This window comes from Paenarthrobacter sp. NPDC091669, from assembly GCF_044756725.1.
GTDB classification, from domain to species: Bacteria; Actinomycetota; Actinomycetes; order Actinomycetales; family Micrococcaceae; genus Arthrobacter; species Arthrobacter bambusae_C.
In genome coordinates this window covers 400,182-513,647 of sequence record NZ_JBIVTK010000002.1, presented here as the reverse complement: position 1 = coordinate 513,647, position 113,466 = coordinate 400,182, and the positions used below count along the sequence as shown (strand labels likewise).

Here is a 113,466-nt window from a genome sequence, read left to right as displayed (position 1 = left end):
GCCAAGGTCCCGCTCGCCTCCTACCTCGCAGCGCAGGAACAACTGCACGGAGACGGTGCTTTTGGAGAGTCGGTAGCACCCGCCACCAACCATGATTCAAAGACGTTGCTGGCCCAGCACGCCAAAGCGTTGAAAGCCCACATTGATGCTTTGGCGGGCAAGAAGTACTGGGACATTCCCGGGAACTCCCCCGAGCTGGTGATCTGTTTCCTCCCTGCTGAGTCCATCCTGGCGTCAGCTCTCGAGGCAGATCCCGCGCTGTTGGAATACGCCCTGTCCCGCAATGTGGTGCTGGCGTCGCCGGGCACCCTGCTGGCAGTCCTGAAGTCGGTGGCCTTCACCTGGCGCCAGGATGTCCTCACGGACAGCGCCCACGAGCTGTTCGAGCTGGCCAAGCAGCTTTACGAGCGTATGGGCACACTCGGGGAGAACGTTGGCAAGCTGGGCAGCTCCCTGAAGACGTCCGTGGACCGCTACAACGCGATGGTAGGCACTCTGGAAGCCCGGGTCCTGCCGACCGCCCGCAAGCTCAACACCATGGACGATGCCGGCCTTGCCGCGCCGATGTCCGTTGAGGCAGTCCCCCGTGCTTTGGCAGCCCCTGAGCTTCTGGCTGAGGAGGCCGAAGAGTCCGCGGCATAACGAACTGGCCCGCAGCACCGCCTTCCCTGTGGAAGGCGATGCTGCGGGCCGGTTTCTTTGAGTTCCTGCTGTGGAGCGGAGGGTTAGGACGTGGTCCGGTTTCCGCGGCCACCGAGGGCACGCGTGACGTCGCCTGCCTTCTTCAACGTGGCCCGCAGCTCCTTGGGAAGTGAGAAGAGGAGGTCTTCCTCTGCCGTCACGATTTCCTGCACTTCGCCGTAGCCATAGTCAGCCAGCAGCCGCAGGACGTCCTTGACGAGTACTTCCGGTACAGAGGCACCCGAGGTCACACCGACCGTTGCGACGCCCTCGAACCAGGATTCGTCCACTTCGTTGGCGAAGTCCACGCGGTATGAGCTCTTGGCGCCGTACTCCAGGGCAACCTCAACCAGGCGCACGGAGTTGGACGAATTGGCTGAGCCCACCACGATCACGAGGTCAGCCTGGGGAGCAATCTTCTTGATGGCCACCTGGCGGTTGGTGGTGGCGTAGCAAATGTCATCGCTGGGCGGGTCTTGGAGGGTCGGGAACCGGTCCTTGAGGAGACGGACCGTCTCCATGGTTTCGTCCACGCTTAGTGTCGTTTGGGACAGCCAGATCGTCTTCTCGGGGTCGCGCACGGTGACCTTGTCCACCTCGTGCGGGCCGTTGATGATCTGGATGTGATCCGGTGCCTCACCGGCGGTTCCTTCGACTTCCTCGTGGCCTTCGTGACCGATCAGGAGGATGTCGTAGTCATCCTTGGCGAAGCGCACAGCTTCCTTGTGAACTTTGGTGACCAGCGGGCAGGTGGCGTCGATGGTACGGAGGCCGCGGTCTTCAGCGGACTGGACAACGGCCGGGGATACACCGTGGGCGGAGAAAATGACCAAGGCACCCTCAGGGACCTCATCTGTTTCCTCGACGAAAATGGCTCCTTGTTCCTCCAGGGAGCTGACCACGTGGACGTTGTGGACGATCTGTTTCCGCACGTAGACCGGAGGACCGTAGTGCTCCAGGGCTTTTTCTACAGCAATGACCGCCCTGTCCACTCCGGCGCAATAGCCGCGCGGCGCCGCCAGCAGAACCTTCTTGGGACCCGTGACGGGTGCCGCTGCCTGTACCTCTTCCGGAGATCGCCGTCTGCGCGGCACCGTGGGCATAGGAATGGAAACTGCTGTGCTGGTCATGCCTCCATGCTACCGGCCCGGCCTTTAGCTTCGGGCCGAACGTGACCCTCGTCGCCCTGAGACCGTTGCCGCTATGACGCCCACCACCAGGACAGCCCCGGACACCACGGCTGCGATCCACACCCACTGGCCAAAACCGTTGCGGGCCGTGGTGAGGAACTCGTTCTTGAACAGTTCTGCCACGCCGTTGGCGCTGGCAAGACTCCCGATCATTCCACCAGCGAGATCTGCCCCGGCCGTCCAGAGGGCTGCCAGCGCCAATCCCCCGAGGCCGAGGAAAACCAGGGCCAGTGACCGTCGTCGTGCTGCCGCCAAGGCCAGAAGTGCCGACACGAGCGCACCGGCAGCGGCGATCCACCACAACGGCGCAAAGGCTGCCACGCGTTCTACGAGTTGCCGGTGGGAAGGCTCTCCCAGGGAGACAAGGCTCTCCGCAGGGACATCGAGCCTGATCCGCGTCGCCTCGGCAAAATGATCGCGGATCAGCCGCACAAGTGGCCCTATATCCAAGACCAGTGCCGTGGACGCCGCCGACTCCTCCGCCGGAGTGGCCGTCCCGAAGTTCAGCCTGTGGCTGTTCCGTACGGTTTCCTCCCAGGCTTGCGGATAGTCACTCCACGACTGCATTCCCGTGGCCGCGTTCCGGAGCGCGTCGGCCGCCAAGGACTGGACAGGGCCGGGCAGATCCACGGAGGACTCAAAGGTTCCCGCTGCGGCCGCAGCCAAGCGGCTCTGGAATTCGGGATCGCTACCCAACGAGCCCGCGATCCGGACGAAACCCTCTTCCTTAACGATGTTCTGGTCCACCCAGGCCGCGGGGACAGCGACGCCTGCCAGCAAAACGGCGAGGATCACTCCCAGTGCTGAAACGAAAGTACGCAAGGTCATCCTCAGGGTCGTCGGCTGTGCCACCATCCTAGGACTGTCCACATGATAGGAAAAATGTCCGGGCGGGCTGGGAAGCTATGGATAGAGTTGGAAAGCGGCCGGCAACCACAGCCGCATCCCGGAGCGAGGACACATCATGCAGCAAGAGACACGGAGACCGGAACAGGTACGGACTGCCCATGTCCGCTGAAGCGACTCCGGAATCCACTTTGCCCGGGACAGCGGCCGAAACAAGCCCGGATAACCCCTGGCCGCTGCAACTTTTGTCCCGCAAGCTCAAAGCGCACATCGAGCGGGCACCCGCTGCGTGGATTGAGGGGCAGGTCATTGAGTTGAACCGCCGGGGTGGCAACGCATTTCTGACCCTGCGTGATGTTGACGCCGAAATTTCCCTGCCCGCATCGGTGTGGTCCACAGTTCTGGACCGCCAGAAGATCCCGCTCGAACGCGGTTCCCGCGTTGTTGCCTTGGTCAAAGCGGACTTCTGGGTCAAAACAGGACGGTTGAACATGTCCGTCAAGGACATCCGTCCTGTGGGCCTGGGCGACTTGCTGGCCAGGATCGAGAGGCTTCGGCAGGCCTTGGCAGCCGAAGGCTTGTTCGCCGACTCCCGGAAACGCAAGCTGCCGCTGCTCCCCCACCGCATCGGACTCATCACCGGCCGGGACTCGGACGCTAAAAAGGACGTCCTGCGCAATGCTGCGCTGCGGTGGCCGGCGGTTGAGTTCGACGTCCGCGAAGTCGCTGTCCAAGGCAACACCGCCGTCTCGCAGATCATCGCAGCATTGAAGAAGCTCGATGCCGACCCCCAAGTAGATGTCATTGTCCTGGCACGCGGCGGTGGTGCGTTGGAAGACCTCCTCCCGTTCAGCAACGAGGACCTCATTAGGGCCGTATCAGCGGCCACCACTCCGGTTGTCAGTGCGATCGGGCATGAGGCCGACCGACCCATCCTTGACGACGTGGCGGACCTTCGCGCGTCAACGCCCACCGACGCCGCCAAGCGGATTGTTCCTGACGTTGCGGAGGAACTGGCCATGGTCCGTCAGGCCAGGGACCACCTCCGCCGAAGCATCGGCAGGATGGTTGACCGGGAGACGGACCGTCTCCATGCCTTAAGGTCACGGCCGGTCCTGGCGACGCCGGCTTCCATGGTGGACGCCCGGGCGGATGACATCCACCGCCTGCAACGGCGCTCCCATTCGGCAGTCAACACGGCCGTCGTCCGGGCCTTGGACCAGGTCCACCACTTGCGCGCACAGGTCAGGGCCCTGTCTCCGCAAAAAACACTGGACCGTGGCTACGCCGTAGTCCAGATTGTTGGCGAGGACCAGGCCGGGCACACTGTGGTGAGCAGCCCGGAGGAAGCCCCGGACGGAACCGCACTGGCGATTCGAGTAGCCGAAGGTCGCTTCAGGGCAATTTCCACAGGCCAAGGACACATCGTGGACCGTTGATGAATCGGTCACCAACGTCATTACTGAACACAAAGGACATCATGACCGAGAACAACTCATCCGCATCTTCACCGGAATCCCTCGACTCCTTGAGTTACGAGGAAGCCCGTGAGCAACTCATGGGCGTCGTTAGCCGCTTGGAGGCAGGGGGTGCCAGCCTGGAAGAATCCCTGGCCCTCTGGGAGCGGGGCGAAGCACTGGCCAAACGTTGCGAGGACTGGCTGGAGGGCGCCCGCAAACGCCTGGCCACAGCCCGGGACGCAAGCAACGACACCGGTACTGCCCCCCAGTAACGCCCAAGCAGCACCGTACCGAGCAGCCCCCGGAGCGGATTCCTAGGAAGCCACCACCAGAGCGCGTTCCGCAGCGACGTCGAAGTCGGCCTTGGGCCAGTCCAACTGGAGGCTTTGAAGGGCATCCAGCAGCAGCTGTTGCACGGCGATGCGCGCATACCACTTCTTGTTGGCCGGAACCACGTGCCAAGGTGCTGTATCTGTTGACGTTTTCTCGAAAGCAACACCGTAGGCGTCCATGTAGTCGTCCCAAAACGCACGTTCGGCAAGGTCCCCGCTGCTGTACTTCCAGTGTTTGCTGGGGTCGTCCAAGCGGGCGACAAGCCGTTCCTTCTGTTCGTCCTTGCTGATGTTGAGCATGACTTTGACGATGGTGGTGCCCTGGTCTGCCAGGCGGGCTTCGAAGTCGTTGATGGCTGCGTAACGGCGTTCCAACTCCGAGGCGTCCGCCCAACCATGCACACGATGGATCAGGACGTCCTCGTAGTGTGAGCGGTCAAAAACCCCCACCATTCCGGCAGCGGGAGATTGTTTCTCGATCCGCCAGAGGAAGTCGTGCGACTTTTCCTCATCCGTGGGGGCCTTGAAAGCATGCAGTTGAACACCTTGAGGGTCCATGGCGCCCACCACATGGCTGACAATGCCGCCCTTACCGGCAGTGTCCATCGCCTGCAGGATCAGCAGGAGCCTCTTCGGGCTGCCGAACCGGCCTTGGGCGAAGAGCTTCTCCTGCAGTTCTGCCATCCGTGCGTCCTGAGCCTCCAGCAACGCCTTGCCGTCAGCTTTCGCGCCCGGGTACCCGGGGGTTGAATCCGGGTCCACGCTGGCCAGCCTGAACCCGGACCCGACCCTCAGTACCTCAGCGGGACTCTGGGCGAATTCAACTGCAACAGCCATCGGGTGTGCCTTTCCGCAGGGCCGCACCCTCGTGGCACGGCCATGGACCTCAGGCTAGTTGCCCGGGTACCTCGACAGGAAGTCCGCCATGCGGCCAATGGCCTCTTCAATGTCTTTGACGTTGGGCAGGGTAACCATGCGGAAGTGGTCCGGGCGCACCCAGTTGAAGGCCCGGCCATGGGAAACCAGGATTTTCTGTTCCTTCAACAAATCGAGGACAAACTTTTCGTCGTCACGGATGTGATAAACCTCAGGGTCCAGCTTGGGGAACAGATACAGCGCTCCCCTGGCTTGTTGGGTGCTGACTCCGGGAATGGCGTTCAACAGGTCGTATGCCTTGTTGCGCTGCTCCAGGAGCCTGCCGCCGGGCAGGATGAGGTCGTTGATGCTCTGGTACCCACCGAGGGCAGTCTGGATGGCATGCTGTGCCGGAACGTTGGCGCACAAACGCATATTGGCCAGCAGGTTGATGCCTTCAAGGTAGTCGGCGGCATCCTTCTTGGGCCCCGAGATGGCCATCCAGCCCGCGCGGTAACCACAGACGCGGTAAGCCTTGGACAAGCCGCTGAACGTCAGGCACAGGACGTCGTCGCCGGTGAGCCCGGCGAGGTTGATGTGGACGGCGTCCTCGTAGAGGATTTTCTCGTAGATCTCGTCGGCAAAGAGCACCAAGCCGTGCTTTTCAGCGAGGGCCACGATCTTCTTGAGAGTCTCCTCGGGGTAAACAGCACCGGTGGGGTTGTTGGGATTGATCACCACAATGCCCTTGGTGCGCGGAGTGATCTTGGCTTCCATGTCCTCAAGATCGGGCTGCCAGCCAGAGTCTTCATCACACAGGTAGTGCACCGGGCGGCCGCCGGCCAGGGCAACCGAAGCCGTCCACAGTGGATAGTCCGGGGTGGGGATCAGGACCTCATCGCCGTCTTCCAGGAGGGCCATAAGGGACATGGTGATGAGCTCGCTGACACCGTTTCCGAGGTAGATGTCATCGACGTGGATGTTTTGGATACCACGGGTCTGGTAGTACTGCGATACAGCGGTCCGGGCCGAAAAAATACCGCGGGAATCGCTGTAGCCCTGCGCGTTGGGCAGGTGGCGGATCATGTCCACCAAAATGGCGTCGGGCGCTTCAAAACCGAAGGGGGCCGGGTTTCCGATATTCAGTTTGAGGATCCTGTGACCCTCTGCCTCCATCTGCTGGGCGGCCTGAAGAATCGGCCCACGGATGTCGTAAAGGACATTATGAAGCTTGGTGGACTGCTTGAATTTCGCCATCCCTCAAATATGCCACACAGGTGATGGACTTCAGCTGAGACTTAACTCACAGAAACGACGACGGCGGTGACGGTCCCCCGCGGGTCCGTCACCGCCGTCGTTCGCGGCTTTGATCAGGCGTTACTTGACGATGCCCTTGTCCTTCAGCCAAGCGGCTGCTGCGTCCTTGGGTGCCTGCTTCTGGTCACCGCTGACCGCACGGTTCAGGTTGATGAGGTCATCCGTGGTCAGGATCTTCGAGACGTTGTTAAGCGCTTCCTTGGCCTTGTCCGTCATCTTGGCCTCCTTGACCAACGGCAAGACCTGCTGGGCCTTGAAGTTGTTCTTGGGGTCTTCGAGGACCACGAGGTCGTTATCTGCGATGGACGGCGTGGTGGTGTAGATGTCGGCTACCTGGACCTTGTCCTCCAGAAGGGCCTGCAGAGTCAGGTTCCCACCGCCGTCGCTGAACGGCTGGAGGCCTTTGAGCTCGCAGCCGTAGTTGGCTTTAAGCCCCGGGAAGCCATAGGCGCGCGTCTCAAAGGTGGCCGGTGCTGCCATAGTGAAGTCCTTGCAGACCTTGGCCAGGTCCTCGATGGACTTCAGCTGGTACTTCTCTGCGGTGGCTTTGGTCACCACCATGGCGTCCTTGGACTCTGCCTTTGCCGCTTCCAGGACAGCGAGGCCATCCGGAAGTTTGCCCGGGAGGGCCTTGTAAACGTCCTCTGCGGAAACTTCCTTGGCCTCGGTGTCCACGTAGGACAGGAGGTTGCCGGAGTAGTCCGGTACGAGGTCGACGGAGCCGTCCTGGACTGCCTTGAAGTAGATCTCACGGGAGCCGATGTTGGGCTTGGACGTGGCAGTGAGTCCTGCCGCGTTGAGGGCGCCAACGTAGATCTCGGCAATGACCTGGCTCTCGGGGAAGTCGGCCGAACCGACAACCAGCGAGCCACCGGCAGCGGATCCGCCGGGTGCCGAGGTGGATGGGGTGGCCAAGGGGCTTCCGCCACACGCGCTCAACGCGAGGGCCACACCCAATCCGGCTGCGAGGCCGCCGAGACCACGGCGTGTAAGGGTCATGGGGACGGGGTTCTTCATGGTGTACCTCCTTGAACGGCAGCCCCGGCGGGAGCTGTGGCTGTGAGATCGTCGGACGCCTTCTGGCGGCCGCTTGAGTCGAGGGTCAGGCCTGGTGAGATGACGAGCCGCTGAACCCCGGCCAGGATCAGGTCCACGGCGATGGCCAGCGCGGCAATGAGCAGGGAACCACCCAGCATCCGGGGGAAGTCCTGCAGGACGAGGCCATCGAACAGGTATCGTCCCAGCCCGCCCAGAGGCAGGTAGGCCACCACAGAGACGGTGGCGATGACCTGCAGGACCGCGGTCCGGATGCCCCCAAACATCACCTGCAGTCCGTTGGGTACTTCCACCCGGAAGAGGATCTGAAGTTCGGTCATGCCCATGGCACGGGCAGCATCTACCACGGTGGAATCGACGCTGGAGATCCCGGCGTACGTACCGGCCAACAATGGCGGCACCGTGAGGATGACCAGAGCCCAGACGGGCGGCATCAAACCGCTGCCTGCGAGCAAGGCGAACAGCACCAGCAACCCAAGGGTCGGGAGTGCCCGCAGCGCACCGGCCACGGCGACCGCGACCACCCTGCCACGGCCGGTGTGCCCGATGTAAAGACCAATGGGTACTGCGATGGCCGCGGCGATCAGGAGAACGAGTCCGCTGTATTGCAGATGTTCCATCAAGCGGGTGGGAATGCCACCGCTTCCGGTCCAGTTTTTGGGGCTCGTCAGCCAGGCAATGGTCTCGGCGAAGATGTTCATGCGGAGGCCCCCGGATCCGGGCGAAGAGCCGCGTGGTGAGTGGCTGACCCGGACTTGGGTTCGGTAAGAAGCGCAGTTCCGTCCTGCCGTGGAGTCTTTCCGCCTGCAGCACGCGTCCACGGAGTCAGAAGCCGCTCAAGAACCACCAGGACCGCGTCCATCAGCAAAGCCAGGATAAGAATGGCGATAATGCCCACCACCACAACGGTGATGAAGGTACGCTGCAGTCCGTCAGTGAACAGGACTCCCAGGTTCCCCACCCCAAGGAGCGCCGCGACGCTGACCAAAGAAATGTTGCTGACTGAGACCACCCGCAAGCCTGCGAACAACACGGGCAAGGACAAGGGCAGGTCCACCTGGAAGAAACGGGCCAGGGGCTTGAACCCCATGGCCACGGCCGCGTTCCGGAGATCGTCGTCCACGGAATCGAATGCATCAATGGCTGCGCGGACCAGCAGCGCCACCGCATAGATGGTCAACGCGACCACGACGTTCAGCGGATCCAGAATCCTGGTGCCAAGGATGGTGGGGAGAATGATGAAAAGTGCCAGCGACGGAATGGTGTACAGCAACGAGGTGGCCGTGGTCACTACTGACCTGAGCTTGCTGTTTCGCCTGGCCAGCTGGGCCAGCGGGATGGAAATCAGCAGTCCCAGGATCATGGGAATGATGGCTAGCACCATGTGCTGGCCCGCCAGGCCCAGGACCATGCCACTGTTGTTGAGGAACCACTCCATCAGGTGGCGTCCTCCCTGTGGTGGCGGACTTCTTCAATGAGTGCCAGGACCTCCGGCGCCTTTAAGACTCCGGCCACGCGGCCGTCGTCGTCCACTGCCACACCAAGACCCGACGGCGACGACAACGCCGCGTCCAAGGCGCGGCGCAGGGTGTCTCCCTTGCGGAACAGCGATCCACCCGGGATCAAACCTGCACCATCGCGCGGCGAGGACCATCCCAGCGGGCGGGAGTCGGCGTCGACCACCAAGGCCCACTCCCCCGATGCCCGGCCCGCGTGGTGACCGTCGGAAGGACTGACCATGGTGACCGGGTGCAGGGTTACGGCATCCGCTGCGTTGAAAGCCAGGTGCCTGAATCCGCGGTCGCGTCCCACGAAGGAGGCCACGAAGTCGTTGGCCGGTGCCCTGAGGATTTCTTCCGGGGCAGCGTACTGGGCCAGTTTCCCGCCAACGGCGAAGACCGCAACCTTGTCGCCCAGGACTGTTGCTTCGTCGATGTCGTGCGTAACGAAAACAATGGTCTTGGCCAGTTCCCGCTGGAGGCGCAGGAGTTCCTGCTGCAGCTCGTCACGGACCACCGGATCCACCGCGCTGAAGGGTTCGTCCATCAGCAGGACGGGCGGATCAGCAGCGAGCGCCCGGGCCACCCCGACGCGCTGCTGCTGACCACCTGAGAGTTGCGACGGATACCGCTTGCCGAGGACAGAAGCCAATCCGACGACGTCGAGGAGTTCTACTGCGCGCTTCCGCGCATCGGCCTTGGAAACACCGTTGAGGCGCGGAACGGTGGCGATGTTGTCCAGGACAGAGCGGTGCGGCAGGAGGCCCGATGACTGCATGACGTAGCCCATGGAGCGACGGAGCTCCGGAGCAGGAACCTGCGAAACGTCCTTGCCTGCCACGGTGATGGTCCCGCTGGTGGGCTCCACCATCCGGTTGATCATGCGCAGGGATGTGGTCTTGCCGCAGCCCGAAGGCCCAACGAACACCGTGATGGAGCCTTTGTCGATGGACATGCTGAGGGCGTCCACCGCCGGCTGCCCGCCCTGGTATTGCTTGGTGACGCTCTGGAACTCAATCATGGCTTCGGCCATACCCGGGCTTACCTATCTGTGGTCGAGAACATCGGTAGAGCCACACGATCATATGCACTCTTATTACTTGGCTGCAAAGCAATCTTCACCCAGCCTAGCCAGCACTGCGGGCGATGTCAGCGCCGCCACGTTTTCCGTAATGAATCGGCAATGTTCAGCGTTTCCGTCGTTTGTTGCCTTTCCCGGCCCGCTCCTCAGCTTGGTCGTGCTTGTATCGTTCCGCCGCGCGTTGGCCCCTTTCCGCCGACACCACCTTTTGGTGCCACTCGCGCTGGTAGGCGCGGCGGGCTGCGGCGTCATGTTTCCTGGCCAGGGCAGCCAGCTCACGTTGGAGTTTCAGATAGCTGGCCCACCGCCGGGGATCGAGTGCTTCTTCCGTGAGCGCCTTCTGGACCGCACATCCCGGTTCGGCCTGGTGGGCGCAATCTGCGAAGCGGCATCGGGTGAAAAGCTCCTCCAGGTCACCGAACATTTCCTCCATGCCGTCTTCGGCGTCGAACAGGCCAAACCCGCGGACTCCCGGAGTGTCCATCAGTACCGCGCCGCCGGCCAGGGGCACCAGTTCCCGCGATGTAGTGGTGTGCTTGCCTTTGCCGTCTCCGGCCCGGACCTCGCCCGTCTGCTGCACCTGACGTCCCGCGAGCGCATTGATGAGCGTTGATTTCCCCGCACCGGAAGGGCCCAAGAGGACAAGGGTGGCCCCTGTGGGGATGTGCTGCATGAGTTCGTCGAGTCCGTCGCCGTGTTCCGCCGAGGTGGTAACGACCTCCACGCCCGCTGCCTGAAGGATGACTTCCCCCACGACGTCGTCGGCCAGGTCTGCCAGATCCGCTTTGGTGATGACCACCAGCGGTGTGGCACCGGAGTCCCAGGCGGCAACCAAGGTCCGCTCCAGACGGTTGTGGGTCAGTGGGCGGTCCACTGGCACCACCACCGCGACGATATCGATGTTGCTGCCCAGGATCTGCTCCTCGGAGGAGGCCTCGAAGGCACGTTTGCGGCTGAGCGCGGAACGACGCGGCAAAACCTCGACGACGGCGGGCTCGCCTGCGTTGTTATGGCCAAGCCATACCCAGTCACCGGTAGCCGGGACCACCCCGTCTGAAGAATGGGAAGGATAGGGCAGATGGAGCATCCCATCGGCTGAAGCTACCAAGACACGGTTCCGGTCAAGGCGGACCACCCGTCCCGGGCGGGCAGACTCCTGGGAGTGGGGTATTGAGTTGGCATGGAAGAGTTCAGCTGTTGCCTCGGTGAAGCCGTACTCCACGGGGCCACGGAGTTTCAGGGTGGAACTAATGGAAGGGTTGCTTGAAGAAGCGAAGGAATTCAAGGGAAGCCTCTGGTGAGGCCCGGCCGCCTAGCTCTGGCAGGCTGATGCCGGGACAGGAATGATGGGCTGATGACGGCGCGCCGCAGCTGAGTGCGGGGCGCGCAAGATCTCTGCAATCATCAAATCCACCTCCTCGGCATCAAGGCCGGCAACTGAAAAGCCGGCAACGTTGTTCAGGGTAACCAAGGACCGGCGATTTGGCTAGCCCTTCGCGGTTTTAGCTGGGTTTCCCGTCTGCCGGGCGCTCCCGATGGAGGCGCAGCGCCGTATCAACCAAGGACACCCGGTTGAGTTTTTGGACGTCCTCCAAGGGAATCCATGCAGCATGGGTGGTGCTTCCATCTACCTCGTGTGTCAGTTCGCCGCCCACCACCGAGGCTTCGTAAACCAGGCGCAGCGCCTGGAAGTCCTTCACCGAACCGTCCGGGCGGATATCTCCGGGCCAGTGGCCGACGTCGATCCCCAGCATGCGGTCAATGCGCGCTTGGTAGCCGGTTTCCTCGAAAACCTCCCGCCTGCAGCCGTCCACCGGGTGTTCGGCGAGGTCCAGGCCTCCGCCTGGCAGCGTCCACCCTTCCTTGCCGTCCTGCTTCCAATAGGCCAGCAGGATCTTCCCGTCCCGGACAATGACGGCGTACGCGGCTGGGCGGGTATCAAACTGCAGGGTCATGGAGCCAGCATAATTCCTTGGACCAGACCCTTTACGGAAGTTCGGCCGCCGCGATGGGCCCCGCTTCGACAGGTCCCAGATCGGGCGCTTCGCGAAGTTCGACGACGGTCCCCGGCTTGCCGAGTTCCAGCACCTTGATGGTGTTTCGGCCGGGCTGAAGCAACGGAGCCGGCGCATAGAGGGTCACTTGCGGCCCCTTCTCCCAGTACCTGCCAAGCAGGAAGCCATTGAGCCAGACGAAGCCCTTCCCGGAATCCGGCAAGGCAATGTAGGTATCGGCCGGCTCGCCAATCTCGAAGTCAGCTCCGGCCAGGGCTTCCAGATTTTCCTGCGTCCAATCGGTCAGCGCCACCGGAGTCTGGGTCCAGTGGAACGTGTAGCGCTGGTTGATGAGGACGCCGCCCAGAATGCCCTTGCCCTGACCTGTCAGTGGGCCATAGTTGATGCGTCCGAGGTTCTCCACCAGAATCTCAAGCCGGGCGGAAACCCCTGCGCCGGTGACAACCAGTCCTTCCGCGGCATTGACGTCATCCAGTACACCGGCGAAAACGCCATCCACCCATACATAGGCGCGGTCGTTCAGGCCGGTGATCTTCAGCCGGCTTTCGGTGGGCGTCCCTGCTTGTCCCGGCAGGATGGCTTCCGCGCTGTACAGGACCAAGCCGGCGTCGAGTCCCAGTTGTTCGAAACTGAGGGGCTTGACGCTGCTGACGGCCGCTTCCGGGTTTCGAAGGAGCCCTAACAGTTCCGGGGCGCCGGACAGCGGCAGCGATTGGGCCGGAAGCACGGGAGCGTCGGCCAGCAGCTCCACGGGAAGTTCGGGCAGATCTTCAATGCCCTGGGCACGGAAGAACTCCTTGCGGAAGGCGTGGAACTTGGGCGTCAGCGCGCCGTTCTCCGCGATAGGGGCGTCGGAGTCATAGCTGGTGACCGTGGGCTGGAGCATGGTGCCATCGTGGTTGCTGCCGGAAGTCAGGCCAAAGTTGGTCCCGCCATGAGCCATGTAGGCACAGAGTGAACCGCCAAGGTCCAGCATTTTGCGGGCTTCCACTGCGGCATCATCGGCGTCGCGGCGGTGGTGGAGTTCACCCCAGTGATCGAACCAGCCGCCCCAGAACTCTACGTTGAAGAACGGCTCTCCGGGCCGGCGTCGCTGCCAGGTGGCTATGGCCTCGTCGCCCCGGCTTCCCAGCGTTGCGGTGGCCCATGTCCCCTCGATCGAACCGCCGTCGAGAAAGTAGTCGTTGCCGCCGTCGGCCGTGAAAAGCATCTCGGTGATGCCACGCTCTTCCAGGACCCGCCGGTTCCACCGGATATATTCGTGATCGTCGCCGTAGCTGCCGTATTCGTTCTCGATCTGCACGGCCACCACAGGCCCGCCGGCCGAGGCCTGGCGCGACGCGATGACCGGCAGGAGGTGGTCAAACCATTCCTCGATCGCCGCAGTGAACACCGGGTCCATGCATCGCAGGCCGATGCCGGGAGTCCCGGTCAGCCATGCGGGGAAGCCTCCGTTGTCCCACTCGGCACAGATATAGGGCCCGGGCCGGACAATGACATCCAGGCCTTCTTCCGCTGCGAGGTCAATGAACCGTCCCAGGTCCCGCCAGCCGCTGAAGTCCGGGGCCTGATCGCGCTGAGGCTGGTGGAAGTTCCAGGCAATATAAGTGTCAACAGTATTGGCCCCCATCGCCCTGAGACGACGCAAACGGTCCTGCCACAGATCCGGGTGGACCCGGAAGTAGTGGATGGCTCCGGCGAGGATACGATACGGTTCACCCGAACGGTAAAGGACGGCGTCGTGGTAGCTCAAGAGGGCGTTGTTCACACGGAACAGATTAGCTCAATTTCCAACATTTATGCACAGGTGATGAACACATGACCAATCTTGATACTTCTCCGGCGCAAGAGGTTTGCCCGGCAGCCCACGAAGGTCAAGGGCCTTGCGTTCAGCTATGGCCCGAACGTGAGGTGCCCCTGGGTGGAGTCCGCGCGATGAACGTCTTCCGGACGCTGCCCCAACGCGGGCTGCCCACCGTGGGTGCCTGGTGCTTCCTGGATAGTTTCGGCCCCGACAGGGTGGCCATGAGCGTCCTCCCCCACCCTCACAGTGGACTGCAAACGGTCACGTGGCCCCTCGAAGGCGCCGTCCGGCACCGCGACAGCGTCGGCAGCGATGTGGTGGTCCGGCCCGGCGAGCTGAACATCATGACAGCGGGCCACGGAATCTCGCACTCCGAGTTCTCCGTCCTGCCCGCCACCACGGCAGCCGGTTCGAGCCCGCTGGTGGAGGAAATCCCCATCTCCCGCGGTTTGCAGCTGTGGGTTGCGCTGCCCGAAGAACACCGCCACCGCGCGCCGTCGTTCGAGCAGGTCCGGGACCTGCCGGTAGCTGCGGGCCAAGGCTTCACCGCCACCGTCATGGTGGGCGAATTTGCCGGTCAACGCTCCCCTGCCACCATGTTCAGCCCGATTGTCGGAGTTGACGTTACGGGTACGGGATCCCTGGATCTGCCCTTGCGTCCGGACTTCGAGCACGCCGTGTTGGTCCTGGACGGTCGCGTGGTGATTGACGGCCAGGACATCGAGGCCGGGCCCCTGGCCTATCTCGGTGCCGGCAGGACCAGCCTTGCGGTGGAGGCAGAACCGGACACCCGTTTCATGCTCCTTGGAGGCGAGCCGTTCGGCGAAGACCTGCTCATGTGGTGGAACTTTGTGGGGCGCACCCACGAAGAAGTGGAACAGGCCCGCGAGGAATGGGAGGCGGAGGGATTGCTCGACGACGCCGCTGCCGCCACCTCCCGCTTCGGCTTCGTCCAAGGACACGGTCCCGACGCCGGACCGGAAGCAGGCCGCATACCTGCTCCCCCGCTCCCTGGAGTCAAGCTGCGCCCAAGAACCCGGGGCTGAGTTTTTTGTACAGCTGATGCCCTCATTCACGCGCTTTAAGGGCATCAGCTGTACAAAAACTCCACTATCGGCGCTGCTCGGCCACCAATCGCGGCACCCCGAACACAGGGTCCTGCTGAAGAATCCGGACGTCCACAATCCCGTCCTCAGCCAGTTTGGCCTTGAACGCTTCCTGCAGCAACGGCACGTTCATGCCAAGACCGCTTCCGAGGATTACCGGACCGTCCATTCCCAACTGGCGAACGGCTTGCCGGGCCAGGTCAGCGAGGTCCCTGCCGGCCTGCTCCACCATTGCCTTGCTGATGTCGTCTCCGGCGTCGGCGGCTTCAACAACCAGCCTCGCCTGCTGTGCCCAATAACGGCGGCCGGTGTCCGGTGAGTGGAACATGGCAATCAACTTGCCGGGTTCCTCCACTCCGCACGAGTCCAGCAACGCACGGCTGAGCGCATCCGGCTCCAGGCCTTGGTTCATTCGCCGCAGGCTGTGTCGAACGGCCTCACGTCCCAGCCAATAGCCGCTTCCTTCGTCGCCCAGGAGATAGCCCCAGCCGCCCGCCCGGGCCTCTTCCCCGGCGTCGTTCTTTCCCCACGCAGCTGAGCCGGTACCGGCTATGACGGCAACGCCCGCACTCGCACCGCCGGCCGCCAACAAGAGGCGGGAATCATGAACCACGGTGATGTGGGCCCCGGGCGCATGAGGTGCGATCAGGTCTGCGAGCGCCTGGGCGTCTTCCTCGGTGTCGATCCCGCCGGCGCCTGCATAGACCTCGTCGATGTCACCGCCACCGATTTTGCCGAACAGTTCGGCGAGGTTGGCTGCTGCCTGTTCCCTGCTGACGTTCTGCACGTTGGAACTTCCGGCGCTTTCATCACGGACGGGCGCTCCATTCCGGAACCGCACGCCACGGGTCTTTGTGCCGCCGATATCGAGCCCGATGACCGTTCCACTCATGGCCTCCGAAGGGGCAGGGGAATGCTGGGCAGAGTCAAGATTGTTCACCGTGAAAGACTAGCTTGGAGCGTCCGGAGGAGAAACTGTCCATGCCACATCCCCTTTTCAACACACCGTTTATTGCTGCTCCCATGGCGGGCGGAACGTCAACGCCGGCGTTGGTTCGGGCCGTTCATGAGGGTGGCGGCCTGGGTTTCCTCGCTGCCGGCTACAAGAGCCCCGAGGCCATGAGCGTCGACATCGCAGCGGCCAGGTCCCTCGGCATTCCTTTCGGCATGAACGTCTTTGTCCCCGACCCACGCCAGCTCCCACCCGGTCCGGAGGCAGTGGCACGGCTTGAGGCCTACCGGGCAGAGCTGGAGCCTGAGGCTGCCCGGTATGGCGTGACCCTGCCTCCCTTGCGCCTTGATGACGACGACGCCTGGCGGGACAAGATCGACGCCCTCCTCGCAGACCCGGTGGAGTTCGTCAGCTTCGCTTTCGGCCTTCCGGGCAAGCAGGTAGTGACCGCGCTGCAGAAGGCCGGGACGACCGTTATTTCCAGCGTGACCAGCGTCGCTGAGGCGTTGGCTGCCGCTGAAGAGGGTCCGGATGCTCTCGCCGTCCAGCACACTTCTGCGGGCGGGCACACGGCGGCCTTCCTGCCGGACTCCCCGGAGGCAGCGGGCTCCACGGGAGCCGGAACCCAGGCAGCCGGGACGACGGCGGAACTGGTCGCCCAGGTGCGTGCCGCCGTGGGACTTCCCTTGATCGCGGCAGGGGCTGTCATGGACAGCCGCGGACTGCGTGACGTGCTGGCGGCCGGGGCGTCAGCAGCCCAAATCGGGACCGCCCTGGTTCGGACCGACGAGAGCGGTGCCCGGCAACCGCACAAGGATGCCTTGGGTGACCCTGGGTTCACGCAAACCGCCATGACCAGGGCCTTTACCGGCCGTCCGGCACGCTCGCTGGTCAACGACTTCGTCCGTGACCATCAGGATGCGCCCGCGGGCTATCCTGCCATCCACCACCTCACGGCACCGGTCAGGGCGGCCTCGTCCGCGGCCGGTGATCCGCAGCGCCTGAACCTCTGGGCGGGGACCGGCTGGCAGCGTGCGCGGGAAGGATCTGCCACCGACGTGGTCAGGGAGTACCTGAACGGGCTCTGACAAGTTCGGCCAGCAGTTCACCGCCCTCGGCGACGACCAGTTCCCGGAAGAGCCGCACAGCATCCGGTTCGAAGCTTCTCTCCCGCCAGGCGAGACCGATCTGCCGGAACGCCAGGTCTGATTCGATGGCCACCTCAACCAATCCAAGTTCGGCTTTGGGAAGGAACTGGCCCGTTCCCGACCCGGGACCCGCGGGCGGAAGGATGCTGAACCCCAGGCCTGCTGAAACCAGTCCGCGGGCCGAGGTGGATTCCTGGACTTCAAAAGCGATCCGCGGGCGGAAGCCTGCCTCACGCAGGAGTGCTTCGCCCAGTGCCCGCAGGCCAACCCCGGCCGGAAGTGTGATGTAGGGGTCGTGGCGCAGTTCTGAAAGGTGCACACTGGTACGCCCGGCAAGGGGATGCCGGTAGTGCAGGACCACCCTGAGTGGCTCCCGGTAGAGCGGAAGGGAGCGGATGCCTTTGCCTTCGGGCGCAATGGGTGCGGTCAGCGCAAAGTCCATCTCGCCGCTGGCCAACTGCTTCAGGCAATCGTCGCGGGGACCCTGCCAGAGTTCGAAGACCGCGTGGGGGTGGAGCCCGCGGAACGCGCTGATGAGCAGCGGAAGCGTCGCTTCGCCGAACGTGTGTTGGAACGACACTCCGACGCGGCCCCTCACCACGTCCGACTCATGCCTGACCCTGTCCAGCCCGGCCTGGAAATTTTCCAGTGCTGCTTCGATGTAGGGCAGCAACGTCCTGGCCTCCGGGGTGAGCCGGATGCCTCGGCCGTCACGGATCAGCAGGTCAGCCCCCACAATCGCACTGGCTCTCGCCACCGCACGGCTCACCGTCGACTGCGGGACGCCAAGGATCTCCGCGGTTTCGGTCATGTGTTCCGTCCGGCCCAGCTCAGCAAGGACAGGCAGGAGCGGAAGAAGCTGAATGAGCTGGTGGTGGTCCGGCTCCATGGTGGTCTCCCTTCGGCAGCAGCCCACGTCCAAGTCGCCACTCGCGGATTCATGCTCTGATGCATCAATCATAGGCAACTCATGCATTGGAAAGCTGAGTCAAAGGCGCCCTACTCTTGCCGGGTGACCAACACCATCGCCAGCGGCAGCGCAGAAACGTGGGACGGCCATGCCAAGGGTTCCCGCGGTTACAGCCGGATCCTCGCAGCGCTGGCTCTGGCAGGAGTCGCGACCTTTGCCCAGCTGTACTCGACGCAGGCTGTCCTGCCCCTCATGGCCCACGACCTCAAGATCACTGCAGCCGAGGCCGCTCTCAGCATTTCCCTTGCCACCGTAGGCCTTGCCATCACTGTGCTGCCGTGGTCGTTCGTGGCGGACAGGATCGGCCGCGTGCGTGCCATGACCATTGGCATCGCCGTGGCGACACTGCTGGGGCTGCTGGTTCCCTTGGCGCCCACTGTGCCGTTGTTGATGACCCTGCGCACCTTGGAAGGCATGGCTTTGGGCGGCATCCCCGCCATAGCCATCGCGTACCTCAACGAGGAAGTGACCAAGGTCCACACGGCGTTGGCAGCCGGGACCTATGTAGCCGGGACGACGTTGGGCGGCTTGGCCGGCCGGTTGGTGGCCGGCCCCGTGGGCGAGCTCTGGGGCTGGCGCGCCGCGGCCTTGGCCGTCTCCTTGCTGGCCACCGTGTCCGCCGTCTTGTTCCTGGTTCTCGTGCCCAAGCAGCGACGCTTTAGTCCAGCCCCGGCGCTGGGATTCCGGGGCGCGCTCACGACGTTGAAAGGGCACTCGAGCAACCCCAAACTGGTGTCGCTGTACCTGCAGGCCTTCCTGCTCATGGGCGGTTTCGTAGCGGTCTACAACTACCTGGGCTTTCGACTGCACGCCGAGCCGTTCGGGCTCCCCGCCACTGTAGTGAGCCTGATCTTCCTGGCGTATTTGTCCGGCACCGTCAGCTCACGGTGGGCCGCCGGACTGACCACGAGGTTTGGCAGGCGCAACGTCCTGGTGGCCGGTATTGCCATCATGTCCGCGGGCCTGGCGCTGACGTTGGTGGAGAACCTGGCAGCCACCCTCGCCGGGCTCGTGATTTTTACAGGAGGCTTCTTCGCCGCCCACAGCGTTGGTTCAGCCTGGACGGGGGCCATCGCCACTACGGGCAGGGCGCAGGCAGCGTCCCTGTACAACCTGTCCTACTACTTGGGATCCAGCGTGATCGGCTGGGCCGGTGGCTTGGCCTTCCAGGCGTTCGGCTGGTCGGCTTTGGCGTTGAGCGTCATCGTCCTTTCGTGCACGACGGCGGCAGTTACCTTGGTAGTGCACCGCACCCCACGCCACCCCCGCTGATTTCCAGCCGCCTGCCCCTAGAATCGGAGGCATGACACAGGTCACGAAAAGCCGGGAACTGTCGTCACCGGAGCGTTTGCAGGCGTTTACGGATGCCGTGGTGGCGATTGCCTTGACGTTGTTGATCCTTCCGCTGATGGAGAGCGTGGGTGAGTTGGCAGACCACAACGGCACCACGGCCCAATGGTTGGCGGACGAACAGTACGCTTTGCTCGGCTTCGTGCTGAGCTTCGTCCTCATCGCCGTGTTCTGGGTACACCACCACAAGCTCTTCCGCAGCGTCAAGCATGTTGACCCGGGCCTGTTGTGGCTGACGGTGGCCTGGATGTTCACCATCGTGGTGATGCATGTGGCTACATCGCTCTCCACCCAGATGCCCTCCGACTGGGCCCAACCGCTGATCTACATCGGCACCCTGTTTGCCACCAGCCTCATGCTCCTCCTGGCCCGCGCGTATCTGCGGTCCCATCCTGACCTTCACTCCATGGATGACGCGGAATCGGTGTCAGGAATTCGAGCGAGCGGCATCGTTTCCGGGCTCTTCCTGGCGGCCTTGATTCTGGCGGTTGCCATTCCAGGCGCAGGCAACTGGCCCCTGCTCCTGATGCTGCTCAGTGAGCCACTCCAACGACTGGACAGGCGACGGGTCCGCCGGACACCGGCAAAACGATAGTCACCTGAAGAATTCACGGATTAGGATGGATGAAAGGCAATTTCAGGAGGATCCGTGAGCAACCCCACGAAGAATGTTCGGTCAAGCACGGGCAGCGCTGAGCCGTTGGACGCGATCGATGAACGAATCCTCGCAGCGTTGGTGGACGACGCCCGGATCTCCAATAAACAACTGGCGGAGCTTGTGGGGATCGCCCCCTCTACGGCCCTCATGCGGACCAGGGCCCTTTCCGAACGAGGCATCATCGAAGGCTTTGAGGCCGTGTTGAGCCTGCCGGCCATCGGCCGCTCCGTCCAGGCACTCATCGCCGTCCGTCTCCGCGCCCACGACCGCGATCAGATTGACCGTTTTACGGCCCGCGTTCCGAAGCTTCCGGCGGTGATCTCCACGTTCCACACCACCGGTTCCGTTGACTACTTGCTGCACATCGCCGTCGCCAATACCGACGACCTCCGCAATTGGCTCCTGGACAACCTCGCCACGGATCCCGTGGTCGGCCACACGGAAACCACCATGGTCTTCCAGCACATCCCGGGCAACCGCGGACCGCTGCCGGAGTAGAGGCCCACCTCAGGAACGCACTGCGCTCCGCAGCGATATGGCCGCGAGTGTCAGCGCCGCAACGCCGCACAGGGCCGTGAAACCCGCGACGGCGGCCTGCAGCCCGAGTGCCGAGACAGCCAGTCCCAGCCCGATCACCGGAACGGCACTTCCCAAGTACGTGATGACGTAGACGGTACTGATGACCTGGGCATGGCGGGAAGCCTCAACCTTTCCGGCAACTTCATTGAAGACCTGCCGGAACGCAATGCCTTGACCCATGCCTGCCGTGATGCTCGCAGCCACCAGCAACCACGGGCTTGACCATGCGGCCGCAGCGCCCACCAGGACAACCGAGACACCCAGGACCGCCAAGGCCACGGGGACAACAAAACGGCCACGGGCACCCAAAAGCTGGCTCAGCGCCGAGGCGCCCAATGTGACTCCTGCCAGCAAGCCGATCAGTGGCCGCGAGTCTGCATGGACCACACTGGCGAAGTACCCCGGTGCCAATGACAGGCAGAAGCCGAACACCGCGAAACTGAGGAAACCTGTGGCAGCAGCCATCCAGAAGGCTCCGCGGGCATCACGGGAGATGGAAGGCTTCCGTGGGGCCAGGACCTTCAGCGGCTTCGGGCCTTCCGCCGGAGCGATGGCTGGCCTGGCTTTGAGGAGCCACAGGGGTATAAGGGCAGCTATCAACACCGCCGAATGAACGTAGTACGGGGTGCGCGTGGGGTCCGGCAAGAGCGACAGGAGGCCGCCGATTGCGGGGCCAGCCGCCACACCACCTGCCGAGGAGAGCAAAGTGAATCGGGAGGCCCACTCAGGCCGTTGGGGCAACAGTTCACGCAAGGCCGCTGAGCTGGCTCCGGTGGCCAGCCCCACTGCCACTCCCTGGAGTGCCCTCCCCAAGGACAAGGCACCCAGCGTGTCCGCGTTGGCGAAGATCACACCACCCACCAAACCGACCAGGACAGCCAACACCAGCGCCGCCCGACGCCCAATGTGGTCAGACCAGTGGCCCGCCACCATGAGGACACCCACCAGTGCAAGGACGTAGCTGGAAAAAGCCACTGTCACGTCCAGCGATGTCATACCGAGCCTGGCCTGCAGCAAGGGATACAACGGAGTGGCCAGGTTGGCGCCAACCAGCAACGTAAAAATAACGACGCCGGTCAAGACCAGCCTGGCGGTGGTGGAGGCATCCCATCCCCAGCGGTCGGCGGTTACCGGACGCATGCGGAGTTCGCTCAAGACAGTCATTTCCATGCCTTCGGGCTCGGTGGCCGGCCTGGATTGTTCCTTGTGGGAAGCACAGTCCGACTAAGTGTTGGTGGCAACAGAATGCAGCAGAGTTGATCTGAACATGCTGCAATAGCTTGATAATTGAGCAAAAAACTCAAACCTGATCGATCCAAGTGAGCTGGAGTGACCATTTGAACACCCTTGACCCCATGGACCTGAAGATTCTCTTGGAACTCATCAAGGATCCCCGCATCCAGATCGCCGAGCTGAGCGACGCCTTGGGCATTGCGCGCAACACTGCCCAGAGCCGGGTCAAGCGCCTTCTGCGGTCCGGAGTACTGCACGCCGCCGGACGGGAGGTAGACCTCGAAAAGGTGGGGTACGACGTCGTAGCTTTCGTGACGATTGAAGTCACCCACCGTGAACTCGATGGCGTCATTGGCGCGCTGCGCCTGATCCCCCAGGTCCTTGAGGTCCACGAAATCTCCGGCCGCGGCGATCTCTGGTGCCGGGTGGTGGCAACCGACACCCACAACCTGCAGTCGGCGCTGCGATCGGTCCTCCGCACCAAAGGCGTGATCCGGACGGAAACTGTGCTGGCCCTGCACACGCACATCCCGTACCGGACTGAACCACTGATCGAAAGGATGTCAGCAGCACCAACACGGCCAAGGCAGGAGAGTCAGAGCCCCGGTACGCTGGCTCAAACAGACTAGGATTTCAGGAATGGATTGGCTCTCACACATCTCCCAGATCAACTGGTTCGCTGCACTCCTCGCCTTCGTTTCAAGCATGGTCATCGGCTTCGTCTGGTACATGCCGGCCGTCTTCGGACGCAGGTGGATGCAAGCGATCAACAAAACCGAAGACGACCTCAAGAACATTGAGGGCGGCGCCGGCATCTGGGTTCCCATGATGGTGGCCGCAGCGCTGACCAGCATTCTCTTGGCAGTCCTCATCAGCGCGCTGGAAATCAACACTTTTTGGGCCGGCGGATTCTTCGCGTTGATCCTGGCCTTGGTGATCCGCGCCGGCGGACACGTCATCCACAACGGCTTCGCCGGACGCCCCTTCGCGGTGACCGTCATCGATTCCGGCCACGACATCGCGGCCATGACCATCGCGGGCGTCATCATCGGAGCCATGCAGTAGCGTTCAACCAGTGACCATCATTGATAACGCCGTATACGTAGACGGCGTCCGCACAGCCACCCCGCACAGCCTCGAGCAGACGTTTGAGACCCTGGCGGAACACGGCGGAATGGCCTGGATCGGCCTATATCGGCCGACGAAGGACGAGATGGCCGCCGTCGCGCAGGAATTCGGCCTCCACGAGCTCGCCGTGGAGGATGCTGTCTCGGCACATCAGCGGCCCAAGCTTGAGCGGTATGACCACAACCTGTTCACTGTCCTCCGCCCAGCCAGGTACCTCGATGAAACCGAGACGGTGGAGTTCGGCGAGCTGCACATCTTCACCGGACCTAACTTTGTGGTGACCATCCGGCACGCTGAAACCGGCGGAGTGGCCCGGGTCCGCTACCGGTTGGAGACACGTCCGGACCTTCTCTGCCATGGGCCCGAAGCCGTGCTCTACGCCCTCCTGGACCAAGTGGTGGATGACTACGCGCCGGTAGTGGCAGGTCTAGAGAACGACATCGATGAGATCGAAGACCAGCTCTTCAGCGGCGACAGCACTGTGTCGCGCCGCATCTACGAGCTCGCCCGTGAAGTGATCCAGTTCCAACGGGCCATCCAGCCCCTCCCTGACATGATGGCGCTGCTGGAAAAGGGATTCGAAAAATATGGCGTGGACATTGAGTTGCAGCGCTCCCTCCGCGACGTCGAGGACCATGTCCAGCGCGTCATCTCCCGCGTGAACTCGTTCAGGGACCTCCTGCAGAACGCACTGACCCTGGATGGCACGCTGACTGCCAACCGCCAGAACGAAGCCAGCGCCGCGCAGAACGAGCAAGTCAAGAAGATCTCCTCCTGGGCTGCCATCCTCTTTGCACCCTCCTTCGTGGCAGGCGTGTACGGGATGAACTTCGACCACATGCCGGAGCTGCATTGGGACTTTGGCTACCCCTTGGCGGTGGGGCTCATGGTCGGTGCAGCCCTGCTCATGTACGTCATTTTCAAGCGTAAAGGCTGGCTGTGACGCCTCTGTTGAGGCCTGTTCCCCGCTCTGCGCGGGACACTGCCCGCGCTTTACTGGCGGGGATGGAGCACGACGCCGGACAGGCAGGGTTTGCGCTTGAGCCCGGTCAGCGGCAAGCAGCCGAGCGGTTGGCGGCCTTCGGCGCCCAACTGACGGGCCGTCGTCGGGCGCTATCCCGTAAGCCGCCGCGGAGCCTGTACTTCCACGGACCGGTGGGCCGCGGCAAGACGTGGCTGATGGACAGCTTCTACGGACGGGTGGACGCCCGGAAACGGCGTGTCCACTTCCACGACTTCTTCCGCAGGCTGCACACCGGAACCCATGGTTTCGAGACCGGCAACGGAACAGCCATCCAGCAGTCTGTGGATGCATTGCTGGACGGCATCGACGTGCTGTTCTTCGACGAATTCCATGTCCATGACGTTGGCGATGGCATGTTCATTGCCCGGTTGTTGCGGACCGCTGCGCAACGGCGCATCCCGTTGGTGGTGACCTCGAACTACGCCCCGGACAACCTCCTGCCCAATCCACTCTGGCACGACCATTTCCTCCCCACCATCGAGGCCATCGAAGAGATGATGGACATCGTGGAGATCGAGGGGCCCACGGATTTCCGCCGTTTTCCGGCCGCCGGAACTGCTCCTGCCAAGGGGTCCGCAGCGTTCCGCTCAGGTCGGATCATCTGCCCCGGCACGCCCAGGCAGCTGGGGCGCCTTGGCCTTTTCAGGCCGGCACCGTCACAAAGCCGCGTTTTGCAGCCGACAACCCAGCCGATTGTGGTCAGGAATTCAGACCCCGATGTGCTCTGGGTCGGTTTCGAGGAGCTCTGCGGCGGGCTCACCTCAACAGCGGACTTCCTGGTGTTGGCGGAGACCCATAAAACGTGGGTGATCGACGACGTTCCCTCCCCTGCAGGAAGTGATTCGTCATCCGCACCCTCCTGGCAGCGGTTCAGCAATGTGGTGGATGTGCTGCACGACCAGGACATCACGCTGTTCCTGATCGGGGAGGGACCGTTGGAATGGGACATCGACGCACCCGACAGTAATCATTCGGCTTTGCCGGTGGATCTGGCGCGGATAGCGAGTCGTTTGTCCCTCTTGGGACGGTCAGAGCACCACGGTGACGTGGAAAGTGCTCTACACAAAGAAGAGACCGCCGGAAGCTGAGCTTCCGACGGCCACATGAATGATGTGGGTCCGGCCCTAGATGACGCCGCCGGCTGCCGACGGTGCACTGGCGTCGTGTCCGCCGTCGCCGACCGTTTCGCGGGCGACATAGTTCTCGATGTCGAAGAGGTTCTCGGCCCGTTCGGTGATGTTGAGCAACGTGGTCATGGAAGCAACTTCCTCAACCTGCTCCTTCAGGAACCACAGCATGAACTGCTCGCCCAAGGCATCTCCCTCGGCGCGGGCAACACGGAACATCTCTTCGATGTTGCGCGTGACTTCCTTTTCCTGCTCCAAGGCCAACGCAATGGGTTCCTTGGCGTTGGAAAAGTTGTTGCGAACAGGGGCGATGCCCGGGATCTCCACGTGCACATTGCGGTCCAACATGTACTGGACCATCATCATGGCGTGGTTGCGCTCCTCGAGGGACTGACGGTAGAAGTGCCGGGCGAGCTGCGGCAAGTCTTCGCCATCAAAGTACACAGCCACTGCGATGTATTGCTGGGAGGCCGCAAACTCATTCGCAACCTGGGCGGACAACAGCTCATTGAAAGTCTTCTTAGCCATGGCTCGATCCTACAGGCGGACAATACCGGTTCCGGTGGTGAGATTCGCCACTGCTCAGGGCAGCAGGAGACTAATCCATACACCCGCGGCGGCCGCCATGACGCTCACGGTCATGGTCCCCAACCCATTGATGATCGCCAATGCTGTACGCCCGCTTTGAACAAGCCGGATGGTTTCAAGGCTGGCGGTGCTGAAGGTGGTGTAGCCGCCCAGGAAGCCGGTGCCGAGGATGAGCATCAAGGATTCCGGGGCCTGGCCACGCATGGCCAGACCCGCCAGGAAACCCAGCAGCAGGGAGCCCGAGACGTTGATGGTGACGGTCCCCCATGGGAAGGCAGTCTTGAGGCGTGTCCGGACGAACCCGTCCACCACAAACCGCACTGCCGCACCCACCCCACCGGCCAGAGCAAGAAGGATGACTGTCACGAGCGTCGTCCGGTTGCGCGGCGGTGATGCCAGGCACCCAGCCAGATTCCGGCAGTGGTAGCAGCGGCGCCGCCCAGTAGGCTCGCGGCGAGGTACCCTGCAGCGGCTGTACCCGCTCCAGCGGTGAACAGGTGCACTGCGTCCAGGGCCAGAGTGCTGTAGGTGGTGTACGCGCCAAGGAAACCCGTGCCCAAGGCGAGCCGCAGTACCCGGCGATTGCCGACGTCGGGACCCCGGCGTGAAAGTCCCTCCAACAGCGCGCCCAACGCCAGGGCACCCGAAAGGTTGATGACCAAAGTGGGAAGCGGCCACGCGCCGGGCGCAGGGATGGCCAGCCCAAGACCGTACCGTGCGAGTGCTCCGAACACCCCGCCGGCTGCCACCATCGCAATGAAACCCCACTGAAGGTGGACGGGGTTTCTTACCTCAGTCGTCGTCATCGTCAGTGGGGACCCTGGGATTGACGGGAACAACGAGCACTGGCCGGGCCTGGCGGTGGAACAGGTGGCGGGCCACCGAGCCTGCCGTCAGTTCCTTCAAGGCGGCAGCCAGCTTGTGCTCCCGGGTACCCACTACGATCATGGACGCTCCAATCTCCTCCGCCTGGCGGGCCAAAGCGCGGGCGGGCTCCCCCGCCAGATGCACCAGCGACCATTCAACACCACTGCCGTCCAAGTGGTCATGAAGGGTTTGCGTAAGTGATTCGGGGATCTTGTGAAGATCCCCATCAATGCCGTCCGGATCGATCGGAGCTGCCGGGCCTCCGGTGCTACCGTCCACCGGGTACACCGTGACGTCTGCATAGGCACACACCAGCGGCAGCCGGGCACTGGCCGCCAGGGTCACTGCTTGTTCGAGGACCACTGGATGCTGCCCCGGCATGACGCCAACCAGGATGGGGCCGGCCGCACTGGTGGAAGCTTCGGAACGCGGAGCGGGAGTCTCTGTCACAAGGAAAGTCTACGGCGGCACCGGGAGCCCGCAATTGTTCTCAGGGCTGGCGCCGACCCGGCCACAGGCCATAGAGCAACGGGACCGCTGAGCCGATCATCAGCACATTGCCGAGTCCGGGATCGTCCGTCCGCAGAACGGCTCCGGCGATCAGCAGTGCACCGAAGATCAGCGCCGCCACCGCCCGCCGCGCCGTGAGGATGAGACCCGCCATCTGCCGCTCCAGGCGCCGGTTGCCCACTTGGAGCGATCCTTCTTCCAGCCTCGAGACCAGCCCGTCCAGCCTCTTGGGCAGGCGAAGGGCGATGGCAGCGGCTTCGACGGTCTGGGACGCGACGTCGTTGATCAGGTTGCCGCGCTCGTCACGCAGAAGTTGTGCCGCATATGGTTCCACGGAGTCCCACAGGTTGAACCGGGCATCCAGGGAACTGCACACACCCGAGGTCAGGGACATGGCCCTGATAATGAGCAGGAAATTCTCGGGCAGTTGGAAGGGCAGTGAACGGATCACGCTGCCGAATTCAGTGCCGAATTCACGGAACTCCCGTGGGTCAACATCGCGAAGCTCGGCGAAGCCCATGCCACCGAAACGCGCAAAGAGCTGCGTCATGGCCCGCTCAAGCTCCGCGGTATCGGCCGACTGCATCAACACCCCCACATCGCTGATTGCGGTCACCAGCCCCTTGCCGTCACGCGACGCCGCGGCAATCAGGAGCTTCCGCAGGCCACCGCGGGTCTTCACGGGAACCTCACCCATCATGCCGAAGTCAATGAACGTCAATTTCCACGGATGTTCACTGGACGGATCATTGGATGGTGTAACGAAGATATTGCCGGGATGGGGATCGGCGTGGAAGAAACCGTTGGTAAACAACTGGTCAAACATCACCGAGGCGAAGACCGGTGCCACCCCGGCCGGGTCTATGCCGGCCAGGCGAAGCGAGTCCGCGTCCGTAATCTTGATGGCCGTGACATCTTCGAGCGTGAGTACGCGGCGGGTGGTCCGCTCCCAAACCACCGTTGGAACAGTCACCCGTGCGTCATCGGCGAAGTCAGCGGCAAACCGCTCTGAATTGGCCGCTTCATTCAAGTAGTCGATTTCCTCGAGGCTGGTCTGCGCGAATTCCTTGATCAGCGCAGGCACATCTGCACGGTTTGAAACCAGGCGGATGCGGCTGAGCCAGCCTCCCACTTGCCGCAAGGCAGCGAGGTCGACGTCGACTATTTCGGCGATGCCGGGCCGCTGCACCTTGAACACCACGCTGCTGAGCCCGGTGTCCTCGGCGTTGCCGGAGAGGAGTTTTGCCCGGTGTGCTTGTCCTAGTGAAGCTGCGGCGATGGGAGTCTCCTCGACCGAAGCAAACACCGCCTCCAAGGGAGCCCCAAGTTCGGCCTCAGCCAAGGCCCGGATGGCGGGAAAGGGGACAGGCGGAACTTCGTCCTGCAGCCCCTCCAGCTCCGAGGTAATTTCCGGCGGGAGCACATCAAGCCTGGACGACATGAACTGGCCCACCTTGATCATCAGCCCGCCGAGCTCCACGGCAAGGCCGTGAAAACGCCGGGCGAAGCGCCGCATTCTGTTGGCGCGGTTCCGTTCCGTCAGCCTTCGCAGGCCCACTCTGGGCAGAAACAGCTCAAACCACCAGGTCACCGCCAAGTGCCATGCGGCGAATCGCAGGATTCGACGATAACGGGCACGGGGGTCCCCGGCTCCCGTCGGGGAGACAGCCCGTTCGCGCCGAATCGATGTCACCCCGTCAGTCCTGGGCGAGGATTGAGTAAAGCCGACGGCGGGCCTCCTCGAGCACCGTCACAGCCTCCTGTACTTGCTTGGGCGTTCCGGTGCGGCCAACCTGCGCCGCAGCCTGCGCCAGGTCCACACCTGCCTTGGGCAGTGCGGCGAAACCCGGGCTCGACGACGTTCCCAGTGAGTCCCATGGTGCGGACGTTTCAGAACCCGCCACATCCTCCCGGCCCGCTTCGGTCAGGGAGTAGATTTTGCGCCCGTTGGACTCTTCGGCACTGACGAAACCCTCGTCTGCCAACAGCTGCAGAGTGGGATAGACGGAGCCGGCACTCGGCTTCCAACTGCCTCCGCTGCGCTCTTCGATTTCATGAATGATCTGATAGCCGTGCATGGGACGCTCAGCAAGCAGGGCAAGGATCGCTGACCGCAGCTCACCGCGGCCCGCCCGGGTTCCGGAACGCTTTTCGAACCGGGAACGGAACTCCTCAACGGCTTGCCACATGCCGTCCAGGTTGTTGCCCATGAATCCGTTTGCAGGGAATGAATTGTGCATCAAGCTCACCTCAATCAATCGCGAACGATACTAAACGATAGTTAACGATATACCCCCGCACGGCTCTAGAACAACGACGGGCCAGGTGGATCATGCGGCGGCCGCGGCTGCTCCGGACAACGCCGTGAAGGAGAGGAGGCGTTTGGTTATGGGAGACGGTTCCTTCGTCGCGGGACGGCCGATCATCGCCATCCGCGCCGATGACCCGGCTCCGCGGAAAGACGCTTTAGCGCAGGGCCGGACAGCACTTCTGGGTGATGCCGTCCGGCCCCAGCCGCGGAACCTTGGGGCAGCCCCGGCGAACGAGGGGGATCATTGGCCGTTGCGAGGGATCCGCTGGGTCCAGTAAAGATGATCCCCGGTTCAGGCACACGAGTACTTGGTACTCGTCTTTTGCTTGTGCTTGAAGGATCCACTACTTGCCCGGCACGATAGCCGGCGGGCTGAATTGGGCAAGTGCCACGAAGAGCCGGCGGACCTCCGGAAGAACACCACCCGTACCTGCGCTGCGTGATTGGATGAGGAGCATGGAGATCATTGGGGGCGGGGCTGCCGAACAATTCGAGGCCCTGGTAGCGGCCGATCAGGTCGCTCAGCAGGACCGTCAACGGCGGGAACAACTCAGGAGATGGCTCGCAGACGGGTCCGTCAGGGTGGCCACCCGGAACGGCTCCCCTGTGGGCTACACAGTGGTTGAGCCTTCCTTCTTCGGCCACGACTTCCTGGTGCTCATCGTGGTCGGAGAGCAGCATCGAAAAGCGGGCATTGGTCAGCTGCTTATGGCGGATGTAGAGACAAGGGAGCGGGACGCGAAGCTATTCACGTCAACCAATCTGTCGAACCAGGTCATGCAGCGCCTGCTCGCTCGCCGCGGATGGGTCTCCTCAGGAATGGTCTTCGGACTGGATGAAGGGGACCCCGAGGTCTTCTATCAATTCCCGCAGTCGCCTCGACCGGCTATAGAGCGAAACGACACTGAAGCGGTGTCATTGTGACCGGCTTCCAGGACAACTCCATGCCCTCCACGGAAAACCCTCCGAAGGTCTCGCGACCCTCGGCTGGTTCGACGGCGGCGTCCAGTTCAGCTTCAGGCATAGAGCAGTTCGTTGATGACGCGTTTTCCGGCGCTGCGTTCGCGGGTTGCCAGTGAGCCCATGAGATCCACGGCGATCGCTGCCACCGGCGCCCGGCCGTCCGCGGAGGGTTCATCCAAATCGACTTCCGAACGTGCCTGCAATTTATTCCTCGCGCATGGCCGAGGCACCGCTTGGGATCAGGTGATCATTGAGTGCGGCCAGCCCGTCCAAAGTCGCCCTATAGCGATGGGTTTTGTCTTTGTTCCGGGCAAGAACACTAACTGCGTCGGCGTCCAGCTCACGCAGCCTACTCTTCAACCGGGACTTCTCCGAGGCGCGGGTGATTCCGAGCCTGCCCCCGACCTCCGCGACGGTCATCTCCTTCTTGTACTGCAATGCCCGAGCCCTAACAACAAAGTGCTACGAAAGCGCTTATTCGTCACAGCGGCCAGGACAAGAAACACCGCCACGTGTGGAGCTAAGGAGATTCGAACTCCTGACCTCTTCGATGCGAACGAAGCGCTCTACCAACTGAGCTATAGCCCCTGGACCAGTCTGTAACCGTCCGGCCAGTGTCCCTAGGCTACAAACTTTCCCGGCGCTTTTCCAACCACGACACAAACGTCTCCACGCCATCCTTTCGCCCGGGGATCAGGTTGTTGCCGGATCGCAGGAAGGCACCCATCGCCCCGGGCAACGGCACCTCCACAATCCTTCCCCGTGCGCCGGTAACGGCCTTCCACGACTCCGCCATCTGGCGCATGGTGAGCACTTCCGGACCACCCACCGTACGCAGGCGGTGACGTTCAGGAGCGGGGCTCTCCGTGGCAGCGTCCAGCAGTGCCCCTGCAACGTCAACCGGCGAGATGGTCTGGAACCTTGCGCGCTTGAAGACAGGAATGAGACGCACTCTGGCCCCGGCGGCGAAGATCAGTGCCACCAGGCCGTGAAACTGTGTAGCGCGAACCACCACGGTCTCCAGCGGAGACGCAGAGTACTTCCGCTCTTTCCCAGCCTTCGAGACGTAATACGCGTACGTGCTCAGGTCGCAATTGATGATGGACAACGCCACCGCCCTGCCGACCCCCGCACGGTGAGCGGAGGCAAGAAGCCGGGCACCGCCGTCGGCGAATTTTCGTTGGGCCTTGCCGAACTGACCTTCAAGGCAGTCAATCACGACGTCGACGCCCTCCAGTGCGGCCGCCAGCCCTTCTCCTGTGGTGACGTCGCCCGCAACGTAGGTGGCGCCGTCGTGATGCTTCTCCGAGCCGGGAGGCGGCATGTGGCGTGAAAAAGAGGTCACCGCATGACCCGCATCCAGAGCAAGCCGGACAACCTCGCGACCTACCTGGCCGGTACCGCCCGCGACGCAGATACTGGCCATGTGTGGCTAAGCGCGGCGGCGCTGCAGAACGTCGTCCAGGTTACTGAGCGCACTCGATCCCTTGGCGGAGACCGCAGCAGATGCCTCGGCCTGCTCAGCACCTTGCTTCAGGACGGGCTTGCCCACGGGTTTGGGTGCCTCAGGGAGGTCCAGCGGTTCAGGGGCCGGCCTTGAAGCCTTGGCGGCTTCAACATATGTGGGCTTGGGGACTGCGACAGGCTCCCAGCTGGCACCTTTGGAATCGGTTGCTTGCGCTGATGTGTCCCCTGCGGCAACGGCAACCGCCAAAGCAGCCTGGCGAAGCTCAACAGCGGACAAGCGTGCAGCCTCACGACTGGTGTCTTCGGCGTCGAAAACCGTGGTTTCCTTCGCTTCCACTACCGGCTCCTTCGGCAAGTAGCGAGCAGGCGTCGGGATGGGCGCTGCCTGCGCCGCGCGGCGTGCCCGGCGTTCGCGAAGATCCCTGAGGGCGAGCTTGCGCAACGTGACGACGGCGAGCACCGCACCAATGAAGGACACCAGCGGCAACCAGAATGACCCGGCGCCAAAGGTAAGGAGGATGCCCGAAACAACGGAGGTCACCAGCAAGGCAAGGCCCGCCAAGGCCAAAGTGAGGCGGGCATAGCGGATGGTGAATGGAGTAGTGGGCGCTTTCCGCAGGGACGACTCAGCCGCGCGGGATTCCTGGGGCGACGCCGGTGCTTTGCTGTGCATGGTCTCCATCGGTTTCTCCTGCTGAGGTGCCAAAGTCAGTACCACCCCTGCCTGCGGTTCGTCTGGTTCGTCGTCGATTGCCCCTGCTGGAACAGCGGCCGCTTGGACTTGTTGCCGCCTGTTCCGGAGAACGTAGGGCGCCACCCAGACCATCCACAGCGCAACAGTGACCACGAGTATCACTGAGCTGCTGAGAGGGAAGTCCACATTCAAAACCGTAGAAGCAAATCACCGGCCGCGGCGGCATTGCGGCCGGTGTGTCGTCGTCGAGTCCTCAAATGACTGGATATACGGACAAAATGGCTTATGACCTGCCCGTTTATCCCCTGAGCCACCGACGCAGCAGGCCTTCAGGAACCTCGTCCGACGTCAGGGCAAAGGATCGATGGTCAGCCCATTCGCCGTTGATGTGCAGGTACCGTTCCCGATACCCCTCATCACGGAATCCAAGCTTCTCCACCACCCTCAGGCTGGGCGTGTTTTCGGGCCTGATGTTGATTTCCATGCGGTGCAGGCCCAACACCTTGAAGCAGTGGTCCGTTGCCATGGCCACCGCCGTCGGAGCAATACCGTGCCCGGCCCGCTCCTTATCCACCCAGTACCCCAGCGTGGCCATCATGGCCGATCCCCAAATGATGGAAGAAACGGTCAGCTGCCCTACGATGAGCGGCTCACGGAATCCAGGGGTGCGCTCGACGATGAGGAAAGGCAATGCCGTGGACTGGCGTGCTTGATTGTTCAGCGAGGCCACCATCTGCCGATAACTGGGCAGGCGCCCACCCGGTGCCGGGTTGGACGCCTCCCAGGGAGCAAGCCAGTCGCTGTTCCGCGAACGGACTTCAGACCACTCCCGCTTGTCGCGGTATCGGATAGGGCGAAGAAGCAGGTCTCCGCTTTCCAGCGTCACCGGCCAGATCGCAGAGCCGTACATCCTGAGGTTACTTGGGAAGCGAGGCAGTGAAGGCCGGCAGCCACTCACGCAGTTCAGGACCGAGGTCCTCGCGTTCGCAGGCCAACTCGATGCAGGCCTTGAGGTAGCTGAGTTTATCGCCGGTGTCGTAGCGACGGCCCCGGAAGACAACGCCATACACGCCGTAGCCTTCACCTTCACCGGCTGCCAGCACCTCGAGGGCGTCGGTCAGCTGGATTTCGCCACCACGGCCCGGCTCAGTCTTCTCAAGAACATCGAACACTGCCGGATGCAGCACGTAGCGGCCGATCACGGCAAGGTTGGACGGCGCTTCTTCCGGAGAAGGCTTTTCCACGAGCTGCTTGATGCGCACGTAGCCGTCTTCACCGATCTCTTCGACGTCGGCGCAACCATAGGCGCTGATCTTGGAGGGCTCCACCTCGATCAGTGCAACCACGGAACCGCCCGTCTTCTGCTGGACGGCGATCATGTCGCTCAGGAGGTTATCGCGGGCGTCGATCAGGTCGTCGCCGAGGAGTACGGCAAAAGGCTCGTGCCCGACGTGCTGCTTCGCACGAAGGACAGCGTGGCCCAGGCCATTGGGGTCGCCTTGGCGGACGTAGTGGATGTCACCGAGGTTGGTGGCGGATTGGATGGCCTCAAGCTTGGCGGTATCGCCCTTTTCAGCCAGCGTCGCTTCCAGCGCCGGCACACGGTCGAAATGATCTTCAAGGGCGCGCTTGCTGCGCCCCGTGATCATCAGGACGTCGTGCAGGCCAACCTTGACCGCTTCTTCGACGACGTACTGGATGGCTGGCTTGTCAACCACGGGCAGCATTTCCTTCGGCATCGCCTTTGTTGCAGGCAGGAAACGGGTACCAAGACCCGCTGCGGGGATGACGGCCTTACGGACAGCATTGTTATCGAGAGTCACCGGACTAATGTAACGGAAGGAATACATCATCGGCTAAACCCTCGCCGCGCCGGGACAACATTTCTGTGGACTGGACGGCAGCTTCTGTCGCCGCACCGGCATCAGGCGAACCTCACGATCGGACACCCATGGCATCGAAGGAAGACATCCGCAGCAGCCGCCGCCTCCACCGGCGCACCCTCTCCCCCGAACAGATCGCTGCTGCCGGCGCGTCCATCGCGCAGCACGGAACGGCATGGGCGGCTGCAGCCTCCTCCGGCACGGCGGCCACATTTGCCGTCTATGTAGGTGTCGCGTTTGAACCGCCCACCTTGCCGCTCATCCATTCCTTGCACGACGCCGGACACAGGATCCTCCTTCCCGTGTGCGAGCCCGGGCGGCAGCTGAGCTGGGTCTATTGGACCCCGTCGACGGTTTTCGTCCGCTCCTCCTACGCCCCGATCGACGAACCCGAGGGCGAACGGCTGGAAAGCGAGGTGGTGGCAGGCGCCGCGGGGATCTTCATGCCCGCCACAGCGGTGGACAGGGACGGCAACCGGATTGGCCAGGGCGGCGGGTACTACGACCGGCTCCTCCATGGGCTCGACGATTCCGGCCGGCGGCCGCCCACCATTGCGGTGGTGTACGACGACGACCTGTTGCCTTCAGGTTCGATTCCCGCCGAAGCATTCGATCGCCCCGTGCGGGAAGTGCTGACTCCCTCCGGCCTGGTCCGGCTCGACGACAGAGCCCAGTGAGGTCCGGCGCATCCGCTGGCGCATGCACTGTAGACCGATGATAGAATTGGCACTCAGGCCCTGCGACTGCTAATGCGAAGCGAAATCTCCGCCGTTGCTGTACAGGACCTGACCTTTGTCCTGAAGGAGGAACTCAGTGCCCACATACGCATACGCCTGCAAAGACTGTGACCATGCCTTTGACATCGTCCAGTCCTTTTCTGACAGCTCCCTGACAGAGTGCCCCGAGTGCAAGGGCGCCCTTCGCAAGAAGTTCAACAGCGTCGGCGTCGTCTTCAAGGGCTCGGGTTTCTACCGGACTGATTCCCGAGATGCCAAGGGCAGCACAGTTTCAGCCGCTCCGGCAGCACCTGCCGCCGCGTCGCCTGCTCCAGCACCCGCCCCGGCGGCTGCAGCTGCAGCCAGCTGACTTCCCCACTTTTCCACATAGCGCATCTGGCCGCTGTTATGCGGCCCGTCCGGCTGGCTAACGTGGCGGCATGCCACAACAGTCTCGAAGCGCTCTTCTTGCCCGCGCCCGGCGTTCTGCGTCGTCTGGCCCCTGGCCCCCGGCGCCCTCTGGTGCCCGGGTCCGCTCGTCCCGGCGGCGCAACAATGCTGCAAGCTTTCACCGGCCGCTGGATCATTCCGCCCCTTTGGGCAGAAGGCGAAGGATCGGCTCCTGGATCACCCGGAACCGCCGTCTCACTGTTGCACTCCTGCTGTGCCTGGCCGCCGGCATCGCCGTCCAACAGCTGACCCCGGCTTCGGAGCTGCGGATCAGCGTCATGGTGGCCGCCCGTGACCTGCCAACGGGAACCACTCTCACAGAAGCCGATTTCACCCGTGTGGGGGTGCCGCAGGACCTGGCCGTCACCGGTGCCCTCTCAGATGGCGGAGCCCTCACCGGCCGACAATTGGCCGCACCCTTGAGCCGGGGGCAGATCCCCACAGAGTCCAGCCTCCTGGGTCCCGGGCTTCTCACCGGTTCACCCGTGGGTACCGCAGCCGTTCCCCTCCGGATGGCCGACCCGTCGTCCATCCAGCTCCTCTCCCCTGGACAGTTGGTCACGGTGGTCCTCACAGCAGCAGGATCCTATGACGAATCCAGGGAAACCCAAATTCTCGCCGGTCCCGTCCCCGTGCTCTGGACCTCAGCCCACGGAGGCAAGGCAGGCGAATGGCTGGGTACCAGCGACACCGAAGGCTTGGTGGTGGTTGCTGCCGATCCACAGCAAGCAGAAAAGCTTGCCGGCGCATCAACGCAGGGCAAGCTTTTCTTTGTTTTGGTCAACCCGTGATGGGTGGTTCCGGTGGTGAACGGTCAGCCCCAGTGCGGCGGCTTTTGTTCCTTGAGCCACTGCTCGTGGTCGTAACCGGACTCATCGCCCCAGCGCCGGGGATCGTCTTCCGCTGCTTTGGTGGGCAGAATGCCAGCCACGCCTGGTTTGGCTGCGGCTGCCGTGGCGTCCGGGCTTTCTTCAGTGGTGTCGGCGCCGGGCTCGGCGGATTCCGTCTCGGCCCCGGCTTCAGGACCGGTTGCTTCTTCCATCAGTGGTGCTTCTTTCCGGTTTTCTTCTTCGCTGTCTGCATCATCGGCAGCTTCGTCAGGCTGGCCAGATACCTGCCGTGCCGGACTTGGAGCGAACGTTTGCTGCCCCTTGTCCACACTCAATTGTTCAACGTCCATGTCCAAGAAGCCATGCTGGGGCGACGTCGAGCGCGGAATGTGATTCTCCAGCCCAAGGTAGGAGCCAATGCGATCCGCGCAGGACGAAGGATCAGTGAAGACCTCAATGGTCCACAAGGACATGTAGCGCCATCCCATGCGCTCCAGCAGCTGCGGACGCAGCCGGCTGCGTTCCCGGACGCTCATCCGCCGGTAGCGTTCAGTGCCATCGGATTCGATCGCGACGGGGGTGGGAATTTCCGCTCCCTCCCGGCCGATCGTGTGGACGGGGTCCGCCGCAGCCGCAATATCCAGAACGCCGTCGTAGAGATGCCAGACCCGGGCTCCCCTGGCCCGCAGGCGTTCTCCAAGGTCCGCAACCAAGGGATCCTCACCGAGTGCCTGCTCACTGGCAACAGCACGGGAGGCGGGCGTACCGAGATTGCTGTTTCCCGAGAGTTCCCGGTCCAGCAGTTCGTAGAAGTCCACCGCGCCATGGGCCAGCCGATCGAGGTCAAGGTCCTCAGGACGGAAGCAGCTCAGGACGTGCATGGAACGCCGTGCGCGGGTCATGGCCAAGGCGAAACGGTTCCGGCCGCCCTCAGTGGACAACGGACCGAACGAATGAAGTGCCCGGCCATGTGGCGTGCGGCCGTAGCCAAGGGAGAAGATCACGTGGTCCCGGACAAGGCCTTGTGCTCGCTCCAGATCCACCACGCGGAAGGACTCGGGACCAGCTCCGAAGAACGTGGACAACAAGGGGTGGTTGGGCAGTTGGAGCCTGATGGCCTCGCCGATACGGGCGGCATGGCGCAAGCTTGCCGTCACTACTGCCAAGGACGTGCGGGGACGCAGCCTGGCATGTTCGAACACGAGGTCCACCACGCGATTGACCTCGGCGGTGACGGACTCCACACCCTCGTGGTCAGCCCCCGGAAGTCCGGTGCCATCGGGGATGTACTCCACCAGGATGGAACGGTCCAGTCCCGTGACAGAGTTGCCGTCCGGCAGGCGGCGCAGGCCACCGTCGTAGTAATTCTTGCTCAGCTGAAGGATCAAATCCTCGTCCACGGCGCGGTAGACCCAATTCAGTTGCCAGGTTGGAAGGACTCTGGCCAGTGCCTTGAAGGCGCTGTCAACATTCTCGTGGCTGGCAACACCGGCTACTGGCGGTTCCACAGCAACGCTGAAGGTCCGTGCGTGGGCAATCTTCGCATCGCCGAAGGCCACCACCTGCTTCGCCCGGGCGATGGCAGGAAGTACTGCCTGCAGCGAGGTGGATTCGGCGTCTATGACCACCACGGCGTCAAACTTTTGCTCGGCCGGAAGAACACCGGTCAAGAGGTAGGGGCTGACCGACCAAACGGGCACCAGCAGTGGCACCAGCTCCGGAGCCTGGGCGCTCAGCGCCGGCAAAGTGACCCGGCCATCCTTCAGCAAGGCACGCAGCAATTCCGCCTGCCTTGGGTGCTCAAGCAGCCCCTTGCGCCATTTTTGGGCCAACTGCCACCGGAGACGGGCGGCGCCACTGGCGATGTGTGCCTGGTCAGCAAGCCGGTATTCGGCTTCCAGGCGGCGCAGCGAATCGCCATCGGACATCGCCAGGTAGTCGTCGCCGCTGATCATGGCTTCCAAAGCGGATTGCCACCAGGCCAGATCCAATTCGGCGGCCACGGAGCCGGCAGGAACTTCGCGGGCAGCCAGATCGGACAGCAGCTCTCCGAGGCCGTGCTCGCGCATTTCCTCTATCAGGAGAGTTCGCTCGGGAAGTGTCTCCAACGTTGCCGTGTCAGCAACAAGCCGTTCAAGCCGCTCCATCAATTCCAAGTACGGTGTCCCATGCAGGGAGCCACCAGCGCTGGTGTGCTTGAGGGCAGCACCTAGGCGGTGCAGTTCGCCATCCAACTCCCGGTACAGCGCCCCAAGATCGGCGAGCCCGGAAGGCACAGCCGGGTGGCGCTGGGTGGTGGCGTATCCGGCCCACAGAGCCCGCTGCTCCTGGACCAGGACGAGGGAGCTGTGGAGGTCGGCGATGTGGACTCCGGGCCGCACATATTCCTTGGCGACCCGGCGCAGGCGGGAACGCTGCATGGAGGGCATCTCCAAGTTGCGCTCACGGCGCCAGGCGGAGCTGGCAGTGGCGGAAATGAGGTCGTGCACCGGCCGGTCAAAGATGTCCGGAGTGAACTTATCCAAACTCTCCCGAACGGCAATGAGCAGTTCGAGCTGCGCACCCCATTCGGTGAAGGTATCCCCCAGCCGGATTTCAGCGTGGTCGGACACCTGCTTCATCCTGTCCCGCAGGACGGGAAGCTTCTCCTCGGCCAGGCGGGCGAGTTGTTGGGCTTCCTCGGTCTCCTTGCGCGTCACCAGCCGCGCTCCATACCAGGGGCTGGTGGTGGATGCCCTGCTGAAGCTGCCCAGCTCCGCAGCCCGGCGCAGGCGGCCGGCCAGTTCCTCCCGGTCCTTGATGTTGTCCAGGACGCTGCGCTTCAGACGGACAGTGGTGGAAGGAGCGGGATGGATGGACGTCAGCTCTGCCAGCGACTGCATGGCCTGGTACGGCGAGCAACCCCACCGTTCACGGACGTTGTGCAGAGAGGCCACGTGGTCCATCAGGGCGTGGCGGTGTCCGGTGAGCGTCTGGTGCAGGTTGCCCAGTTGAGGCTCAAGCGCTTTTTCGTTGCGCATGATGGCGCGGACCAGTTGGCCTTTGAGCTGCTGAGGCGTGGTCCCGTTTCCCGGGCGGAACAGCATGGAGTCGAGGCCGAGCGATTCCAGGTGGGCGGAAAGTCCTGCCAGGCTGGACTGCCTGTCACCTACCACCAGCACGGATTTGCCTTCGCTGACCAGTGCACCGATCGCGTTGATGGCCGTTTGTGTCTGTCCGCTTCCCGGCGGGGTGCTCACCACCAGGGAATCTCCGGCCCGGACGGCATCCACCACATACTGCTGGTCCGTGTCGGCGTCCAGCAGGAGGAGCTCATCTGCCGGATCACGAAGGTCAAGGCTCGGGAACCGGCCCGCCTTGATGGGCTCAGGCTCAATGTCACCACCGTTTGCCGCAACCGCAAGCGCCGCCACGGTGGGGTTGTTCATGTTGATCCAAGGATCATCAAGGTTTCCGGAAAGGTCAGCCAGAGTGGTGACCAACAAGTTGAAATCCACCTCGGCGCCGTGAATCGGCTGGACGAGCGTGGACAGTCGGTCAAGTACCGGCTGGGGATCGAACCGGGCCGTGTTGTAGGCCATGCGCGCTACCGCGTTGACGTCAAAGACGATGCCATGGACTGACTTGAGGTGGCGCACCAGGGCAGGGTTCATCCGTGCCTGCTCGGTGAGCTGGAGTTCAAAGTCGTCTTCGCCCGGCCTGATGGTCAGGATGATGGAAGCGAGCATCACTGGCGCCGAGACACGCTGTGGTTTACCGCCCACGGCCGAGGTCCACACCACGGTGCCGGCGGACAAGTATCCGGCCTCTATGCCGCGATCATTGCTCAGCTCAAAGATCTTGGACCTGATGTTGCGCGCGGCACGGGCCGCCACCAAGTATTGCTGCCGGTCCCGGATCAACGTGGACAGGCGTGTTTTGCGACCTGCCAGCAACTGCGCCAGCCCCGAGGGGTGCGCATTGCTCAGATCGATGGCGCCTTCGGGCGTCTTGACGAAACGCAGCATCGTGTCCGCCCCGGTGACGGGTTTAAGACCAGACAGCCATTTGCGGAGCTCTTCGGAGCCCTCTTCCTGGCCTTGACCTAATGACACAACTTCTGCCTTCTTTTCTGTACTAGCTTTAGACGCCTTGGACCATACCGGCATACCTTCGAGGGTAGCGGGAATACCTTGGCAGTCCGCTCCGCAACGCTGTTCCGACGCGAAATTCGCCGTCATTTCACAGGTGCCTGCCGATTTCACAGGCCGCGGCACCCCGAGGATTCAAGCACAGTGGCCGGCCTCCCAGAGGAAGCCGGCCACTCAGAATGCTATTCCCACTCGATGGTTCCCGGTGGCTTGCTGGTGACGTCCAGCACCACGCGGTTCACGCCGTCGACCTCGTTGGTAATGCGGTTGGAGATCCGGGCAAGGAGGTCGTAAGGCAGCCGCGACCAGTCCGCCGTCATGGCGTCCTCGGAGGACACCGGACGCAGCACGATCGGGTGGCCATAGGTACGGCCGTCTCCCTGGACACCAACGCTGCGGACATCGGCCAGGAGGACTACCGGCATCTGCCAGACGTCGTTGTCCAACCCGGCGGCCGTGAGCTCCGCACGGGCAATGGCATCCGCCTTGCGCAGCAGGTCCAGGCGCTCCTTGGTTACTTCGCCCACGATGCGGATTCCCAGGCCGGGGCCAGGGAAGGGCTGGCGGCCGACGATTTCCTGCGGCAGCCCCAGCTGGGCACCGACGGCGCGTACTTCGTCCTTGAACAGAGCCCGCAGCGGCTCAACGAGCTCGAACTGAAGGTCCTCGGGAAGCCCGCCCACGTTGTGGTGGCTCTTGATGTTTGCAGCACCTTCGCCGCCGCCTGATTCGACGACGTCCGGGTACAAGGTTCCCTGAACCAGGAACTTGATCTTCTCGCCTTCGGCAGCAGCCTGGGCGATGATGGCCCGCTCCGCTTCCTCGAAGGCACGAATGAATTCGCGGCCAATGATCTTCCGCTTGGTTTCGGGATCGCTGACACCGGCCAAGGCTGATTGGAAGCGTTCCTGCTCATTGGCTACGTAGAGGTTGACGCCTGTGGCCGCCACGAAGTCGCGCTCAACCTGTTCGGCTTCGCCTTCACGCAGGAGGCCGTGGTCAACGAAGACACAGGTCAACTGGTCACCCACGGCGCGCTGGACCAAAGCCGCAGCTACAGCGGAGTCAACGCCGCCGGAGAGGCCACAGATAACCTTGGAGTCCCCGATCTGCTGGCGGATCCGGTCCACCTGCTCTTCGAGGATGTTGCCCGTAGTCCAGTTGGGGCTCAGGCCCGCGCCCTTGAAGAGGAAGTTCTCCAAGACGTGCTGGCCGTGGACGGAATGCTTGACCTCGGGGTGCCACTGGACACCGTAAAGACGCTTCTCGTCGTTGGCAAAGGCAGCCACCGGAGCACCGGCGGTCGAGGCGAGGACTTCGAAACCTTCAGGAGCCTCATGAACGGAGTCGCCGTGGCTCATCCAGGTGTTCTGGGAGGAGGGGACGCCGTCCAGGATGGACCGGGCATCGCCTACGACCAGGGCTTCAGTGGCGCCGTACTCCCGGAGACCCGTCTGGGCCACCTTGCCACCCAGCGCATTGGCCATCGCCTGGAAGCCGTAGCAAATGCCGAATACAGGCACTCCGGCTTCGAAGAGATCAGCGCCGACGCTCGGGGCTCCCTCGGCGTACACGCTGGAAGGTCCTCCGGAGAGGATGATGGCTGCCGGGTTCTTGGCCAGAAGCTGCTCGGTGGTGAAGGTATGCGGAACAATTTCCGAATACACATTCGCTTCGCGGACGCGGCGGGCAATCAGCTGCGCGTACTGGGCACCGTAGTCAACAACCAGCACCGGCTTCTGGGAAGTTTGGGGTGCGGTGGGAGTAGTCACCAGACAAGACTACTTTGCCGGGCCGCCCCGGTGCACGTTGACGAGGGCGGCCAGAGGCCAAAACGGCCGCGTCGTTAGGCATCTCACATTGCGTCCTGCCGCATAGCCCTTAGCGGGACGCTGTGGGCGGTCCTAGTAGCGCTTGGATGCCTGCGGATTGGCTGCCAGTTCCGCTTCAACTTGTGCGTGGAATTTCTTCTCCACGATGAAGGACAGCAACGGAATGACGCCACCCAGTGCCAGGAGGACCATCTTGGAGAACGGCCAGCGCATGAGCGACCACAGGCGGAAGTTGGAGACCAGGTACACCACGTACATCCAACCGTGCACAATCAGCACCGACGTGGAGATGTTGAACCCGCCGATCACGCCTTTGGGCTCGGATTCCGCGAAGCCGAAGCCGAAGGGCTGGCCCGTGACGGCGTTCGTGCCGCCGGCGAAGAGCGAGACTCCAAAGCCGTAGCGTGCGATCAGTTCCGCACACAGCAGGAGCAGCATGGCACCGGTCAGGTACGCCATGACTTTGTAGAACTTCAACGCCGAACGGATCTGGGCTTCCGTTCCGCCGAACCGGCGCTTCTTGGGCTTGGATCCGGATTGCCCGGGCTGGATGGCCGGTTTTGGCTCAATCATTGCTGCACCTTTTGTTCTGGCTCTGGGTTTGTAGGTTCTGTAGCATCCACGGGTTTGGCAGGTTCAACCTGGTCGTCCTCCCCGTATTCATCCTCGTCGTCGTCCTCTTCAAGGTCGCGACGGTAGTCGTCCTTGACCAGACGCCACCAGATGAAGATCGAGAACCCGGCGAAGACAACCCATTCCACTGCGTAGAAGAGGTTCAGCCAGTTGACCTGTTCTGCAGGCGGCTGGGGCGGGATGTTGAGGGCCTTGACGTCATCGCCAAGGGGAATGGTCACGCCGCCGGAGACCTCCGAGGTCGCGGCGACAAAACCCGGGTAGCTGGTCACTTCCCACATGTTGATGAGCTCCGCGGCAGAAACAGCGGACGCACGGCCTGGACCGGCGTCGACGTTTGGAACGGGCGCTTCAGATGGAATAAGGCGACCAGTCAAGGTGATGATGCCCGACGGCGGCGGGCCGGCTTGGGCGGCATCGGCCACCCAGCCGCGCGCCACGGGAATCCAGGTCTGGGGCGAGGCAGCAACACCGGTCAGCGTGGGAGCGTTGTTGACGGCAAAAGCCGAGACAATCCAGAAGCCCTTTTGGTTGTTGTACAGGCGACCCTCTACGAGAACCTGCTTGCCGGGATCGTAGGATCCGGTGGCGGTGACCATCTGGTCCGAGACCGAACCTGGGAAGAACTGGCCGGGTTTGAGGACGTCCACCAGCGGTTTGACTTCTTCGATGCTGGACGGCGCCGGAGGCTCGTGCTGGGCGGACCGGCTGAGTTGCCACTGGCTGAGCAGCACAAACACCCCGGATAACAGAAGCGCAAAGACCAGTCCTGCGATCCAGCGGGGTTTCAACGCGGTTTTCAACACCCCTTAACCGTACTTCGTCCGGCTGTAGAACAACGAAACGGCTGCACTAGAGTGGGGCAGCAGGGTCCCTACGTGGCGACGAAGTCGACACGAAAGGCCTGCCCCAATCTTTAGTGGTCGAAGAACACCAGGCTGGAGTTGATGAGCTCGGAGATGACCTCGGGATCGTGGGCCCGCCGGAGGGACTCACGGAAAGACTCTTTGGACAATGAACGCGCCAGGGTAGCCAGAACCTCAAGGTGGTCGGAGAAGGAACTGGCAGGAGTGGCGATCAGGAGGATCAACGTCGCCGGGCCGTCGGTTGCCCCGAAGTCCAGGGCGTGGCCGAACTTGGTCACACCCACCGCGATGGAAATCCTGTCCACGTATTCACTTCGCGCATGCGGCAGGCCGATGCCGCCGGGAAGTCCTGTGGCCAACTGGTGCTCACGGGAGTGCACCTGCTCCAGGAAACCTTCAAGGTTGCTGATCCTGCCGGCAGCGTGGAGCTTATGGGCCAGTTGGGCAGCGGCGTCGATCTTGTCCTCGGCGACGAGTTCAAGGATGACGGTGTCCGGGGTGGTCAGTTCCGCGTCATACCGGTCAAGTGGTTCAGCCAAGTCGTGTTCCCTCCAGTGTGGCCTTCCGGCCGCATATTCCTGAGCTGGTCAGCGAAGGGGAACGATGTCATCCACTCCCATGCGCGCGGCATCTGCCGATTCGTCGTCAGGCTGCTGCTGACTGAGCCGTTCAGCTTCCACGCGTGCCAGGTAGTGCTTGATCTCGCTTTCGCGCTGATTCTCGCTCCAGCCAAGGATTTCTCCCATCAGCTTAGCTACTACAGGGAGGGCTGCCACACCCCGGTCCCACGATTCGATCGAGATCCGGGTTCGGCGCGTCAAAACGTCGTGGACATGGCGGGCTCCCTCGTGGGTTGTCGCGTAGACAACTTCCGCGGCGAGGTAGTCATCGGCACCGGGCAGTGGTTCGCCCAGTTCCGGTCGCGTGGAGATCAGTTCCAGTACTTCGGGGGTCATGGATCCGTACCGGTTCAACAGGTGCTCAACGCGGGCGACGTGGACGCCGGCTTCTTCCGCAGAACGCCCGCGCCGGTTCCAGGCAGCCTTGAAACCTTCGGCCCCCAGGAGCGGAATGGTCTCGGTGCAACTGGAGGGAACACGCTCGTCCATGGCCCTGGTGGCCTCATCGACAGCGTCCTTGGCCATGACCCGGTAAGTGGTGTATTTGCCGCCGGCCACTACCACAAGCCCGGGCACGGGATGTGCCACCACGTGCTCGCGCGAGAGCTTGGCCGTGGAGTCGTTCTCACCGGCAAGCAAAGGCCGTAGGCCGGCGTAGACACCTTCGACGTCCTCACGGGTCAGGGGACGCTTGAGGACCTTGTTGACGTGCTCCAGGACGTAATCGATGTCCTTGCTGGAAGCAGCCGGATGCGCTTTGTCCAGCGTCCAGTCGGTGTCTGTGGTGCCGATGATCCAGTGGCGTCCCCAGGGGATCACAAAGAGCACTGATTTTTCCGTTCGGAGTATCAGGCCCACTGTTGATTGGAAGCGGTCGCGCGGCACCACCAAGTGAATGCCTTTGGAGGCGCGGACTTTGAGTTGGCCGCGATCTGTAACCATGGCCTGCGTTTCGTCCGTCCAGACTCCCGTAGCGTTGACCACTTGCTTGGCCCGGACGTCGAAAACGCTGCCGTCTTCCTGGTTCTCAAGTTTTGCCCCCACCACGCGTTCACCCTCGCGAAGGAAGTCCACCACCCGAAGACGGTTGGCGGCATGGGCGCCGTAATGGGCCGCGGTCCTGACCACGTTGACCACCAGACGGGCATCGTCCACTTGTGCGTCGTAGTAGCGGATGGACCCCACGAAAGCGTCATCCTTCAGACTGGGAGCCGCGCGCAGGGTTCCGCGCTTGAAGAGGTGTTTGTGCATGGGGACGCCGCGACTGTGCCCTGAGGTCAGGCCCAATGTGTCGTAAAGCATGATTCCGGCACCAACGTAGGGACGTTCCCAGAACCTGCGCGTCAGTGGATAGAGGAAGGGCACGGGGCGGACCAGGTGGGGGGCGATCTGTTGGATCAGCAGTCCCCGTTCTTGCAGAGCCTCCTGGACGAGGCCAAAATCAAGCATTTCCAGGTATCGAAGACCACCGTGGATGAGCTTGGAGGACCTGGATGAAGTGCCGGATGCCCAGTCCCGGGCCTCCACAATGGCTACGGTGAGGCCGCGGGTCACGGCATCCAGGGCGGCTCCGGCCCCCACCACGCCGCCACCAACGATCAGGATGTCAAGCTCCTTGCCGGGTTCGGCAGTGGCTTTCAGGACTTCGATCGACGCGGCACGGGCTTCCGGGCTCAAGGCCCCCGGAGAACCCACTTGTGGACCGCCTGCGATATTGCTCATCGGACCCCTCCTCGAACGCAACAGCTGGTAGTCCCCTACCCTACTTGCTGCCCGCCGCATTGGGCAGGGCAAAGACGGGCAGCCATGAAGCGGGAACTGCCCCCAAACGAAGAAAGCCCCTGTTGGCTGCCGACAGGAATCGGCAGCCAACAGGGGCTTTCAGGGCAGTTGTCAGTTTCCTGCGTAAGGCGACACAACGACGTCGACCCGCTGGAACTCCTTGAGGTCCGAGTAGCCGGTGGTTGCCATGGAACGGCGCAGCGCACCGATGAGGTTGGAGGTGCCATCGGTGTGGTGACCGGGTCCGAAAAGGACTTCTTCCAGTGGACCGACAGTTCCCACGTTAACGCGGTCGCCACGGGGTGATTCCAAGTGGTGTGCTTCCGGACCCCAGTGCCAGCCGCGGCCGGGAGCCTCTTCAGCGCGGGCCAGGGCACTGCCGAGCATGACTGCGTCTGCGCCCATGGCGATGGCCTTGACGATGTCGCCCGAGCTGCCCATGCCGCCGTCGGCAATGACGTGGACGTACCGGCCGCCCGACTCGTCCATGTAGTCCCGGCGCGCCGCAGCGACGTCGGAAATCGCCGAGGCCATGGGCGAGTGGATGCCCAGGGCACGGCGGGTGGTGGTGGTCGCGCCGCCGCCGAAGCCCACCAGGACGCCAGCCGCGCCAGTGCGCATGAGGTGCAGGGCCGGAGTGTATCCGGCTGCGCCACCGACGATCACGGGGACGTCGAGTTCGTAGATGAACTGCTTAAGGTTCAGCGGTTCGTGGTTCTTGGAGACGTGCTCAGCTGAGACCGTGGTGCCACGGATCACGAAGATGTCGACGCCGGCAGCAACCACAGTCTTGTAGTGTTCCTGGGTGCGCTGCGGGGTCAAGGAGCCAGCCACAGTGACGCCCGCGGCACGGATTTCAGCGAGGCGGGAACTGATGAGTTCCGGCTGGATGGGTGCCTGGTACAGGTCCTGCATGCGTCGGGTAACGGCGGTGCTGCTGGTCTCGTTGGCCAAGGCGGCAATTTCGTCGAGCACCTTCTGCGGGTCCTCATAGCGGGTCCAGAGACCTTCGAGGTCCAGGACGCCGAGGCCACCGAGCCGGCCAAAAGCGATTGCCGTGTCAGGGGACATCACGGAGTCCATGGGGGCGGCGATCACCGGGGTGTCGAACTTGTAGGCGTCGATCTGCCAGGAGACAGAGACGTCCTTCGGGTCGCGCGTCCGGCGGTTCGGGACGATTGCGATGTCATCCAGGGAGTAGGCACGACGCCCACGCTTGCCACGGCCAATCTCTATCTCATAAGTCACGGCTCTTACTTTACTGGACCCCTCCCGGAACCCCGATTCGGCAAATAAAGTAAAGACTTCATAAAGTGTGCGAAACACATCATCGAGGGGACCCATGACGCCTGGATTATACGGACCCGGCATTGAACAACCGGGATTGCTGTCCGAACAATTCCGCACAGGCCCGGAGCAGCATCCCGCGTGAGCTACCAGACAGGCCCTGCTCCTCTCCCCCATGCCGCCCGGCCCTTGGACTATTGGTTATCGACCGAACTCGCCGCGATAACCCCGGCCGGTGCGCGCTCCCGGCTTCGGGAGATCGCTGATGCGCGAGGTTCCTACATGGGCGCTTGGGCCGCCGGCATTGGCATGGGCGCAGTCCTCATCCTCCTGGGTGTCATCCTCGCCATCTGGTTGGGCACGCTGGTGCCGGTTCCTTCCCTCGGCCTTCCCGGAGCGGCAATGACCGTACTCTGCTGCGTCTGCTACGCACGGGTGCGCGACCGGTTGCCGCGAACAAGCCGGTTGATCGTCAATCGTGGGCCCGGGAGCTTGCGTGGCGCCTTGTCATTCGTAGGGTTCATCCTGGTCGCTTTCATCGGACTGTTCGCCTTCACGGCCAAACCGTCCACATGGCAGGATCCTGCCGCGCTGCTGACGCTGGCTGCGGTTCTTACCTTCATGGTGTGCCTCCCCGTGGTGGGGATCATCGTCCCGGCCACCATCGCGGGCCGTTCGAGGGAGTCGCTTCGCCGCAAAGCTGCAGCTGATCCCCATTTCCGGACGCTGCTGGAGGAGGACCTCGCCACGTGGCGTGACCCCTACGGCGATGCCGGATACGGCCCGCTCTAAGCCTCAGGGTGTGTTCTGGCGGGTTTCGTCCGCGGAGAGCTGGGATTCGAACATCCGGAAGTAGCGGCCCCTCAAGGCCACTAATTCCTTGTGGGTCCCCTGCTCCGCGATGCGGCCGTCTTCGAGCATGTACACGATGTCTGACTTCTCGATGGTGGCAAGGCGGTGGCTGATGGCGATGATCGTGCTGCTCCTGTCAGCGAAGAGCCGCGTGAAGATGCGGTGCTCGGCCAAAGCGTCGATGGCCGAGGTAGGTTCATCCATGACCATGAACGAGGCGTCGCGATAGAAGTTGCGTGCCATGGCCAGACGCTGCCATTGGCCCCCGGACAGGCCGCTGCCCTTGCGCCCGCGGGGATCCTCCATCCAGTTGCTCACATGGTTTTCCAACCCATTGGGCAGTTTGTTGATGAACTCCATTGCTTCAGCATCCGAGGCTGCCCGCCGGATACGGTCGTCATTGCGTGGCTGGTCCACGTCGCCGAGGTAGATGTTCTCCGCGGCGGTCGCGAACTCGTACTTCAGGAACTCCTGGCTCAGCACGGCCAGGTGCCGGTGCCAGCTGGTGACATCAATCCCCGCCAGGTCAACGTCGTCCAGCAGCACTTGGCCCGAATCGGGACGATACAAGCCCGCCAGGATACGGATCAGCGTGGACTTTCCAGCCCCGTTCTCGCCCACGATCGCAATGTGCTGGCCAGCCTGGATGGTCATGGAAATACCCTTGATGACTTCAATGTCACTTCCGGTATAGCTGAACCGGATGTCCCGCAGCTCCACCGTTCCGGGCGACGAAACCAGCGGTTTCCCGTTGCCACTGGGAACTGGCAGGGCCATGAACAGTTCATAGTCCTTGAGGTTGGCGAGGTCCTCGTCAATGGAACTCAGGGACGATACGAGGCTATTGGCCGTGGACAGGGCCCGGCTGACGATCTGCTGCACGTAGAGGAACTGACCCACGGGCTGTGCCCTGGCGATGATTTGCCCAACGACCCAAATCAAGGACACCACCTCGGCGCCGTACTGCAGTGAGTCAGCAGCCAACTGTTTGGGAATATACCGCTTTTGGAAATCCAGGCGCCGCCGTTCGTCAACATCCCGGAGCCTTGACCTGAGGTCCATGAGGTAGCCCACGATTCCGTAGAGACGCATCTCGGCAATATGTTGGGGCCTCAGAAGGTTCTGTTCAATCATTCGGCGTTGGCGGCGCGAATCCACCTGGGTGTTCCAATGCGCGATTTGTTCGCGCGACAGTTTGAACTGCAGATACACACTGGGCACGATCGCTACCAGGACAATGACAGCGATCCACCAGCTCACCAGGACCAAGGCACCGATGGCGAGGATCACGGACACCAGTTGGGTGAAGATTGCGGCGATCCTGTCCAGCACCCGCGCGTAAGAATCGGAGAACCGCTTGGCGCGGTCGTAGAGATCCACCGTTTCTTTGTCGTCATAGCGCCAGAACTCAAGGGCCAGGAATCGCTGGTACATCATGTCGCCCACGATCGCGCCCACCTTGAAGCTCATGAGCTGCTGGATGTAGCGGTCCACGCTGCTGAAGGCACCCCAGAATAAGCCCAGCGCCGCAGTGATGATGACGTACAGGATGGCCTGCGGACCGGCGTCGGGATCTCCTGCGTAGCCGGCCGCCAGGGCTGTGGTGGTGAGCGCGGCAAAATAGGTGGTGACCAGCGGCAGCGTCGCTGAGATCAGCGAACCAAGCACCTTCATGATCACCGCGACGGGCGAGGCTTTGAAGCTCACCTTCAGGACTTGTCCGACGGCGCGTGCGTACGGCCGCAGCGCCAACTTTCGGGGCGGCGTCTTGCCCGGTTGGGCCGGGTTCAGCCGAATGGACTCCGGATGCCGCGGTTGCGCGGGCTTTTCAGACATGACCCCAGCCTATTCTCATGGGCCGACATTTCTGCCGGAGCGGTTAAACAGCTGTTCCCCGCGGAAATGCCTCCGCGGGGAACAGCTGTTAATGCAGGTGATGGATCAGCGTGAACCGTAGTTGGGTGCTTCCACGGTCATCTGGATGTCGTGGGGGTGCGACTCCTTCAAGCCTGCCGGTGTGATCCGGACAAACTTGCCACGCGCTTTCAGCTCGGGGATGGTGGGTGCGCCCGTGTAGAACATGGTCTGGCGGAGGCCGCCCACCAACTGGTAGGCCACTGAAGCCAACGGTCCGCGGAAGGCTACCCGGCCTTCGATGCCTTCAGGGATGAGCTTGTCATCGCCGGAGACGTCAGCCTGGAAGTAGCGGTCCTTGGAGTAGGACGTGTTCTTGCCACGGGACTGCATGGCGCCCAGGGAACCCATGCCGCGGTAGCTCTTGAACTGCTTGCCGTTGACGAAGATGAGATCGCCCGGGGACTCCTCGCAGCCAGCCAGCAGGGAGCCGAGCATCACGGTGTCGGCACCGGCAACCAGTGCCTTGCCGATATCGCCAGAGTACTGCAGGCCGCCGTCGGCAATCAGCGGAACGCCTGCCGGGATGGCGGCCTTGGCGGATTCATAGATGGCGGTGATCTGCGGAACACCGACACCGGCAACAACGCGGGTGGTGCAGATGGATCCCGGACCCACGCCTACCTTGATGCCATCGGCCCCAGCGTCGATCAGTGCCTGGGCACCTTCGCGGGTGGCAGCCTGACCGCCGATGATGTCCACGTGGGCGGCAATCGGGTCCGACTTGAGGCGGCGGATCATGTCCAGCACGCCTTGGGAGTGGCCATTGGCGGTGTCCACGAACAGCGCATCCACGCCGGCGTCGATCAGCTTCATGGCGCGCTCCCAACCATCGCCGAAGAAGCCGATGGCGGCACCCACGCGCAGGCGGCCTTCGTCGTCCTTGGTGGCCAGCGGGTACTGCTCTGCCTTGGTGAAGTCCTTGGTGGTGATGAGGCCCTTGAGGCGTCCCTGCTCGTCAACGAGGGGAAGCTTCTCAATCTTGTTGGTAGCCAACTTGTGCGAGGCTTCCTCGCGGCTGATTCCCACATGCCCGGTGATGAGCGGCATTTTGGTCATGGTGTCGCTGACGCTGCGCAGCGGGAATTCCGATTCCGGAATGAAGCGGGTGTCGCGGTTGGTCACGATGCCCAGCAGGCGTCCGTCGGTGTCCACCACGGGAAGGCCGGAAACGCGGTAGCGGGAACACAGTTCGTCGAGTTCTTCCAGCGTGGCCTGGGGGCCGATGGTCAGCGGGTTGGTGATCATGCCCGATTCACTGCGCTTGACGCGGTCCACGTGCTCGGCCTGGTCGTCGATGGACAGGTTGCGGTGGACCACGCCCAAACCGCCCTGGCGTGCCATGGCGATGGCCATGCGGGACTCAGTCACAGTGTCCATCGCTGCGGACAGCAGCGGAGTCTGCACGGAGATCCGCTTGGAGATGCGGGAGGAGGTGTCGGCGTCGGACGGGATGACGTCCGTGTGGCCCGGGAGCAACAGGACGTCGTCGTATGTGAGGCCAATAAAGCCAAAGGGATTGTGTTCGGGCTGGGTCATGAGTGTGCGCCTCTTACCTGGATTCTGGGGGCTTAACTGGTAGGGGTTGCAACTGATGACCAGCCCGTCATTACGGGACTGGCCTGTGCATTAGGGTACCTGTGCAGAAGGTATTGGATAAATACTAGAACCTCCGCGCCGATCGCCATATTCCGCGACGCCCCAGTGTGAGCAAGAGCACTGGACTTAGTCGCCGGACCAACCGGTGGCAGCAAGGAGCCGCTCCTCGAACATGGGGATCATGCTCTGCACGTAGGTTTTGGTGAGGTGGTTATCGTCCTTGTAGACGTAGACGTTGCCCACTACTGCCGGACAGGTGCCCTGTTCGCAGATGAAGTCGCTCATGTCCATCAGGTAGAGCCGGTCCACTTTGCCCACGTAGTCGTCCAACGGCGACGACGCTGCCAGGGACTCCTCCAGCGGGGCGTTGCAGTCCGGCGAATCCGGGCCCTTTTTCTGCACGCACTCGGGCATGTTGATGCTGAAGCGGGGGTTATCGCGGACGCCAACAACGTCCATGCCTGCATCGGTGAACGGCTGGATGCCTTCAAGGTAGCCCGGCACTTCGGTCTCAAAGGGCGCTGTGGCATGGGTCAACGACGCTACCGTGAACACGGCATCCGGCTGGTGTTCCATGACGTAGGCGGCGCTTGCCTTGTTGAACTCGTTGCACTCCTCGGTCCGTTCAGGGGACTCGGCACCGAACCGGCAACTGCCTTTCAGGAGCGTCACCACTTCCCACCCGTGCTGCTTGGCGATGGGGCCCAGCGCAGCCATGTACTGCTGGGCGTGCGAATCACCGAGCACCACGATTTCCTTGGTGACTTCCTCGGGTTCATCGTTTTGGAGGCAGCCCTCCAGCAAAGGGTCCGTGGGCACGTTGTCTCCAGTGCACAGGCCGTCAATGTCCGCCCATTCGTCCTTCATCGCGGCCGGCGCCGGGATGATCATTGCTTCCTGGGTCGGTTCACCAACGAACTCCGGGGACAACGCTGCTGCTCCCGGAGTCAGTTCCTTGGGCTGGCCGGCGATCGCCGCGCTTTCGGATGCGATGGCACCCTGCCAGACAGTAACGGGTATTGCCAGGAGCGCGCCACAGGCGGCAATCACGACGGCGGCACGCCAGGACCGCACGTCGGGCCACTTCCAGTGGCGCATGGGAACCTCCACGTATTTGGTGGTGGCAACAGCCAGCACCATGGAGAAGGCCATGATCCCCAGCCCTTGGAGGAGGCTGGGCGTGGTGGTCCCGGAGACCAACAGGAAGAACACCAGGACCGGCCAGTGCCACAGGTATAGGGCGTAGGAGTTATCCCCCACCAGGACCAGCGGCCGCGAGCTCAGGATACGGTCCACGCCAAAACGGCTGGTGCTCTGCCCGGCGATGATGACCGCCGCCGCAGCGAGCGTCGGCCAGAGCGCGATGAACCCGGGGAAGGACCGGTCCACGGTGAGTACCAGGCCGCAAGCGAGCATGGCGGTGATACCGGCCCACCCCAGGAAGACGCGGAGCCGGCGTCCGGGTTTCAGATACGGAAGGGCCAGGGCGAGCAACGACCCCAACGCGAACTCCCAGAGGCGCGCACGGGTGTCGAAGTACGCTACCGCCTGGTTGTTGGTGGTTTCCTCGATGGAGAACACCAGGGACGCAGCGAAGATGACCCCGAACACCCAAAAGAGGAGGGTCCTATGGGCCAAGGCCTTCCGGTCCGGGAGGAGCTTGGCCAACTGCGGCTGCAGCAAAGCAACGGCAGCGAAGACCAACGGCCACAGGATGAACACCTGCCCCTGGACGGACAGGGACCAGAAATGCTGGAGCGGGCTCGCCCCTGAATGGTCCTGTGCGTAGTAGTCAACGGCCGTGTCTGCCAGTTGCCAGTTCTGCCGGTACAGCAGCGAAGCCCACGCCTCGGCAAGGACATCCGGCCAACGGCTCTGCGGGATGAAGGCCCACGTGGCGGTCAGGACCCCCAAAAGGACCACGACGACGGCGGGCAGCAGCCGCTTGAAGACGTGCAGCCAGTGCCGCAGGAGCCTCAGTGGCTTCCGGTCCTCGAGTTTGCGGGTGAAGGACAAGGTCAGCAGGAAAGCCGAAATGAGCAGGAAGACGTCAACCCCGCCGGAAACCCGGCCGAGCCAAATATGATAAGCGGCCACCATCAGTACAGCCAGGGCGCGCAGGCCCTGGACCTCCGGGCGGAAGCCGGGCTTCGCCGTCGTGCGTTTCGCCTGAACAGGTACGGTCACAGCCGTCGGAGCGTCCATCATGGCTGCCACCCGGTAGCGGCAAACCACCTTTCCTCAAACATCTCGGCCATGCTGGTCACATACGTCCTGGACAAGTGGTTGTCATCCAAATACACGAACACGTTTCCCACCACGCTGGGGCAGGTGATGCCGTCGCAGAGGAGGTCGGTCATGTCCAGGAAGGCTGCGTTGCCGAACGTTCCCTGCACAGCTGCGAAGGGGCTCTCCGCGGCCAGGACCTCGGGCTGGTCGGACCTGCAATCGGCGCTGTCCACGCCTTTGGACAACGCACATTCGGTGACGTTGTAGTCAAAGCGGGGGTTGTCGCGGATGGCAACCACCTCGATTCCGAGGTCATTGAAGTTGGTCACCGTCTGCTCAAAGCCGTACACCAACTCCTCATCCGGTGACGACGGCGACGCCTTTGTGCCCACCATGAAAACGGTGTCCGGCGCCTTCTCCGCTGCGTAGCGGAAAGCGGCTGCGTTGAAATCATTGCAACCCGCATCGGCATCCGGGTTCTCCGGCATGAAATGGCATCCGCCCAGCAAGAGGGCAGTCACCTTCCAGTGTTCAGCCTCGGCCAAGGGGCCAAGCGCGGCCAGCCACTGCTGGGAGTGGGAGTCGCCCAAGACCAGGATTTCCCTGTCGGCGTCCTCCCCCACGCCATTCTGCTGGCACTTGTCCTGCAGTTGCTTGTCCTCCGGCTTGGCATCGCCCTCGCACGGACCCGACAACGTTGCCCAGTCTTCCGGAAGTTGCTCTGCAGTGGGCAGCGTCTTGGCGCCATCGCTGACCAGGTCCACGTAGCCGGGGACCAGCGCGTGGGCGCCGGGGTTGTCGTTGAACGCCTGGGCCTGGGCTGCTTTGAGGTCCAGGTCCTGCTTGTATTGGAAACCCACCAACGGCGCGCACGCAACGGCAAGGCAGGCTGCGATGGCGATGGCCGAACGGCGGCGCTTGACCTCGGGCCACTTCCATTCCCGGAACGGCTTCTCCACATACTTGGTGGTCAGGAATGCGAGCACCAGCGACAAAGCGATGATGACCGTTCCAGAGAGCCAGCCTGCGTGATCCTTGCCGCTCCATGCCAGAGCGATCACCAGGATGGGCCAGTGCCACAAATAAAGAGCATAGGAGTTGTCGCCCAGCCGGACCAGGAATCTTGAACTCAGTATCCTGTCCACGCCCAAACGGCTCCCGGTTTGGCCGGCGGCAATCACGGCAACAGCAGCCAAAGTGGGCCACAGGGCAACAAATCCAGGGAATGCCGTCTGCACCTGCAGCAGGACGCCGCAGCTGAGCATGGCGGCCACGCCGACCCATCCCATGATGACCCGGACAGGCTTGGCGAAGTTCAACCCCGGAAGAATCAGCGCCAGCAACGTGCCCAGGGCGAACTCCCAGAGGCGCGCAAACGTATCGAAGTACGCCACAGCCTGGTTGGTGGCCGTGAAGATGACGGAGTAGGTGAGGGAGAGGACAAAAATTATCGCAAAAACGTAAGCGAGAGTGGCCCGGTACCTCAAGCTGAACCGGCGGCAAAGAACTGCGACGGTGGCGAAAATGACGGGCCACAGGATGAACACCTGGCCCTGGATGGAGAGGGACCAGAAGTGCTGGAGCGGACTGGCGAGGCTGTGGTCGGTTGCGTAGTAATTCACGGCCAGGCCCTGCAGGAGCCAGTTTTCGAAGTAGAACAGTGAAGCCCACGCCTGGTGGACCACCTCCACCCACCGTGTGGGTGGAAGGAAGGTAAACGTCGCCGCGAGCGTGGCCAGGAGAACCACCACGACGGCGGGAAGCAGCCGCCGGAACAGGTGCAGCCAGTGCCGCAGCAGATCCATGGGCCTGCCCTGTTTATAGCGGCCGGTGAACTGCAGCGTCATGAGGAAGGCTGAGATCAGGAGGAACACATCCACGCCGCCGGAAACCCGTCCGATCCAGATGTGGTAGCTGACCACCATGAGGACGGCAAGTGACCTAAGACCCTGGATCTCAGGGCGGAATTTCGACTTTGCAACGGGTCCGGAAGACCGCCTGCCGGCGCGGGCAGGGGCTGGGATCGTTGGCATAGTCACGTTAGGCAGTTCCTCAAAAGCTGTGGCACAAAGCATCAATCATACGCGGTTTAGTGGCCCCACCCCAGTCGGGACCATCTCTTGGACCGCCTTCCGAAGGTCAATTACGTCAGGTCCAGCTATGCATTTTCCCAGTCCCGCCTGTGCGTGGCCTGTGCCCGAATCACGGCCAGGGGCACGTGATGGAACTACGCTGGAGCCGGGCCGAAGGAAGGAAATCCATGATCGTGCAACTGCGCCTTTGCGTGCCAACGGAGATGTCCGAGGCCGTCGTGAAGTGTTGCACCGATAACACCGGAGCCGCCGAGGTAGCCGTCCACAAAGATGCTTCCGTGGTGCCACCTGGCGACGTGATCACCGTTCAGATCGCCCGGGAATCCGCGGAAGAACTGATCGAGCGGCTTCATGAACTCAAGGTTCCGGACCTGGGCTCCATCTCCATATCCTCACCGGACCTGGTCCTGTCCAAACGAGCTGACGACGCCGAGGCAGCCGCGCCCGGAGAATCGGCCGACGCCGTCATTTGGGACGAGGTTTCCAGGCAAACCGGCGAAGACTCAAAACTGACGTGGAGCTTCCTGGCATTCCTGGTCATTGCGACGCAGTTGGCGGCGATCGGCATTGTGACCGATTCAACGATCGCGATTGTGGGCGCAATGGTGGTGGGACCCGAGTTCGGACCACTCGCTGCGTTGGCCGTGGGGCTGGTGGAACGGAAGTGGCGATTGGTGCGTGGCTCGTTGCTCGCCCTGAGTGTGGGTTTCCCCCTCTCGATGCTGGTCACGGCAGTTGCAGCGTGGCTCTCAGTGCCCCTCGGGTTGTTCCCCGAGGACACGCTGGAAGGGGGATCAGCCGTGGAATTCATCTACCATCCGGGTCCGTACTCGCTGATCGTGGCAGCACTCGCAGGAGCTGCGGGCATGTTGTCCATGATCAGCCACCGGTCATCAGCGCTGGTGGGTGTGTTCATTTCCGTCACGACCGTTCCGGCTGCAGGCTACGTTGCCGTTGCGTTGGTTTTGGGTGAATACAGCAAAGCGGCCGGATCAGCGATGCAGCTGGCACTCAACCTGGTGGGCATCGTGTCAGCTGCGGCTGCGGTCTTATTGTTCTACCGGTTCATCGGCAAGCGGGTTTCCTTGTCCCGGCGACCGTCCGGGTCAGGACGTCGCTCCGTTGCCAACCGGCGGGCCAGGTAGCGGGCGTCCCGGCAGACTCCGGGAAGCGTTGCCGAGGCTGCCGCGAAGAGGAATTCCTGACCGATGAAGAACACGCCGGGTACGTCGTCTGCTACTCCCCTGGTCTGCCTCGGCTCACCCTGTTCGTCGAAGACCGGCAGTTTCACCCACGAGTACTCCTCCTGATACCCCGTGCACCAAATAACGTTCGCGACTTCAACCTTTGTCCCGCCGGCCACGACCGGCAAGCCTTCCGAAACCCCCGCCAGCCTTGGAACCAACTGCACTCCCGCGGCGGCCAGGTCCTTGGTCTTGGTCCGGATCAGCGGCGCCGCCATGGATTTGAACCCCGGGGCAGCTTTGCGTCCGATCGGCGTGTTGAGCGTTAGCACCCGGACGCCCAGGAACTTCACTACCGGCAGGGCGAAACGTGCTGCTGCCCGACCATGCTTCATGGGCATTTCGCCGCTGGGCTTCCCGGCAAGAACGGTGGGATGCGACGCTCCAACGTCAAGGGCGATCTCCGCCCCCGAGTTCCCAAGCCCCACAACCAATACCGCTCCGTCCCTCAACTGCCCCGGGTTCTTGTAGTCCTGGGAGTGCAACTGCACTATGTCCGGATCCAGCTCCCCTGCGAACGCGGGCCGTTTCGGAAGACGGTGCCCGCCGGTCGCAATCACCACGTTGCGCGTGCGCCACAGCCGGTCCCCTGCCGCGACAACAAACCCCTCTCCCTCGGATCTGATTTCCTCCACATGGACACCGGACACGAAGGGGAGGTCAAAGCGACGCACATAATCCTCCAGATAGTCGGCCAGTTGATCTTTGGTGGGGAAGGCAAGGCGGTCTCCGGGAAAAGGCCAGCCCGGAAGCCCGTCGTATTTGGCGGGCGTGAACAGCCTGAGGGAGTCCCAGCGTTGACGCCAGGCATCCCCTGGTCTTCCATGCTGATCCAGAATGAGGAAGTCCCGGCCTTCCTTGGCCAGCCAGTAGGCGAGCGCTAGTCCGGCCTGGCCACCTCCCACGATGACGGTGTCTACCTCTTGAAGCTGGATCGATGTCATGATGCGCTCCTTTCTTGTTGCAATGGATACTTTGTTGTTTGGTCCAAGCGGTCAATGAACCACATGCGGTATGTGAAACCCGCAGGACTGGCTTCGCGCACCTCAGACGGCCCGACGTCGGGCGTCTTCCGGTACCGCAGGCACCACGCGAGCATCAGTGCCGATGCCACCACATAGAAGGCGTGCAGAAGCCATACAGGGCCGGCCGGAAGATCGAAGACATAGAACGAGTGCACGGCATTGGCGATGTTGGTCAGGGCAATGTTCCCCAGACTGTAGGAGGCCATATCCTTCGTTCGGACTGCCTTGAGAAGCATGGGCAGCATGCTGGCGGCGAAGAGCACGGTTGAAACGGTGCCGGCAAGCAGTGGAATGTTCATAGGGCCAAGCTATGAGCCCAGCCCCTCCCGTCGCGTCGGCAGAATGACGCATTCGGTTCCACACGGCATGGGTATTTCTGCGCAGTAAGTGATGGAGGGTTCAGTGGATCAGGCCATGCTCGAAGGCGTAGCCCGTGGCGGCGGTCCTGGACGGCACAGCAAGTTTGGACAGGATGTTGCTGACGTGTCTGGCCACGGTCTTTTCGCTGAGATATAGCTCCCTGGCGATTGTACGGTTCGCGTGGCCACTGGCAACGAGCTGCAAGACTTCCAACTCACGGTTGGTCAGCGGAGAACTGCTCTGACGTTTCTCGCCCGTGAGTTCCAAGACATGGGCCACTGCAGGAGCCGCACCGAGATCGGCGAACTCAGCTTTGGCAGCTTCAAACTCCATGGCAGCCGAGTCCGGATCTCCCAGCTGCGAGCAAGCACGCCCCGCCAGGACCCTGCAACTGGCCGCGCCGTAGGGAGCCTCCAAGCTGTACCAAAGACGCCACGCCTTTCTCGCCACTGACAGGGAAGCGAGCGGTTTGCCCTCGGCCAGCAGTACATTGGCTTCTGCCTGGCCAGCGAGCGCCTGCTCCAGGGGCTTGCCTCCGCCTTCCAGGGACCCGAACTCGTCAGCGGCTGCCCGCGCTGCCTTGACGTCTCCGGCAGCAAGTTCGACGTCCACGACGGCGGGGAGGAGCCGACGGCGGTTGGCTGGGTCAGAATGGGAAAGGGCACGGCGAAGCATGGACTGCGCTTGTGGCTCTTTGCCTTGCCTGGCGAGGACGAGTGCCAACCCTGGCAGGGCCTCGAATCCGGTCTCAGCGGCCTTGGCATAAGCTGCCATGGCTTCATCGTCACGGCCCATCAGACGAAACAGCTCGCCCTGGAGGTACCACGCGCCCCACATTGCTTCCGGATCGCCATGGCGGGAACGTTCTTGGGCGATCAGGAGTGCGGCCGTGGCATCCTCCCAGGCCCCGTGCAGGATGAACAATTCAGCCCTATGCGACTGGCACTGCCCGCTGAACATGACCATGTCCGGCTGCTGTCCGCACCACCGGGCAAGTGCAGCTGTCCACTCGTGGGCACGCTGGACGTCCAAAGTCAGGCGACAGCTTCCGATGACTGCGCAGTAGATAATGCCGGACGGAATGGGCGACACTTCGCCGGCGGTCACGGAAACCATTGCGTCGTCCAGGAACTCCACGCCTTCATCGGGGAAACCCAATGCGATCCGTGCTGTACCCACGCCCAGCTGGCCCAAGGCCGTCAGGTCCCGGTCGTGGAAGCGCTGCCCCACAGCCAAGGCGCGGCCAAAAAGCTCGTTGCTGGCTTCCGGATTTCCCCCATACAGCGCTCCCAGCGCCGATGGGATCAGGAGGTAGCCCTCCGCTTCGGTGGGGTCATCCATCCCATCCACCAGCTGCTTGGCCCTGGACATCCAGCCGGAACCACGTGCGGTTTCCCCGAGGTTCATGAGGTACAGGACCAGCCATGCAGCGCAGCGGGCCGCTCCGGCGATGTCCCCCACGGTCACGTACTCGTCATGTGCCCGCGTCAGATAGGCCACACCCTCCGATTCCTTACCCAGGAGCATGGCAACCGAGGCAACAAGCTCGATGTCCTGGGGAGGCAGGCCGCCCTCGGTATCCGCCCGGGCGAGGCAGTCCAAAGCATCGTTCCAGCGATGCTCGAAGAACGCCGAGCGTCCGAGATCCAAGGTTGTGGCCGGCATAGTCGTTACTCATCCCGCGACCGGGAACAGCCCGGTTGGCGCACCCAAGCCGCCGTATAAGCGTCAGGTTACTGCCGTCGTCGAACGCTCACAATAGCTTGGGCAGGCGCGCCTGCCGGCCGCCCCCAAGACGCACGAAACCCCGGTCACGCGAACGTGACCGGGGCTCCAGTAAAACAGGCTGCTAGTGGCTGTGGCCTGCGTGTGCGTCTTCTTCCTCAGCCGGCTTCTCGGCAACCAGGGTCTCGGTGGTGAGAACCAGGGCAGCGATGGAAGCGGCGTTGCGGAGAGCCGAACGGGTGACCTTGACGGGGTCGATCACGCCAGCGGCGATCAGGTCCTCGTACTCGCCGGACTTGGCGTTGAAGCCGTGGTTGGCTTCGAGCTCGGAGACCTTGGCAACAACAACGAAACCGTCGAAGCCGGCGTTCTGGGCGATCCAGCGCAGCGGCTGAACCAGGGCGCGGCGGACGATGCCTACAGCAGCAGCTGCGTCACCTTCCAGTGCCTTGACGGCCGGGGACTCGTCCAGTGCCTTGAGGGCGTGGATGAGAGCGGAACCGCCACCGGAAACGATGCCTTCTTCGAGGGCTGCACGCGTAGAGGAAACAGCGTCCTCGATGCGGTGCTTCTTTTCCTTCAGCTCAACCTCGGTGGCTGCGCCAACCTTGATCACGCCGATGCCGCCGGCCAGCTTGGCCAGGCGTTCCTGCAGCTTTTCCTTGTCCCAGTCGGAGTCCGTCCGGGTGAGCTCAGCGCGCAGCTGTGCAACGCGGTCAGCCACATCCTCAGCCGTGCCGGCGCCGTCAACGATGGTGGTGTTGTCCTTGGTCACCGTGATGCGGCGTGCGGTACCGAGTACCTCGAGGCCAACGGTGTCCAGGCTCAGGCCGAGGTCCGGGGAAACAACCTGGGCGCCCGTGAGCGTGGCGATGTCCTGGAGCATGGCCTTGCGGCGGTCGCCGAAGCCCGGAGCCTTGACGGCAACAACGTTGAGCGTGCCGCGGATGCGGTTGACGATCAGCGTCGAGAGGGCTTCGCCTTCGATGTCCTCAGCAATGATGAAGAGCGGCTTGTTGGCCTGCAGGGCCTTCTCCAACAGCGGCAGGAAGTCCTGCAGCGAGGAGATCTTGCCCTGGTTGATCAGGATGAGGGCGTCCTCGAGGACGGCTTCCTGGCGCTCTGCGTCGGTGACGAAGTACGGGGACAGGTAGCCCTTGTCGAACTGCATGCCCTCGGTGAGGACCAGCTCGGTCTGCGTGGTGGAGGACTCTTCAATGGTGATGACACCGTCCTTGCCAACCTTGCCGAACGCTTCGGCGAGGAGCTCGCCGACTTCGTCGCTCTGCGCGGAGATGGCAGCGACGCTGGCAACCTGGGTGCCTTCAACTTCGCGGGCGTTCTCCAGGAGGCGGGCTGCGACGGCTTCAACGGAAACCTCGATGCCACGCTTGATCTCGCCCGGAGCGGCGCCGGCGGCAACGTTGCGCAGGCCTTCCTTGACCAGGGCCTGTGCAAGCACGGTGGCCGTGGTGGTGCCGTCGCCTGCGACGTCGTTGGTCTTGGTGGCTACTTCTTTGGCCAGCTGTGCGCCAAGGTTCTCGTAGGGGTCGTCAAGCTCAACTTCACGCGCGATGGTGACACCATCATTGGTGATCGTGGGAGCGCCCCACTTCTTGTCCAGCACGACGTTGCGGCCGCGCGGGCCAAGCGTCACCTTGACAGTGTTGGCGAGCTTGTCGATACCGGCCTCAAGAGACCGGCGGGCAGCATCGTTAAAAGCAAGCTGCTTTGCCATGGTTGTGTCCTTTCAAGACAGAAAACCCGCACCGCTGACGGTCGGAAATGATTTCCAACGCGACGGCGGTGCGGGGCTCCGGGAAGTTACTTTACGACGATCGCAAGGACGTCGCGGGCGGACAGAACGAGGTACTCGTTGCCGCCGGTCTTGACTTCGGTTCCACCGTACTTGGAGTAGATGACGACGTCGCCAACAGCTACGTCAACCGGTACGCGGTTGCCGTTGTCATCGAAACGGCCGGGGCCGATTGCAACAACTTCGCCTTCCTGCGGCTTTTCCTGTGCGGAGTCCGGAATAACCAGGCCGGAAGCCGTGGTCTGCTCTGCTTCGAGCGGGCGAACAACAATACGATCCTCAAGAGGCTTAATCGAGACCGACACTCGGACTCTCCTTTTCATGAGCTGATTCATGGACTAAGAACTGGGGTGCCGGAGCGTACATCCGCCGTCGCGGTGCCGGAAGACGCTTGGCATTTATTAGCACCCTCCGGGGGAGAGTGCTAACTAGACTCTATGTAAATCGTTAGCACTCGGTCAAGGTGAGTGCCAGCATTTCGTCATGGGTGAACGTGGGTCACCGTCCCGTGAGGTCATCGAGGTCGTAGTCCTGGCCGTCGTCATCCTCGTCCAGCGGGGCATTGCCGCGGTTCCGGTACAGGAGCACAGCGGCCGCAACAGCAACGACGGCGGAAATCACCAGGGTGATAATCCCACCGGTGCGGGCGCCGCTGTAGAGCTCGCGGATGTCCCGCGCTTCGTCGGTGGCGTCGTTGACGCTTTTCCCGGCGACGGAATAGGTGGCGGCATTAAACGAATCCAACGCGAAGATAATGATCAGCAGACCGAGGCAGACCACCGCGATCACGGCCCCCGCTATGAGGGCGGGTCGCGCGAACTTCATCATGGTGGAGGGGTGCGGGGCTGCGGTGTCTTCCATGAAAACAACCCTATCCGGCTGATTCGCCCGTCACGTTGTCAAGTGTCGCGCCGTTAGGCTTGATTCCATGCCTCACGCACCGCAGGAACAGATCGCACCCTTGCTGACCACTGAAGGATGGGAACTCCTGGCATCCTTGGGGCCCTACCGCGAGGCCGACGCTTTCAGCACCAACGCGGATCTCCGCAAAGCCGGCCACTCCGCCGAATTGGTGGCTGCAGTCCTGACGCAATCACGGCTCCGCACCCGGGCCGAGGCCAAGTTCGGCGAGTTCGCCCGGCAGATGTTGTTCACCCAGGCAGGCTTGGAGCAGGCCACACGGTTGAACGTCGCAGCCCGGCACGCCGAACGCTTCGCCAAGGCCGGCATCTCCCATGTGGCCGACCTCGGATGTGGCCTCGGCGCCGATTCCATGGCCATGGCGTCCATGGACATCTCAGTGACAGCCGTTGAGATGGACGAAACCACTGCCGCCTGTGCCACCATCAACCTCATTCCGTTCCCGCACGCCACCGTGGTGCACACCGATGCCACGTCCGTGGAGCTGGACGGGATCGACGGCGTGTGGCTGGACCCTGCACGCCGCACGACGTCTACGTCGGGGACCAAGCGGATTTGGGACCCTGAGGCTTTCTCTCCGCCCTTGTCCTTCGTCGAGAAGCTGGCAGCAACCGGACGTGCCATCGGCGTCAAAATGGGGCCCGGCATCCCCCATGACTCCGTGCCCTCCGGCTGTGAGGCCCAGTGGGTCTCGGTGGGCGGGGACGTCACCGAAGTGACGCTGTGGTTCAACGCCGTAGCCCGCCCCGGCGTGCGCCGCGCGGCCTTGGTCATCGGCAGCCAGGGCGCGGCTGAAATCACCAGCGGCGAGGACTTCGACGCCGGTCCGGCAGCCGCCGTCGGGCCTGTTGAAGGTTTCTTGTACGAACCCGACGGCGCAGTGATCCGTGCGGGCCTTGTGGCCGACATCGCCGAAAGGCTGGGCGGGCATCTGGTGGACGAGCACATCGCCTACATCTGCGCGCCGGAACTGCACGACACGCCTTTTGCCCGCGCCTACAAGGTGCTTGAGGTGATGCCTTACAACGTCAAGGCCCTCAAGGCCTGGGTGAAAAGCAATGGCATCACCGTGCTGGACATCAAGAAGCGCGGCACGGCAGTGACTCCCGAAGAGCTGCGCAAGCAATTGCTTCCCGCCAAACCCACAAAGGGCAAGGATGCAAAAACAGCCACTCTGGTCCTCACAAGGATCGGCGAGGAAAGAGTGGCTGTTGTGGTGGAGCCGGTGTCGGCCTAGCACGTCAGCGGCGGGAGAACTCCGAGGCTTCGCGGACCTGCCCGGCACTGGGGCGCACACCCGTATAGAGCACGAACTGTTCTTCGGCTTGGATGGCGATGACCTCGGCGCCGGTGATGACCTTCTTGCCGGAAGTTCTTGCGGCGGTGATGAGCGGCGTCTCCGAAGGCAGGGCTACGACGTCGAACACCACCTGTGCAGCAGCAATGGTGGCGTCATCGAAGGATTGGGCCGTTTCGTCCGCACCCGCCATTCCCAGAGGGGTGACGTTGATAATGAGGTCCGCTGTTGAGCCGTTGACGTCGTCCTGCCAGCCGAATCCGTAGAGGTCCGCCAGCGCACGGCCGGTGGTTTCTTTGCGGGCCACGATGGTGACGGCAGTGAACCCTGCGTCCCGAAGCGCTGCGGCTACGGCCTTGGCCATGCCGCCGGCGCCCCTGAGAAGGACAGTGTGGCTGCTGGGAACCTGGTGGTCCTTCAGGAGCCGGGCAATGGCGATGTAGTCCGTGTTGTAGGCGGTCAGGACGCCGTCGTCGTTGACGATGGTGTTCACCGAATCGATGGCTTTGGCTGAAGGGTCCATCACGTCAACCAGCGGGATGACCGCTTCTTTGTAGGGCATGGACACCGCGGCACCCCGGATGGGGAGGCCGCGGATGCCCGCTACCGCGAGGGTGATGTCAGCGGGGGCGAACGCCTTGTAAACAAAGTTCAGGCCGAGCAGATCGTACAGATAATTGTGGAACCTGGTCCCGATATTGCTGGGCCGGGCCGCAAGCGAAATGCACAGGGACATGTCTTTGTTCAGGATTGGCATTCCCCCATTAAACGCCCTCTTGGTAGAGCCGTGTATTCACTGCGTTTACCAGCAGCGAGGTTAGCCCTGCCGCGCCTTCATTCGCGGGTTGTTCTTGTTGATGACGAAAGTACGCCCCGCCTGCGCACGATCTGGGCGCCGGGGATCTTCTTGAGGGCTCGCAGCGAATTCCTGACCTTCATGGTGTTTCTCCTTTGATGTGGGTGTTGGGTCTCGGACTAGAGGGCGTCGCTGAGTTCCAGGGGGTCGTCCCAAACTCCAAAGTCCAGCTTCATTTCGGCCTCCGTCAGTTGGCAGCCGTCCAGGAGCTCGCGGATTTCCGTAGGGTCGATGTCCTCGGAACGTCCAGTGACGGCAAGGACGGTGCCGCGGTCGCCGTGGCGTGGGTGCCAGTCCAGGAACGCGTCGACGTCGGCGCCGGCCTTTCCGGCGGCCCCCTCGCCAGGGCCGGATCCTGCTGAGTCGGCCAGCCAGTTCCCGGTACTTTCGAGCCAGACCCTGGGACCTATACCCTGGACGGCGATCCGCCGCGTGGGCGCGGAAGCGATCCATAGCCGGCCGCGCAGCCAGTGCGTACCGATGGCCAGCTGTGGCAGCGCATCACGGAAGCGTCCCGGGTGAAGGGGACGGCCCGTCTTGTGGAGCACGGTGCGGAAGGAACCCGGAGTTTCACTCAGGGGCACACGCACGACGCCGGGCCGGTTACGTGCCGCTGCTTCAGCGTCGTCGAAGCAACCCGGCCGGAATTCCCCGGCCGACCCGACGACGTTGGCATGGGGTGCCAACTGGCCCAGCAGTTCCAGGCCAAGGAGCCATGCTTCCGATCCTTCACGCGGGTCCCCGGTCAATACCGCTCCCAGACCCGGGGAAACCATCACGGTATCCACTTGGCCGAACTCACCAATCAGGAATTCGCCACTGGTGCGCTCATCCTGGGGCATGGAGGTGAAGCCGGATTCGAACAAGGTGTGGCGGTCCCAGATGTGGTCATCCAAATCGGCCGGGTCCATGGCCAGCACCGCATTGTCCATGACAGCGGGACGGCTCAGTCCACGGCGGAGTTCCGCGACGGCCATTCCGGCAGCGACGCCCGGCGGGAGGCCCAGGACCACGTGGTCGAAGCCGCACGCGGCGAGGCGTTCCGCCGTCGGGACTACGTCAAGCCGGACGGTGCAGCTAAGGCAACCATGCTCCAGGACCGTGGTTTCGCGTTCGAACAGCTGACCGCCCCGATAAACGCGTCGGAGGACCAGGGAACCGTCCAGGAGATCGTGGAGGACCACCACGGAGTTCTCATGGGTCCGGCCAAGCCTTGCGGTGGCTGCCTCGCGGCATTGGCTGTCCAGGGAACTGACTACTGTGAGGTGCATGGCAAGAGTCTAATGCGAACCGTTCTCATTAGCAAACGACAGCGTGCTTTCGCCGGCGGTTCCTGTCGATATCACCGGCGTTCCGGCTGCATTAGACTTGATCCGACCGCTGGCGGCCCCTCAGCGGGGAACCGCGCCCGGCTGACACGAAACAATGACGGGACTGAGGGGACTAAGTGCAGATTGATTTTGCGCCATCCAGGCAATCGACACTGGGTGTGGAATGGGAGTTGGCGCTCGTCAATGCACGCACCGGGGAACTGGTATCAGTAGCGAACGATGTCCTGAAAGGCGTCGCCGCCAACCACCCGGACCTCAATGAGGACGACGAACACCCCCATATCAAGCGCGAGCTGCTCCTCAACACCGTTGAACTTGTCACCGGCATCTGCGAGACGGTCAAGGATGCCAAAGAGGACCTTGGCCGCTCCCTCGCTGCGGTCCGCGAAGTCACCGATCCCATGGGCGTTGAAGTGTTCTGCGCAGGCAGCCACCCCTTCAGCCCTCCCCTGCTCCAGCCCGTCACGGACAAAGAGCGCTACGCCAAGCTGATTGAGCGGACCCAATGGTGGGGACGCCAAATGGTCATCTACGGCGTCCACGTCCACGTGGGCATCGACCGCCGGGACAAAGTCCTCCCGATCCTCGACGGCCTGGTCAATTACTTCCCGCATTTCCAGGCGCTGTCCGCCTCAAGCCCCTACTGGGCCGGGGAAGAAACCGGGTACGCCTCCCAGCGTGCCCTCATGTTCCAGCAGCTCCCCACCGCCGGGTTGCCCTTCCAGTTCGAAACCTGGGAGGCGTACGAGTCCTACGTCCAGGACATGTTCACCACCGGAGTCATCGACTCCACGTCCGAGATCCGCTGGGACATCCGGCCCGTCTCAAACCTGGGCACCATCGAAATGCGCATCTGCGATGGCCTGGCCACACTTGAAGAAGTGGGCGCCATAGCTGCGCTGACCCAGTGCCTGGTGGACGAGTTCTCCTCCACCTTGGACGCCGGCGGCAGCATCCCCACCATGCCGCCATGGCATGTGCAGGAGAACAAATGGCGTGCCGCGCGGTACGGCATGGAAGCCATCATCATCCTGGACGCCGAGGGCAACGAGCAGTTGGTCACCGAACACCTCGCGGAAACCGTTGCACGGCTTGAACCCGTGGCGGAAAAGCTGGGTTGCTCCGAGGAACTGGCAGACGTCCTGAAAATCATCGAACGCGGAGCCAGCTACCAGCGCCAACGGCGGGTTGCTGCTGAGCACAACGGAGACCTGCAGGCAGTGGTCATGGACCTCGTGCAGCAAATGCGCAAGGGTCCGGACGCCTGATAGTTGGAGACTGTGCCTGCCTGGGGCGCGAACCTAGGCAGGCACTGACACCGTAGTCACCGGCATGGAGGAATCCGGCGCAAAAGCTATTCCGCTCGGGCCAATGCCGGCCATGATCAGCTGGGCACCGAGGGCCGCAACCATGGCACCATTGTCCGTGCAAAGGTCCAGCGGCGGAACGTGAAGTGTGATCCCGGCCGAGGCACAGCGTTGCCCGGTCAGTTCCCTCAGACGCGAGTTGGCTGCAACTCCCCCGCCCAGCAACACATCCGTGATGCCGTGCTCCTTGCAGGCCAGGACCGCCTTGGAACTGATCACGTCCACCACGGCTTCCTGGAACGCCGCGGCGATGTCTGCCACGGGCACTTCCTCGCCACGGGCCTCGAACTGTTCAACGCATCGGGCCACAGCTGTTTTCAGGCCGCTGAAAGACCAGTCATAGCGGTGCGGGCCCTTCTCCTCCGCAGTACCCATGTACTTGGGCTGCGAGAGGCCGCGCGGGAAGCGGATGGATTTGGGATTGCCCTGGCGTGCCAGTTTGTCGATGGCAGGTCCACCCGGGTAGCCGAGGCCGAGGATGCGGGCCACCTTGTCATAGGCTTCGCCCGCGGCGTCGTCGATGGTTGAGCCCAGCAGCTCAACGTCATCGGTGATGCTCCGGATCCGCAGGATTTCCGTGTGCCCACCCGATACCAGCAGCGCACCAAGGTTCTCGGGCAACTTTCCGGCACCCGGGCCGGCGGCAGCCCCGGCGTCGTGCTTGTTCTCCGCAGGCTTTCCTTTGGAGGCGGGCTGCCGGTCCAGGAGCCCGACGCCGACGTGCGCCACCAAGTGGTTAATGGCGTACAGCGGCTTGCCGGTGGCAACAGCCAGCGCCTTCGCGGCACAGACCCCCACCATCAGCGCGCCGGCGAGGCCCGGTCCGGAGGTGACGGCAATGGCATCAATGTCCTCCAACGTGACACCAGCCTCATGCAGGGACTCATGCAAGGTGGGGACAAACGCGTCCAGGTGCGCACGCGAAGCGATCTCCGGGATGACGCCCCCAAAACGTACATGCTCTTCCATGGACGAGGACACCGTGTTGGTGAGCAGCGTGGTGCCCCGCACGATCCCTATACCGGTCTCGTCGCACGAGGACTCGATGCCGAGCACCAATGGTTGCTGGGGCTGTTCCGGATGAGCGCCGCTCACGCTGTGTCTCCTTCGTGGGGTTTGTTCAGTTCAAGCCGCATGATCAGCGCATCCGTGCCGTCCCGGTAGTAGCGGGGTCGGACGTGGATCTGCTCGAAGCCGAACCGCACGTACAGTTGCTGGGCCCGGGGGTTGTCTGCCCGGACCTCCAGCAGGACGTCCGCCGCCCGGCGCCGCCGCGCTTCGTCAATGAGCTCGGTCAAGACGGCTGAGCCGATGCCCTTGCCTTCAAACTCAGGCACGACGGCGATCGTCTGGACGTCCGCGATCGGCTCGATGCACATCAACCCTGCATAAGCCACGATCTCCCCGGCGACCTCAGCCACTACATAACGGCGGGTCTCGGGCTGCGCCAATTCATCGAAGAACATCTGCAACGGCCACGCGTCCACGGGGAACAGCCGGCGCTCCAGGGTCTCCACTGCCGGGATATCGGCTTCCGTCATGTCGCGCAGGGAAACCCCTGCGAGCTCAAGCTTGGGTGACAATTTCACAGTTCGCGTCCCATCACAGCGCACGCTTCCGGGGCCCGGGAACCTGCGCGTCGGATTCCCGCAGATACAGCGGAGTGGAGTCCAGCAGCGCCTGCCCGGCGGTGAGCTTGGCCAAGGCAAACTGGCCCAGCGATGCTGCGTCGGGCTGGGTCCGGGCAAAGTCCTCGTTGGCCTTCAGGACATCGGCGTACAAACCTGCGCCGGCACCAAACACCGGCAAGTCCGGAAGCCCGGAAGCGAAACCCACATGCGGCCCGTCAACAAGCTCCGGCAGTTGGCCATCTGCCAAGGTGTACCGCGCCCAGTAGACCTCCTTGCGCCTGGCGTCGGTGGCCACCAGGAATTCAGGAGCAGCGGACGTGGACCCGGCCACCTCAAGGGCGATCGCATCCAGGCTCATCAGGCCATACAGGGGCTTGTCCCAGACGAAAGCCAAGGTTCGGGCGGTCGCAATCCCGGAGCGCAGGCCCGTGAACGGGCCCGGTCCCACACCAGTGACTATTGCGTCGATATCGGCGCCCGTGACTCCCGCTCCGGCCAGGAGCTTTTCGATCCCGGGAGCCAGGACTTCGGCATGGCTGCGGGTGTCCTCGGTAGCGAAGGAATCCACCACGCTTTCCATGGCGTCGTCGGAAATCAGTGCGGCACTGGCCACCGCGGAGGTGTCTATGGCCAGGATCAGCATCAGTTGCCTTTCTCTGGTGACGGGGTTTCAAGAAGCCGCGGAGCTTCGGCCCAGCGGGGACCGTATCCACGGAAAACCAGTGTGCGGGGTTCGTCGTCGTCATCGGTATCGAAGTCCATGACGTCACCGGCTGCCGCGACGGCGGTTGCCGGGTCTTCCCCGCCAACGGACCTGTGCAGGTCAACCTCCAGGCGGCTGTCCGAGAGGTGCTCCACCCGGTCCCGGCCCCACTCCACCACGGTGACCGCGGTGTCCATGGTGTTCTCCAGATCGATGTCGTCGATCTCCGCTGCCGATTCCAGCCGGTACGCATCAACATGGACCAGGTCCGGGCCGCCGGGCCTGGGGCCATCGGCCTGATTGGGGTGGATCCGGACCAACACAAACGTGGGGGAAATGATGCCGGAACGGACGCCGAGGCCTTCGCCAAGACCTTGGGTGAACGTCGTCTTACCCGCTCCCAGTTCGCCGGTCAGGACCAGGAGATCCCCGGCCTCAAGCACCCCACCCACAGCTGCTGCGAGCGCATGCGTCTGCTCCGCCGTCGTGACCGTCAGGGTGCGTTCCCATTGGGGTTCGCTCACAGCGCTGCCGTCTCTGTTGCGTGGCCGGCAGCCTGGTGTGTCCCTGCCTGCGCAGGCACCTCGTTGACATAGGTGCGCGGCACCCGCGGGCTGATGCGGGTAACAATTTCGTAGTTGTTGGTCCCCGCGGCAGCGGCCCAGTCGTCAGCGGTTGGACCGCCGTCGGCACCGTTGCCGAGCATGACGGCTTCCGCGCCCTTGAACGCGGCTGCCTCGTCGGGCGTCAGTGCTCCGAGGTCGATGACCATCTGGTCCATCGCGATCCTGCCCACCACGGGGTAGTTGGTGCCGTTGACGCGGACCGGGCCTCCGGTGCCAATGCGCGGGACACCGTCGGCGTAGCCCAACGGCACCAGGCCCAGCATGCTTTCCCCGCTGGTCCGGTAGTTGAGGCCGTAGGAGACGCCCTGGCCTTCGGGTACCTTTTTGCAGTTGGACAGCAATGTCCGGACCGTCATGGCAGGATGCAGGCCAAGTTCGGCAGAGGTTGCCCCTTCGAAGGGCGAGAGTCCGTAGATGCCGAGGCCCACGCGCACAAGATCGAAGTGTGAGTCCGGGCGGGACAGCGTGGCAGGGGTGTTGGCGATATGCCGGACCTCCATGTCCACTCCGGCGTCCTCGGCCATGGCGATTGCTTCACGGAAGACGGCCAATTGCTCATCGGTTTCGGGGCGGTGCGGCTCGTCAGCCACGGCGAGGTGCGAGAAGATACCCACCACGCGCAGCAGGCCTTGATCCTGGTACTCCATGGCCTGGCCAACCAGTTGGTCCCAATCGGCTATGGGGCAGCCGTTACGTCCCAGGCCGGTGTCCACCTTGAGGTGGACGCGTGCGGGCCGTTCCTGTTCGCGGGCTGCAGCGACCACGGCGTCCAACTCCCAGCCGGAAATTCCGACGTCGATGCCGGCGGCGACTGCCGCTTGGAAGTTGCTTTCACGGGTGTGCAGCCAGGCGAGGAGCGGGGCATCCACTCCGGCGGCGCGCAAGGCGAGCGCCTCGGAAATGTGCGCGACACCGAGCCAGGCTGCCCCGGCGTCGAGCGCTGCACGTGCCACCTGCACGGCTCCATGACCGTAAGCGTCCGCCTTCACTACGGCCATGACCGTAGCAGGGGACGCAATGGCGACGAACTGACGCACGTTGTGCCGCACGGCTTCGAGGTCAATCACGGCGGAGCGTTCCAGCACCGCCGACTTTGCTATGGAGGCTTTCGACCCGATACCGATATCTGCAGCTGCTTCGTAAGTCACCCTAGAGATTCTAGTGGTGCCGGTGAATTCGGGTTAACTGCGGGCCAGCCGGTTCCCCGCTCCGCGTCGCTGCTGAGCGTCGCTACTGCGCATCCGACAAATGCGCGATCGTCGCCCGTGCGCGTCGCTGGGCTTCCGCCGGGATGTCCTTGACGATGGGTTCCAAGAACGCGAAGCGCCGAAGCCACTGGCTGGATTGGCGTTCCTTCCGCGCGTTGGCCCGCTGCCACCAGTCGGCGATGTCGCCCCACCCGGGAGCCGCCAGTGAACCGCCCACCTCCTGGACGGCCAGGGAGGCACAGAGGTTCGCGAACCGGAGCCGGTCCCCCAACCTCCACCCCGCCAGGCACCCCACAATGAAGGCGGCCCCAAAACAGTCTCCCGCACCGGTGGGGTCGTAGGCGGAGACCGGCAGGGAAGGCACCCATTCCTCCTCGCCGGTCTCGGAGTCCACCGCCACGGCACCCTGGGGGCCGAGTGTCACCACGGCCACGGGCACCCGGTCTGCCAAGGAGTACAGCGCCGCCCAAGGGTCTGCCTTACCGGTAAAGGCCATGGCTTCGGGCGCGTTGGGCAGGAAAGCATGGAAGTTCTCCAAAAGATCCAGGCGCCGTTCGGACCACTCCCCCGTGGGATCCCAGCCCACCACGCCAAAAAGCTTGGTGCCCGCTTCCTTGGCCGCCAGCATCCACGGCTCCATTTCCTCACCCAGGTCAGCGACGGCGGCGAGCGCCTTGGGCGGTTGTCCGATCAGCTCGGAGGAACTGATGGGCGCGGGGTGCCCATGGGTGACCATGGACCTGTCCTGGTTGACGCAGAGGGAAACAGTGACGGGTGAGTGCCAGCCCGGTACCTTCCTCGAGAGCGAGAGGTCCACGTGTTCCTGGCTTTCAAGGATCTGCCAGTTGTAGTCGCCGTACCCGTCGTCTCCGAAGGTCGCTGCGAGGTTGGTGCGCAGACCCAGGCGCGCAGCGGCGATGGCCTGGTTGGCTACCCCGCCCGGGCAGCTTCCCATGCCCTCGCTCCAAATCTCCGTGCCCGGTTCAGGTGAGTGCGGAAGACCCGTGAAGATGATGTCCTGGAAGACCGTTCCGGTCAGGAGGAGGTCGCACTGCTGGTCCGCCGTGGACCGTAGGGAAGCAAGGGGATCAAAACGTCGCTGGGGCATAGCGTCCATGCACCGCAGACTACGCTGCACCGTACTGGGCTGCATAGATGTGGAGGCGTGCATAGACTCGGGTCATGCGGCTCATGATCGCCGGTGGCGGCGGCTTCCGGGTACCCCTTGTATACCGGGCTTTATGCGCGGGTCCGTTCGCCGGGCTGGTGGACGAGCTGGTGCTGTACGACGTCGACGCCGAACGGCTCGCAGCCATCGAAGCCGTTATTGGAGACATGCCCCCAGCGGGCGGTTCCACGCCCGTCGTCGTGGTGTCCACGGACCTGCGGGAGGCCCTCACCGGCGCGGACATGGTCTTCGCAGCCATCCGCCCGGGTGGGACCGCCGGAAGGATCGCCGACGAACGCGTGGCCCTGGATCTGGGCCTGCTCGGGCAGGAAACCACAGGCGCCGGCGGCATCTCCTATGCCCTCCGTTCCATCCCCCGCATGCTCGAACTCGCCCAGGCGATGCGCCGCCATTGCCCCGGGGCGTGGCTCATCAATTTCACCAACCCCGCCGGCATGGTCACCGAAGCATTGGAGCCGTTGCTGGGGCGCAAAGTGATCGGTATCTGCGATTCCGCCGGCGGCCTGGTGCAGCGGGCGGCGCGGGCTGTTGGCGCGCCACTGACAGAAGGAACGCTCGACGGCGTGGGCTACTTCGGCCTGAACCACCTCGGCTGGCTTTACCGGCTGGCACCCGGCGGGCAGGATCTGTTGCCGGGCCTGCTATCCGACCACGCCGCCCTTGAGTCCATGGAAGAGGGCAGGCTGTTTGGGCAGCACACCCTGCTGCAGCTTGGCTGCCTGCCCAACGAGTACCTGTACTACTACTACCAAACGGCGCATGCCACCGACGCCATCCGCCGGCAGCAGGAAACGCGGGGGGCGTCCATCCATCACCAGCAGAGTGCCCTGTATCCGGCCCTGGCCAAGGCGCCGCACGCTTTTGAGCTGTGGGACAGCGCCCGCCGGTCCCGCGAGGAAGGTTACCTGGCCGAGGCCCGCACGCAGGGAGAGCAACGGGACGAGTCCGATCTCGCAGGCGGCGGCTATGAGCGGGTGGCGTTGTCCGTGATGCGGGCCTTGTCGGGCGGGGGTTCTGCCCAGCTGATTCTGAACGTGCCCAACTCGCCGGTGTCGCTTGCCGGGCCTGCTGCCGAGGTGGCGGTGCCCGGGCTGCCGGCGGACGCCGTCGTCGAGGTTCCCTGCGAGGTAACGCCCGACGGCGCGTTGCCGCTTGCGCAAGCACGGCCGGGCGGGCAGTTCCTCACGCTGATGCAGCACGTCAAGGAGGTGGAGCGGCTCACCATCCGCGCCGTGGTGCATGGAGAGCGAAGCGCTGCCGTTGGTGCCTTCGCGGCGCATCCCTTGATCGGATCGGCGGAGCTGGGCGAACAACTCCTCACCGGATACGAGGCAGCCTTTCCCGATCTGGGGCAGTTGTGGGGCACTACAGCTTCCGATACATGACGTGCAGGCCGACGTACCCGATCTCCGGGTGGTCAAAGGCTTCAGGGACCGTAGCGAGGATCCGGAAGCCCATGGACTGCCACAGCCACACTGCCCGGACGTTGCTCTCCACCACGGCGTTGTACTGCATGGCGTAGAAGCCGGCCGCCTTGGCCTCACTCAGCGAATAGGCGCACAGTGAGCGGGCGATGCCCTGGCCTGAATTGTTCGCCCCCACCATGTACCCGGCGTTGGCAATGTGGCTGCCGCCACCGGCTTGGTTGGCGTGGAACTCCCCTGTTCCAAGGATCTGGCCCGTGTCCTTGCCCACGGCCACGAACGTCTGGCCGGGAGCGTCCTTGGTCCACTTGTCCCTGGCCGTTTCCTCGGAGGTGTCGCGATCCCAGGTGAAGGTCTCGCCGTCGCGGATCACCGGCTCCAGGATGGCCCAGATACCGGGCCAGTCTTCAGGGGTGGCTTTGCGGATGTCGAAAGTCTGTTCTTGGCTCACAGCGGCCACGCTAGCAGCCTTGTCCACCTAGCCGGGTTGCCGTGGGATGGCTTTGATCAGCAGGAGTAGTGTTTTCTGCAGGGCAAAGGCGTGTTTGCTGTTTGCTGTGAGTATCAGGAGGAATGCGGTGCCGTTGATCCGTCGTGTGGCGTTCCTGTCCTTGCACACCTCCCCCATGGAGCAACCAGGTGCCGGCGATGCCGGTGGGATGAACGTCTACGTCCGGGCGTTGGCCATGGCACTGGCGGAATCCGGGGTGGAGGTGGAGATCTTTACCCGTTCCACCAAAGCGGGCCAGCCCGCCGTCGAACATCCCGGGCCCGGCGTCTGCGTCCACAACGTCTTTGCGGGGCCGCGCCGGAAACTGCCCAAGGAAGAGCTGCCCGCCCTACTGCATCAGATGGTGGAAGAAATCGACAGGATCCGGGGAAGCCAACTCCACGGCCGCTACGATGCCATCCATTCGCACTACTGGGTTTCCGGGGTGGCAGGGCTTGAGCTGTCCCAGCTGTGGGGTGTTCCGTTGGTCCACACCATGCACACCATGGCCAAGGTCAAAAACCTGGTCCTCGAATCGGGTGAACGCCCCGAGCCCCGTCGCCGCGAGGAGGGTGAGCAGCGGATCGTGGATGGCGCAGCCCGGCTGGTGGCCAACACTCCTGCCGAGGCTGAAGAACTGGTTTCCCACTACGGGGCCGATCTTGACCGGATCGACGTCGCCCCGCCGGGCGTGGACCTCAAAGTGTTCACACCGTCCTTCCGGCGGAAGTCACGTTCCTTGCGGGATGTCAGGCCGGACAGTTTCCATATCCTCTTCGCCGGCCGCATCCAGCGGCTCAAGGGCCCCCAGGTGTTCGTCAAAGCCGCGGGAATCCTGCGCAAGCGCCGGCCGGACATTGACCTTGAGATGACCATCCTGGGATCGCTCAGCGGGGCCAAGGACTTCAATCTTCAGCACATCATCGAAGACGCCGGACTGGCCGACGTCGTCACTCACCGGCCGCCTGTAGTGGCTCCGGAGCTTGCCAGTTGGTTCCGTTCGGCAGACGTCGTGGTCATGCCGTCGTTCAGTGAATCCTTCGGTTTGGTGGCGTTGGAAGCACAGGCGTGCGGCACACCTGTGGTGGCCACCAACGTGGGCGGCCTGTCCCGCGCCATTTCCGACGGGCGCACCGGCATGCTGGTTGACGGACACGACCCCTCCGACTGGGCAGACGCCCTGGAGGACCTCTACGACGACGTCCAGACCCGGGAAGACATGGGCCGGTTGGCGGCCACCCATGCCGAATCCTTCGGATGGCAGCGGACGGCAGCCATCACCTTGGAAAGCTACCGCGAAGCAGTAGGTGGCCTGCTGGTTCCCCGGCGCTGAGTCTTCGCCGGATCCCCCGCCGGGACTGATAGATTGTCGCGCACAGCGAACCAACGCCCGCAGCACCAACCCCGCTGCGGGGACACCCAGCCGAAGGACAACGATGTCTGAGAACAAGGTCATGTCTGATCTTGAAATTGCCCGCAACGCCACCATCCTGCCCATCGTGGACATCGCCCAACGCGCGGGCATCACAGTGGACGCCCTGGAGTTGTATGGGCCCTATAAGGCCAAGATCAATCCGGCCAAGTTGGTACTCCCGGCCCGCACGGCTCCCGGCAAGGTGGTGCTGGTCTCCGCCATGTCCCCCACCCCGGCCGGTGAAGGGAAGTCCACCACCACCGTGGGGCTCGCCGACTCACTGGCACGCGCCGGACACAAAGTGATGATCGCCCTGCGCGAGCCTTCCCTGGGTCCGATTCTGGGCATGAAGGGCGGAGCCACCGGCGGCGGCTACTCCCAGGTGTTGCCCATGGACGATATCAACCTGCACTTCACCGGCGACTTCCATGCGATCACGTCCGCCAACAACGCCCTCATGGCACTGGTGGACAACCACATTTTCCAAGGCAATGAGCTTGGTATCGATCCCCGCCGCATGACGTTCAAACGCGTGCTGGACATGAACGACCGTTCCCTGAGGGAAGTGGTCATCGGACTCGGCGGCCCCGTGCAGGGCGTGCCCAGGCAGGACGGCTTCGACATCACGGTCGCGTCCGAAATCATGGCGGTCTTCTGCCTGGCGACGGACTTGGACGATCTCCGCTCGCGGCTGGGTCGGATCACCTTTGGCTACACCTACGATCGCGCGCCGGTCACCGTTGCTGACCTCGGCGTTGAGGGTGCCCTGACCATGCTGTTGAAGGACGCCATCAAGCCCAATCTCGTCCAGACCATCGCCGGGACACCTGCTGTGGTCCATGGTGGCCCGTTCGCGAACATCGCCCACGGCTGCAACTCGTTGATCGCCACCAGCACGGCCATGCAGCTCGCCGACATCGTGGTCACCGAGGCCGGATTCGGGGCAGACCTCGGCGCCGAAAAGTACATGGACATCAAGGCGAGAATTGCCGCGGTGGCGCCATCCGCCGTCGTGGTGGTTGCGACCATCAGAGCCCTCAAGATGCAGGGTGGGGTTGCCAAAGACCAACTCAGCCAACCAAACGTCGAGGCCGTGGCCGCCGGGGTGGAGAACCTCCGGAGGCACGTACGCAACGTTGCCAAGTTCGGCATCTCCCCTATCGTGTCCATCAACAAGTTCGCCACGGACACCCCGGAGGAACTCGAGTGGCTGCTCGCCTGGTGCGCAGCGGAAGGCGTGGAAGCCGCCGTCGCCGACGTCTGGGGCCGGGGCGGCGGAGGCGACGGCGGGGACGACCTCGCTGCCAAGGTGGCAGCTGCGCTGGACGCGCCCTCCGACTTCCACCACCTCTACCCGCTGGAAATTCCTGTGGAGGACAAGATCAGGACCATCGTGCAGGAGATCTACGGGGCCGACGGCGTCGAATTCTCGGTTCCTGCCCTGAAGCGTCTCGCGGAGATCGAAAAGAACGGCTGGTCCGACTTCCCCGTCTGCATGGCCAAGACACAGTATTCCTTCACGGACGACGCCTCACGGCTGGGAGCACCCAAGGGATTCACGGTGCACGTCCGCGAGCTGATCCCCAAGACCGGCGCAGGTTTCATTGTCGCGTTGACCGGCGCTGTCATGACCATGCCCGGACTGCCCAAGGAACCGGCAGCGATGCGCATGGACGTGGATGCTGAAGGACAACCGACAGGCCTCTTCTAGCCCTCTCTCACATCCCATGCCCTTCAAACCCACGCTCTCTCACATCCCATGCCCTTCAAACCCACGCTCTCTCACTCTTTTGAGAAAAGTGAGCGAGCGTCCGCTGCAAACCTGAGGGACGTGAGAGAAGGTTCGGGAAACGACAAACGCCCCCGTATCGGATACGGGGGCGTTTGGTGTAACAGGGTGTTTAGCGCTCGATGTCGCCGCGGATGAAAGCCTCAACCTTGTCGCGGGCGAGGTCGTCGTTGAACTGCTCCGGCGGGGACTTCATGAAGTAGCTGGAAGCGGAGAGCAGCGGGCCGCCGATGCCGCGGTCCAGGCCGATCTTGGCGGCACGGATGGCGTCGATGATGACACCCGCGGAGTTCGGGGAATCCCAAACCTCGAGCTTGTATTCGAGGGACACCGGGGCGTCGCCGAAGTTGCGGCCTTCGAGGCGGACAAAGGCCCACTTGCGGTCGTCGAGCCAGGCAACGTAGTCGGACGGCCCAATGTGGACGTCATCGGCGTGCAGTTCGGCCTCAACGTTGGAGGTCACAGCCTGGGTCTTGGAGATCTTCTTGGACTCGAGCCGGTCGCGCTCCAGCATGTTCTTGAAGTCCATGTTGCCACCGACATTCAGCTGGTACGTGCGGTCCAGGGTAACGCCGCGGTCTTCGAAGAGCTTGGCCATGACGCGGTGCGTGATGGTGGCACCGATCTGGCTCTTGATGTCATCGCCAACGATCGGGACACCGGCCTCGGTGAACTTGTCAGCCCACTCCTTGGTTCCGGCGATGAAGACGGGGAGGGCGTTGACGAAGGCTACACCGGCATCGATGGCGCACTGGGCGTAGAACTTTGCAGCCTGGTCCGAACCGACGGGCAGGTAGCAGACCATGACGTCAGCCTTGGCCTCGCGCAGCGCTGCGACGATGTCCACGGTTTCGTCCGGTGCCTCAACAATGGTCTCGCGGTAGTACTTGCCCAGGCCGTCCAGGGTGTGGCCGCGCTGGACGGTGACACCGGTGGCGGGGACGTCGGCGATCTTGATGGTGTTGTTTTCGCTGGCGCCGATGGCGTCGGCCAGGTCCAGTCCAACCTTCTTGCTGTCGACGTCGAAAGCAGCAACGAACTGGACGTCGTTGACATGGTACTGGCCGAACTCGACGTGCATCAGACCCGGGATCGTGGCCTTGGGGTCAGCGTCGCGATAGTACTGAACACCTTGGACCAGCGATGCGGCGCAGTTACCTACGCCGACAATGGCAACACGAATCGGATGTGAAGACACGGAACTCCTTTTGAGAACTAAACCTCATGTGCCAGGCGCAGCCCTGACTGAGTCCAGGGCACGACTGATTGGCACGGCGCCATTCGGCGCACTCTTGCATTGTAACCAACACAGCAGGGGCCGGCTTTGTTCCCGACCGGCCCCTGCTGTTTTATGGCGAAACTTCGGAGGCTACTTCTGGGCCCAGCGGTTGATGTCCGACTCCACAGCGAATTCGTCGATCGCCGTCAGCTCATCATTGGTGAACTTCAGGTTGTTGATGGCACTGAGCGTGTCCTCCAACTGGGCCACGCTTGAGGCACCCACCAGTGCAGAGGTCACCGGCGAGCCCTTCGGCTGGTCGCGCAGGATCCAGGCGATGGCCATCTGAGCCAGGGTCTGCCCGCGGCCTTCGGCGATGGCGTTCAGTCCCCTGACCCGGTCCAGCTTCTCCTCGGTCAGCTGCGCTTCGGACAGGAACCGCTCCTTGGCGGCCCGCGAATCGGCCGGGACGCCGTTGAGGTACCGGTTGGTGAGCAGGCCCTGGGCGAGCGGCGAGAACGCGATGGAGCCGGCACCCACCTGGTCCAGTGCCTCGTAGAGGTTAGGCGAGCCGTTTTCCGTCCAGCGGTTCAGCATGGAGTAGCTGGGCTGGTGGATGAGCAACGGGGTTCCAAGCTCTTTGAGGATCCGGGCAGCTTCAAGGGTCTGCTCCGGCGTGTAGGAGGAGATGCCGGCGTAAAGCGCTTTGCCGGATCGGACAGCGTAGTCCAAGGCGCCCATGGTTTCTTCCAGCGGAGTCTCGGGGTCGGGACGGTGGCTGTAGAAAATATCCACATAGTCCAGGCCCATGCGCTCCAGTGACTGGTCCAGGCTGGAAATCAGGTACTTGCGGGATCCCCACTCGCCGTACGGACCGGGCCACATGTAGTAACCGGCCTTGGTGGAGATGACCAGTTCGTCGCGGTACGGCTTGAAGTCATCCTTCAGGTGGCGCCCGAAATTGGTCTCGGCTGAGCCGTCCGGGGGTCCGTAGTTGTTGGCGAGGTCGAAGTGGTTGACACCAAGATCGAACGCGCGACGCAGGATGGCACGTTGCTCGTCGAATCGTTTGTCGTCACCGAAGTTGTGCCAGAGGCCCAGCGAGATGGCGGGGAGCTTGAGTCCACTGCGTCCGACGCGGCGGTAGGGCATGGTTTCGTAGCGGTTTTCCGCGGCCGAATAAGTCATACGTACCATCCTGCCACTGCACATTCCGGGGTGACGGCGCTGTCCGCCATGTGGGCGCCGTCACCCCGGAATGTGGATGGCTTAGTTGACGCGGACGACGACGGCGCTCCCGCCGGGAAGCGTCAGTGTCCCCTCATCGAGGACTGCTTCAGGATCAGTGGCCAGCAACATGGAGCCGCTGAGGGGTGTTCCGAGCGCCTCGTCCCCGAAGTTGCACACCACACGGACAGTGCCGCGGGAGATCTGCAGCCAGTGTTCGTCGTCGTCGTATTCCACCGCTGTGCTGCCGAAGCCGCCGTCCACCAAGTCGGGGGTGTTTCGGCGCAGCTGTGCTAAATCCTTGTAGAGCTGGAGCAGGCGTGCGTGGTTTCCTTCGCCGGCTTCGTCCCACTTGAGTTTGGACCGGAGGAACGTTTCTGGATCCTGTGGGTCGGGCACCACCGCGGGGTCCCACCCCATGCGTTCGAATTCCTTGATCCGGCCCTCGGCGGTAGCCTTCCCGAGCTCGGGCTCCGGATGGGAGGTGAAGAACTGCCACGGCGTGGATGCACCGAATTCCTCGCCCATGAAGAGCATGGGCGTAAACGGAGATGTCATGGTCAGCACGGCACCGATGGCCAGCTGCCCGTAGGACAGCGAGGCGGTAAGGCGGTCGCCGATGGCGCGGTTGCCGATTTGGTCGTGGTTCTGAAGGCAGACGACCAAAGCCGACGGGTGTGCCAGATCCCTGCGGATGGGCCGGCCGTGGTGCCGCCCGCGGAAGCTGGAGTAGCTGCCATCGTGAAGGAAGCCATGCTCCAGCACTTTCGCCAGGACCGCCAGTGAATCGAAGTCCGCGTAGTAGCCGGTGGTTTCCCCGCTCAGGTTAACGTGAACGGCGTGGTGGAAATCGTCGCTCCACTGGCCGTCAAGTCCGTATCCGTTGTCCTCGCGTGGGTAGATGAGGCGTGGATTGTTCAGGTCCGACTCCGCGATCAAAGTCCGGGGAATTCCCGTCTCGGCCTCGATCTGATCACCCAACGCCCCAAATTCCTCCAGGATGTGGACGGCCCGTTCGTCACGCAGCGCGTGGACGGCATCAAGGCGAAGACCGTCCACGTGGTAGTCACGGAGCCACATCGCCGCGTTCTCCAGGATGTAGCGCCGGACGTCGTCCGAGCCCGGGCCATCAAGGTTGACGGAGTCACCCCACGTATTTCCTTCCCCTGATTTCAGGTAGGGGCCGAACTTGGGCAGGTAGTTTCCGCTGGGTCCAAGGTGGTTGTAGACGACGTCCTGGATGACGCCCAAGCCGGCAGCATGCGCGGCGTCCACAAATCGCTGATATGCCGCCGGGCCGCCGTAGGGCTCATGGACGGCGTACCAAAGCACTCCGTCGTAGCCCCAGTTGTGAACGCCGTTGAAACCGTTGACCGGAAGCAACTCGATGAAGTCCACTCCGAGGTCCACCAGGTAGTCCAGCTTGGCGGCGGCGGCATCCAGCGTTCCCTCCGGAGTGAAGGTACCCAGGTGAAGCTCATAGATGACGGCTCCCTTGAGCTGCCGCCCCTTCCAGGCCGAATCCTGCCACTCATGGACGGAGGGATCGAACGTGGCGGACAACGCGTGCACACCCTCCGGCTGCCTCCGCGAGCGCGGATCAGGGAACGGCCCCTCTCCGTCCACGATGTACCCGTACGGTACACCGTCACTTTCCTGGCCAGCCACATCGGCCGGCGCCCGCCACCACCCCGGGGCGGCGGCGTCGTGGTGTTCCATGGCGTACTCACATCCATCGGCAACAAGCCGGACCGAGTCAGCGTTCGGCGCCCAGACGTCGTAGCGGTTTTTTCCAGCAGCGTGCTCCAGCATCATGCTCCCTTATGCGTGTTCAAGCGTGCGTTGCAGTGATGGTTTGCAGTGGTGAGGGTCAGTCCGTAGGCACCAGCAGGGCCACAGGGTACTGCTCCAACAACGTGGCCAATTGGACAGTCCCGGCACTGTAGGTGGCTCCAGTGAGTTCGTCCCGGGCGTTTCCGGACAACTCAATGGTTGTGTCCCGCCAGCCGCCTTCCCGCGCAAGTCGCTTGGGCAGTCGGGTGGCAACCGTGAGGGCACCGCGCCGATCAGCTCCGCGGTCGAAGGCCACCACGTGATCTGCTGCCGCACCTTGTGCGACCACCGGCAGGTAACCGCCGAAGAGCTCAGACCGATCGCGCCGCAACCGCAATGCTCGGGACACCACCAGCAGCTTGGCTGCTTCATCAGTGAACAGTGGCGCAGCGCCGTTGTCCAGCTCTGCCAAGGCAGTCATACGGGCCTGGAAGTCAACGGGCCGCCTGTTGTCAGGATCGGTCAGGGAGCCGTCCCGGAACTCTGTGCCCTGGTAGACATCAGGAACCCCGGGCATGGTCAGCTGGACCAGCTTGGCCGACAACGAGTTGGACGTCCCGTACGGTTCGAGCTCAGCGACAAAGTTGGCCAGCGCCGCTGCAACCTCCGGCACATCAAAGACAGAGTCGACGGCGGCAGCCAGGTGGCGCTCGAAGTCCTGGTTGGGGTCGGTCCAGTTTGTTGAGTTACCGGCCTCACGCGCCGCCTTCAGGGCATACGACTGAAGACGTCCGCGGTCTGCCGGCCACGCACCAACAATTGACTGCCACACCAGCGCGGCCAACGGGCCGTCCGGAATCGGGGCCAACTCCTGGACTGTACCCAAGAAGAGTTCCCACTCCGGGACGGCCTCGGAAATGACCGATATGCGAGCCCGGGCGTCCTCGCTTCGCTTGGTGTCATGGGTGCTCAGCGTAGTCATGGACAACGGCAGGACCTGCTGGCGACGGGCCATGCGCTCATGGAAGACCCCGCTGGACACGGCGAATTCGGTGGGATCGGCCCCCACTTCGGTAAGAGTACCCAGGCGGGTGTAGCGGAAGAACGCTGTGTCCTCCACACCCTTGGCCATCACCATGCCGGAGGTCTGCTGGAAACGCCGGGCCAAGGCACCGGTGGAATCGAGCAGCAGCGGCGTCAGGTCTTCCAGTACCGCCTTGAGGTCTGCACGGTTTTCCGCAGCGCGTCGGATGGATTCCTCCAGGACATCCTGACCGTACGGGAGGTAGGTGCGGTAGATCGGGAAGCAGCAAATGACTTCCGCGATGGCATCAGCCACCTTATCCGCCGGCAAGCCCATGGAAGGGGGCACCAGGCGTGCGAGCCTCAGAATCTCCGACCGCAGGATGCCATCGGCAATACGGCGCTTGGTTCCATGGATCATGTCCTCGTAGTCCGCCGGGGCGTCCGCATCCCGCAGCCTGGCATCGAGTGAGTCGAGGTATTCCTCCGCTGCGGGGTCCACGAAAAGCCGGTCCACGTCCGCGAGGGCGTCGTAACCGGTGGTCCCTTCGCAGTCGAAGGTGTCCGGCAACTGCTCCCCCGGCTCCAGGATTTTCTCGACAAGCAGGTACGCGCCGCCCGTTGCTTCCCGCAGCCTGGCCAGATAGCCCTCAGGATCGGCGAGGCCGTCCGGATGGTCGATCCTGAGCCCATCCACCAGTTCCTCACGGAACCACCGGACGATCTCCCCATGGGACTCGTCGAAGACCCACGGGATCTCCACCCGGACACCTGCGAGGGTATTCACCGCGAAGAACCGCCGGTAGTTGAGTTCGGCGTCGGCCCTGCGCCAGCCGATGAGCTGGTAGTGCTGCCGGGCATGGACGTCCTGGGGACTGTCACCCGGGGCAAAGGTGCCCTCGGCCAAAGGAAAACGGTGATCGTAATAGTGCAGTTCACCGTCCGCCACAGTGAGTTGTTCAAGGTCCTCTTCGCTGCCCAGCACCGGAATACGGATTTTCCCGCCACCGAAATCCCAGTCGACGTCGAAAGCCTCGGCGTACTTGGACCCGCGACCTTCTTTCAGGAGCTGCCACCACCAGGCGTTCTGCCCGGCCGAGGCGACGCCCATGTGGTTGGGCACAATGTCGGCCAGGATGCCCAGTCCCTGTTCGCGGGCGGCCTTGGAGAGTGCGGCGAGCCCCTCGGGACCACCGCGCGAGGGATCCACAGTGGAAGGATCGGTGACGTCATAGCCATGGTCCGATCCCTCCTCCGCGGTCAGGATGGGCGAGACATAGACCCAGTCCACCCCGAGGGTCCGCAGGTAGCCCGTGAGGTCCGCCGCGTCCTGGAGCGTCAGTCCTGGTCGGATCTGGAGCCGGTACGTCGAGACAGGAGTCCTCATGAGTCCGCTTTCTTCGTTGCTCCGGACTCCTCGTCGGCAGGGGCGTCTCCCTTGTAGTCGAAGGGCAGCGACGTCACAGCAGGAGCCGTGATGGACGCCGTTTCCGGAGTGCTCGTCTGGGTCAGCGCAGCCAGCGACGCTGCCACAGAGTGGTCGGGCTCCACCTCGGGTGTGCTGTGCGCACGCAGCACTACCAGGGACTTGGCGCCGACCATGAGGATCTGGTCCGGCTTGACGACACCTGCCTCGGCTCCTTCTCCGGCGGTGTCGATCATGACATCCCATGCGGGTGCGTACTCGTCCGAAGGAATCCGGAAGCCTACCTCGTCCTGATCCGCGTTGAAGTAGAGCAGGAAGTTGACGTCGGTAATGCGCCGGCCCTGGTTATCGCGGCCGTGAATGCCATCGCCGTTCAGGAACACACCAACGGAGCGTCCCAGTGCTTCATCCCAATCCGAGGGACTCATGGTGCTCGCGTCAGCGTCCAACCATACGATGTCCGGCAGACGTTCGCCTTCGCCTCGGAGCACCGGGCGTCCGTCAAAGAACCGGCTTCGCCGAAGGCTGGGGTGCTTGGCACGCAGGGCGCACACGGCAGCGGTGAACTCGATGAGCGGCTGGTCCACGTTCTCCCAGTTGATCCACGTCAGTTCAGAGTCCTGGCAGTAGCCGTTGTTGTTGCCGCGCTGTGTCCTGCCGAGCTCGTCGCCGTGGAGCAGCATGGGTACGCCTTGCGAGAGGAAAAGCGTGGCGATGAAGTTGCGCTGTTGGCGCGCCCTCAGGCCCAGGACTGTGGGGTCCTCGGTGGGTCCTTCGGTGCCGCAGTTCCAAGAGCGGTTGTGGGATTCGCCGTCGTTGTTGTCTTCGCCGTTGGCCTCATTATGTTTCTCGTTGTAGGAAACGAGGTCAGCCAGGGTGAAGCCATCATGGGCAGTGACGAAGTTGATCGATGCCACCGGTCGGCGGCCCGAGTGCTCATAGAGATCTGCGGAGCCGGTCAACCGTGACGCGAATTCGCCCAAGGTGGACGGTTCCCCGCGCCAGAAGTCGCGGACAGTATCGCGGTACTGGCCGTTCCATTCAGTCCACTGCGGCGGGAAGTTGCCCACCTGGTAGCCGCCGGGACCAACGTCCCACGGCTCGGCTATGAGCTTCACCTGGGAAACCACCGGATCCTGCTGGATCAGTTCGAAGAAGGTGGAGAGTTTGTCGACGTCATAGAACTCGCGGGCCAGCGTGGAAGCGAGGTCAAAGCGGAAACCATCCACGTGCATCTCGGTCACCCAGTAGCGCAGGGAGTCCATGAGCAGTTGAAGGGAGTGCGGGCTCCGGACATTCAGCGAGTTTCCCGTGCCGGTGTAGTCCATGTAGTACTTCTGGTCGTCTTCCACCAGGCGGTAGTACGCAGAGTTGTCGATGCCCTTGAAGGACAACGTGGGTCCCAGGTGGTTGCCCTCTGCCGTGTGGTTGTACACCACGTCCAGGATGACTTCGATGCCCGCGGTGTGCAGCGCGCGCACCATGGCCTTGAAGTCCTGGACCTGCTGGCCGGTATCGCCCTTGGAGCTGTAGCTGTTGTGGGGCGCAAAGAAACCAATGGTGTTGTAGCCCCAGTAGTTATTCAGGCCCTTGTCCTGCAGGATGCCGTCGTTGACGAATTGGTGCACCGGCATCAGTTCAATGGCGGTGATTCCCAATTTCTGCAGGTGCGAGATGACCGCAGGGTGCGCCACACCGGCATAGGTACCACGCTGTTCTTCGGGTACCTCCGGGTGCATCTGCGTCAATCCCTTGACATGGGCCTCGTAGATGACCGATTTGTGGTACGGAATCCGCAGAAGCTTGTCTCCGTCCCAGTCGAAGAACGGGTTGATGACGACGCCCAGCATCATGTGCGGTGCGGAGTCCTCATCATTGCGGGAATCCGGTTCCCCCAGGTTGTACGAGAACAGCGACGGGTCCCAGTCGATCTGCCGGTGGATGGCCTTGGCGTAGGGATCCAGCAGCAACTTGTTGGGGTTGAAGCGCTGACCGGCGTCGGGGTCGTAGGGTCCGTGTACCCGGTAACCGTACTTCTGCCCGGGCTGAACCTGCGGAAGGTAGCAGTGCCATACATAACCATCTACCTCGGTGACTTCCACGCGGACTTCCCCGCCGTCGTCGTCAAAGAGGCACAACTCAACTTTTTCGGCCTTCTCGCTGAACAGCGCGAAGTTGGTGCCGGTGCCGTCAAAGGTGGCACCCAGCGGATAAGCCGATCCAGGCCAGACTTCCATGCGTTCTCCTCTTGATGATGCGAACAACTTCTGCAAGCCTACTCATGACCCATGACACGGACAGTAACCTTACGGTCTTGGGCGGTCGCATTCCGCGTTCAGCGAACCCAGCACGCGCGGCACCGCTGCCATGATTGCCGACGCTGTAATGGGGCCGCCAGCCAATTCCGCGGATGCTGCCGATCCTGCCCGTCCGTGGACGCTCGCCGCAACGGCCGCCAACGCAGCCCAGCGGTCGGCGACGTCCAGTCCCAAGCCGGCATAGGCGCCGTCGTCGTCCTTGATGGTTTCCGCGCACTGCGCCAGCAACGCGCCAAGCACTCCCCCCAGGACATCTCCGCTTCCCGCGGTCGCCATCCACGCGGTGCCCTCGGATTGGCTGAAAACAACGCCCGACGGCGAGGCCACCAGTGTGGTGGCTCCCTTCAGGAGCACGGTGGCACCCGTTTGTTCGGCGGCCTGCCGTACGAAATGCAGCGGACGCGACTCCACGTCGTCGCGGGTCACGGCTACCTCGCCTGTGGAGGGAAGGGAGTCCAGCAGGGTAGCCAATTCTCCAGCGTGTGGTGTCAGTATCCAATGGGGCGGGCAGCGTTCCGGAAGCAGGCTCAGCGCACCCGCGTCCACCACCACCGGCAGATCGGCGGCCAGGGCAGCCGCAGCCGCATCCTTCGCGCGCGCCAACTGCTCTTTGCCATCAACGCCCGAGCCCAGCAACCATGCCTGGACGCGGCCGGGTTCATCGGGTTCCCAGAGTGCTTCCGGGGTTTGGGCGAGCACCAGCTGTCCCACCGTTTGAGGGCCGGCATACCGCACCATCCCCGCTCCGGCGAGCGCTGCGGCATGTACGCCCAGAACAGCAGCGCCGGCAAACCGCACCGAACCGGCCACAACGCCCAGAACACCCCGGGAGTATTTTTGTGCCCGGCGGCCAGGATGGGGCAGTACTGCTCCTACATCCCGGGAGGTTAGGCGGCGGAGCTCCGGTTGCTGGGACTCAAGCGATTCTTCGATGCCGATCTCCACCACGCACACCCGCCCGGCACAGCCTTCACCAGGATCGGTCATCAGCCCCGCTTTTACGGCGCCAAAGGTCACTGTGAGGTCTGCTTCCAGCACCGGCCAATGAACTTCACCGGTATTGGCGTCCAGGCCGCTGGGGAGATCGCAGGCCACTACCAACCGTGGGCGCAGTTCCTGGAGGGACGCAACCAATTCCGCTGAGGGACCACGCAGGCCCCCACGGGCTCCCGTGCCGAGCAGTGCATCGATGATTGCGTCGTCGCCGGCGCACAGGACTGCAAGTTCTTCAGCGTTCCCTGGTTCGAGGTACAAGGTCCTCCCGCCGGCTGCGGCAAAAGCAGCCAGAGCCTGCTGGTGGACTTCAGCCGCGGCGAGTACCGCCGTCGCGCGCATCCCCCGGCGGGCCAGCAGGGCTGCAGCGAAGAGACCGTCGCCGCCATTGTTGCCCTTGCCTGCCAGGACAGTCACACTGGCGCCGGCCAGCGTGCGCCGGGTTTTGACCTCGCGCGCCACGGCCTGGACCAGCCCGTAGGCTGCCCGTTGCATAAGAACAGCGCCCTCACCGGCGTCAAGGAGCGGTTGTTCCGCATCCCTGATCTGTTGTCCGGTGAAGGCGCTGATCATTGCTGTTGAGAGTCCGTCTAGCCCTCGGCGAGGACAGTCGCCGTAGCGATGCCGCCGTCGTGGCTCATGGACAGGTGCCAGCGCTTGACGCCCTTGGCCTCGGCCACTGCCAGCACGGTTCCCTTGACCTGGACTGTAGGACCGTTCTCATCGAGGCCGATCCAGCAGTCCTGCCAGTTCATTCCCGCGGGCGCACCCAAGACCTTGGCCACGGCTTCCTTGGCCGCAAAACGAGCAGCCAGGGAGCGGGTGTTGAGTTCCCGTTCGGCCGGAACGAACAGGCGGTCCCGGAGTCCGGGCGTCCGTTCCAGCTGCCGGCCGAACCGTTCGATGTCTACGACGTCTACGCCAATGCCAACGATCATGGCGTTATTCTACGGTCACGCTCTTGGCGAGGTTACGCGGCTGATCCACGTCATAGCCCTTGGCTCCGGCCAGTTCAGCAGCAAAGATCTGCAGCGGAACGGTGGTGAGCAGCGGCATCAGCAGTGTGGGCGTTTCCGGTACGTAGAACACGTGCTCTGCGTAGTCCTTGACCGATTCGTCGCCTTCTTCAGCGATCACCAGGGTACGGGCACCACGTGCGCGGACTTCCTGGATGTTGCTGACCACCTTGGAGTGCAGGGAGTCGCGTCCGCGCGGGGACGGAACCACAACGAAGACCGGCTGGCCGTCGTCGATCAGGGCGATCGGACCGTGCTTGAGCTCGCCGGCTGCGAAGCCTTCAGCGTGGATGTACGCGATTTCCTTGAGCTTCAAGGCACCCTCGAGGGCAACCGGATAGCCTACGTGGCGGCCCAGGAACAGCACGGATTTTTCGTCCTTCATGCTGCGGGCGAGCTCGCGCAGGGGTCCTGCGTTGTCCAGGATTTTCTGGATCTTGGCCGGGATCTTGTTGAGGTCCGCGAGGACGTCCTTGATCTGGCCGGAGAAGATGTTGCCGCGCAGCTGTGCCAAGTACAGGCCCAGCAGGTAGGCGGCAGTGATCTGCGCCAGGAATGCCTTGGTGGAGGCCACCGCGATTTCCGGGCCGGCGTGCGTGTAGAGCACGGCGTCGGATTCGCGCGGGATGGTGGAACCGTTGGTGTTGCAGATGGAGATCGTCTTGGCGCCCTGTTCACGGGCGTAGCGGACGGCCATCAGCGTGTCCATGGTCTCACCGGACTGGCTGATGGAAACCACCAGCGTGTTGGAGTCGACGATCGGATCGCGGTAGCGGAACTCGTGGGCGAGCTCAACTTCCGTGGGGATGCGGCACCAGTTCTCGATTGCGTACTTGGCAACCAGACCGGCGTAGGCCGCGGTACCGCAAGCGAGCACGATGATCTTGTCAACCTGCTTGAGGAGCTCCGGATCGATACGGACCTCGTCCAGGGTCAGCTTGCCATCGAGGTCCGAGCGGCCCAGGAGGGTCTGCGCAACGGCGTCGGGCTGGTCGTGGATTTCCTTCTCCATGAAGGAGTTGAAGCCACCCTTTTCGGCAGATGCCGGATCCCAGTCGACGTGGTATTCCTTGCCTTCGGCGGGAGCACCGAAGAAGTCGGTGATTTCCACGGAGTCCGCGGTGATGGTGACGATCTGGTCCTGGCCCAATTCCACGGCGCGACGGGTGTAGTCGATGAAGCCGGAAACATCGGAGCCGAGGAAGTTCTCGCCGTCGCCCAGGCCAACCACCAGCGGGGAGTTGCGGCGGGCAGCCACGACGACGTCGGGCTGGTCTGCGTGGACGGCAAGAAGGGTGAAAGCGCCTTCGAGTCGCTGGCAAGCCAGACGCATTGCTTCGGTGAGGTTTCCGCCGTCGCCATTGAGCTGGGTGCGGAAGATGTCGCCTACCAGTGCGGCGGCTACTTCGGTGTCGGTTTCGGACTCGAAGGTAACGCCCTTGGCCAGCAGTTCCTGCTTGAGCTCAGCGAAGTTCTCGATGATGCCGTTGTGAATCAGCGCAAGGCGGCCGCCATCAGAGAGATGCGGGTGCGCGTTGCGGTCGGTCGGTCCGCCGTGGGTGGCCCAACGGGTATGGCCGATGCCGGTCAGGGATTCAGGTACTGGATTTGCTTCCAGTTCACTGATCAGGTTGCTCAGTTTGCCGGACTTTTTACGGGACGAGATTGCCCCGTCAGCCACCACTGCGACGCCTGCAGAGTCATAGCCGCGGTACTCAAGACGACGCAGCCCTTCCACGACGACGTCAAGGGCGCTGTGACCAGCTGCCTTGCGAGACGAATTGCCAACATAGCCTACGATTCCACACATGGGTACAAGCCTAACGGCTAGCGCAAACAACTGACGTGGGACATCCCAGCTCCTCCCCTTGCCGCTATGATGTCCAGCCCCCACAATTCACCCTCCCGTCGTCGCGCATTTCCTGATCCGCCGCGCGGAGGGCAGAATCATGAGCGTGACTTTGCAACGCACCGAAGCTAATGGCGACGGCGCTTCCCCGTTTGTAGAGCTGGACCGTCAAACGTGGTCCAGGCTTGCAGCGCAGATGGAGCAGCCCCTCAACGAAGAGGACATCTTCCGTCTCCGCGGCCTAGGCGACCCCCTGGACATGAAGGAAGTCAGGGAGGTCTACCTCCCACTTTCACGGCTTCTGCACCTCTATGTAGAGGCTTCGCACCAGCTACATGCGGCAACAACCACGTTCCTGGGCGAACAAACCCAGCGCACTCCGTTCGTGATTGGCGTCGCCGGTTCGGTGGCAGTCGGCAAGTCCACCATCGCCCGCGTGCTCCGGGAAATGCTCCGGCGATGGCCCGGAACCCCCAACGTGGAACTCATCACCACCGATGGCTTCCTGTATCCCTTGGCCGAACTGAAGCGCCGGCACCTTCTTGAACGCAAGGGTTTTCCCGAGTCCTATGACCGACGGGGGCTCCTCCGCTTTGTGTCGGAAGTCAAAGGCGGCGCCGAAGAAGTCCGCGCACCGTGGTATTCCCACGTAACGTACGACATCGTGCCGGGCAAGGAAGTGGTGGTCCGGCGTCCCGACGTCCTGATCGTGGAAGGGCTCAACGTCCTGGCCCCCGCGCGGCCCCGTATGGACGGAAAGCAAGGACTGGCCGTCAGCGACTTCTTCGACTTCTCCATCTACGTGGACGCCAAAACCTCCTACATCGAGGAATGGTACGTGGACCGTTTCCGCAAACTGCGCACCACCGCCTTCGCCCAGCCGGAATCCTACTTCCACCGCTACGCCACACTGTCCGATGATGACGCCGAATCCACTGCACGCGGCATTTGGAAGCGCATCAACGAACCCAACCTTGAAGAAAACGTGCTGCCCACCCGTGGACGCGCCCAGCTGGTCCTCACCAAGGACGCCGACCACTCCATCCGCCGCATGTTGCTGAGGAAGGTCTAGCGTGGCCGATCCCCAACCGCTGCCCAGCCGGCGCGTTTTTGCCGGCCTGATTGCTGCTGGTGCCGGAATGGCAGCCTTGTCTGCGTGCACACCGGAGACCGCCGTTCCCTCCCCTGCCGCCGCCAACGCCGCGAGTGGTGCTGCTACGCCTTCCGCGGCCCCTTCCGGCGCCCCCACCACGGATCCGGCAACGGTTGCGCCTGGGACTGCTGCGCCGTCGCCCAGCGCGACGCCTTCCAGTGCCGCACCCTCCAGTGCGGTTGCATCGCAGCATTCGCTGACGGACCCCGCCAGCCCCTGGGTGATCGTCAACAAGCACCGCCCCCTCAGCCCCCAGGACTTCGTCCCGGCCGACTTGGTTCAGCCGAACATCCGCCTCGCCGTCAGCGGCGAAGCTTCCCTGCTGAACAGCACGACGGCAGCTGCCGCAGCAAAGATGTTCGGCGCGGCTGCAACGGAGGGCATCATTATGGCGTTGGCTTCGGGCTACCGCTCCTACTCAACCCAGGTAGCCACATACGGCGGCTACGTCGCCAGCACGGGCCAGGCTGCGGCGGACCGGGCTTCGGCACGGCCGGGACACTCCGAACACCAGACAGGTTGGTCCTTCGACATTGCCGACGGCGGTGGGGCCTGCAGCTTCCAGCCGTGTTTTGCTGAACAACCGGCAGCAGTGTGGGCGAAGGCCAACGCCCACAAGTTCGGTTTCGTTGTCCGCTATCCATGGATGTTCCATGACATCACCGGGTACTTCTACGAGTCATGGCACCTGCGTTACATCGGTGTGGAGGCAGCATCTGACATGGTTGCACGCGGCATCGTGACCCTCGAAGAATATTTCGGCCTCGAAGCGGCCCCGGATTACCTCTAGCCCTTAAATGACTTCGGCCCGCTCCCCTGCCAAGCAGAGGTGCGGGCCGAAGCTCGTTCTGGCGTCTTAGACAGCCATTTCGCTGGAAGCGCCCAGACGTTCCTTAACTACTGCGGCAAGGCTGTTGCAGATGCGCTCAGCCGTTTCCATGTCAGCGGCTTCCACCATGACACGGACCAGAGCTTCAGTACCCGACGGGCGGAGCAGCACGCGTCCGGTTTCGCCCAGTTCGAGTTCGGCAGCAGCAACAGCAGCCGCCACGCCTTCGTCGGTACCGGCGCGGGCCTTGTCCACACCCTTGACGTTGATCATCAGCTGCGGGAGCTTGGTCATCGCGGTGGAGAGTTCCTTGAGGCTGCGGCCTGTCAGTGCAACCTGCGCTGCGAGCTGCAGGCCGGTCAGGACACCGTCACCTGTGGTGGCGTAATCGGAGAAGATCACGTGACCGGACTGTTCGCCGCCCAGGTTGTAGCCGCCGTTGCGCATTTCCTCGAGGACGTAGCGGTCGCCGACTCCGGTTTCGCGGATGGTGATACCGGCATTTTTGAGGGCGATCTTGAGGCCGAGGTTGCTCATGACGGTGGCCACAAGGATGCTGTCCTTGAGCTTTCCGGCCTCGTTGAGTGCCAGTGCAAGGATGGCCATGATCTGGTCGCCATCCACTTCGTTGCCCTCGTGGTCCACGGCGAGGCAACGGTCGGCGTCGCCGTCGTGGGCCACGCCAAGGTCGGCGCCATGCTGGAGAACTGCTTCCTTCAACGGGCCCAAGTGGGTGGAGCCTACGCCCTCGTTGATGTTCAGCCCGTCCGGCTCAGCGCCGATCACTACGACGTCCGCGCCGGCATCCTTGAACACCTGGGGTGAACAACCGCTCGCTGCACCGTGGGCGCAGTCCAGGACTACCTTCAGGCCGTCAAGGCGCTTGGGAAGCGTGCCCAGCAGGTGCACGATGTAACGGTCCTCAGCATCGGAGAAGCGCTGAATGCGTCCGACGTCGGCTCCCACCGGGCGCTGCGGCTCTTTGCCGAGCTGCGCCTCGATGGCGTCTTCGACGTGGTCCGGGAGCTTCTGGCCGCCGCGGGCAAAGAACTTGATGCCGTTGTCCGGCGCGGGGTTGTGGGAGGCCGACAGCATGACGCCGAAATCGGCGTCGAGATCGGCCACCAGGTAAGCGGCGGCAGGGGTGGGAAGGACACCGGCGTCATAGACGTCGATTCCGGAGCTGGAAAGCCCGGCTTCCACGGCGGCGGCGAGGAACTCGCCACTCGCTCTGGGATCCCTGGCGACGACGGCGCGTGGCCGCTTGCCGTTGGTTGTGCGGTCATGGCCGAGTACGACGGCGGCGGCCTGGGCGAGCTGCATAGCCAGCTCGGCGGTGAGCAATCCGTTCGCGAGACCGCGCACGCCATCTGTTCCAAATAATCTAGACATCGGCTCAAGTTTAGACGACGCCGGGACACCATCAGTTCAGGAGCGTGTCGGAGCGTCACATGCGGGCCGTGCCACGCCCGTCTTTAACGGCGAAAGCCCGCCCCGCCGAAGTGGCGGAACGGGCTTTCGATACCCCAACGAAGGGGCGAAGCGAATTAACGCTTGGAGTACTGCTGAGCCTTGCGTGCCTTCTTGAGACCAGCCTTCTTACGCTCGATGACGCGGGCGTCACGGCGCAGGTAACCGGCCTTCTTGAGGGTGGCGCGGTTGTTGTCGACGTCGATCTCGTTCAGCGAGCGGGCAACACCGAGACGCAGTGCACCAGCCTGGCCGGAGATGCCACCGCCGTGGATACGGGCGATGACGTCGTAAGCGCCTTCGAGATCAAGGATCTTGAAGGGCTCGTTGACATCCTGCTGGTGCAGCTTGTTCGGGAAGTAGTTGTCCAGCGTGCGGCCATTGATGGTCCACTTGCCGGAACCCGGTACAACGCGAACGCGTGCAACGGCTTCCTTGCGACGGCCAACAGCTGCGCCGGCAACGGTCAGTGCCGGGCGCTCCTTCTTGGGCGCATCTTCACCAGATGTGCTTTCAGAGGTGTAGCTGGTGAGGGTTTCCTCAGCCTCGACGGCTTCGGCGGTCAGTTCTTCGTTCTGAGCCACGGTTCTCCTTGTAATAAAAAGTTTAGTTGGTGGCCAGGACTACTGGGCGACCTGGGTGATTTCGAAAGTCTTCGGCTGCTGAGCTGCGTGGGGGTGCTCGGGGCCTGCGTAGACCTTGAGCTTGCCCAGCTGCTGAGCGGCGAGGGAGTTCTTGGGGAGCATGCCCTTGATGGCCTTCTCAACAGCGCGAACCGGGTTGGATTCCAACAGCTCGGCGTAGTTGACGGAGGTCAGGCCGCCCGGGTAACCGGAGTGGCGGTATGCGCGCTTCTGCTCCAGCTTGGCGCCGGTGAGGGCAACCTTTTCAGCGTTGATGATGATGACGAAGTCGCCCATGTCCATGTGGGACGCAAAGGTCGGCTTGTGCTTTCCGCGCAGCAGTGTTGCGGTCTGGCTGGCAAGACGACCAAGGACAACGTCGGTGGCGTCAATGACGTGCCACTGGCGGTTGATATCGCCGGGCTTCGGGGTGTACGTACGCACGGTTTTGCCTCGTTCTTGTTCTGGCGTTCATGTTTTAGGCCACACGCAATAAGGCGTGTACCTACTATGTATGCGCTACCGGAGCAGAGGTGAGGGCTCTATGTACCAGTCATCCCAGAATCTCGAAATGCCTCAGGAGTTAGCGATCCTGCAACTGGATCCCCCGTAAGGCATGTGTCATCGAGATAGGACACGCACAACGACTCTAAACAATACCTTCAACGGGGCGCCCGGGTCAAAATGGGGTAATCGCCCCTGGGGGTTGCGCACTGATTGAGGGAGAGCACATGACCGACGGGCCCGCCTTTCCACTCATTATCGCCCTCGCAGGCCTCCTCCTAAGCCCGGCCGCCGAGTGGCTCATCTCACTAAGGCTGCCACGGTTCGGCGGACCCCCTCCCCTGAGGGTCCGGATCACGACGGCGGCTGTCACCTCGCTGCTCTTTGGCTTGCTCGCGTGGCGGTTTGACGCTTCATGGGAATTGCCGGCATTTCTTTTCCTGGCATTACTTGGAGTGCAACTGTCACGCATCGACTTTGCCCTCCATTTGCTGCCCAACGTCCTCGTCGTGCTCCTCCTCGGAGGTGGGTTGCTGCTCCTGACGGCATCCGCAGCCCTTGCCCCGGGATGGCCGGAGCTGTTCCGGGCCCTCGCCGGCGCGGCCATTCTGTTCGGTGGCTACTTAATTCTTGGACTTCTTTCGCCGGGAAGCATCGGAATGGGCGATGTGAAGCTCGCAGCACCCCTGGGGCTGTACTTGGGGTACTTGGGTTGGCAGCAAGTACTCTTCGGGGGACTACTGGGATTCGTGGTGGGCGGGGTGCTCACGGTACTGGTGTTGCGCCTGCGACGCGCGGAAAAACCCACAGAATCAGCCCACGGCCCGGCAATGGTCATCGCCGCCCTTGGCGTTGCCCTGGTCATGAACTGAAGCGGCTTAGTACGCACTTACCTCCCCCTTCACAGAAGCCCAAATTGATAAGGCAGCTTTCGAAACCAAGTAGTTTCGATGCCTTTTCCTTCCAAAACTGAGTACAACGGGCCATCGGGGCACGAGGGCGAGTAGAGCGCTCCTGACTAAGACGAGTACGGCTACGCATTGTCGCGACTGCTCCCCAGGGTGAATTCTTATCTCATCGAATTCCGAACCGCTAAAGGATACATGGGGGTAGTTCGGGAGTCGAAGCAAATTCCGATAATTTGCTGGACCTATAACCCATTCGCAAATATTTTTTCTGGGAAGGATTTTCCAATGTCTACTTTTATGTTCACCATTACCTCGTACATTGCCGGCGTCAAGGACCGTTTCACCAAGGACGAGAAGGGAGCGACGATGGTTGAATACGGCATCATGGTCGCCGGCATCGCCGTCTTGGTCATCGCCGCAGTCTTCGCTCTTGGTGGCGAAATCCTCGGCCTGTTCAACAACGTCGCCGCACAGATTCCGTAGCGAAAAGTTCTTTGGTTGGTCGTGGCGACTCATGAGTCCTTCACGACCAACCAAAGTGCTTTAACCCAATACTTTTTGATCTGGGATGGGGAGAAGGCCTTGAAATCAAGGATAAAAGAGCGAGGCGCCGTTGCCGTTGAGATGGCAATCCTGCTTCCGCTCTTGCTGCTAATTCTAATAGGAATCATGGAGTTCGGCCGAGCCTACAACGTGCAGGTATCCCTCACGCAGGCTGCTAGAGAAGGAGCCCGCTATGCGGCGGTCCACTACCAGGACGGAGGTCTGGACGTGGCCGGCACAGCACTGTCCGCAGCTCCTGCCCTTGACGGACTGGGAGTCAACGTGAGTGACAACGCCTCCAGTTGCGCACCAGGTTCCAACGTCGAGGTAACCACCAGCGTTTCGCTTACCTCCATGTCCGGATTCCTTGATGCCGGCTTCTTCGGAAATCCTGGGATCTTCCCGCTCAATATGTCAGGAGTCGGGGTGATGAGATGCGGAGGTTAGCCAGCGTCCGACAATGGGCACGGACCACCTCGGACGTTGACAATTCCGAGCGGGGTGCCGCAACAATCGTCGTTGCAGGATTGATGGTGGTTTTGCTGGGCTTCGCAGCACTCGCTGTGGACGTCGGCGCACTGTATGCGGAGAAGGCTCAGCTCCAAAACGGAGCAGATGCTGCGGCCCTCGCCGTCGCAACCGACTGCGCCAGCGGCAGTTGCGGTAGCAGCACGTCGACTGCCAATAATTTCGCCAACGCCAACGCCAATGATGCATCCAGCGGCGCGACGGTTACCTTTCCTGCCGCGACAACCGTTCGGGTTGTGACCAACGCCCGGGACACAAATGGTCAGAACAGCTTCTCCCTCTTCTTCGCTCAAGTATTGGGAGTCGAAACGGCGCAGGTCGGTGCTGCGGCCGAAGCTTCCTGGGGTGCACCGTCGAGTGCCACGACGCTTCCTTGGACCGTTAGCGAATGCGTTTTCAAGAAATATCTCTCTCCAGCGCAACTGGCATCGCTGAACTCAACCGGCAATTTCACGGGCGACCCAACACCAACGCATCTTCTTCTTCGCTACGACGAGAACGCGCCGACGGTCCCGGGGTGTGCCGCACAGAACGGCTACCAACCTGGCGGCTTTGGTTGGCTGGTGACAGATACAGGATGTTCCACGGATATCGATCTCGACATGACGGTTGATGGTCAGACCGGCAACCACTTCCCGAATGCAGCTGGATGCAATGCAGCTTTGGCCACCATCATGGACGAGCCGGCGCTCATTCCGCTTTTTAGCGCTGCGACGGGGAACGGTTCAAACGCCGAATACACATTGATTGGTTTCGCAGCATTTCAGGTCACCGGTTATAAATTCAGCGGCTCTGGGGCCGTTGTCGATCCCCTCGCTCCGAGCTGCAATGGCAACTGCCGCGGACTCCAGGGGTACTTCTCCCGCTTCGTTTCACTCGAAGAGGGCATGCAGGCAACAGAAGGCACTCCAAATTATGGGGCATCCGTTGTCACGCTCACTGAGTAGCGGGCTGATACGGCCCCTGTTCTGGAATCCGAAAGAATCAAAGGAGTAGAAAGTGAAAACACGCCTACTGGGAGGCATTGCTGCACTGCTTTTGGCAGTCATTGGCACGGTTTTGTTGGTCACCTATGTTCAAGGAGCCGACAAGCGGGCGCAGCAAGGGCTAGATCCCGTCACCGTTCTTGTCGTCAAGGAACGTATTCCGGCCGGCACCAAGGCTGAAGATCTGCAGGCCAAAGTTAAGACCGAAACCCTGCCGCAATCCGCCGTCGCACCGGGGACTATCAGCGCCCTCGCTGATCAAAAGGGCAAGGTCACATCAGCTGACCTCCAGCCCGGTGAACAGTTGCTGGGTGTGAAACTGGTCAGCCCCAAAGAACTGGTCCCGGGAACTGTTCCTGTCCCCGACGGCTTGCAGGAAGCCACGTTTGTCCTGGCTCCTGAGCGTATGTTGGGAGGGCGAGTGGAGGCTGGCGATACGGTCACCGTCTTTGCATCCTTCAAACTCGATGAGGCTGTGCCCGCTGGAGCCAATCTGCCGGCAGGATTGACAGGGTGGAAGGACTTTACTGAGCTCCTCTATCACGATGTTCTGGTCACTGCTGTTCAGCAAGCGGCCCCAGACGCGGAAAAATCCGCCGGAACGGAAAAGGCCGTCGCACTCCCCAATGGCTCGGCATATGTCACCGTTGCCCTCAGTGACGTCAGCGCAGCCAAGATGGTCTTCGGTGCCGAGTTCGGCACACTCTGGCTCTCCAAGCAGACCGACAAGACGGTCAAGAGCGACCCGCCAACGACCACGTTTGGAGGGCTGGTCCAATGAGCCGCTTCGTAGCCATCACTGCGGTCCGGGATTTTGAAGCCCGCGTGCGGCAAGCCATCACCGGAGCACTGCATGGTGATCTGCAGACCCTATCGCCGGCAGTCCTCCAAGCGGGTACCGACGAAATCTTCAAGCAGCTGACAGGAGCTCCGCCAGAGGTAATGGTCCTGGGCCCTGGAGTTAACCCCGACGATGCCTTCAAGCTGGCCACCGTGATTGATCTCCAATACCCGGAGATCAGCCTCCTCATGGTCGCCGAGCCCACGGCAGACATCGTCTTGAAGGCTATGCACGCCGGTGTGAGGGATGTGGTTGCCCCCGAAGCGGACGTCAATGAACTCCGGGTCCTCCTGGAACGTGCATGCTTGGCAGCCGCGAGCCGGCGACGCGGGATGCAACCTGCTGCCGAAGCCGGACAGGAGCGGGGACGGGTCATTGCCGTCATGTCACCCAAAGGTGGCGTGGGCAAAACAACCGTTGCCACCAATCTGGCTATCGGGCTGGGCGCACTCGCACCCATGAGCGTGGTCATAGTGGACTTGGACCTGCAGTTCGGCGATGTCGCCTCGGGCCTGTTGCTCGAACCGGAGCACTCCATCACTGAGGCGGTCCACGGAGCTGCTGCCCAGGACTCCATGGTCCTCAAGGCGTTTCTGACCGTCCACCCGGCGGGAATCTACGCACTCTGCGCGCCACAGAAGCCCTCCGACTCGGACTACATCACTGCCGATCATGTGACCCGACTCCTCAACCAGCTGGCGACGGAGTTCAAGTATGTCGTAGTGGACACTGCACCAGGTCTTGGCGAACACTGCCTGGCGACGTTGGAGTTGGCTACCGACGGGGTATGGGTCTGCGGGATGGATGTGCCCAGTATCAGAGGCCTTCGAAAGTGCTTCAGCGTGCTGAAGGAACTGCAGCTATTACCACAAGGACGTCACACCGTCTTGAACTTTGCGGACAGGAAAAGCGGCCTCTCCGTCCAAGACGTCGAAGCCACGATCGGGGTTCCCATTGACACAGTGATACCTCGCTCCAAGACGCTTCCCTATTCCACAAACCGCGGAATTCCTGTACTTCAAGGGACTGCCAGGGACGCGGCGATCAAGGGACTAAGGAAGCTGATTCAGCGTTTTGACCCGCGACTGGAAACGACGCCTCAGAACAAGCTCCACCGGAGGGTGGTGGTGTCATGAAGCTCTCAGAAAGGCTTTCGAAAAACAACCCGCCTGCCGTCCCAGCCCCAGGTGATTTTCAAACTTCGGACGCGGCTTCTGGAGGCGACCGGATCTCAACGCCTTCGGTGTCCAACCCGATATTGGGCGGGGCACCAACCACTCCGGCGGTGGATGCGCTCGCTGGTCTCAAGCAACGAGCTGCTTCAGCTCTGTTTGAGCGCATTGGGAACCGCATCGGGGATACTTCGTCTTCTGAAGAGGACCTGCGGTCTTTCGCCGTCGATGAGCTCTCAGCGGTCATCGACGATGAACAGGTGCCCCTGTCTCCTGAGGAGCGACGTCGACTCATCCGCGAGATTTCCGACGAAGTGATGGGCTATGGCCCCTTGCAGCGCCTACTGGAAGACCCCTCCGTCACGGAGGTCATGGTGAACCGCTTTGATCAGATCTACGTGGAGCGTCATGGTCATCTCGCCTTAACGGACCTTCAGTTCAGCTCGGACAATCATCTGAGGAAAGTCATTGAACGGATCGTTTCCAAGGTGGGCCGCCGCATCGACGAATCTTCGCCGCTGGTCGACGCACGTTTGGAGGACGGCTCCCGCGTCAACGCCATCATTCCTCCACTGGCGGTCAACGGCCCGTCACTCACCATCAGGAAGTTCAGCCACGTTCCACTCACGGTCCGCAACCTCATCGAATGGGGATCCATGAGTCAGGAAATGGCCGAACTGCTGAGTGCGTGTGTCCGCGCCCGTCTCAACGTCATTGTCTCCGGAGGCACTGGCACAGGCAAAACGACGCTGCTGAACGTTCTGTCATCCTTCATTCCGGAATCCGACCGCATCGTCACCATTGAAGACGCGGTGGAACTGCAGCTGCAACAACGCCATGTGGTCAGGTTGGAGAGCCGCCCACCCAACATCGAGGGAAAGGGCGCCATCACCATCCGCGACCTCGTTCGAAACTCTCTCCGTATGCGGCCCGATCGGATCATCGTCGGTGAGGTACGTGGCGGTGAATCCCTGGACATGCTGCAGGCCATGAACACCGGCCATGACGGGTCACTTTCCACAGTGCATGCCAATTCTCCCCGAGATGCCGTCGCTCGTCTGGAGACCCTGGTGCTTATGGCTGGTATGGACCTACCTCTCAGGGCCATTCGTGAACAGGTATCCTCCGCCGTTGATCTGATCGTCCAGGTCACTCGGCTCCGCGACGGTAGCCGGCGGGTAACCCATGTCACGGAGGTGCAAGGAATGGAAGGGGATGTTGTTACACTGCAGGACGCTTTTCTGTTTGACTACTCGGCCGGGTTGGACGCCCAAGGACGCTTCTTGGGCAAAGCTATCCCAACAGGCATTCGGCCCCGTTTCCTCGATCGGTTTACGGAGCTCGGCATACAAGTATCCCCGGCGACTTTTGGTGTCGTGCCAGTAGCGGTGGGGAGGCGGTAGTGATGGAGTCCCCAGCATTTTTCGTCCTCGCGATCGCACTCTGCGTGGCGGCCCTCGTCGTCCTGATAGCAGTGGTCTTGAAGCCCAGAAACGGCCCTATACCAGTCGAGCGGCGTCGGGTCGACCTGCCGCAGGATAGTTCAGCAGTGGGGCGTGTCTCTGAGTCTGCGGTCCGCTTCGTTGATACGGCCATTGGTAAGTCAGGCGGCCCCTTCAACCGCGAAGTTCTCTACAACGCGGGCGTCAAACAGGCTCCTGCAGACGTGACCGTCGTGGTAGTCATCGCGACCCTGCTACTAGGGGCCTTTGGCTGGCTTCTGATTAATCCCTTCATAGGCATTCTGCTGGCCGTTGCCGGACCGTTCGGGGCAAAACTGATCCTCGTGGTGAAGACGGAGAAGCGTCGCGGCAAGTTTGAGATGCAGCTTACGGACACCATTCAGATGTTGATCGGCGGCCTTCGCGTAGGACACAGCATCATGCGTTCGCTCGAGGCCGCCGCTCAGGAATCGCAAGCGCCGACATCGGAAGAATTGGCCCGCATTGTCAATGAGGTCAGAATCGGCAAGGATCCACGGCATGCGCTGGAAGACTGCGCCGCCCGCATGGATAGTGAGGACTTCCGGTGGATAGGGCAGGCTATTCAGATCAACCGGGAAGTAGGCGGAGACCTCGCCGAGGTCTTGGAACAGGTGGCCGGAACAATCCGGGAACGCAGCGAGATCAAAGGCCACGTTCGCTCCCTGAGCGCCGAAGGGAAGATGTCTGCCGGAATTCTGATGGCGCTGCCAGTCGTCGTGGCCTTGGCGATTGCAGTCATCAACCCGGGCTATGTGCGTCTGTTCGTTGAACATCCGCTCGGCATCGCCATGATGGTGCTCAGTTTTCTCATGTTTGTGGTCGGCGGCTTCTGGATGAGCCGCACCGTGAAGATCAAGTTCTAGGAGGCTGCCATGACTCCCGTAGCGTGGCTCATCATCGCCATCATCGTGCTACCGCTCGCGTACTTTGCCTGGTCTTTGGCTACTGTAGATCGGAAGGGCCTCTTCGCCATCCAGACCAATCTCGGCTCCGGTTTTGCACAGGGAGTTGGTGTCAGCGTCCAACGCCCACCACTTCTGTTGGGCGTTGCCCGGAAGCTCACACCCGGCAGCTACGAAGCCAAGCTCGACCATTGGCTCGCCGTCGCAGGACGGCCAAAGTCCATGCCGTTGACCAAGCTCATTGCCCTAAAACCGGTTCTCGCTTTGGCAGGCGCCCTTGCTGGAATCCTGCTGTTTTTCGTCAGCCCGGTCCCTGGGGTAGTGGCACTCGGGCTGTTCCTGACCTTGTTCCTGTATTTCATTCCCGATCTTCTGATCTACAACACAGGGATCAAACGACAGGATGCCATCAAACTCGAGTTTCCGAACACGCTGGATCAGATGTTGATATCCGTTGAGGCGGGGCTTGGGTTCGAATCCGCCATGGAGAGAGCGTCCTCACAAGGCACCGGCCCCTTGGCTCACGAGCTCATGCGGACCCTTCAAGATATCCAAGTCGGACGTCCCCGTCAGGAGTCATATGAAGCCCTGGCAGAGCGGTGCACGGTACATGACATTCGGAGCTTCGTGCTGGCCGTTATCCAGGCCGACAAGTACGGTATCGGGATCGCCAACGTACTGCGGGCCCAAGCCAAGCAGGCTCGCGTCAAGCGTCGCCAGAACGCTGAGGAAAAGGCTCAGAAACTGCCTGTGAAGGTTCTCTTTCCACTGCTGTTCTGCATCTTTCCCGTGCTTTTCATAGTCCTTCTGGGTCCCGCGGTCATCAGGATCATCCAGGCCTTCTCCTGATCTTGAACCCTCGGGAAATAGACCGGCACTTCGCGGATCCCAGACCGCGGAGTGCCACAACGGCCCCCTTCCGGTACCCAGAGCCGGGAGGGGGTCCTCCAACGTTCCGGGAAAGCGCCAAAACAAGAAGACGCTAAGCCCGCCGCGCCCGCGTCAGCTCAGCCCGGGCCAGCATCTCGGCGTCAGACGGATAAGCAACTTCCTCCAGCACCAAGGGATGCGGTGCAGCGAGCACGGATTTGGCATCGCGCTTTCGTTCCAGGAGCCGCAAGTGCAGCCAGCCCGGAGACTCTAGCTCCTCCCCCACCCGCAGGGCAGACCCCACCAAAGAGCGCACCATGTTGTGGCAGAAAGCATCAGCCTGAACGGTGGCAACAATGACCCCGTCGCTGCCGCGTTCAAAGGAGAACTTCTGCAGCTCACGAATGGTGGTGGCACCTTCCCGCGGCTTGCAGTAAGAACGGAAATCCTGGAGCCCCAGCAGCGCCGCGGCCCCGGAGTTCATGAGCGAAACATCCAACGGCGCTTTGTGCCACAGTGTGATGCCCCGCAGGAGGGGATCCCACCGTTCGGGACCGTCGGCAATCCGGTAACTGTACCTTCGCCACAACGCTGAAAAGCGGGCATCGAATCCTTCCGGCGCCAGACCGGCGTCGTGCACTTCCACGGCTCCCGTGAGGTCGCCGAGTATCCGGCTCAACGCGCCGCGGAGACGTCTCAACAGCGCGACGGCGGGATCGAGTTCATGCCCACGCGGCAGTGACAGCCACTCGGCTTCGGTCAGGTCCAGATGGACCACCTGGCCGCGGGCGTGGACTCCTGCGTCAGTCCTGCCAGCCACCGTCACACGGATTGGCCGTTGGAGCAGCAGTGCCAGCGCTTCCTCCAGGGAGCCCTGAACAGTCCGAAGCCCGGGCTGCAGGGCCCATCCATTGAAGGGTCCGCCGTCATAGGAGAGATCAAGCCGTACACGCAAAAACCCGCCGCCCCCCAAAACGGGGGCAGCGGGTTTTCGTTCGTTCATAGACTTAATTCTACTGCGAAGAATTCAGTGAATTACTTCTTGTCCTCAGCGGCCGGAGCCTCTTCGGTTTCAGCAGCTTCAGCTTCAGCAGCGTCGGCTTCAGCGGCCGGAGCCTCTTCCGTCTCAGCAGCTTCTGCTTCTACGGCTTCGGTCTCAACGACCTCTTCCTCGGCAGCCGGAGCAGCCTTGGCAGCGGCAGCGGTTGCTTCAGCAACAACGGCCTGCTTCGGGGAAACCGGCTCAAGAACGAGCTCGATGACAGCCATGGGAGCGTTGTCGCCCTTGCGGTTGCCGATCTTGGTGATGCGGGTGTAGCCACCATCGCGGTTGGCAACGGCGCCGGCGATGTCGGTGAACAGCTCGTGGACAACGCCCTTGTCGCTGATCAGGCCGAGAACGCGGCGGCGGGAAGCGAGGTCGCCACGCTTGGCGAAGGTGACCAGACGCTCTGCGTACGGCTTAAGGCGCTTGGCCTTGGTGACCGTGGTGGTGATGCGCTTGTGCTCAAACAGAGCAGCTGCCAGGTTCGCGAGCATCAGGCGCTCGTGAGCCGGGCCGCCTCCGAGGCGCGGACCCTTAGTGGGGGTAGGCATAGTTATTTCTCCTGTTATGTAAGCCGTTCAGGTCCATTGCTGGACCCGGCGGCCAAGATCTGCTGTTTAGAGCTCGTCGTCGCTGAACGCGGCGTCGTCCTCTTCGATGGCTGCGGCGCGGGCTGCGAGATCGAAACCGGGAGGGGAGTCCTTGAGGGACAGACCCAGTTCGACGAGCTTTGCCTTGACCTCGTCAATGGACTTCGCACCGAAGTTACGAATATCCATCAGGTCAGCCTCGGAGCGGGCAACGAGTTCACCCACGGTGTGGATGCCCTCACGCTTGAGGCAGTTGTAGGAACGGACGGTGAGGTCCAGATCCTCGATCGGCAGAGCCATGTCAGCTGCCAGGGCAGCGTCCGTCGGCGACGGGCCAATCTCGATACCTTCAGCTGCGGTGTTCAGCTCACGAGCCAGACCGAACAGTTCCACCAAGGTGGTGCCTGCGGAAGCAACAGCATCGCGCGGAGCGATGGCCTGCTTGGTCTCGACGTCGACAATGAGCTTGTCGAAGTCGGTGCGCTGCTCAACACGGGTAGCTTCCACGCGGAAAGTTACCTTCATGACCGGCGAGTAGATCGAGTCAACCGGAATACGGCCAATCTCGGAGTCGCCGGACTTGTTCTGAGCTGCCGAAACGTAGCCACGGCCGCGCTCGATGGTCAGTTCGAGTTCGAACTTGCCCTTCGAGTTCAGTGTGGCAATGTGCAGATCCGGGTTGTGGAATTCGACGCCGGCCGGCGGAGCGATGTCCGCGGCGGTGACGACTCCGGGGCCCTGCTTGCGCAGGTAAGCAACAACCGGCTCATCGTGCTCGGAGGAAACCGAAAGGTTCTTGATGTTCAGGATGATCTCGGTGACATCTTCCTTGACACCCGGAACCGTGGTGAACTCGTGCAGCACGCCATCGATCCGGATGCTGGTTACAGCGGCACCGGGGATGGAGGAGAGCAGGGTACGGCGGAGGGAGTTTCCGAGGGTGTAGCCGAAGCCCGGCTCCAGCGGTTCAATGATGAAACGGGAGCGGTTCTCGGATACAACTTCTTCAGACAGGGTGGGGCGCTGTGCAATGAGCACTTAGGTTTCCTTTCGGCGAGCATCCGCTATATGACGCAACACAGGTGGTGGAAATCGGCTTCGGTTTCCAGCCTGACCAGCCGGGCCATGCTTATGGAGGGTCGAAACTCTCCACAGCAGGCCCGGCCAGTCAGGCAGGGAAGACCTAATTAGACGCGGCGGCGCTTCGGCGGGCGGCAACCGTTGTGGGCGCTGGGGGTGACGTCCTGGATGGAGCCAACCTCGAGGCCAGCGGCCTGAAGCGAACGGATTGCGGTTTCGCGTCCGGATCCCGGGCCCTTGACGAATACGTCAACCTTGCGCAGACCGTGCTCCTGAGCGCGCTTTGCAGCGGCTTCAGCAGCCATCTGGGCGGCGAAGGGAGTGGACTTACGGGAGCCCTTGAAGCCAACCTCACCGGCGGAAGCCCATGAGATGACAGCACCGTTCGGGTCCGTGATGGACACGATGGTGTTGTTAAAGGTGCTCTTGATGTGCGCCTGGCCAAGCGCAATATTCTTCTTATCCTTGCGACGCGGCTTACGAACCGCTCCACGAGTCTTCGGGGGCATTGTTTCTCCTACAGAAAGTTATCGGGGGAAAACCGGATCAATCCCGAGGGATTAACGTCCGGCCTTCTTCTTGCCGGCGACGGTGCGCTTCGGGCCCTTACGGGTACGAGCGTTGGTCTTCGTACGCTGTCCGCGTACGGGCAGGCCCTTGCGGTGGCGCAGGCCTTCGTAGCTGCCGATCTCTACCTTGCGGCGGATGTCAGCGGCTACCTCGCGGCGAAGGTCACCCTCAACCTTGTAGTTGCCTTCAATGTAGTCACGCAGCTGGACCAGCTCGGCGTCAGTCAGGTCCTTGACGCGAACGTCAGCGCTGATGCCAGTGGCAGCCAGGGTTTCGTGTGCACGGGTCTTGCCCACGCCGTAGATGTAAGTAAGCGCAATTTCCAACCGCTTTTCGCGGGGAATGTCTACGCCAGCGAGACGAGCCATAGTGGCGGTACTCCTTGAATAAACCGGAGGTCGTAGGCAGTACACCCACACGTTCCGTGTGGCCCCAGCCTCCGACCGGGGGTTCGCTGACCAGGCTCTGTAATGCAGTCCTGGCACAGCTTGTGCTGCCTTTATTTACTTGCGTGGGCTAGCAACCCAGGTTTGCCCTTGCGGGCGCTGATTCCCGGAAGGGGAATTAGCCCTGGCGCTGCTTGTGGCGCGGGTTCTCGCAGATCACCATGACCCGGCCGTTACGGCGGATCACTTTGCACTTGTCGCAGATCTGCTTGACGCTCGGCTTGACCTTCATGGCGTTCCTTTGCGTGTTTTGCAGTTGATCTGCTGGAGCGGCTTGGGCACTATTGCCTGGCCGCCCAGCAATTTACTTGTAGCGGTAGACGATACGACCACGTGTGAGGTCGTATGGGCTCAGCTCAACCACTACCCGGTCCTCGGGGAGGATTCGAATGTAGTGCTGTCGCATCTTCCCAGAGATGTGTGCGAGAACGACGTGCTTGTTGGTGAGCTCAACGCGAAACATCGCATTGGGCAGCGCCTCAGTCACAACGCCCTCGATCTCAATGACCCCGTCCTTCTTGGCCATATCCTCCGCTAACTGTTGTTTGCCGCCGTCCTTCAGTTAGGCACCGAAGATCCAGCGGACGTTTTTTGTTTGCTTGGCTCTCTTGAACCACGACACTAAAAAGGGCGTGGCTGCACAGACAACCAACAAATAACTCTACGCCAATCAGGCCGGAAAGTTAAATCCGTCCATGGTAGCGCAAGGGTCCGCCGCCGTCACTCCCCTGCGGGCCTGAACGCCGGGAATTCACCTGCCGCCGTCGAGACACTTTCCGCAGCCCGGACGCCGTCGAGTATCGCGAGCCGAACCGCTTCTGCCGCGGCACTTTGGAGCGTTATCAGCGACACCTGCCGCGCCTGTTCAGTACTGCGATCAAGCACGACGGCGCCAGTCGCCAAGGCGAACACGGTATCGCCGTCCGCCAAAGTATGGGACGGATCCAAAGCCCGCGCCAAGCCCGCATGCCCGGCACTGGCGGTCCGCTTACATTCGGCCACATCAAGGGCAGCATTCGTAGCGACCACCACCAGCGTCGTGTTGAGCCCCTGGAGCGGAACCCCCGAGCCTGCCGGGGATTGCGGCCCCGCCGCGCTGAACACCGGCGCACCAAGGGCATTTACTACGGCAATGGCCCCCACCGTCACCCCGCCGTCGAGAGTGATGGACGACGTCCCGATCCCGCCCTTGTACTGCCCCCGCGCAATGAGCGCACCGGTCCCTGCACCCACGTTTCCACGTTCGACGGCGGCATGGTCACCTGAGGCGAACGCTGCAGCGGCTGCCTGGTAGCCCATGCCGGCGTCGGGTCGCGCCTTCACGTCACCACCCCGACCGAGATCAAAGATGGCGGCCGCAGGCACAATCGGCACCACGGTCCCCGGGACAGCAAATCCCCTGCCCTGCTCCTCACACCACTGTTGGGCACCACCTGCCGAGGCCAACCCAAAGGCGCTGCCGCCGGTCAACACCACTGCATCCACAGTGGATACCAACGTGGTGGGATCCAGCGCGTCGGTCTCATGAGTCCCGGGACCCCCACCACGAACATCCACGGACCCCACAGTCCCCGCAGGAGGAAGCACCACAGTAACCCCGGACAACCACCCCTCCCCCACCCTCTGCACATGCCCAACCCGTATGCCGGCAACATCGGTGATCGAATTCATGGCTCCATTCTCCACCTTGGGACCCAAACAAATTGCGGTCGGGCTGGACCCCGGCAGCGCGCGTCAAAGGGAGGCACGACCGAGCGCGCAGAGGGGTTCAGCCCGACCGCAGGGCGGGGCGCAGGGCAAAGTGGGAGCCCGGCCTCGAATACGAACAAGCGAGTAACGCCGAGTAAACGGGTTGGGAAGTGTCAGACAACTATCGCTACGGACCGCGAATTCCGCCCATTCAGCCGCTGTGCATGTGGTGAGCTAGGCCTGTCTTCGCCGCCCCGTTCTGGAGCTGGCGCCCCCGGTTCGCCCGAAAACGTTAGTGACCCATGACTACCCGACAGATTCACAGCAGCACCGCGCCTGCCGGCAGGCCGGACTCCACGCCACCGGTTCCGCCGGTCGATGCCGCCCAGCACCCTCCGGTGGGAAGGCGCTGGTCTGGCCGCAGCCGTAAGGACTTCCTGGTTTTCCTTGCCATGGCTTTGCCGAACCTGGTGTTGATCGGCACGTTCACGTATTGGCCCCTGATCAACAACATCTATTACTCCACATTGGATTGGACGCTGGGTTCGGCGTCGGCCACGGTGGTGGGGCTGCAGAACTACGTCACCTTTTTCACCAGCGAGGATGCGTCCAAGGTCCTGGGGACCACGGCCGTCTTTACGTTGGTGACGGTGGGCGGCTCGATGGTTCTTGGGTTGCTGGTTGCCCTGGCCTTGAACTCGAAGGTCTTTGGAACCACCTTTGCGAGGTCCGCGGTGTTTGCCCCTTACGTCCTGTCCGGGGTGGGCGTTGGCCTGGTGTGGCTGTTCATCTTCGATCCCGGCTACGGCGTGCTGGCGTGGATTCTTCGGGGAATGGGGCAGCAGAGCCCGCAGTGGATCAATGATCCCCAGTTGTCGTTGGTGATGGTCATCATCGTCTACGTGTGGAAGAACCTTGGCTATTGCGCCGTGGTGTACCTCGCCGGATTGCAATCCCTTCCCCGCGACGTGATGGAAGCTGCCGCGCTTGATGGGGCCAACAGCATGCGGAGGTTCTTGAACATCTCCATGCCGCTTCTTTCTCCCACCACGTTCTTCCTGCTGATCACCACCATGCTCAGTTCCTTGCAGGCCTTCGACCTCATCCGCATCATGACTCCGCTGGGCAATGGCACCAGCACGTTGATCTATGAGGCGTATTTGCAGGCGTTCGGCGCCTACAACCGGGCCGGGTATTCCGCCGCGATCTCGGTGATCCTCTTCGCCATCCTGCTGATCATCACGGTCCTCCAACTCCGGTTCGTTGAGCGAAAGGTCCACTACTCATGAGCGCACCGCTACCAGTCGCCGTCGTACCTTCCCCGCCGAACGCACTGCAGGAGAACCGGCAGGGGCCGCAGCAACCCGCACGGCCGCGTCCCTTCTCCAGCGCCAACCTGCTTCAGACTGTGGCAACCGGGTACGTCCCGTTGATCATTGCCACGTTGGTGGTGTTCCTGCCCCTGCTGTGGATGCTGTTGAGCTCCTTTAAGCAGCCGGGCGAGATTGTCACCATGGATCTGAAGATCCTGCCGGAATCCCTGAACCTGGAGAATTACGCCACGGCGATGACCACCGTCCCGTTTGCGCAGTTCTTCGCCAACAGCCTGATCGTGACCGTGATCGGGTCATCCATCAAGGTCATCCTGGCCATCCTGACCGCCTACGCCTTGGTCTTCGTGCGGTTCCCGTTCAAGAACGTGATCTTCGTACTGATCCTGGTGGCACTCATGGTCCCGGCCCAAGTGTCCATCCTGCCCAACTACATCCTCATTGCGGGCATGGGCGGAAAGAACACGTTGTGGGGCATCATCCTCCCCGGCCTTGGCACGGCATTTGGCACGTTCCTGCTGCGCCAACACTTCCTGACGCTGCCGCCGTCCATCCTGGAGGCAGCGGAAATCGATGGTGCCGGCCATTGGCGGCGGCTCTGGCAGATCATTGTTCCGGTCTCGGTACCGTCGATCGCCACTGTGGCATTGGTGACCGTGGTCAGCGAATGGAACGACTACATCTGGCCGCTCATCATCACCGACCGCCCCGAAACCATGACGCTGCCCGTGGGCCTGACGTTGCTGCAGAACTCAGAAGGCAATGGGGCAGGCTGGGGAATCCTCATGGCCGGCGCCGTGCTGGTGATCGTCCCCATCCTGCTGGTGTTCGCAGCACTCCAGCGCTACATCGTGGCCGGCCTGACCCAAGGAAGCGTCACCGGCTGATTTTCTCCCTCCGCACCATTCGCATCGAAATACCCCTAGTGAAGTTATTGAGAGGAAGCACCATGCGTACCAACCTTGACCGCCGACATTTCCTGGGCCTGGCCGGACTTGGCGCCGGAGCAGCGGCACTGGCCGCCTGTGGCGGACCTTCGACGGCGGGCACGGCAGACGCCGTCGAGACCGCAGCCATCGATTTCAGCGGCGTGAAGCCGGCCGCCTCCATCGACTTTTGGACCAACCACCCGGGCAAGTCGCAGGACGTGGAGAAGGCGATCATTGAGAAGTTCCACGCCAAGTTCCCTGACATCAAAGTCAACCTCGTCACGGCCGGGGCCAACTATGAGGAGATCGCCCAGAAGTTCCAGACCTCGCAGGCCGCCAAGACGGGCCTCCCGGCGCTGGTTGTCCTCTCTGATGTGTGGTGGTTCCGCTACTTCTCCAATGGCAGCATCATCCCCATCGATGGGCTGGTGAAACAGCTGGATATCAAGATCGACGACTTCCAGAAGTCGCTGGTGGACGACTACAAGTACGACGACAAGCAATGGGCGCTCCCCTACGGCCGGTCCACGCCCCTGTTCTACTACAACAAGGACCATTTCAAGGCTGCGGGGCTCCCTGATCGAGCACCGGCCACGTGGCAGGAATTCGCGGAGTGGGCTCTGAAGCTCAAGGCCACGTCCGGCGCACAGTACGCCTACATTTACCCGGCCCTTGCCGGTTACGCGGGCTGGACCTTGCAAAACAACCTGTGGGGATGGGGCGGCAGCTGGTCAAAGGACTGGGACATTACGTGCGATTCCACCGAGTCAGTTGCTGCGTTGCAGTGGGCGCAGGATTCAATCTACAAGGACGGTTGGGCGGGCGTCTCGTCCAAGGAAGCCGCCGATGACTTCGCCGCCGGCATCACCTCGTCCACCATTTCCTCCACCGGTTCCTTGCTGGGCGTCCTGAAGGCAGCCAAGTTCAACGTCGGCGTCGGTTTCCTTCCCGGCGGTCCCGAAGTGCCCAGCGGAGTCTGCCCCACCGGCGGTGCGGGCCTCGGCATCCCGAGCGGTATCACCAAGGAGGAACAGCTTGCTGCGGCCACGTTCCTGAAGTTCATGACCGAACCGGAGAACACTGCCGCTTTCTCCGCTGCCACCGGCTACATGCCCACGCGTCTCTCGGCCGACATGTCCGCTGTTCTCGCCGCGACACCGCAGATCAAGACCGCCATGGACCAGCT

General features: G+C 62.7%; 108 protein-coding genes, 1 tRNA gene and 1 pseudogene (2 of these 110 running past the window's edge). 37 read left to right on the top strand and 73 right to left on the bottom strand.

The genetic code is table 11. The features are described from left to right. Positions 1-642, top strand: the 3' portion of a protein-coding gene (locus ACIQLI_RS05355) for a DNA recombination protein RmuC (protein WP_400385733.1). Its footprint begins 588 nt before the window's first position; 642 of the gene's 1,230 nt are visible here — the last part of the coding sequence; its start codon lies beyond the left edge, outside the window; it ends in the stop codon at positions 640-642. A gap of 83 nt (positions 643-725) precedes the next feature. Here the strand turns inward: ACIQLI_RS05355 and ACIQLI_RS05350 are convergent, their stop codons facing one another. Together ACIQLI_RS05350 and ACIQLI_RS05345 are read right to left on the bottom strand one after the other, a co-directional pair. After that, a complete protein-coding gene (locus ACIQLI_RS05350) occupies positions 726-1,811 on the bottom strand; it encodes a 4-hydroxy-3-methylbut-2-enyl diphosphate reductase (protein ID WP_311212832.1) in 1,086 nt (361 codons plus the stop codon). A gap of 24 nt (positions 1,812-1,835) precedes the next feature. Further along, the gene (locus tag ACIQLI_RS05345; RefSeq protein ID WP_400385824.1) at positions 1,836-2,699 is read right to left on the bottom strand and encodes a hypothetical protein; all 864 of its coding nucleotides are present in this window, start codon (positions 2,697-2,699) and stop codon (positions 1,836-1,838) included. Positions 2,700-2,878: 179 nt separating this feature from the next. Between ACIQLI_RS05345 and xseA the strand changes: the two genes are divergently transcribed. Both xseA and ACIQLI_RS05335 read left to right on the top strand, forming a co-directional pair. Beyond that, positions 2,879-4,156 (top strand): exodeoxyribonuclease VII large subunit, encoded by a 1,278-nt coding sequence (gene xseA, locus ACIQLI_RS05340; protein WP_400385730.1) that lies wholly within the window; start codon positions 2,879-2,881, stop codon positions 4,154-4,156. Positions 4,157-4,197: 41 nt separating this feature from the next. Beyond that, complete coding sequence (locus ACIQLI_RS05335; protein WP_400385727.1) at positions 4,198-4,449, top strand: exodeoxyribonuclease VII small subunit; 252 nt, start codon at positions 4,198-4,200, stop codon at positions 4,447-4,449. Positions 4,450-4,491: 42 nt separating this feature from the next. On the opposite strand, the gene ACIQLI_RS05330 is transcribed toward ACIQLI_RS05335, so the two are convergent. From ACIQLI_RS05330 to ACIQLI_RS05290, 9 genes are all read right to left on the bottom strand, one after another. Next, positions 4,492-5,346 carry a polyphosphate kinase 2 family protein gene (locus ACIQLI_RS05330; protein WP_400385724.1) on the bottom strand — a complete coding sequence of 285 codons (855 nt, stop codon included), beginning with the start codon at positions 5,344-5,346 and terminating at the stop codon, positions 4,492-4,494. A 54-nt stretch (positions 5,347-5,400) separates the two neighbouring features. Beyond that, complete coding sequence (locus ACIQLI_RS05325; RefSeq protein WP_026546228.1) at positions 5,401-6,621, bottom strand: pyridoxal phosphate-dependent aminotransferase; 1,221 nt, start codon at positions 6,619-6,621, stop codon at positions 5,401-5,403. A 120-nt stretch (positions 6,622-6,741) separates the two neighbouring features. Next, positions 6,742-7,698, bottom strand: a complete 957-nt coding sequence (locus tag ACIQLI_RS05320; RefSeq protein ID WP_354230678.1) for an ABC transporter substrate-binding protein — start codon at positions 7,696-7,698, stop codon at positions 6,742-6,744. Further along, positions 7,695-8,438, bottom strand: a complete 744-nt coding sequence (locus tag ACIQLI_RS05315) for an ABC transporter permease (protein ID WP_400385720.1) — start codon at positions 8,436-8,438, stop codon at positions 7,695-7,697. The genes ACIQLI_RS05320 and ACIQLI_RS05315 overlap by 4 nt, the downstream gene beginning before the upstream one ends. Further along, positions 8,435-9,175 (bottom strand): ABC transporter permease, encoded by a 741-nt coding sequence (locus ACIQLI_RS05310; protein WP_400385717.1) that lies wholly within the window; start codon positions 9,173-9,175, stop codon positions 8,435-8,437. Before ACIQLI_RS05310 ends, ACIQLI_RS05315 begins: the two co-directional genes overlap by 4 nt. Further along, the gene (locus ACIQLI_RS05305) at positions 9,175-10,269 is read right to left on the bottom strand and encodes an ABC transporter ATP-binding protein (RefSeq protein WP_400385714.1); all 1,095 of its coding nucleotides are present in this window, start codon (positions 10,267-10,269) and stop codon (positions 9,175-9,177) included. The genes ACIQLI_RS05310 and ACIQLI_RS05305 overlap by 1 nt, the downstream gene beginning before the upstream one ends. 154 nt (positions 10,270-10,423) lie before the next feature. After that, entirely contained in the window at positions 10,424-11,602 is a 1,179-nt protein-coding gene (gene rsgA, locus ACIQLI_RS05300) for a ribosome small subunit-dependent GTPase A (protein WP_400385711.1), read from the bottom strand. A 217-nt stretch (positions 11,603-11,819) separates the two neighbouring features. Next, entirely contained in the window at positions 11,820-12,272 is a 453-nt protein-coding gene (locus tag ACIQLI_RS05295) for an NUDIX hydrolase (protein WP_400385708.1), read from the bottom strand. Positions 12,273-12,303: 31 nt separating this feature from the next. Further along, positions 12,304-14,100: a beta-galactosidase family protein gene (locus ACIQLI_RS05290; protein WP_400385705.1), complete on the bottom strand. Its 1,797-nt coding sequence runs from the start codon at positions 14,098-14,100 to the stop codon at positions 12,304-12,306. A gap of 50 nt (positions 14,101-14,150) precedes the next feature. Between ACIQLI_RS05290 and ACIQLI_RS05285 the strand changes: the two genes are divergently transcribed. After that, entirely contained in the window at positions 14,151-15,182 is a 1,032-nt protein-coding gene (locus tag ACIQLI_RS05285; RefSeq protein ID WP_400385702.1) for a pirin family protein, read from the top strand. Positions 15,183-15,246: 64 nt separating this feature from the next. Here the strand turns inward: ACIQLI_RS05285 and ACIQLI_RS05280 are convergent, their stop codons facing one another. Continuing rightward, positions 15,247-16,182, bottom strand: a complete 936-nt coding sequence (locus ACIQLI_RS05280; protein ID WP_354230662.1) for a BadF/BadG/BcrA/BcrD ATPase family protein — start codon at positions 16,180-16,182, stop codon at positions 15,247-15,249. A 41-nt stretch (positions 16,183-16,223) separates the two neighbouring features. Between ACIQLI_RS05280 and ACIQLI_RS05275 the strand changes: the two genes are divergently transcribed. Then, positions 16,224-17,282: a nitronate monooxygenase gene (locus ACIQLI_RS05275; protein ID WP_400385699.1), complete on the top strand. Its 1,059-nt coding sequence runs from the start codon at positions 16,224-16,226 to the stop codon at positions 17,280-17,282. Here ACIQLI_RS05275 and ACIQLI_RS05270 read toward each other — a convergent pair. Then, positions 17,257-18,231 carry a LysR substrate-binding domain-containing protein gene (locus ACIQLI_RS05270; protein ID WP_400385697.1) on the bottom strand — a complete coding sequence of 325 codons (975 nt, stop codon included), beginning with the start codon at positions 18,229-18,231 and terminating at the stop codon, positions 17,257-17,259. The genes ACIQLI_RS05275 and ACIQLI_RS05270 overlap by 26 nt on opposite strands. Positions 18,232-18,312: 81 nt before the next feature. Between ACIQLI_RS05270 and ACIQLI_RS05265 the strand changes: the two genes are divergently transcribed. From ACIQLI_RS05265 to ACIQLI_RS05255, 3 genes are read left to right on the top strand one after another with little or no spacing between them, the layout of a single operon-like run. Next, entirely contained in the window at positions 18,313-19,584 is a 1,272-nt protein-coding gene (locus tag ACIQLI_RS05265; protein ID WP_400385694.1) for an MFS transporter, read from the top strand. Positions 19,585-19,615: 31 nt separating this feature from the next. Further along, positions 19,616-20,257: a TMEM175 family protein gene (locus ACIQLI_RS05260; RefSeq protein WP_400385691.1), complete on the top strand. Its 642-nt coding sequence runs from the start codon at positions 19,616-19,618 to the stop codon at positions 20,255-20,257. 54 nt (positions 20,258-20,311) lie between these two features. Next, on the top strand, positions 20,312-20,818 hold the full coding sequence (locus tag ACIQLI_RS05255; protein WP_011775479.1) for an Lrp/AsnC family transcriptional regulator: 507 nt from the start codon (positions 20,312-20,314) through the stop codon (positions 20,816-20,818). A gap of 9 nt (positions 20,819-20,827) precedes the next feature. Here ACIQLI_RS05255 and ACIQLI_RS05250 read toward each other — a convergent pair whose 3' ends face one another. Beyond that, positions 20,828-22,063, bottom strand: coding sequence for an MFS transporter (locus tag ACIQLI_RS05250; RefSeq protein ID WP_400385687.1), 1,236 nt, complete (start codon positions 22,061-22,063; stop codon positions 20,828-20,830). A gap of 173 nt (positions 22,064-22,236) precedes the next feature. On the opposite strand from ACIQLI_RS05250, the gene ACIQLI_RS05245 reads away from it, so the two are divergent. From ACIQLI_RS05245 to zapE, 4 genes are read left to right on the top strand one after another with little or no spacing between them, the layout of a single operon-like run. Beyond that, a complete protein-coding gene (locus ACIQLI_RS05245) occupies positions 22,237-22,761 on the top strand; it encodes an Lrp/AsnC family transcriptional regulator (RefSeq protein WP_400385684.1) in 525 nt (174 codons plus the stop codon). 10 nt (positions 22,762-22,771) lie between these two features. Further along, positions 22,772-23,197, top strand: coding sequence for a DUF1761 domain-containing protein (locus tag ACIQLI_RS05240; RefSeq protein ID WP_400385681.1), 426 nt, complete (start codon positions 22,772-22,774; stop codon positions 23,195-23,197). Between the two features lie 10 nt (positions 23,198-23,207). After that, positions 23,208-24,203 (top strand): magnesium/cobalt transporter CorA, encoded by a 996-nt coding sequence (gene corA, locus ACIQLI_RS05235; RefSeq protein ID WP_400385677.1) that lies wholly within the window; start codon positions 23,208-23,210, stop codon positions 24,201-24,203. Further along, positions 24,200-25,372: a cell division protein ZapE gene (gene zapE / locus ACIQLI_RS05230; RefSeq protein ID WP_400385673.1), complete on the top strand. Its 1,173-nt coding sequence runs from the start codon at positions 24,200-24,202 to the stop codon at positions 25,370-25,372. The genes corA and zapE overlap by 4 nt, the downstream gene beginning before the upstream one ends. Positions 25,373-25,408: 36 nt before the next feature. Here zapE and ACIQLI_RS05225 read toward each other — a convergent pair whose 3' ends face one another. From ACIQLI_RS05225 to ACIQLI_RS05200, 6 genes are read right to left on the bottom strand one after another with little or no spacing between them, the layout of a single operon-like run. Then, on the bottom strand, positions 25,409-25,939 hold the full coding sequence (locus tag ACIQLI_RS05225) for a ferritin (RefSeq protein WP_089595732.1): 531 nt from the start codon (positions 25,937-25,939) through the stop codon (positions 25,409-25,411). A gap of 54 nt (positions 25,940-25,993) precedes the next feature. Next, positions 25,994-26,365, bottom strand: a complete 372-nt coding sequence (gene crcB / locus ACIQLI_RS05220; RefSeq protein WP_400385671.1) for a fluoride efflux transporter CrcB — start codon at positions 26,363-26,365, stop codon at positions 25,994-25,996. After that, positions 26,362-26,805: a fluoride efflux transporter FluC gene (locus ACIQLI_RS05215; protein WP_400385668.1), complete on the bottom strand. Its 444-nt coding sequence runs from the start codon at positions 26,803-26,805 to the stop codon at positions 26,362-26,364. Before ACIQLI_RS05215 ends, crcB begins: the two co-directional genes overlap by 4 nt. Then, on the bottom strand, positions 26,792-27,316 hold the full coding sequence (locus tag ACIQLI_RS05210) for a universal stress protein (protein WP_400385665.1): 525 nt from the start codon (positions 27,314-27,316) through the stop codon (positions 26,792-26,794). Before ACIQLI_RS05210 ends, ACIQLI_RS05215 begins: the two co-directional genes overlap by 14 nt. Before the next feature lie 40 nt (positions 27,317-27,356). Then, on the bottom strand, positions 27,357-29,069 hold the full coding sequence (locus tag ACIQLI_RS05205) for an ABC1 kinase family protein (RefSeq protein WP_400385662.1): 1,713 nt from the start codon (positions 29,067-29,069) through the stop codon (positions 27,357-27,359). Between the two features lie 4 nt (positions 29,070-29,073). Further along, a complete protein-coding gene (locus ACIQLI_RS05200; RefSeq protein WP_089595737.1) occupies positions 29,074-29,616 on the bottom strand; it encodes a PadR family transcriptional regulator in 543 nt (180 codons plus the stop codon). Positions 29,617-30,143: 527 nt separating this feature from the next. On the opposite strand from ACIQLI_RS05200, the gene ACIQLI_RS05195 reads away from it, so the two are divergent. Next, the gene (locus ACIQLI_RS05195) at positions 30,144-30,611 is read left to right on the top strand and encodes a GNAT family N-acetyltransferase (RefSeq protein ID WP_400385660.1); all 468 of its coding nucleotides are present in this window, start codon (positions 30,144-30,146) and stop codon (positions 30,609-30,611) included. A gap of 92 nt (positions 30,612-30,703) precedes the next feature. Here the strand turns inward: ACIQLI_RS05195 and ACIQLI_RS05190 are convergent, their stop codons facing one another. The 7 genes from ACIQLI_RS05190 to galU all read right to left on the bottom strand — a co-directional run bounded on the left by ACIQLI_RS05190 (position 30,704) and on the right by galU (position 34,664). After that, on the bottom strand, positions 30,704-30,853 hold the full coding sequence (locus ACIQLI_RS05190; protein WP_400385657.1) for a hypothetical protein: 150 nt from the start codon (positions 30,851-30,853) through the stop codon (positions 30,704-30,706). Position 30,854: 1 nt separating this feature from the next. Continuing rightward, entirely contained in the window at positions 30,855-31,070 is a 216-nt protein-coding gene (locus ACIQLI_RS05185) for a hypothetical protein (protein ID WP_400385655.1), read from the bottom strand. 95 nt (positions 31,071-31,165) lie between these two features. Continuing rightward, positions 31,166-31,238: transfer RNA gene (locus tag ACIQLI_RS05180), tRNA-Ala, on the bottom strand. A 37-nt stretch (positions 31,239-31,275) separates the two neighbouring features. Next, a complete protein-coding gene (locus ACIQLI_RS05175) occupies positions 31,276-32,076 on the bottom strand; it encodes an SDR family oxidoreductase (protein WP_400385652.1) in 801 nt (266 codons plus the stop codon). A 6-nt stretch (positions 32,077-32,082) separates the two neighbouring features. Next, positions 32,083-32,964, bottom strand: a complete 882-nt coding sequence (locus tag ACIQLI_RS05170; RefSeq protein ID WP_400385821.1) for a hypothetical protein — start codon at positions 32,962-32,964, stop codon at positions 32,083-32,085. A gap of 145 nt (positions 32,965-33,109) precedes the next feature. Then, positions 33,110-33,721, bottom strand: a complete 612-nt coding sequence (locus ACIQLI_RS05165) for a GNAT family N-acetyltransferase (RefSeq protein WP_400385649.1) — start codon at positions 33,719-33,721, stop codon at positions 33,110-33,112. A gap of 7 nt (positions 33,722-33,728) precedes the next feature. Further along, the gene (galU, locus tag ACIQLI_RS05160) at positions 33,729-34,664 is read right to left on the bottom strand and encodes a UTP--glucose-1-phosphate uridylyltransferase GalU (RefSeq protein WP_400385646.1); all 936 of its coding nucleotides are present in this window, start codon (positions 34,662-34,664) and stop codon (positions 33,729-33,731) included. A gap of 98 nt (positions 34,665-34,762) precedes the next feature. Between galU and ACIQLI_RS05155 the strand changes: the two genes are divergently transcribed. From ACIQLI_RS05155 to ACIQLI_RS05145, 3 genes are all read left to right on the top strand, one after another. Next, a complete protein-coding gene (locus ACIQLI_RS05155; protein ID WP_400385643.1) occupies positions 34,763-35,371 on the top strand; it encodes a 5-formyltetrahydrofolate cyclo-ligase in 609 nt (202 codons plus the stop codon). A gap of 136 nt (positions 35,372-35,507) precedes the next feature. Then, entirely contained in the window at positions 35,508-35,780 is a 273-nt protein-coding gene (locus ACIQLI_RS05150; RefSeq protein ID WP_354230617.1) for an FmdB family zinc ribbon protein, read from the top strand. Between the two features lie 226 nt (positions 35,781-36,006). Next, the gene (locus ACIQLI_RS05145; protein WP_354230615.1) at positions 36,007-36,651 is read left to right on the top strand and encodes an RcpC/CpaB family pilus assembly protein; all 645 of its coding nucleotides are present in this window, start codon (positions 36,007-36,009) and stop codon (positions 36,649-36,651) included. Between the two features lie 23 nt (positions 36,652-36,674). Here the strand turns inward: ACIQLI_RS05145 and ACIQLI_RS05140 are convergent, their stop codons facing one another. The 7 genes from ACIQLI_RS05140 to ACIQLI_RS05110 all read right to left on the bottom strand — a co-directional run bounded on the left by ACIQLI_RS05140 (position 36,675) and on the right by ACIQLI_RS05110 (position 47,801). Continuing rightward, entirely contained in the window at positions 36,675-40,838 is a 4,164-nt protein-coding gene (locus ACIQLI_RS05140; RefSeq protein ID WP_400385818.1) for an AAA family ATPase, read from the bottom strand. 164 nt (positions 40,839-41,002) lie between these two features. Then, the gene (gene guaA, locus ACIQLI_RS05135) at positions 41,003-42,592 is read right to left on the bottom strand and encodes a glutamine-hydrolyzing GMP synthase (protein ID WP_011775506.1); all 1,590 of its coding nucleotides are present in this window, start codon (positions 42,590-42,592) and stop codon (positions 41,003-41,005) included. Positions 42,593-42,724: 132 nt separating this feature from the next. Further along, positions 42,725-43,225 (bottom strand): DUF3817 domain-containing protein, encoded by a 501-nt coding sequence (locus ACIQLI_RS05130; RefSeq protein ID WP_354230612.1) that lies wholly within the window; start codon positions 43,223-43,225, stop codon positions 42,725-42,727. Next, complete coding sequence (locus ACIQLI_RS05125) at positions 43,222-44,091, bottom strand: SURF1 family protein (protein WP_400385638.1); 870 nt, start codon at positions 44,089-44,091, stop codon at positions 43,222-43,224. The genes ACIQLI_RS05130 and ACIQLI_RS05125 overlap by 4 nt, the downstream gene beginning before the upstream one ends. Positions 44,092-44,201: 110 nt before the next feature. Continuing rightward, on the bottom strand, positions 44,202-44,690 hold the full coding sequence (locus tag ACIQLI_RS05120) for a PTS sugar transporter subunit IIA (RefSeq protein ID WP_089595745.1): 489 nt from the start codon (positions 44,688-44,690) through the stop codon (positions 44,202-44,204). A 48-nt stretch (positions 44,691-44,738) separates the two neighbouring features. Beyond that, positions 44,739-46,493, bottom strand: coding sequence for a glycerol-3-phosphate dehydrogenase/oxidase (locus tag ACIQLI_RS05115; RefSeq protein ID WP_354230608.1), 1,755 nt, complete (start codon positions 46,491-46,493; stop codon positions 44,739-44,741). Positions 46,494-46,664: 171 nt separating this feature from the next. After that, positions 46,665-47,801, bottom strand: a complete 1,137-nt coding sequence (locus ACIQLI_RS05110) for a GuaB3 family IMP dehydrogenase-related protein (RefSeq protein ID WP_207594186.1) — start codon at positions 47,799-47,801, stop codon at positions 46,665-46,667. 180 nt (positions 47,802-47,981) lie between these two features. Between ACIQLI_RS05110 and ACIQLI_RS05105 the strand changes: the two genes are divergently transcribed. Next, complete coding sequence (locus ACIQLI_RS05105) at positions 47,982-48,632, top strand: hypothetical protein (RefSeq protein ID WP_400385634.1); 651 nt, start codon at positions 47,982-47,984, stop codon at positions 48,630-48,632. Positions 48,633-48,635: 3 nt separating this feature from the next. Here ACIQLI_RS05105 and ACIQLI_RS05100 read toward each other — a convergent pair whose 3' ends face one another. The 4 genes from ACIQLI_RS05100 to ACIQLI_RS05085 all read right to left on the bottom strand — a co-directional run bounded on the left by ACIQLI_RS05100 (position 48,636) and on the right by ACIQLI_RS05085 (position 56,467). Continuing rightward, positions 48,636-50,528, bottom strand: coding sequence for an ABC transporter ATP-binding protein (locus ACIQLI_RS05100; RefSeq protein ID WP_400385631.1), 1,893 nt, complete (start codon positions 50,526-50,528; stop codon positions 48,636-48,638). Positions 50,529-50,633: 105 nt separating this feature from the next. Then, positions 50,634-52,145, bottom strand: coding sequence for an IMP dehydrogenase (gene guaB / locus ACIQLI_RS05095; RefSeq protein ID WP_207594189.1), 1,512 nt, complete (start codon positions 52,143-52,145; stop codon positions 50,634-50,636). Positions 52,146-52,331: 186 nt separating this feature from the next. Then, a complete protein-coding gene (locus ACIQLI_RS05090; protein WP_400385628.1) occupies positions 52,332-54,413 on the bottom strand; it encodes an acyltransferase family protein in 2,082 nt (693 codons plus the stop codon). Further along, positions 54,410-56,467 carry an acyltransferase family protein gene (locus tag ACIQLI_RS05085; RefSeq protein ID WP_400385815.1) on the bottom strand — a complete coding sequence of 686 codons (2,058 nt, stop codon included), beginning with the start codon at positions 56,465-56,467 and terminating at the stop codon, positions 54,410-54,412. Before ACIQLI_RS05085 ends, ACIQLI_RS05090 begins: the two co-directional genes overlap by 4 nt. A 227-nt stretch (positions 56,468-56,694) precedes the next feature. On the opposite strand from ACIQLI_RS05085, the gene ACIQLI_RS05080 reads away from it, so the two are divergent. Then, complete coding sequence (locus tag ACIQLI_RS05080; RefSeq protein WP_400385625.1) at positions 56,695-57,672, top strand: DUF389 domain-containing protein; 978 nt, start codon at positions 56,695-56,697, stop codon at positions 57,670-57,672. On the opposite strand, the gene ACIQLI_RS05075 is transcribed toward ACIQLI_RS05080, so the two are convergent. The 6 genes from ACIQLI_RS05075 to ACIQLI_RS05050 form a co-directional block, all read right to left on the bottom strand. Continuing rightward, positions 57,585-58,715: a flavin-containing monooxygenase gene (locus tag ACIQLI_RS05075; RefSeq protein ID WP_400385622.1), complete on the bottom strand. Its 1,131-nt coding sequence runs from the start codon at positions 58,713-58,715 to the stop codon at positions 57,585-57,587. The two genes, ACIQLI_RS05080 and ACIQLI_RS05075, sit on opposite strands and share 88 nt — an antisense overlap. Next, entirely contained in the window at positions 58,712-59,095 is a 384-nt protein-coding gene (locus ACIQLI_RS05070) for a hypothetical protein (protein ID WP_400385619.1), read from the bottom strand. Before ACIQLI_RS05070 ends, ACIQLI_RS05075 begins: the two co-directional genes overlap by 4 nt. 100 nt (positions 59,096-59,195) lie before the next feature. Further along, complete coding sequence (locus tag ACIQLI_RS05065; RefSeq protein WP_400385616.1) at positions 59,196-60,821, bottom strand: LuxR C-terminal-related transcriptional regulator; 1,626 nt, start codon at positions 60,819-60,821, stop codon at positions 59,196-59,198. A 184-nt stretch (positions 60,822-61,005) separates the two neighbouring features. Beyond that, positions 61,006-62,619: a chaperonin GroEL gene (gene groL / locus ACIQLI_RS05060; RefSeq protein WP_089595752.1), complete on the bottom strand. Its 1,614-nt coding sequence runs from the start codon at positions 62,617-62,619 to the stop codon at positions 61,006-61,008. Positions 62,620-62,705: 86 nt separating this feature from the next. Further along, positions 62,706-63,002, bottom strand: coding sequence for a co-chaperone GroES (groES, locus tag ACIQLI_RS05055; protein WP_011775524.1), 297 nt, complete (start codon positions 63,000-63,002; stop codon positions 62,706-62,708). A gap of 193 nt (positions 63,003-63,195) precedes the next feature. Then, a complete protein-coding gene (locus ACIQLI_RS05050; protein ID WP_354230593.1) occupies positions 63,196-63,558 on the bottom strand; it encodes a hypothetical protein in 363 nt (120 codons plus the stop codon). A 67-nt stretch (positions 63,559-63,625) separates the two neighbouring features. Between ACIQLI_RS05050 and ACIQLI_RS05045 the strand changes: the two genes are divergently transcribed. Further along, complete coding sequence (locus tag ACIQLI_RS05045; RefSeq protein ID WP_400385612.1) at positions 63,626-64,855, top strand: SAM-dependent methyltransferase; 1,230 nt, start codon at positions 63,626-63,628, stop codon at positions 64,853-64,855. Positions 64,856-64,859: 4 nt separating this feature from the next. On the opposite strand, the gene ACIQLI_RS05040 is transcribed toward ACIQLI_RS05045, so the two are convergent. From ACIQLI_RS05040 to ACIQLI_RS05030, 3 genes and pseudogenes are all read right to left on the bottom strand, one after another. After that, complete coding sequence (locus ACIQLI_RS05040) at positions 64,860-65,672, bottom strand: shikimate 5-dehydrogenase (protein ID WP_400385609.1); 813 nt, start codon at positions 65,670-65,672, stop codon at positions 64,860-64,862. Between the two features lie 60 nt (positions 65,673-65,732). Continuing rightward, positions 65,733-65,854, bottom strand: a pseudogene (gene ykgO / locus ACIQLI_RS05035) (type B 50S ribosomal protein L36). A 36-nt stretch (positions 65,855-65,890) separates the two neighbouring features. Beyond that, positions 65,891-67,042, bottom strand: a complete 1,152-nt coding sequence (locus tag ACIQLI_RS05030; protein WP_400385606.1) for a GTP-binding protein — start codon at positions 67,040-67,042, stop codon at positions 65,891-65,893. 176 nt (positions 67,043-67,218) lie between these two features. On the opposite strand from ACIQLI_RS05030, the gene ACIQLI_RS05025 reads away from it, so the two are divergent. Further along, positions 67,219-68,370 carry a glutamate--cysteine ligase gene (locus tag ACIQLI_RS05025; RefSeq protein ID WP_400385604.1) on the top strand — a complete coding sequence of 384 codons (1,152 nt, stop codon included), beginning with the start codon at positions 67,219-67,221 and terminating at the stop codon, positions 68,368-68,370. 33 nt (positions 68,371-68,403) lie between these two features. Here ACIQLI_RS05025 and tsaD read toward each other — a convergent pair whose 3' ends face one another. From tsaD to ACIQLI_RS04995, 6 genes are all read right to left on the bottom strand, one after another. After that, positions 68,404-69,564 carry a tRNA (adenosine(37)-N6)-threonylcarbamoyltransferase complex transferase subunit TsaD gene (gene tsaD, locus ACIQLI_RS05020; RefSeq protein WP_400385601.1) on the bottom strand — a complete coding sequence of 387 codons (1,161 nt, stop codon included), beginning with the start codon at positions 69,562-69,564 and terminating at the stop codon, positions 68,404-68,406. Beyond that, positions 69,561-70,058 carry a ribosomal protein S18-alanine N-acetyltransferase gene (gene rimI, locus ACIQLI_RS05015; protein WP_089595758.1) on the bottom strand — a complete coding sequence of 166 codons (498 nt, stop codon included), beginning with the start codon at positions 70,056-70,058 and terminating at the stop codon, positions 69,561-69,563. Before rimI ends, tsaD begins: the two co-directional genes overlap by 4 nt. A gap of 13 nt (positions 70,059-70,071) precedes the next feature. After that, entirely contained in the window at positions 70,072-70,743 is a 672-nt protein-coding gene (gene tsaB / locus ACIQLI_RS05010; protein WP_354230578.1) for a tRNA (adenosine(37)-N6)-threonylcarbamoyltransferase complex dimerization subunit type 1 TsaB, read from the bottom strand. Continuing rightward, positions 70,743-71,327 carry a tRNA (adenosine(37)-N6)-threonylcarbamoyltransferase complex ATPase subunit type 1 TsaE gene (gene tsaE, locus ACIQLI_RS05005; RefSeq protein WP_400385599.1) on the bottom strand — a complete coding sequence of 195 codons (585 nt, stop codon included), beginning with the start codon at positions 71,325-71,327 and terminating at the stop codon, positions 70,743-70,745. The genes tsaB and tsaE overlap by 1 nt, the downstream gene beginning before the upstream one ends. Further along, the gene (gene alr, locus ACIQLI_RS05000; RefSeq protein WP_400385597.1) at positions 71,324-72,577 is read right to left on the bottom strand and encodes an alanine racemase; all 1,254 of its coding nucleotides are present in this window, start codon (positions 72,575-72,577) and stop codon (positions 71,324-71,326) included. The genes tsaE and alr overlap by 4 nt, the downstream gene beginning before the upstream one ends. An 82-nt stretch (positions 72,578-72,659) precedes the next feature. Continuing rightward, positions 72,660-73,754, bottom strand: coding sequence for a carbohydrate kinase family protein (locus tag ACIQLI_RS04995; RefSeq protein ID WP_354230572.1), 1,095 nt, complete (start codon positions 73,752-73,754; stop codon positions 72,660-72,662). 65 nt (positions 73,755-73,819) lie between these two features. Here ACIQLI_RS04995 and ACIQLI_RS04990 point away from each other — a divergent pair, with 65 nt between their 5' ends. Further along, positions 73,820-75,211: a 6-phospho-beta-glucosidase gene (locus ACIQLI_RS04990; protein WP_400385594.1), complete on the top strand. Its 1,392-nt coding sequence runs from the start codon at positions 73,820-73,822 to the stop codon at positions 75,209-75,211. Here the strand turns inward: ACIQLI_RS04990 and ACIQLI_RS04985 are convergent. Next, positions 75,192-75,710: a GNAT family N-acetyltransferase gene (locus tag ACIQLI_RS04985; RefSeq protein WP_400385592.1), complete on the bottom strand. Its 519-nt coding sequence runs from the start codon at positions 75,708-75,710 to the stop codon at positions 75,192-75,194. The two genes, ACIQLI_RS04990 and ACIQLI_RS04985, sit on opposite strands and share 20 nt — an antisense overlap. 118 nt (positions 75,711-75,828) lie before the next feature. Between ACIQLI_RS04985 and mshA the strand changes: the two genes are divergently transcribed. Then, positions 75,829-77,073 carry a D-inositol-3-phosphate glycosyltransferase gene (mshA, locus tag ACIQLI_RS04980; protein ID WP_354230566.1) on the top strand — a complete coding sequence of 415 codons (1,245 nt, stop codon included), beginning with the start codon at positions 75,829-75,831 and terminating at the stop codon, positions 77,071-77,073. A gap of 103 nt (positions 77,074-77,176) precedes the next feature. Beyond that, a complete protein-coding gene (locus ACIQLI_RS04975) occupies positions 77,177-78,865 on the top strand; it encodes a formate--tetrahydrofolate ligase (RefSeq protein WP_400385588.1) in 1,689 nt (562 codons plus the stop codon). A 190-nt stretch (positions 78,866-79,055) separates the two neighbouring features. Here ACIQLI_RS04975 and ACIQLI_RS04970 read toward each other — a convergent pair whose 3' ends face one another. The 8 genes from ACIQLI_RS04970 to glmS all read right to left on the bottom strand — a co-directional run bounded on the left by ACIQLI_RS04970 (position 79,056) and on the right by glmS (position 91,748). Then, positions 79,056-80,141, bottom strand: coding sequence for an inositol-3-phosphate synthase (locus ACIQLI_RS04970; protein WP_354230562.1), 1,086 nt, complete (start codon positions 80,139-80,141; stop codon positions 79,056-79,058). Positions 80,142-80,312: 171 nt separating this feature from the next. Next, positions 80,313-81,350, bottom strand: coding sequence for an L-glyceraldehyde 3-phosphate reductase (gene mgrA, locus ACIQLI_RS04965; protein ID WP_354230560.1), 1,038 nt, complete (start codon positions 81,348-81,350; stop codon positions 80,313-80,315). A gap of 81 nt (positions 81,351-81,431) precedes the next feature. Beyond that, positions 81,432-83,201, bottom strand: a complete 1,770-nt coding sequence (gene treZ / locus ACIQLI_RS04960; protein WP_400385812.1) for a malto-oligosyltrehalose trehalohydrolase — start codon at positions 83,199-83,201, stop codon at positions 81,432-81,434. A 58-nt stretch (positions 83,202-83,259) separates the two neighbouring features. After that, a complete protein-coding gene (gene treY / locus ACIQLI_RS04955) occupies positions 83,260-85,572 on the bottom strand; it encodes a malto-oligosyltrehalose synthase (protein ID WP_400385583.1) in 2,313 nt (770 codons plus the stop codon). Then, the gene (glgX, locus tag ACIQLI_RS04950) at positions 85,569-87,848 is read right to left on the bottom strand and encodes a glycogen debranching protein GlgX (RefSeq protein WP_354230557.1); all 2,280 of its coding nucleotides are present in this window, start codon (positions 87,846-87,848) and stop codon (positions 85,569-85,571) included. Before glgX ends, treY begins: the two co-directional genes overlap by 4 nt. Positions 87,849-87,917: 69 nt before the next feature. Continuing rightward, entirely contained in the window at positions 87,918-89,495 is a 1,578-nt protein-coding gene (locus tag ACIQLI_RS04945) for an NAD(P)H-hydrate epimerase (protein WP_400385579.1), read from the bottom strand. A gap of 17 nt (positions 89,496-89,512) precedes the next feature. Then, a complete protein-coding gene (locus ACIQLI_RS04940; protein ID WP_011775548.1) occupies positions 89,513-89,860 on the bottom strand; it encodes a holo-ACP synthase in 348 nt (115 codons plus the stop codon). A gap of 4 nt (positions 89,861-89,864) precedes the next feature. Further along, a complete protein-coding gene (glmS, locus tag ACIQLI_RS04935) occupies positions 89,865-91,748 on the bottom strand; it encodes a glutamine--fructose-6-phosphate transaminase (isomerizing) (RefSeq protein ID WP_354230553.1) in 1,884 nt (627 codons plus the stop codon). 139 nt (positions 91,749-91,887) lie between these two features. Here glmS and coaA point away from each other — a divergent pair, with 139 nt between their 5' ends. Together coaA and ACIQLI_RS04925 are read left to right on the top strand one after the other, a co-directional pair. Continuing rightward, positions 91,888-92,859: a type I pantothenate kinase gene (coaA, locus tag ACIQLI_RS04930; RefSeq protein ID WP_011775550.1), complete on the top strand. Its 972-nt coding sequence runs from the start codon at positions 91,888-91,890 to the stop codon at positions 92,857-92,859. Between the two features lie 67 nt (positions 92,860-92,926). Continuing rightward, entirely contained in the window at positions 92,927-93,730 is an 804-nt protein-coding gene (locus ACIQLI_RS04925; protein WP_400385810.1) for a D-alanyl-D-alanine carboxypeptidase family protein, read from the top strand. A gap of 66 nt (positions 93,731-93,796) precedes the next feature. Here the strand turns inward: ACIQLI_RS04925 and glmM are convergent, their stop codons facing one another. The 3 genes from glmM to rplM form a co-directional block, all read right to left on the bottom strand. Then, the gene (gene glmM / locus ACIQLI_RS04920; protein ID WP_354230551.1) at positions 93,797-95,161 is read right to left on the bottom strand and encodes a phosphoglucosamine mutase; all 1,365 of its coding nucleotides are present in this window, start codon (positions 95,159-95,161) and stop codon (positions 93,797-93,799) included. 155 nt (positions 95,162-95,316) lie between these two features. Continuing rightward, entirely contained in the window at positions 95,317-95,823 is a 507-nt protein-coding gene (gene rpsI, locus ACIQLI_RS04915; protein WP_089595774.1) for a 30S ribosomal protein S9, read from the bottom strand. Positions 95,824-95,862: 39 nt separating this feature from the next. Then, a complete protein-coding gene (gene rplM / locus ACIQLI_RS04910; RefSeq protein ID WP_011775554.1) occupies positions 95,863-96,306 on the bottom strand; it encodes a 50S ribosomal protein L13 in 444 nt (147 codons plus the stop codon). A 287-nt stretch (positions 96,307-96,593) separates the two neighbouring features. Between rplM and ACIQLI_RS04905 the strand changes: the two genes are divergently transcribed. From ACIQLI_RS04905 to ACIQLI_RS04865, 9 genes are all read left to right on the top strand, one after another. After that, positions 96,594-97,238, top strand: coding sequence for a prepilin peptidase (locus ACIQLI_RS04905; protein ID WP_400385574.1), 645 nt, complete (start codon positions 96,594-96,596; stop codon positions 97,236-97,238). A gap of 321 nt (positions 97,239-97,559) precedes the next feature. Beyond that, positions 97,560-97,757: a Flp family type IVb pilin gene (locus tag ACIQLI_RS04900; RefSeq protein WP_400385572.1), complete on the top strand. Its 198-nt coding sequence runs from the start codon at positions 97,560-97,562 to the stop codon at positions 97,755-97,757. A 75-nt stretch (positions 97,758-97,832) separates the two neighbouring features. Beyond that, entirely contained in the window at positions 97,833-98,264 is a 432-nt protein-coding gene (locus ACIQLI_RS04895) for a TadE/TadG family type IV pilus assembly protein (RefSeq protein WP_400385807.1), read from the top strand. Next, positions 98,252-99,292 carry a pilus assembly protein TadG-related protein gene (locus tag ACIQLI_RS04890; protein ID WP_400385569.1) on the top strand — a complete coding sequence of 347 codons (1,041 nt, stop codon included), beginning with the start codon at positions 98,252-98,254 and terminating at the stop codon, positions 99,290-99,292. The genes ACIQLI_RS04895 and ACIQLI_RS04890 overlap by 13 nt, the downstream gene beginning before the upstream one ends. A gap of 52 nt (positions 99,293-99,344) precedes the next feature. Continuing rightward, the gene (locus ACIQLI_RS04885; protein WP_400385566.1) at positions 99,345-100,112 is read left to right on the top strand and encodes a Flp pilus assembly protein CpaB; all 768 of its coding nucleotides are present in this window, start codon (positions 99,345-99,347) and stop codon (positions 100,110-100,112) included. Then, positions 100,109-101,308, top strand: coding sequence for a CpaE family protein (locus ACIQLI_RS04880; protein ID WP_400385563.1), 1,200 nt, complete (start codon positions 100,109-100,111; stop codon positions 101,306-101,308). The genes ACIQLI_RS04885 and ACIQLI_RS04880 overlap by 4 nt, the downstream gene beginning before the upstream one ends. Next, positions 101,305-102,747 (top strand): CpaF family protein, encoded by a 1,443-nt coding sequence (locus ACIQLI_RS04875; RefSeq protein WP_400385560.1) that lies wholly within the window; start codon positions 101,305-101,307, stop codon positions 102,745-102,747. Before ACIQLI_RS04880 ends, ACIQLI_RS04875 begins: the two co-directional genes overlap by 4 nt. 2 nt (positions 102,748-102,749) lie before the next feature. Then, positions 102,750-103,691 carry a type II secretion system F family protein gene (locus ACIQLI_RS04870; protein ID WP_400385557.1) on the top strand — a complete coding sequence of 314 codons (942 nt, stop codon included), beginning with the start codon at positions 102,750-102,752 and terminating at the stop codon, positions 103,689-103,691. 9 nt (positions 103,692-103,700) lie between these two features. Next, positions 103,701-104,579 carry a type II secretion system F family protein gene (locus ACIQLI_RS04865; RefSeq protein ID WP_400385554.1) on the top strand — a complete coding sequence of 293 codons (879 nt, stop codon included), beginning with the start codon at positions 103,701-103,703 and terminating at the stop codon, positions 104,577-104,579. Between the two features lie 133 nt (positions 104,580-104,712). On the opposite strand, the gene ACIQLI_RS04860 is transcribed toward ACIQLI_RS04865, so the two are convergent. The 8 genes from ACIQLI_RS04860 to ACIQLI_RS04825 form a co-directional block, all read right to left on the bottom strand. Then, a complete protein-coding gene (locus ACIQLI_RS04860) occupies positions 104,713-105,603 on the bottom strand; it encodes a tRNA pseudouridine synthase A (RefSeq protein ID WP_400385552.1) in 891 nt (296 codons plus the stop codon). 32 nt (positions 105,604-105,635) lie between these two features. Then, positions 105,636-106,196 carry a 50S ribosomal protein L17 gene (rplQ, locus tag ACIQLI_RS04855; protein ID WP_089595783.1) on the bottom strand — a complete coding sequence of 187 codons (561 nt, stop codon included), beginning with the start codon at positions 106,194-106,196 and terminating at the stop codon, positions 105,636-105,638. A gap of 66 nt (positions 106,197-106,262) precedes the next feature. Next, positions 106,263-107,273 (bottom strand): DNA-directed RNA polymerase subunit alpha, encoded by a 1,011-nt coding sequence (locus tag ACIQLI_RS04850; RefSeq protein WP_011775567.1) that lies wholly within the window; start codon positions 107,271-107,273, stop codon positions 106,263-106,265. 149 nt (positions 107,274-107,422) lie between these two features. Continuing rightward, entirely contained in the window at positions 107,423-107,824 is a 402-nt protein-coding gene (rpsK, locus tag ACIQLI_RS04845) for a 30S ribosomal protein S11 (protein WP_014922380.1), read from the bottom strand. A 51-nt stretch (positions 107,825-107,875) separates the two neighbouring features. Further along, positions 107,876-108,253, bottom strand: a complete 378-nt coding sequence (gene rpsM / locus ACIQLI_RS04840; RefSeq protein ID WP_011775569.1) for a 30S ribosomal protein S13 — start codon at positions 108,251-108,253, stop codon at positions 107,876-107,878. 196 nt (positions 108,254-108,449) lie between these two features. Further along, positions 108,450-108,563, bottom strand: coding sequence for a 50S ribosomal protein L36 (gene rpmJ, locus ACIQLI_RS04835; protein ID WP_011775570.1), 114 nt, complete (start codon positions 108,561-108,563; stop codon positions 108,450-108,452). A gap of 72 nt (positions 108,564-108,635) precedes the next feature. Continuing rightward, positions 108,636-108,857, bottom strand: coding sequence for a translation initiation factor IF-1 (gene infA / locus ACIQLI_RS04830; RefSeq protein WP_011775571.1), 222 nt, complete (start codon positions 108,855-108,857; stop codon positions 108,636-108,638). 194 nt (positions 108,858-109,051) lie between these two features. After that, positions 109,052-110,002: a P1 family peptidase gene (locus tag ACIQLI_RS04825; RefSeq protein WP_400385548.1), complete on the bottom strand. Its 951-nt coding sequence runs from the start codon at positions 110,000-110,002 to the stop codon at positions 109,052-109,054. A gap of 320 nt (positions 110,003-110,322) precedes the next feature. Between ACIQLI_RS04825 and ACIQLI_RS04820 the strand changes: the two genes are divergently transcribed. The 3 genes from ACIQLI_RS04820 to ACIQLI_RS04810 form a co-directional block, all read left to right on the top strand. Next, the gene (locus ACIQLI_RS04820) at positions 110,323-111,309 is read left to right on the top strand and encodes a carbohydrate ABC transporter permease (protein ID WP_400385545.1); all 987 of its coding nucleotides are present in this window, start codon (positions 110,323-110,325) and stop codon (positions 111,307-111,309) included. Continuing rightward, positions 111,306-112,238, top strand: a complete 933-nt coding sequence (locus tag ACIQLI_RS04815) for a carbohydrate ABC transporter permease (RefSeq protein ID WP_400385542.1) — start codon at positions 111,306-111,308, stop codon at positions 112,236-112,238. The genes ACIQLI_RS04820 and ACIQLI_RS04815 overlap by 4 nt, the downstream gene beginning before the upstream one ends. 62 nt (positions 112,239-112,300) lie before the next feature. Continuing rightward, positions 112,301-113,466: the 5' portion of an ABC transporter substrate-binding protein gene (locus tag ACIQLI_RS04810; RefSeq protein ID WP_400385539.1), read on the top strand. The gene runs 181 nt beyond the window's last position; only the first 1,166 of its 1,347 coding nucleotides appear in the window; it begins with the start codon at positions 112,301-112,303; its stop codon lies beyond the right edge, outside the window.

What these genes read in the sequence shown, in the direction of transcription:
- ACIQLI_RS04995 (WP_354230572.1), bottom strand. Translation starts at nt 73,754, where the DNA reads ATGGACGCTATGCCCCAGCGACGTTTTGATCCCCTTGCTTCCCTACGG.
- ACIQLI_RS04825 (WP_400385548.1), bottom strand. Translation starts at nt 110,002, where the DNA reads ATGAATTCGATCACCGATGTTGCCGGCATACGGGTTGGGCATGTGCAG.
- ACIQLI_RS05195 (WP_400385660.1), top strand. Translation starts at nt 30,144, where the DNA reads ATGGAGATCATTGGGGGCGGGGCTGCCGAACAATTCGAGGCCCTGGTA.
- ACIQLI_RS04925 (WP_400385810.1), top strand. Translation starts at nt 92,927, where the DNA reads ATGGCAGCCTTGTCTGCGTGCACACCGGAGACCGCCGTTCCCTCCCCT.
- ACIQLI_RS05085 (WP_400385815.1), bottom strand. Translation starts at nt 56,467, where the DNA reads ATGCCAACGATCCCAGCCCCTGCCCGCGCCGGCAGGCGGTCTTCCGGA.
- ACIQLI_RS05080 (WP_400385625.1), top strand. Translation starts at nt 56,695, where the DNA reads ATGATCGTGCAACTGCGCCTTTGCGTGCCAACGGAGATGTCCGAGGCC.
- ACIQLI_RS05275 (WP_400385699.1), top strand. Translation starts at nt 16,224, where the DNA reads ATGCCACATCCCCTTTTCAACACACCGTTTATTGCTGCTCCCATGGCG.
- ACIQLI_RS05260 (WP_400385691.1), top strand. Translation starts at nt 19,616, where the DNA reads ATGACACAGGTCACGAAAAGCCGGGAACTGTCGTCACCGGAGCGTTTG.
- galU (WP_400385646.1), bottom strand. Translation starts at nt 34,664, where the DNA reads ATGATGTATTCCTTCCGTTACATTAGTCCGGTGACTCTCGATAACAAT.
- ACIQLI_RS05345 (WP_400385824.1), bottom strand. Translation starts at nt 2,699, where the DNA reads ATGACCTTGCGTACTTTCGTTTCAGCACTGGGAGTGATCCTCGCCGTT.
- ACIQLI_RS05265 (WP_400385694.1), top strand. Translation starts at nt 18,313, where the DNA reads ATGCATTGGAAAGCTGAGTCAAAGGCGCCCTACTCTTGCCGGGTGACC.
- ACIQLI_RS05270 (WP_400385697.1), bottom strand. Translation starts at nt 18,231, where the DNA reads ATGGAGCCGGACCACCACCAGCTCATTCAGCTTCTTCCGCTCCTGCCT.
- rpsK (WP_014922380.1), bottom strand. Translation starts at nt 107,824, where the DNA reads ATGCCCCCGAAGACTCGTGGAGCGGTTCGTAAGCCGCGTCGCAAGGAT.
- treZ (WP_400385812.1), bottom strand. Translation starts at nt 83,201, where the DNA reads ATGCTGGAGCACGCTGCTGGAAAAAACCGCTACGACGTCTGGGCGCCG.
- glgX (WP_354230557.1), bottom strand. Translation starts at nt 87,848, where the DNA reads ATGGAAGTCTGGCCTGGATCGGCTTATCCGCTGGGTGCCACCTTTGAC.
- ACIQLI_RS05040 (WP_400385609.1), bottom strand. Translation starts at nt 65,672, where the DNA reads ATGCCAATCCTGAACAAAGACATGTCCCTGTGCATTTCGCTTGCGGCC.
- ACIQLI_RS05065 (WP_400385616.1), bottom strand. Translation starts at nt 60,821, where the DNA reads ATGCCGGCCACAACCTTGGATCTCGGACGCTCGGCGTTCTTCGAGCAT.
- ACIQLI_RS05325 (WP_026546228.1), bottom strand. Translation starts at nt 6,621, where the DNA reads ATGGCGAAATTCAAGCAGTCCACCAAGCTTCATAATGTCCTTTACGAC.
- ACIQLI_RS05075 (WP_400385622.1), bottom strand. Translation starts at nt 58,715, where the DNA reads ATGACATCGATCCAGCTTCAAGAGGTAGACACCGTCATCGTGGGAGGT.
- ACIQLI_RS05165 (WP_400385649.1), bottom strand. Translation starts at nt 33,721, where the DNA reads ATGTACGGCTCTGCGATCTGGCCGGTGACGCTGGAAAGCGGAGACCTG.
- ACIQLI_RS04945 (WP_400385579.1), bottom strand. Translation starts at nt 89,495, where the DNA reads ATGATCAGCGCCTTCACCGGACAACAGATCAGGGATGCGGAACAACCG.
- coaA (WP_011775550.1), top strand. Translation starts at nt 91,888, where the DNA reads ATGAGCGTGACTTTGCAACGCACCGAAGCTAATGGCGACGGCGCTTCC.
- ACIQLI_RS05350 (WP_311212832.1), bottom strand. Translation starts at nt 1,811, where the DNA reads ATGACCAGCACAGCAGTTTCCATTCCTATGCCCACGGTGCCGCGCAGA.
- ACIQLI_RS04860 (WP_400385552.1), bottom strand. Translation starts at nt 105,603, where the DNA reads ATGAACGAACGAAAACCCGCTGCCCCCGTTTTGGGGGGCGGCGGGTTT.
- ACIQLI_RS05320 (WP_354230678.1), bottom strand. Translation starts at nt 7,698, where the DNA reads ATGAAGAACCCCGTCCCCATGACCCTTACACGCCGTGGTCTCGGCGGC.
- mgrA (WP_354230560.1), bottom strand. Translation starts at nt 81,350, where the DNA reads ATGACTTATTCGGCCGCGGAAAACCGCTACGAAACCATGCCCTACCGC.
- ACIQLI_RS04940 (WP_011775548.1), bottom strand. Translation starts at nt 89,860, where the DNA reads ATGATCGTTGGCATTGGCGTAGACGTCGTAGACATCGAACGGTTCGGC.
- ACIQLI_RS05185 (WP_400385655.1), bottom strand. Translation starts at nt 31,070, where the DNA reads ATGACCGTCGCGGAGGTCGGGGGCAGGCTCGGAATCACCCGCGCCTCG.
- ACIQLI_RS04820 (WP_400385545.1), top strand. Translation starts at nt 110,323, where the DNA reads ATGACTACCCGACAGATTCACAGCAGCACCGCGCCTGCCGGCAGGCCG.
- rpmJ (WP_011775570.1), bottom strand. Translation starts at nt 108,563, where the DNA reads ATGAAGGTCAAGCCGAGCGTCAAGCAGATCTGCGACAAGTGCAAAGTG.
- ACIQLI_RS05155 (WP_400385643.1), top strand. Translation starts at nt 34,763, where the DNA reads ATGGCATCGAAGGAAGACATCCGCAGCAGCCGCCGCCTCCACCGGCGC.
- tsaB (WP_354230578.1), bottom strand. Translation starts at nt 70,743, where the DNA reads ATGCTGATCCTGGCCATAGACACCTCCGCGGTGGCCAGTGCCGCACTG.
- ACIQLI_RS04870 (WP_400385557.1), top strand. Translation starts at nt 102,750, where the DNA reads ATGGAGTCCCCAGCATTTTTCGTCCTCGCGATCGCACTCTGCGTGGCG.
- ACIQLI_RS05225 (WP_089595732.1), bottom strand. Translation starts at nt 25,939, where the DNA reads ATGGCTAAGAAGACTTTCAATGAGCTGTTGTCCGCCCAGGTTGCGAAT.
- ACIQLI_RS05130 (WP_354230612.1), bottom strand. Translation starts at nt 43,225, where the DNA reads ATGATTGAGCCAAAACCGGCCATCCAGCCCGGGCAATCCGGATCCAAG.
- ACIQLI_RS05200 (WP_089595737.1), bottom strand. Translation starts at nt 29,616, where the DNA reads ATGCACAATTCATTCCCTGCAAACGGATTCATGGGCAACAACCTGGAC.
- ACIQLI_RS05240 (WP_400385681.1), top strand. Translation starts at nt 22,772, where the DNA reads ATGGATTGGCTCTCACACATCTCCCAGATCAACTGGTTCGCTGCACTC.
- ACIQLI_RS04900 (WP_400385572.1), top strand. Translation starts at nt 97,560, where the DNA reads ATGTCTACTTTTATGTTCACCATTACCTCGTACATTGCCGGCGTCAAG.
- ACIQLI_RS04975 (WP_400385588.1), top strand. Translation starts at nt 77,177, where the DNA reads ATGTCTGAGAACAAGGTCATGTCTGATCTTGAAATTGCCCGCAACGCC.
- ACIQLI_RS04880 (WP_400385563.1), top strand. Translation starts at nt 100,109, where the DNA reads ATGAGCCGCTTCGTAGCCATCACTGCGGTCCGGGATTTTGAAGCCCGC.
- ACIQLI_RS05335 (WP_400385727.1), top strand. Translation starts at nt 4,198, where the DNA reads ATGACCGAGAACAACTCATCCGCATCTTCACCGGAATCCCTCGACTCC.
- ACIQLI_RS05115 (WP_354230608.1), bottom strand. Translation starts at nt 46,493, where the DNA reads ATGAGCAATATCGCAGGCGGTCCACAAGTGGGTTCTCCGGGGGCCTTG.
- glmM (WP_354230551.1), bottom strand. Translation starts at nt 95,161, where the DNA reads ATGTCTAGATTATTTGGAACAGATGGCGTGCGCGGTCTCGCGAACGGA.
- ACIQLI_RS05090 (WP_400385628.1), bottom strand. Translation starts at nt 54,413, where the DNA reads ATGATGGACGCTCCGACGGCTGTGACCGTACCTGTTCAGGCGAAACGC.
- rplQ (WP_089595783.1), bottom strand. Translation starts at nt 106,196, where the DNA reads ATGCCTACCCCCACTAAGGGTCCGCGCCTCGGAGGCGGCCCGGCTCAC.
- xseA (WP_400385730.1), top strand. Translation starts at nt 2,879, where the DNA reads ATGTCCGCTGAAGCGACTCCGGAATCCACTTTGCCCGGGACAGCGGCC.
- ACIQLI_RS05310 (WP_400385717.1), bottom strand. Translation starts at nt 9,175, where the DNA reads ATGGAGTGGTTCCTCAACAACAGTGGCATGGTCCTGGGCCTGGCGGGC.
- ACIQLI_RS05140 (WP_400385818.1), bottom strand. Translation starts at nt 40,838, where the DNA reads ATGCCGGTATGGTCCAAGGCGTCTAAAGCTAGTACAGAAAAGAAGGCA.
- ACIQLI_RS05030 (WP_400385606.1), bottom strand. Translation starts at nt 67,042, where the DNA reads ATGCACCTCACAGTAGTCAGTTCCCTGGACAGCCAATGCCGCGAGGCA.
- ACIQLI_RS05295 (WP_400385708.1), bottom strand. Translation starts at nt 12,272, where the DNA reads ATGACCCTGCAGTTTGATACCCGCCCAGCCGCGTACGCCGTCATTGTC.
- infA (WP_011775571.1), bottom strand. Translation starts at nt 108,857, where the DNA reads ATGGCCAAGAAGGACGGGGTCATTGAGATCGAGGGCGTTGTGACTGAG.
- ACIQLI_RS05285 (WP_400385702.1), top strand. Translation starts at nt 14,151, where the DNA reads ATGACCAATCTTGATACTTCTCCGGCGCAAGAGGTTTGCCCGGCAGCC.
- ACIQLI_RS04990 (WP_400385594.1), top strand. Translation starts at nt 73,820, where the DNA reads ATGCGGCTCATGATCGCCGGTGGCGGCGGCTTCCGGGTACCCCTTGTA.
- glmS (WP_354230553.1), bottom strand. Translation starts at nt 91,748, where the DNA reads ATGTGTGGAATCGTAGGCTATGTTGGCAATTCGTCTCGCAAGGCAGCT.
- ACIQLI_RS05305 (WP_400385714.1), bottom strand. Translation starts at nt 10,269, where the DNA reads ATGGCCGAAGCCATGATTGAGTTCCAGAGCGTCACCAAGCAATACCAG.
- rpsM (WP_011775569.1), bottom strand. Translation starts at nt 108,253, where the DNA reads ATGGCTCGTCTCGCTGGCGTAGACATTCCCCGCGAAAAGCGGTTGGAA.
- ACIQLI_RS05215 (WP_400385668.1), bottom strand. Translation starts at nt 26,805, where the DNA reads ATGACGACGACTGAGGTAAGAAACCCCGTCCACCTTCAGTGGGGTTTC.
- ACIQLI_RS05045 (WP_400385612.1), top strand. Translation starts at nt 63,626, where the DNA reads ATGCCTCACGCACCGCAGGAACAGATCGCACCCTTGCTGACCACTGAA.
- ACIQLI_RS05330 (WP_400385724.1), bottom strand. Translation starts at nt 5,346, where the DNA reads ATGGCTGTTGCAGTTGAATTCGCCCAGAGTCCCGCTGAGGTACTGAGG.
- treY (WP_400385583.1), bottom strand. Translation starts at nt 85,572, where the DNA reads ATGAGGACTCCTGTCTCGACGTACCGGCTCCAGATCCGACCAGGACTG.
- ACIQLI_RS04815 (WP_400385542.1), top strand. Translation starts at nt 111,306, where the DNA reads ATGAGCGCACCGCTACCAGTCGCCGTCGTACCTTCCCCGCCGAACGCA.
- ACIQLI_RS04905 (WP_400385574.1), top strand. Translation starts at nt 96,594, where the DNA reads ATGACCGACGGGCCCGCCTTTCCACTCATTATCGCCCTCGCAGGCCTC.
- ACIQLI_RS04865 (WP_400385554.1), top strand. Translation starts at nt 103,701, where the DNA reads ATGACTCCCGTAGCGTGGCTCATCATCGCCATCATCGTGCTACCGCTC.
- ACIQLI_RS05050 (WP_354230593.1), bottom strand. Translation starts at nt 63,558, where the DNA reads ATGGAAGACACCGCAGCCCCGCACCCCTCCACCATGATGAAGTTCGCG.
- ACIQLI_RS05250 (WP_400385687.1), bottom strand. Translation starts at nt 22,063, where the DNA reads ATGACTGTCTTGAGCGAACTCCGCATGCGTCCGGTAACCGCCGACCGC.
- ACIQLI_RS05315 (WP_400385720.1), bottom strand. Translation starts at nt 8,438, where the DNA reads ATGAACATCTTCGCCGAGACCATTGCCTGGCTGACGAGCCCCAAAAAC.
- ACIQLI_RS04890 (WP_400385569.1), top strand. Translation starts at nt 98,252, where the DNA reads ATGCGGAGGTTAGCCAGCGTCCGACAATGGGCACGGACCACCTCGGAC.
- ACIQLI_RS04875 (WP_400385560.1), top strand. Translation starts at nt 101,305, where the DNA reads ATGAAGCTCTCAGAAAGGCTTTCGAAAAACAACCCGCCTGCCGTCCCA.
- ACIQLI_RS05070 (WP_400385619.1), bottom strand. Translation starts at nt 59,095, where the DNA reads ATGAACATTCCACTGCTTGCCGGCACCGTTTCAACCGTGCTCTTCGCC.
- groL (WP_089595752.1), bottom strand. Translation starts at nt 62,619, where the DNA reads ATGGCAAAGCAGCTTGCTTTTAACGATGCTGCCCGCCGGTCTCTTGAG.
- ACIQLI_RS05100 (WP_400385631.1), bottom strand. Translation starts at nt 50,528, where the DNA reads ATGTCTGAAAAGCCCGCGCAACCGCGGCATCCGGAGTCCATTCGGCTG.
- ACIQLI_RS05175 (WP_400385652.1), bottom strand. Translation starts at nt 32,076, where the DNA reads ATGGCCAGTATCTGCGTCGCGGGCGGTACCGGCCAGGTAGGTCGCGAG.
- guaB (WP_207594189.1), bottom strand. Translation starts at nt 52,145, where the DNA reads ATGACCCAGCCCGAACACAATCCCTTTGGCTTTATTGGCCTCACATAC.